120 protein-coding genes and 1 pseudogene (1 of these 121 only partly in view) are annotated in these 112169 nt (G+C 66.1%); 47 read left to right on the top strand and 74 right to left on the bottom strand.

The window, feature by feature from the left end:
* The first annotated feature begins 60 nt into the window (after positions 1–60).
* The gene (gene eccD, locus G6N27_RS21495; protein WP_163779931.1) at positions 61–1392 is read left to right on the top strand and encodes a type VII secretion integral membrane protein EccD; all 1332 of its coding nucleotides are present in this window, start codon (positions 61–63) and stop codon (positions 1390–1392) included.
* Positions 1393–1409: 17 nt separating this feature from the next.
* Complete coding sequence (mycP, locus tag G6N27_RS21490) at positions 1410–2765, top strand: type VII secretion-associated serine protease mycosin (protein ID WP_163779929.1); 1356 nt, start codon at positions 1410–1412, stop codon at positions 2763–2765.
* Here mycP and eccB read toward each other — a convergent pair.
* Positions 2721–4115: a type VII secretion protein EccB gene (gene eccB, locus G6N27_RS21485; protein WP_163779927.1), complete on the bottom strand. Its 1395-nt coding sequence runs from the start codon at positions 4113–4115 to the stop codon at positions 2721–2723. The two genes, mycP and eccB, sit on opposite strands and share 45 nt — an antisense overlap.
* A 174-nt stretch (positions 4116–4289) precedes the next feature.
* Between eccB and G6N27_RS21480 the strand changes: the two genes are divergently transcribed.
* The 3 genes from G6N27_RS21480 to G6N27_RS21470 all read left to right on the top strand — a co-directional run bounded on the left by G6N27_RS21480 (position 4290) and on the right by G6N27_RS21470 (position 6515).
* Entirely contained in the window at positions 4290–5063 is a 774-nt protein-coding gene (locus tag G6N27_RS21480; protein WP_372513063.1) for a cutinase family protein, read from the top strand.
* Between the two features lie 48 nt (positions 5064–5111).
* Positions 5112–5777: a cutinase family protein gene (locus G6N27_RS21475; protein ID WP_163779925.1), complete on the top strand. Its 666-nt coding sequence runs from the start codon at positions 5112–5114 to the stop codon at positions 5775–5777.
* Between the two features lie 69 nt (positions 5778–5846).
* Positions 5847–6515, top strand: coding sequence for a cutinase family protein (locus G6N27_RS21470; protein WP_163779923.1), 669 nt, complete (start codon positions 5847–5849; stop codon positions 6513–6515).
* Here the strand turns inward: G6N27_RS21470 and truA are convergent.
* From truA to infA, 8 genes are all read right to left on the bottom strand, one after another.
* A complete protein-coding gene (gene truA, locus G6N27_RS21465; protein ID WP_232064733.1) occupies positions 6512–7384 on the bottom strand; it encodes a tRNA pseudouridine(38-40) synthase TruA in 873 nt (290 codons plus the stop codon). The genes G6N27_RS21470 and truA overlap by 4 nt on opposite strands.
* 10 nt (positions 7385–7394) lie before the next feature.
* Positions 7395–7976 (bottom strand): 50S ribosomal protein L17, encoded by a 582-nt coding sequence (gene rplQ / locus G6N27_RS21460; RefSeq protein ID WP_163779918.1) that lies wholly within the window; start codon positions 7974–7976, stop codon positions 7395–7397.
* A 57-nt stretch (positions 7977–8033) separates the two neighbouring features.
* The gene (locus G6N27_RS21455) at positions 8034–9080 is read right to left on the bottom strand and encodes a DNA-directed RNA polymerase subunit alpha (protein WP_163779916.1); all 1047 of its coding nucleotides are present in this window, start codon (positions 9078–9080) and stop codon (positions 8034–8036) included.
* Positions 9081–9159: 79 nt separating this feature from the next.
* Entirely contained in the window at positions 9160–9765 is a 606-nt protein-coding gene (gene rpsD / locus G6N27_RS21450; RefSeq protein ID WP_163779914.1) for a 30S ribosomal protein S4, read from the bottom strand.
* Positions 9766–9775: 10 nt separating this feature from the next.
* Positions 9776–10195: a 30S ribosomal protein S11 gene (rpsK, locus tag G6N27_RS21445; protein WP_163779912.1), complete on the bottom strand. Its 420-nt coding sequence runs from the start codon at positions 10193–10195 to the stop codon at positions 9776–9778.
* Positions 10196–10198: 3 nt separating this feature from the next.
* Positions 10199–10573: a 30S ribosomal protein S13 gene (rpsM, locus tag G6N27_RS21440; RefSeq protein WP_163779909.1), complete on the bottom strand. Its 375-nt coding sequence runs from the start codon at positions 10571–10573 to the stop codon at positions 10199–10201.
* Positions 10574–10820: 247 nt separating this feature from the next.
* Entirely contained in the window at positions 10821–10934 is a 114-nt protein-coding gene (gene rpmJ / locus G6N27_RS21435) for a 50S ribosomal protein L36 (protein ID WP_003879483.1), read from the bottom strand.
* A gap of 54 nt (positions 10935–10988) precedes the next feature.
* Positions 10989–11210, bottom strand: a complete 222-nt coding sequence (gene infA, locus G6N27_RS21430; protein WP_005140011.1) for a translation initiation factor IF-1 — start codon at positions 11208–11210, stop codon at positions 10989–10991.
* A gap of 251 nt (positions 11211–11461) precedes the next feature.
* Here infA and G6N27_RS21425 point away from each other — a divergent pair, with 251 nt between their 5' ends.
* The 5 genes from G6N27_RS21425 to G6N27_RS21405 all read left to right on the top strand — a co-directional run bounded on the left by G6N27_RS21425 (position 11462) and on the right by G6N27_RS21405 (position 18200).
* On the top strand, positions 11462–13135 hold the full coding sequence (locus G6N27_RS21425; RefSeq protein ID WP_163779907.1) for an FAD-dependent oxidoreductase: 1674 nt from the start codon (positions 11462–11464) through the stop codon (positions 13133–13135).
* Positions 13132–14652: an ATP-binding protein gene (locus G6N27_RS21420; protein WP_163779905.1), complete on the top strand. Its 1521-nt coding sequence runs from the start codon at positions 13132–13134 to the stop codon at positions 14650–14652. Before G6N27_RS21425 ends, G6N27_RS21420 begins: the two co-directional genes overlap by 4 nt.
* Before the next feature lie 208 nt (positions 14653–14860).
* The gene (locus G6N27_RS21415; RefSeq protein ID WP_163779902.1) at positions 14861–16105 is read left to right on the top strand and encodes an aminotransferase class I/II-fold pyridoxal phosphate-dependent enzyme; all 1245 of its coding nucleotides are present in this window, start codon (positions 14861–14863) and stop codon (positions 16103–16105) included.
* On the top strand, positions 16102–17052 hold the full coding sequence (locus G6N27_RS21410; RefSeq protein WP_163779900.1) for an NAD-dependent epimerase/dehydratase family protein: 951 nt from the start codon (positions 16102–16104) through the stop codon (positions 17050–17052). The genes G6N27_RS21415 and G6N27_RS21410 overlap by 4 nt, the downstream gene beginning before the upstream one ends.
* Before the next feature lie 11 nt (positions 17053–17063).
* A complete protein-coding gene (locus tag G6N27_RS21405) occupies positions 17064–18200 on the top strand; it encodes an acyl-CoA dehydrogenase family protein (RefSeq protein ID WP_163779898.1) in 1137 nt (378 codons plus the stop codon).
* Here G6N27_RS21405 and G6N27_RS21400 read toward each other — a convergent pair.
* Positions 18197–20380, bottom strand: coding sequence for an MMPL family transporter (locus G6N27_RS21400; protein WP_163779896.1), 2184 nt, complete (start codon positions 20378–20380; stop codon positions 18197–18199). The two genes, G6N27_RS21405 and G6N27_RS21400, sit on opposite strands and share 4 nt — an antisense overlap.
* Before the next feature lie 78 nt (positions 20381–20458).
* Between G6N27_RS21400 and G6N27_RS21395 the strand changes: the two genes are divergently transcribed.
* The 6 genes from G6N27_RS21395 (at position 20459) to G6N27_RS21370 (ending at position 26349) form a co-directional block, all read left to right on the top strand.
* Positions 20459–21295 carry an LLM class F420-dependent oxidoreductase gene (locus G6N27_RS21395; protein ID WP_163779894.1) on the top strand — a complete coding sequence of 279 codons (837 nt, stop codon included), beginning with the start codon at positions 20459–20461 and terminating at the stop codon, positions 21293–21295.
* Between the two features lie 20 nt (positions 21296–21315).
* Positions 21316–22182, top strand: coding sequence for an LLM class F420-dependent oxidoreductase (locus tag G6N27_RS21390; protein WP_163779892.1), 867 nt, complete (start codon positions 21316–21318; stop codon positions 22180–22182).
* 26 nt (positions 22183–22208) lie between these two features.
* A complete protein-coding gene (gene rfbB / locus G6N27_RS21385; protein WP_163779890.1) occupies positions 22209–23204 on the top strand; it encodes a dTDP-glucose 4,6-dehydratase in 996 nt (331 codons plus the stop codon).
* 1 nt (position 23205) lies between these two features.
* The gene (gene rfbC, locus G6N27_RS21380; RefSeq protein ID WP_163779888.1) at positions 23206–23808 is read left to right on the top strand and encodes a dTDP-4-dehydrorhamnose 3,5-epimerase; all 603 of its coding nucleotides are present in this window, start codon (positions 23206–23208) and stop codon (positions 23806–23808) included.
* Positions 23809–23879: 71 nt separating this feature from the next.
* Positions 23880–24107 carry a deoxyribodipyrimidine photolyase gene (locus G6N27_RS21375; RefSeq protein ID WP_163779886.1) on the top strand — a complete coding sequence of 76 codons (228 nt, stop codon included), beginning with the start codon at positions 23880–23882 and terminating at the stop codon, positions 24105–24107.
* A 277-nt stretch (positions 24108–24384) separates the two neighbouring features.
* Positions 24385–26349 carry an alkaline phosphatase family protein gene (locus G6N27_RS21370; RefSeq protein WP_163779884.1) on the top strand — a complete coding sequence of 655 codons (1965 nt, stop codon included), beginning with the start codon at positions 24385–24387 and terminating at the stop codon, positions 26347–26349.
* Between the two features lie 1301 nt (positions 26350–27650).
* Here G6N27_RS21370 and G6N27_RS21365 read toward each other — a convergent pair.
* The 7 genes from G6N27_RS21365 to G6N27_RS21335 form a co-directional block, all read right to left on the bottom strand.
* Positions 27651–28025, bottom strand: coding sequence for a hypothetical protein (locus G6N27_RS21365; RefSeq protein WP_163779882.1), 375 nt, complete (start codon positions 28023–28025; stop codon positions 27651–27653).
* Positions 28022–28951, bottom strand: a complete 930-nt coding sequence (locus G6N27_RS21360) for a metallophosphoesterase family protein (RefSeq protein WP_163779880.1) — start codon at positions 28949–28951, stop codon at positions 28022–28024. The genes G6N27_RS21365 and G6N27_RS21360 overlap by 4 nt, the downstream gene beginning before the upstream one ends.
* A complete protein-coding gene (locus tag G6N27_RS21355) occupies positions 28948–29406 on the bottom strand; it encodes a cupredoxin domain-containing protein (RefSeq protein WP_179963317.1) in 459 nt (152 codons plus the stop codon). The genes G6N27_RS21360 and G6N27_RS21355 overlap by 4 nt, the downstream gene beginning before the upstream one ends.
* Positions 29407–29474: 68 nt before the next feature.
* The gene (locus G6N27_RS21350) at positions 29475–30176 is read right to left on the bottom strand and encodes a Rieske (2Fe-2S) protein (RefSeq protein ID WP_163779878.1); all 702 of its coding nucleotides are present in this window, start codon (positions 30174–30176) and stop codon (positions 29475–29477) included.
* Positions 30173–30712, bottom strand: a complete 540-nt coding sequence (locus tag G6N27_RS21345; protein WP_232064724.1) for an RNA polymerase sigma factor — start codon at positions 30710–30712, stop codon at positions 30173–30175. The genes G6N27_RS21350 and G6N27_RS21345 overlap by 4 nt, the downstream gene beginning before the upstream one ends.
* An 85-nt stretch (positions 30713–30797) precedes the next feature.
* Complete coding sequence (locus tag G6N27_RS21340; protein ID WP_163779874.1) at positions 30798–32030, bottom strand: tetratricopeptide repeat protein; 1233 nt, start codon at positions 32028–32030, stop codon at positions 30798–30800.
* A gap of 75 nt (positions 32031–32105) precedes the next feature.
* On the bottom strand, positions 32106–32405 hold the full coding sequence (locus tag G6N27_RS21335; RefSeq protein WP_163779872.1) for a PE family protein: 300 nt from the start codon (positions 32403–32405) through the stop codon (positions 32106–32108).
* A gap of 661 nt (positions 32406–33066) precedes the next feature.
* Between G6N27_RS21335 and G6N27_RS21330 the strand changes: the two genes are divergently transcribed.
* The 6 genes and pseudogenes from G6N27_RS21330 (at position 33067) to mmsB (ending at position 40080) form a co-directional block, all read left to right on the top strand.
* Complete coding sequence (locus G6N27_RS21330) at positions 33067–34404, top strand: PPE family protein (RefSeq protein ID WP_163779870.1); 1338 nt, start codon at positions 33067–33069, stop codon at positions 34402–34404.
* A gap of 12 nt (positions 34405–34416) precedes the next feature.
* Positions 34417–35838 (top strand): PPE family protein, encoded by a 1422-nt coding sequence (locus tag G6N27_RS21325; RefSeq protein ID WP_163779868.1) that lies wholly within the window; start codon positions 34417–34419, stop codon positions 35836–35838.
* Between the two features lie 15 nt (positions 35839–35853).
* A pseudogene (locus tag G6N27_RS21320) lies at positions 35854–36177 on the top strand (DUF732 domain-containing protein); the annotation flags it as partial.
* A 323-nt stretch (positions 36178–36500) separates the two neighbouring features.
* Positions 36501–38021 carry a CoA-acylating methylmalonate-semialdehyde dehydrogenase gene (locus G6N27_RS21315; protein WP_163779865.1) on the top strand — a complete coding sequence of 507 codons (1521 nt, stop codon included), beginning with the start codon at positions 36501–36503 and terminating at the stop codon, positions 38019–38021.
* Between the two features lie 8 nt (positions 38022–38029).
* The gene (locus tag G6N27_RS21310) at positions 38030–39196 is read left to right on the top strand and encodes an acyl-CoA dehydrogenase family protein (protein ID WP_163779863.1); all 1167 of its coding nucleotides are present in this window, start codon (positions 38030–38032) and stop codon (positions 39194–39196) included.
* A gap of 14 nt (positions 39197–39210) precedes the next feature.
* The gene (gene mmsB / locus G6N27_RS21305) at positions 39211–40080 is read left to right on the top strand and encodes a 3-hydroxyisobutyrate dehydrogenase (RefSeq protein WP_163779861.1); all 870 of its coding nucleotides are present in this window, start codon (positions 39211–39213) and stop codon (positions 40078–40080) included.
* A 295-nt stretch (positions 40081–40375) separates the two neighbouring features.
* On the opposite strand, the gene G6N27_RS21300 is transcribed toward mmsB, so the two are convergent.
* A complete protein-coding gene (locus G6N27_RS21300; protein WP_163779859.1) occupies positions 40376–40906 on the bottom strand; it encodes an HAD family hydrolase in 531 nt (176 codons plus the stop codon).
* 90 nt (positions 40907–40996) lie between these two features.
* On the opposite strand from G6N27_RS21300, the gene G6N27_RS21295 reads away from it, so the two are divergent.
* Positions 40997–41653: a response regulator gene (locus tag G6N27_RS21295; protein WP_163779857.1), complete on the top strand. Its 657-nt coding sequence runs from the start codon at positions 40997–40999 to the stop codon at positions 41651–41653.
* Positions 41650–42867 (top strand): GAF domain-containing sensor histidine kinase, encoded by a 1218-nt coding sequence (locus tag G6N27_RS21290; protein ID WP_163779855.1) that lies wholly within the window; start codon positions 41650–41652, stop codon positions 42865–42867. The genes G6N27_RS21295 and G6N27_RS21290 overlap by 4 nt, the downstream gene beginning before the upstream one ends.
* Here the strand turns inward: G6N27_RS21290 and G6N27_RS21285 are convergent.
* Complete coding sequence (locus tag G6N27_RS21285; protein ID WP_163779852.1) at positions 42864–43370, bottom strand: MarR family transcriptional regulator; 507 nt, start codon at positions 43368–43370, stop codon at positions 42864–42866. The two genes, G6N27_RS21290 and G6N27_RS21285, sit on opposite strands and share 4 nt — an antisense overlap.
* A 430-nt stretch (positions 43371–43800) precedes the next feature.
* On the opposite strand from G6N27_RS21285, the gene G6N27_RS21280 reads away from it, so the two are divergent.
* Positions 43801–44439, top strand: a complete 639-nt coding sequence (locus tag G6N27_RS21280) for a DUF5994 family protein (protein WP_163779850.1) — start codon at positions 43801–43803, stop codon at positions 44437–44439.
* 31 nt (positions 44440–44470) lie between these two features.
* Here G6N27_RS21280 and G6N27_RS21275 read toward each other — a convergent pair whose 3' ends face one another.
* From G6N27_RS21275 to G6N27_RS21260, 4 genes are read right to left on the bottom strand one after another with little or no spacing between them, the layout of a single operon-like run.
* Positions 44471–45514: an aminotransferase class I/II-fold pyridoxal phosphate-dependent enzyme gene (locus G6N27_RS21275; RefSeq protein WP_163779849.1), complete on the bottom strand. Its 1044-nt coding sequence runs from the start codon at positions 45512–45514 to the stop codon at positions 44471–44473.
* Positions 45514–46533, bottom strand: coding sequence for a 3-oxoacyl-ACP synthase III family protein (locus tag G6N27_RS21270; RefSeq protein WP_163779847.1), 1020 nt, complete (start codon positions 46531–46533; stop codon positions 45514–45516). Before G6N27_RS21270 ends, G6N27_RS21275 begins: the two co-directional genes overlap by 1 nt.
* Entirely contained in the window at positions 46530–47195 is a 666-nt protein-coding gene (locus tag G6N27_RS21265; protein WP_163779845.1) for an SRPBCC family protein, read from the bottom strand. The genes G6N27_RS21270 and G6N27_RS21265 overlap by 4 nt, the downstream gene beginning before the upstream one ends.
* Entirely contained in the window at positions 47176–48915 is a 1740-nt protein-coding gene (locus G6N27_RS21260) for a thiamine pyrophosphate-binding protein (protein WP_163779844.1), read from the bottom strand. Before G6N27_RS21260 ends, G6N27_RS21265 begins: the two co-directional genes overlap by 20 nt.
* 88 nt (positions 48916–49003) lie before the next feature.
* Between G6N27_RS21260 and G6N27_RS21255 the strand changes: the two genes are divergently transcribed.
* Positions 49004–50203, top strand: coding sequence for a flavin-containing monooxygenase (locus tag G6N27_RS21255; protein ID WP_232064722.1), 1200 nt, complete (start codon positions 49004–49006; stop codon positions 50201–50203).
* Complete coding sequence (locus G6N27_RS21250; RefSeq protein ID WP_163779840.1) at positions 50160–51500, top strand: FAD-binding oxidoreductase; 1341 nt, start codon at positions 50160–50162, stop codon at positions 51498–51500. The genes G6N27_RS21255 and G6N27_RS21250 overlap by 44 nt, the downstream gene beginning before the upstream one ends.
* Before the next feature lie 29 nt (positions 51501–51529).
* Here G6N27_RS21250 and G6N27_RS21245 read toward each other — a convergent pair whose 3' ends face one another.
* The 7 genes from G6N27_RS21245 to secY form a co-directional block, all read right to left on the bottom strand.
* Positions 51530–52276 (bottom strand): anti-sigma factor family protein, encoded by a 747-nt coding sequence (locus G6N27_RS21245; protein ID WP_163779838.1) that lies wholly within the window; start codon positions 52274–52276, stop codon positions 51530–51532.
* An 82-nt stretch (positions 52277–52358) separates the two neighbouring features.
* On the bottom strand, positions 52359–52850 hold the full coding sequence (locus G6N27_RS21240) for a sigma-70 family RNA polymerase sigma factor (RefSeq protein WP_408632617.1): 492 nt from the start codon (positions 52848–52850) through the stop codon (positions 52359–52361).
* A gap of 118 nt (positions 52851–52968) precedes the next feature.
* Positions 52969–54636: a carotenoid oxygenase family protein gene (locus tag G6N27_RS21235; RefSeq protein ID WP_163779834.1), complete on the bottom strand. Its 1668-nt coding sequence runs from the start codon at positions 54634–54636 to the stop codon at positions 52969–52971.
* The gene (locus G6N27_RS21230; RefSeq protein WP_163782121.1) at positions 54633–55157 is read right to left on the bottom strand and encodes a sigma-70 family RNA polymerase sigma factor; all 525 of its coding nucleotides are present in this window, start codon (positions 55155–55157) and stop codon (positions 54633–54635) included. Before G6N27_RS21230 ends, G6N27_RS21235 begins: the two co-directional genes overlap by 4 nt.
* Before the next feature lie 63 nt (positions 55158–55220).
* A complete protein-coding gene (gene map, locus G6N27_RS21225) occupies positions 55221–56021 on the bottom strand; it encodes a type I methionyl aminopeptidase (RefSeq protein ID WP_163779832.1) in 801 nt (266 codons plus the stop codon).
* A 2-nt stretch (positions 56022–56023) separates the two neighbouring features.
* Positions 56024–56569 carry an adenylate kinase gene (locus G6N27_RS21220; RefSeq protein ID WP_163779829.1) on the bottom strand — a complete coding sequence of 182 codons (546 nt, stop codon included), beginning with the start codon at positions 56567–56569 and terminating at the stop codon, positions 56024–56026.
* Positions 56566–57891 (bottom strand): preprotein translocase subunit SecY, encoded by a 1326-nt coding sequence (gene secY / locus G6N27_RS21215; RefSeq protein WP_163779827.1) that lies wholly within the window; start codon positions 57889–57891, stop codon positions 56566–56568. The genes G6N27_RS21220 and secY overlap by 4 nt, the downstream gene beginning before the upstream one ends.
* Before the next feature lie 270 nt (positions 57892–58161).
* Here secY and G6N27_RS21210 point away from each other — a divergent pair, with 270 nt between their 5' ends.
* Both G6N27_RS21210 and G6N27_RS21205 read left to right on the top strand, forming a co-directional pair.
* Complete coding sequence (locus G6N27_RS21210) at positions 58162–59073, top strand: class I SAM-dependent methyltransferase (RefSeq protein WP_163779826.1); 912 nt, start codon at positions 58162–58164, stop codon at positions 59071–59073.
* Between the two features lie 10 nt (positions 59074–59083).
* Complete coding sequence (locus G6N27_RS21205; RefSeq protein WP_163779824.1) at positions 59084–60004, top strand: class I SAM-dependent methyltransferase; 921 nt, start codon at positions 59084–59086, stop codon at positions 60002–60004.
* Here G6N27_RS21205 and G6N27_RS21200 read toward each other — a convergent pair.
* A complete protein-coding gene (locus tag G6N27_RS21200) occupies positions 59996–61318 on the bottom strand; it encodes a xylulokinase (protein WP_163779822.1) in 1323 nt (440 codons plus the stop codon). The genes G6N27_RS21205 and G6N27_RS21200 overlap by 9 nt on opposite strands.
* Positions 61319–61339: 21 nt before the next feature.
* Between G6N27_RS21200 and G6N27_RS21195 the strand changes: the two genes are divergently transcribed.
* The 3 genes from G6N27_RS21195 to G6N27_RS21185 are packed head-to-tail and all read left to right on the top strand — an operon-like array spanning position 61340 to position 63899.
* The gene (locus G6N27_RS21195) at positions 61340–62320 is read left to right on the top strand and encodes an NAD(P)-dependent oxidoreductase (RefSeq protein ID WP_163779820.1); all 981 of its coding nucleotides are present in this window, start codon (positions 61340–61342) and stop codon (positions 62318–62320) included.
* Positions 62321–62373: 53 nt separating this feature from the next.
* Complete coding sequence (locus G6N27_RS21190) at positions 62374–62979, top strand: L-fuculose-phosphate aldolase (RefSeq protein ID WP_163782119.1); 606 nt, start codon at positions 62374–62376, stop codon at positions 62977–62979.
* Positions 62980–62981: 2 nt separating this feature from the next.
* Positions 62982–63899 carry an MBL fold metallo-hydrolase gene (locus G6N27_RS21185; RefSeq protein ID WP_163779818.1) on the top strand — a complete coding sequence of 306 codons (918 nt, stop codon included), beginning with the start codon at positions 62982–62984 and terminating at the stop codon, positions 63897–63899.
* A 14-nt stretch (positions 63900–63913) separates the two neighbouring features.
* Here G6N27_RS21185 and G6N27_RS21180 read toward each other — a convergent pair whose 3' ends face one another.
* Entirely contained in the window at positions 63914–65146 is a 1233-nt protein-coding gene (locus G6N27_RS21180; protein ID WP_163779816.1) for a zinc-dependent alcohol dehydrogenase, read from the bottom strand.
* 163 nt (positions 65147–65309) lie between these two features.
* Here G6N27_RS21180 and G6N27_RS21175 point away from each other — a divergent pair, with 163 nt between their 5' ends.
* The 3 genes from G6N27_RS21175 to G6N27_RS21165 are packed head-to-tail and all read left to right on the top strand — an operon-like array spanning position 65310 to position 68072.
* Positions 65310–66248, top strand: coding sequence for a class I SAM-dependent methyltransferase (locus tag G6N27_RS21175; RefSeq protein WP_163779814.1), 939 nt, complete (start codon positions 65310–65312; stop codon positions 66246–66248).
* A 10-nt stretch (positions 66249–66258) separates the two neighbouring features.
* The gene (locus G6N27_RS21170) at positions 66259–67161 is read left to right on the top strand and encodes a class I SAM-dependent methyltransferase (protein WP_163779812.1); all 903 of its coding nucleotides are present in this window, start codon (positions 66259–66261) and stop codon (positions 67159–67161) included.
* Positions 67158–68072, top strand: coding sequence for a class I SAM-dependent methyltransferase (locus G6N27_RS21165; RefSeq protein ID WP_163779810.1), 915 nt, complete (start codon positions 67158–67160; stop codon positions 68070–68072). The genes G6N27_RS21170 and G6N27_RS21165 overlap by 4 nt, the downstream gene beginning before the upstream one ends.
* On the opposite strand, the gene sppA is transcribed toward G6N27_RS21165, so the two are convergent.
* Entirely contained in the window at positions 68069–69856 is a 1788-nt protein-coding gene (gene sppA / locus G6N27_RS21160; RefSeq protein WP_163779808.1) for a signal peptide peptidase SppA, read from the bottom strand. The genes G6N27_RS21165 and sppA overlap by 4 nt on opposite strands.
* Before the next feature lie 54 nt (positions 69857–69910).
* On the opposite strand from sppA, the gene G6N27_RS21155 reads away from it, so the two are divergent.
* Entirely contained in the window at positions 69911–70837 is a 927-nt protein-coding gene (locus G6N27_RS21155; protein WP_163779806.1) for an LLM class flavin-dependent oxidoreductase, read from the top strand.
* Positions 70838–70869: 32 nt separating this feature from the next.
* Complete coding sequence (locus tag G6N27_RS21150; protein ID WP_163779804.1) at positions 70870–72099, top strand: serine hydrolase domain-containing protein; 1230 nt, start codon at positions 70870–70872, stop codon at positions 72097–72099.
* Positions 72100–72106: 7 nt separating this feature from the next.
* On the opposite strand, the gene rplO is transcribed toward G6N27_RS21150, so the two are convergent.
* From rplO to G6N27_RS21095, 11 genes are all read right to left on the bottom strand, one after another.
* The gene (rplO, locus tag G6N27_RS21145; RefSeq protein ID WP_163779802.1) at positions 72107–72547 is read right to left on the bottom strand and encodes a 50S ribosomal protein L15; all 441 of its coding nucleotides are present in this window, start codon (positions 72545–72547) and stop codon (positions 72107–72109) included.
* Positions 72544–72765: a 50S ribosomal protein L30 gene (rpmD, locus tag G6N27_RS21140; protein WP_163779800.1), complete on the bottom strand. Its 222-nt coding sequence runs from the start codon at positions 72763–72765 to the stop codon at positions 72544–72546. Before rpmD ends, rplO begins: the two co-directional genes overlap by 4 nt.
* 2 nt (positions 72766–72767) lie before the next feature.
* Complete coding sequence (gene rpsE / locus G6N27_RS21135) at positions 72768–73475, bottom strand: 30S ribosomal protein S5 (protein ID WP_163779798.1); 708 nt, start codon at positions 73473–73475, stop codon at positions 72768–72770.
* Positions 73476–73524: 49 nt separating this feature from the next.
* Positions 73525–73893, bottom strand: coding sequence for a 50S ribosomal protein L18 (gene rplR, locus G6N27_RS21130; protein WP_163782117.1), 369 nt, complete (start codon positions 73891–73893; stop codon positions 73525–73527).
* Between the two features lie 38 nt (positions 73894–73931).
* Positions 73932–74471, bottom strand: a complete 540-nt coding sequence (rplF, locus tag G6N27_RS21125; RefSeq protein WP_163779797.1) for a 50S ribosomal protein L6 — start codon at positions 74469–74471, stop codon at positions 73932–73934.
* A 12-nt stretch (positions 74472–74483) separates the two neighbouring features.
* The gene (rpsH, locus tag G6N27_RS21120; RefSeq protein ID WP_163779795.1) at positions 74484–74882 is read right to left on the bottom strand and encodes a 30S ribosomal protein S8; all 399 of its coding nucleotides are present in this window, start codon (positions 74880–74882) and stop codon (positions 74484–74486) included.
* A 198-nt stretch (positions 74883–75080) separates the two neighbouring features.
* Complete coding sequence (locus G6N27_RS21115; protein ID WP_163779793.1) at positions 75081–75266, bottom strand: type Z 30S ribosomal protein S14; 186 nt, start codon at positions 75264–75266, stop codon at positions 75081–75083.
* Positions 75267–75270: 4 nt separating this feature from the next.
* Positions 75271–75834, bottom strand: a complete 564-nt coding sequence (gene rplE, locus G6N27_RS21110; RefSeq protein ID WP_163779791.1) for a 50S ribosomal protein L5 — start codon at positions 75832–75834, stop codon at positions 75271–75273.
* The gene (gene rplX / locus G6N27_RS21105; protein ID WP_163779789.1) at positions 75831–76157 is read right to left on the bottom strand and encodes a 50S ribosomal protein L24; all 327 of its coding nucleotides are present in this window, start codon (positions 76155–76157) and stop codon (positions 75831–75833) included. Before rplX ends, rplE begins: the two co-directional genes overlap by 4 nt.
* A complete protein-coding gene (rplN, locus tag G6N27_RS21100) occupies positions 76158–76526 on the bottom strand; it encodes a 50S ribosomal protein L14 (protein WP_045373371.1) in 369 nt (122 codons plus the stop codon).
* A 244-nt stretch (positions 76527–76770) separates the two neighbouring features.
* Complete coding sequence (locus G6N27_RS21095) at positions 76771–77685, bottom strand: DUF4436 domain-containing protein (protein ID WP_163779788.1); 915 nt, start codon at positions 77683–77685, stop codon at positions 76771–76773.
* 328 nt (positions 77686–78013) lie between these two features.
* Here G6N27_RS21095 and pstS point away from each other — a divergent pair, with 328 nt between their 5' ends.
* Positions 78014–79111: a phosphate ABC transporter substrate-binding protein PstS gene (gene pstS, locus G6N27_RS21090; RefSeq protein ID WP_163779786.1), complete on the top strand. Its 1098-nt coding sequence runs from the start codon at positions 78014–78016 to the stop codon at positions 79109–79111.
* Here pstS and G6N27_RS21085 read toward each other — a convergent pair.
* On the bottom strand, positions 79085–79999 hold the full coding sequence (locus tag G6N27_RS21085) for a formylglycine-generating enzyme family protein (protein WP_163779784.1): 915 nt from the start codon (positions 79997–79999) through the stop codon (positions 79085–79087). The genes pstS and G6N27_RS21085 overlap by 27 nt on opposite strands.
* Before the next feature lie 23 nt (positions 80000–80022).
* Positions 80023–82374, bottom strand: a complete 2352-nt coding sequence (locus G6N27_RS21080; protein ID WP_163779782.1) for an arylsulfatase — start codon at positions 82372–82374, stop codon at positions 80023–80025.
* A 288-nt stretch (positions 82375–82662) separates the two neighbouring features.
* Between G6N27_RS21080 and G6N27_RS21075 the strand changes: the two genes are divergently transcribed.
* Positions 82663–83544: a bile acid:sodium symporter family protein gene (locus G6N27_RS21075; RefSeq protein WP_163779780.1), complete on the top strand. Its 882-nt coding sequence runs from the start codon at positions 82663–82665 to the stop codon at positions 83542–83544.
* Here G6N27_RS21075 and rpsQ read toward each other — a convergent pair whose 3' ends face one another.
* The 11 genes from rpsQ to rpsJ are packed head-to-tail and all read right to left on the bottom strand — an operon-like array spanning position 83545 to position 89096.
* Positions 83545–83907, bottom strand: coding sequence for a 30S ribosomal protein S17 (gene rpsQ / locus G6N27_RS21070; RefSeq protein ID WP_163779778.1), 363 nt, complete (start codon positions 83905–83907; stop codon positions 83545–83547).
* On the bottom strand, positions 83907–84140 hold the full coding sequence (rpmC, locus tag G6N27_RS21065) for a 50S ribosomal protein L29 (RefSeq protein WP_163779776.1): 234 nt from the start codon (positions 84138–84140) through the stop codon (positions 83907–83909). The genes rpsQ and rpmC overlap by 1 nt, the downstream gene beginning before the upstream one ends.
* Positions 84140–84556 (bottom strand): 50S ribosomal protein L16, encoded by a 417-nt coding sequence (rplP, locus tag G6N27_RS21060; RefSeq protein WP_163779774.1) that lies wholly within the window; start codon positions 84554–84556, stop codon positions 84140–84142. The genes rpmC and rplP overlap by 1 nt, the downstream gene beginning before the upstream one ends.
* 3 nt (positions 84557–84559) lie before the next feature.
* On the bottom strand, positions 84560–85393 hold the full coding sequence (gene rpsC / locus G6N27_RS21055) for a 30S ribosomal protein S3 (protein WP_163779772.1): 834 nt from the start codon (positions 85391–85393) through the stop codon (positions 84560–84562).
* On the bottom strand, positions 85393–85995 hold the full coding sequence (gene rplV, locus G6N27_RS21050) for a 50S ribosomal protein L22 (protein WP_163779770.1): 603 nt from the start codon (positions 85993–85995) through the stop codon (positions 85393–85395). Before rplV ends, rpsC begins: the two co-directional genes overlap by 1 nt.
* Complete coding sequence (rpsS, locus tag G6N27_RS21045) at positions 85992–86273, bottom strand: 30S ribosomal protein S19 (RefSeq protein ID WP_006245110.1); 282 nt, start codon at positions 86271–86273, stop codon at positions 85992–85994. Before rpsS ends, rplV begins: the two co-directional genes overlap by 4 nt.
* Before the next feature lie 9 nt (positions 86274–86282).
* Positions 86283–87122, bottom strand: a complete 840-nt coding sequence (rplB, locus tag G6N27_RS21040) for a 50S ribosomal protein L2 (protein ID WP_163779767.1) — start codon at positions 87120–87122, stop codon at positions 86283–86285.
* A gap of 25 nt (positions 87123–87147) precedes the next feature.
* On the bottom strand, positions 87148–87450 hold the full coding sequence (gene rplW / locus G6N27_RS21035) for a 50S ribosomal protein L23 (protein WP_163779764.1): 303 nt from the start codon (positions 87448–87450) through the stop codon (positions 87148–87150).
* Positions 87450–88124 (bottom strand): 50S ribosomal protein L4, encoded by a 675-nt coding sequence (gene rplD, locus G6N27_RS21030; protein ID WP_163779762.1) that lies wholly within the window; start codon positions 88122–88124, stop codon positions 87450–87452. The genes rplW and rplD overlap by 1 nt, the downstream gene beginning before the upstream one ends.
* Positions 88124–88777 carry a 50S ribosomal protein L3 gene (gene rplC / locus G6N27_RS21025; protein ID WP_163779760.1) on the bottom strand — a complete coding sequence of 218 codons (654 nt, stop codon included), beginning with the start codon at positions 88775–88777 and terminating at the stop codon, positions 88124–88126. The genes rplD and rplC overlap by 1 nt, the downstream gene beginning before the upstream one ends.
* Positions 88778–88790: 13 nt before the next feature.
* Positions 88791–89096: a 30S ribosomal protein S10 gene (rpsJ, locus tag G6N27_RS21020; RefSeq protein WP_003873519.1), complete on the bottom strand. Its 306-nt coding sequence runs from the start codon at positions 89094–89096 to the stop codon at positions 88791–88793.
* A gap of 336 nt (positions 89097–89432) precedes the next feature.
* Between rpsJ and G6N27_RS21015 the strand changes: the two genes are divergently transcribed.
* Complete coding sequence (locus G6N27_RS21015) at positions 89433–89909, top strand: hotdog fold domain-containing protein (protein ID WP_163779757.1); 477 nt, start codon at positions 89433–89435, stop codon at positions 89907–89909.
* Here G6N27_RS21015 and G6N27_RS21010 read toward each other — a convergent pair.
* Positions 89906–90262: a nuclear transport factor 2 family protein gene (locus G6N27_RS21010; protein WP_372513064.1), complete on the bottom strand. Its 357-nt coding sequence runs from the start codon at positions 90260–90262 to the stop codon at positions 89906–89908. The genes G6N27_RS21015 and G6N27_RS21010 overlap by 4 nt on opposite strands.
* Positions 90256–91896, bottom strand: a complete 1641-nt coding sequence (locus G6N27_RS21005) for a carboxylesterase/lipase family protein (protein WP_232064720.1) — start codon at positions 91894–91896, stop codon at positions 90256–90258. Before G6N27_RS21005 ends, G6N27_RS21010 begins: the two co-directional genes overlap by 7 nt.
* A gap of 106 nt (positions 91897–92002) precedes the next feature.
* Between G6N27_RS21005 and G6N27_RS21000 the strand changes: the two genes are divergently transcribed.
* Entirely contained in the window at positions 92003–93253 is a 1251-nt protein-coding gene (locus tag G6N27_RS21000; protein WP_163779752.1) for a cytochrome P450, read from the top strand.
* Positions 93254–93258: 5 nt separating this feature from the next.
* Here the strand turns inward: G6N27_RS21000 and G6N27_RS20995 are convergent, their stop codons facing one another.
* The 8 genes from G6N27_RS20995 to mftA form a co-directional block, all read right to left on the bottom strand.
* The gene (locus G6N27_RS20995; protein ID WP_232065146.1) at positions 93259–93825 is read right to left on the bottom strand and encodes a TetR/AcrR family transcriptional regulator; all 567 of its coding nucleotides are present in this window, start codon (positions 93823–93825) and stop codon (positions 93259–93261) included.
* Positions 93826–93960: 135 nt separating this feature from the next.
* Positions 93961–95406, bottom strand: coding sequence for a mycofactocin dehydrogenase MftG (gene mftG / locus G6N27_RS20990; RefSeq protein WP_163782114.1), 1446 nt, complete (start codon positions 95404–95406; stop codon positions 93961–93963).
* A gap of 3 nt (positions 95407–95409) precedes the next feature.
* Positions 95410–96822: a mycofactocin biosynthesis glycosyltransferase MftF gene (mftF, locus tag G6N27_RS20985; protein WP_163779750.1), complete on the bottom strand. Its 1413-nt coding sequence runs from the start codon at positions 96820–96822 to the stop codon at positions 95410–95412.
* Complete coding sequence (gene mftE, locus G6N27_RS20980) at positions 96819–97568, bottom strand: mycofactocin biosynthesis peptidyl-dipeptidase MftE (protein WP_163779748.1); 750 nt, start codon at positions 97566–97568, stop codon at positions 96819–96821. The genes mftF and mftE overlap by 4 nt, the downstream gene beginning before the upstream one ends.
* A gap of 141 nt (positions 97569–97709) precedes the next feature.
* Entirely contained in the window at positions 97710–98909 is a 1200-nt protein-coding gene (gene mftD, locus G6N27_RS20975) for a pre-mycofactocin synthase MftD (protein WP_163782112.1), read from the bottom strand.
* A gap of 2 nt (positions 98910–98911) precedes the next feature.
* Positions 98912–100096 (bottom strand): mycofactocin radical SAM maturase, encoded by a 1185-nt coding sequence (gene mftC / locus G6N27_RS20970; RefSeq protein ID WP_163779747.1) that lies wholly within the window; start codon positions 100094–100096, stop codon positions 98912–98914.
* Positions 100093–100479, bottom strand: coding sequence for a mycofactocin biosynthesis chaperone MftB (mftB, locus tag G6N27_RS20965; RefSeq protein ID WP_372513062.1), 387 nt, complete (start codon positions 100477–100479; stop codon positions 100093–100095). The genes mftC and mftB overlap by 4 nt, the downstream gene beginning before the upstream one ends.
* Positions 100464–100559, bottom strand: coding sequence for a mycofactocin precursor MftA (mftA, locus tag G6N27_RS20960; protein WP_163779742.1), 96 nt, complete (start codon positions 100557–100559; stop codon positions 100464–100466). The genes mftB and mftA overlap by 16 nt, the downstream gene beginning before the upstream one ends.
* A 103-nt stretch (positions 100560–100662) precedes the next feature.
* Here mftA and mftR point away from each other — a divergent pair, with 103 nt between their 5' ends.
* Both mftR and G6N27_RS20950 read left to right on the top strand, forming a co-directional pair.
* Entirely contained in the window at positions 100663–101259 is a 597-nt protein-coding gene (gene mftR / locus G6N27_RS20955; protein ID WP_232064719.1) for a mycofactocin system transcriptional regulator, read from the top strand.
* Positions 101256–102305 (top strand): DUF2332 domain-containing protein, encoded by a 1050-nt coding sequence (locus G6N27_RS20950; RefSeq protein ID WP_163779738.1) that lies wholly within the window; start codon positions 101256–101258, stop codon positions 102303–102305. Before mftR ends, G6N27_RS20950 begins: the two co-directional genes overlap by 4 nt.
* An 18-nt stretch (positions 102306–102323) precedes the next feature.
* On the opposite strand, the gene G6N27_RS20945 is transcribed toward G6N27_RS20950, so the two are convergent.
* On the bottom strand, positions 102324–103130 hold the full coding sequence (locus G6N27_RS20945; RefSeq protein WP_163779736.1) for an alpha/beta fold hydrolase: 807 nt from the start codon (positions 103128–103130) through the stop codon (positions 102324–102326).
* A 72-nt stretch (positions 103131–103202) separates the two neighbouring features.
* Here G6N27_RS20945 and G6N27_RS20940 point away from each other — a divergent pair, with 72 nt between their 5' ends.
* Positions 103203–103556 (top strand): DUF962 domain-containing protein, encoded by a 354-nt coding sequence (locus tag G6N27_RS20940; RefSeq protein ID WP_197746512.1) that lies wholly within the window; start codon positions 103203–103205, stop codon positions 103554–103556.
* Positions 103553–104101 carry a TetR/AcrR family transcriptional regulator gene (locus tag G6N27_RS20935; RefSeq protein WP_163779734.1) on the top strand — a complete coding sequence of 183 codons (549 nt, stop codon included), beginning with the start codon at positions 103553–103555 and terminating at the stop codon, positions 104099–104101. The genes G6N27_RS20940 and G6N27_RS20935 overlap by 4 nt, the downstream gene beginning before the upstream one ends.
* Before the next feature lie 10 nt (positions 104102–104111).
* Here the strand turns inward: G6N27_RS20935 and G6N27_RS20930 are convergent, their stop codons facing one another.
* Positions 104112–105266 carry an NAD(P)/FAD-dependent oxidoreductase gene (locus G6N27_RS20930; protein WP_163782108.1) on the bottom strand — a complete coding sequence of 385 codons (1155 nt, stop codon included), beginning with the start codon at positions 105264–105266 and terminating at the stop codon, positions 104112–104114.
* Between the two features lie 67 nt (positions 105267–105333).
* Positions 105334–105792 carry an Lrp/AsnC family transcriptional regulator gene (locus G6N27_RS20925; protein ID WP_163779732.1) on the bottom strand — a complete coding sequence of 153 codons (459 nt, stop codon included), beginning with the start codon at positions 105790–105792 and terminating at the stop codon, positions 105334–105336.
* Positions 105793–105906: 114 nt separating this feature from the next.
* Here G6N27_RS20925 and ddaH point away from each other — a divergent pair, with 114 nt between their 5' ends.
* A complete protein-coding gene (gene ddaH / locus G6N27_RS20920; protein ID WP_179963315.1) occupies positions 105907–106767 on the top strand; it encodes a dimethylargininase in 861 nt (286 codons plus the stop codon).
* A gap of 25 nt (positions 106768–106792) precedes the next feature.
* Entirely contained in the window at positions 106793–108040 is a 1248-nt protein-coding gene (gene rocD / locus G6N27_RS20915; protein ID WP_163779731.1) for an ornithine--oxo-acid transaminase, read from the top strand.
* Here rocD and G6N27_RS20910 read toward each other — a convergent pair.
* From G6N27_RS20910 to fusA, 4 genes are all read right to left on the bottom strand, one after another.
* A complete protein-coding gene (locus G6N27_RS20910) occupies positions 108037–108855 on the bottom strand; it encodes a mycofactocin-coupled SDR family oxidoreductase (protein WP_163779729.1) in 819 nt (272 codons plus the stop codon). The genes rocD and G6N27_RS20910 overlap by 4 nt on opposite strands.
* A gap of 62 nt (positions 108856–108917) precedes the next feature.
* Complete coding sequence (locus G6N27_RS20905; protein ID WP_163779727.1) at positions 108918–109760, bottom strand: SHOCT domain-containing protein; 843 nt, start codon at positions 109758–109760, stop codon at positions 108918–108920.
* Between the two features lie 132 nt (positions 109761–109892).
* The gene (tuf, locus tag G6N27_RS20900; RefSeq protein ID WP_163779725.1) at positions 109893–111083 is read right to left on the bottom strand and encodes an elongation factor Tu; all 1191 of its coding nucleotides are present in this window, start codon (positions 111081–111083) and stop codon (positions 109893–109895) included.
* Positions 111084–111185: 102 nt separating this feature from the next.
* Positions 111186–112169, bottom strand: partial view of an elongation factor G gene (gene fusA / locus G6N27_RS20895; protein ID WP_163779723.1) — the 3' portion only. The gene runs 1122 nt beyond the window's last position; only the last 984 of its 2106 coding nucleotides appear in the window; the start codon falls outside the window, past its right edge; it ends in the stop codon at positions 111186–111188.

Here is a 112169-nt window from a genome sequence, read left to right as displayed (position 1 = left end):
CAGACAGCGGCAGTTGCGAACCCAAACGGATTCCCCCCGCGTGACGCAATGTTGCGCCGCGTGACGGTCCACGCCGACTCCGTCCGCGCAGATCTTGCCCTGCCCGAATCGGTGCCGCTCGGATCGCTGCTACCCGCGATTGTCGATATCATCTCCGGCAAACGAGGATTCCAGGCCGGGCGGGTGGCTGCGCGCTATCAGATGTCGCTGCCGGGACACATCGCACTGGACCTGTCGAAGACGTTGAGCCAGATCGGAATCCGCGATGGCGCTCTTTTGATCCTGAGCACGTCGTCGGCGGAACTGGCGGCGCCGCGTCTCGATGACGTGGCCGAAGCGGTATCCGAGTCGCTTACCGGCTCCGACCGACAGTGGGCTCCACGGGCGTCCCGACTCACCGCCGTACTGGTCGCCGGTTGGCTGGCAGTGGTCGGCGCGGCAATAGTCGTCCGAGGTGTGAGCGATGCGATCCGCGCCGAAACGGTCGCCGTCTCGGCGCTGACGAGCCTTGTCGGCCTGGCGGCAGGTATCACCGCGTATCGCGTGTTTCGTGAGAACTCAGCAGGACTGACGCTGGGGCTGATCGGCTGCGGGTTCGCCGCAATCGCCGGCACGTCACTCATCCCCGGCGATGTGGGCGCACCGAATGTCCTGTGTGCGGCCTCCGCCTGCGCCACGTCCGCGGCCGTGATGCGTGTAATGAGTTGCCACGCAGCCGTGTTCACCGCGCTGATGGGTTTCGGCGCGGTCACCGCAACCGTGGCGCTGGTGGGTGCGGTGTGCAGTGTTCCGCTGCGCGCCCTCGGCGCCGGGTCAGCCGCGATATCACTGATCTTGATCGAGGTATCCGCACCGATGTCGATCATGCTGGCCGGGCTGTCCTCGCAATTGCAATCGCAACCGATGCTGAATTCAGATCGACTGAAAACAAGGGCGATTCGCGCCCGTGTATATCTGAACAGCATGGTGGGCGCGTTCTCAGCTTCCGCCGCGCTGGGTGCGGTCGGTGCCGCATTGGGCCCGCATCCGGCGAGTGGTCCACTGTTGGCGTTCACTGCGTTGATCGGTGGCGTGCTGCTGTCCCGGGCACGTGCGCACCGCGACCTCGCGATGTCTTTGCCGCTCATCACGTGTGGAACTCTCACACTCAGCGGTGCTAGCATCGCGGCCGCGACGGCGCACCCGCTCCAATCGGTTTACATCGCGGCGGTATCGGTGGGGCTCGCCGCTGCGGCGCTGTGTCTTGGCTTCGTCAACCTGTCGACGAAAATCTCACCGGTCGGACAGCGCGTTGCCGAGCTGATGGAATATCTGGCCTTGGCGGCTGTCGTGCCGCTGGCCTGCTGGATCTGTGGGTTCTATGCCGTCGCGCGCGGGTTCAATCTGCCTTGAAGACAAGGCAGTTCCGCATGCTGCGCTGTGTGACGGCGGCGTACGTCGCGGCGCTGCCGCAATGTGGCGCCATACCCGCGAATGCAGTCTCGCCGCCGTCGATCGACCACCGTCGACTACCTCAGCCGGAACCGGCGCGACCACCGCGACCTACCGTGCAACGAGAAATCTGCGCGGTTCCGTCCCTCATTCATGACGCGAATGGAATTCGCAACAGCCAACTTTCGGTTCTCGATCTCCCACGAGTATGGACACTCTCCCGCGGCACAGGCCAACGCGTCGCCGTCATCGACACCGGAGTGTCACCACACCCGCGGCTGCCGCAGATCACCGCCGGAGGTGACTACGTGTTCAGCGGGGACGGCACCCAAGATTGTGATGGGCACGGGACCGCCGTGGCCGGGATCATCGCCGCTGCAACGGTTCCCGGCCATGCCGACGACTTCGGTGGGGTCGCGCCGGACGTCCAGGTGATCAGCATCCGGCAGTCCAGCGCGAAGTTCGGTCCGGCCGCGGACCCATCGACATCTGGTGTCGGCGACGTCGACACCATGGCGAAAGCCGTCCGGACGGCCGCCGACCTGGGCGCGTCGGTGATCAACATCTCCTCGGTCGCCTGCGTCGGCGTCGGATCGGCATTCGACGACCACGCCCTGGGCGCGGCGCTGGCCTACGCCGTCGACACCAAGAACGCCGTCGTGGTGGCTGCCGCGGGAAACAGCGGCCCCGGGCAGTGCCCGGCGCAACAGGCCCAGGCAACATGGGACACGGCGACGGTCCTGGTCAGCCCCGCCTGGTACGACGACTATGTGCTGACGGTCGGTTCGATCGACCCGCACGGCGAGCCGTCGTCGTTCACCCTTGCCGGCCCGTGGGTGGATGTGGCCGCCCCCGGCGAAGGGGTGTTATCGCTGAGTTCGTCGGGTGCCGGGTTGGCGAATGCGGTAGACGGAGAACACGGCCCGGTTCCGCTGGCTGGGACCAGTTACGCCGCGCCGGTAGTCAGCGGGCTGGCGGCGCTGATCCGATCCCGGTTCCCGCAATTGACGGCTCGTCAAGTGATGCAACGGATCACGGCGACGGCACATCATCCGCCAACCGGACGGGATCCTCGAGTCGGCGCCGGGTTGGTGGATTTCCTCGCGGCGGTCAGCACCGATCCGCCGACGAACCCAGCAGCACAAGCGACCCGGACCGCGGTACCCATACCGGAACCGGCGCATCCTGTGCGGGTGGACCGCCGTGCGCAACGCACCGCGTTGGCCGGCGCTGCCATCTGCGGCGGTGCATTGACGGCAGTGCTGAGTCTGAGCGCACTGCGGGGCCGGCTACGGCGAGCTACGCCCACCGACCGGAACATCCTGCGCGACTGAGGCATTGGCCCTGCTCAATTCCGGACCCGCCGGCAGTGTCGCGAGTAGCGGCCAGGGCGCCGGGATCATCGAGTCAGGTAGGCCCAGGTCGTGAGCGGCTTCGTCGTCGCGCACGGCGAATCGGACACCGGCGTCAGAGATCAGGTAGCGAGTGCCCGCGCCCGCATTCCCGGCGGACAGACCGGTGGCGCGTACGTACGCGATCCGACCGGGCGGAAGGTAGACGGCGTCGACGGCGGGCCCTCGGGCGTCGGCCTGAGTCAAGATCACCGGCGCCCGTCCGGTCGGGATAGGCAGGCTGCCAACCGAATACGAGATCTCGGCGTTGCCCGACGCCGTATGCGTCCAGTGGGCGCAGAGCATCTCGCCGTCGACAACCGCGGATATCCTCGCTTTGTCGGGGAATCCTGAGACCGGTAGAAGAGTCACCGCAGGCACGGTAGGGACGACGTCCGGCGCGACCGAGATCGCGGTGCGCGCGTTGTGCGAGTCGGTGAACCGCACGAGGTCGGCGGCGAGTTGCCCGACACGCTGGACCCCCTCGCGCAACACGACGTAGTACTCGTCGCCCGCCGTGCTGGCGACCCGTAGCACGCTGCCGATCGCAAATCCCGCGAGCGCAGCCGGCCCGCGACTGCCGGCAAAGGGAATTCGCGGCGCGGTGAGGGGCGGCATCTCGGGTATGAGGTTCAGTAGTACCGGTGAGACCGCCAGCGGGACAACGCCTTCGAGCCCGAGCGCGCGCACCGCCGCGGATTCGTGCACGTTCACCACTGCCCGTCGACCGTCGTAGAGCAGGTAGGTCGAGCCGCCGGAGGTGGGCCTCACCAGCAGTGCCTCTTCGCGGCCCAGAACGTGGGCCGACTCGACCCGGCCGACAACGACGGTGGTGCGCTCGCGGCCGTCGCAGACGGTCCAGCGCAGTTCGTCGTCGGCCAGTGGTGTGCCGAGGACCTGGGGGGCTCCAGGGATTCCCAGTACCGGACCCCGACTGCTGCGATTGAGTTCCGATTCGGGTGTCGGTTGCGGGTCAACGGCGGTCCGCATGATCAACCGCGCCGACGCCAGGTTCAGCACCGGATGCACGGTGTCGCCCAACCGTACGAACAGCGCCCCCGACGGCATCGCCATCAAGATCGGCGCGTTCGTCGAGACGGGCTGCGGGCGCACGACGGCCAGCATCGCGCAGCCGGCCAGCAGGATCACGGCGAGCACCGACCCTGCGATCAGCGATCGAGCGGGCGCGCGAATCGACTCGTCGACGATGTGGACGTCCCGGCCCAGCAGCGCGCGCTCCAGACGGCGCAGCAGGAATCGGTGCGCGCTGACGTGCAGCCGTGTGGTCGTCATCCGGCTTCACGGTAGGTCGAAGCAGTGTCGCGCTTCGTCGTTCATCCACAGGAAACCCGTAGATATGACCGACGGCCCCGAAATCGCTAGAATCGCCTGGTGAGCATTAGCCGCAACACTCGTTCCCACCCCCGTCGGGCCTGGTCACGCCGCTTCAGCTTGACCGCAGCCGCATTGCTGGCCGCAGGCATAACGCTCGTCGCACCGAGCGCGGTCCCGTCAGCCAGGGCCGACAACTGCCCGGACGTCGCGGTGACCTTCGCCCGCGGCACCGACGAGCCGAACGGGTTGGGCCGTGTGGGCGACGCCCTGGTGTCCAGCCTGCGCCAGAACACCGGCAAGAACATCGACGCCTACGGCGTGAACTACCGGGCCACCCTGCTGCAGCTGCACGGCAACGACGGCGCGAAGGACGCGATCAAGCACATCAAGGAGGTGGCCGACAAGTGCCCGGCCACCCCGCAGGTGCTCGGCGGCTATTCGCAGGGCGCGTCGGTGGTCGACATCGTCACCGGAACGCAGATCGGCGGCGTCGGCTGGGGCGACTCGCTGCCGCCGCAGTACGCGAACAACATCATCGCGGTCACCACCTTCGGCAACCCGGCGGACCGCAGCGGCGGCACCATCGCGGCGCAGAGCGCGATGTTCGGCGCCAAAGCCGTCGACTACTGCAACCCCGAAGACCCGATCTGCCACGCCGGCCAGGGCAACGAGTGGAAGGGCCACACCGAGGGATACGTGCCCGTCTACACCAGCCAGGCGGCCAGCTTCGTCCAGACCAGGCTGCTGACGGTGATGGCACCCACCGCGCCCGGCGGGCCGCTGGGCGTCCTGCCCGGTCCCCTGGGTGTCCCGCCCGGACCTGCGTCCGGACCGGGACCGCTGCCGGGACCTGGTCAGCAGGCCCCGACCGTGGTTGACCAAACCCAGCCGATCGCCTTTCGCTGATCACTCGCTTATTGCACTGAGTTCAGCTCCGAGCTCTACGATCGGGCCATGACGCTGCGCGCGGCCGCCGCCGTATTGCTCGCCGCGGGCTCGATGCTCGCGCCGACACTGACACCCACAATCTCGTCGCTGCTCCCGACGGCGTCGGCGGCCTGCCCCGACGTCGAGGTGGTGTTCGCCCGGGGACGACAGGAATCGCCCGGGGCCGGCGTCGTCGGCAACGCCTTCGTCAGCGCGCTGCGGTCCAAGGTCAACAAAAACGTCAGCCTCTACGCGGTGCGCTACCCCGCCGACACCGAGATCGACGTCGGCGCCAACGACATGAGCGCGCACGTCCAGTCCACCATCAACGGCTGCCCCAACACCCGCATCGTGCTGGGCGGCTACTCCCTCGGCGCGGCGGTCACCGACGTCGTGGTAGCGGCTCCCATCTCGGCATTCGGCTTCAACAATCCGCTGCCGCCGGGCGCCGATGCGCACATCGCCGCGGTCGCGCTGTTCGGCAACGGCACCCAGTGGGTCGGGCCGATCACGAATTTCAACCCGATCTACGCCGACCGGACCATCGACATGTGCCACGGCGACGACCCGATCTGCAAGCCCGGCGATCCGCACACCTGGCAGGACAACTGGCCGCAGCATTCCGGATCGCGCTACATCCAGGACGGCGAGGTCAACCAGGCCGCTGACTTCGTCGCCGGCAAGCTGGGCTAGCCGTTTTCCCTGGCCGAACCCTCATACGGCTCACAGCGGACCAATAGTTTTACCCCCTAACGTTTGCTCATGCGACTTCGCCTGGCCCGCTTAGCAGCGGCGACACTGTCGGTGGGCGGTTTGCTGAGCGCATCTGCCCTGGCGCCGATCCCGTCGGCGATGCTTCCGGTGGCTTCCGCCGCCTGTCCGGACGCCGAAGTCACCTTCGCGCGGGGCCGCGAAGAACCACCCGGCGTCGGCCTGATCGGCCAGTCCTTCATCGACGCGCTGCGGGCGAAGGTGCCGCGGATGACCGTCGGCTCGTACGGGGTCAACTACCCCGCCAACACCGAGATCGATATCGCCGCCAACGACATGAGCGCGCATGCGCAGTCGATGGCGGCAAGCTGCCCGAACACCAAGTTGGTGCTGGGCGGTTACTCACTGGGCGCCGCGGCGGCCGACGTCGTGGTCGGCGTGAACAGACCCGGGTTCGGCTTCATGAATCCGCTGCCGCCGTCGGTGGATGACCACGTCGCCGCCGTCGCGTTGTTCGGCAACGGCACCCAACGGGTGCTCGGCCCGGCCACCAATTTCAGTCCGGCCTTCGCCGGTAAGACCATCGACCTGTGCGCCGCCAACGACCCGATCTGCACCAGAAGCTTCCAGAATTTGCAATGGGCTGCCCATCTGCAGCCGTCATACGTCGACTCGGGCCTGATCAACAAGGCCGCCAATTTCGTGGCGGCCAAGCTCTAATCCCGGGTGCGCAGGTCGCGGGTGATCAACGTCCGGGCCTGCAACTCGCTGTCCGGCGGGTAATCCACGCCGACCAGTGTCAGACCACGCGCGGGCGCGGCGGCGAAGTCGCTGGACCGACCCGTCGCGGTGAGCAACTCGCAGCACCAATCCACGCTGCGCCGATGCTCTCCGACGGCCAGCACCGCGCCGACCAGCGAGCGCACCATCGACCAGCAGAACGCGTCGGCGGTGACGTAGGCGGTGATCAGATCGCCGTCCTGCTCCCAGTCGAAGCGCTGCAGGTCGCGGATGGTGGTCGCCCCTTCGCGCTGACGGCAGAACGCCGCAAAGTCGTTGAGCCCCAACAGGTTGTATGACGCCGCCGCCATGGCGTCCACGTCCAGCGGGCGCGGCCAGCCGGTGACGTAGCGGGCCTGATGCGGCTCCACTCCGTAGTCCGCCGTCGACATCCGGTACACGTAGTGACGGCGCAAGGCCGAGAACCGCGCATCGAAACCCGCTGGCGCACGCGCGATCCGGCGAACCTTCACGTCAGCGGGCAGCAACCGGCCCAACCGCCGCACCAGCGGCACGAACTCGGCCTGATTCGGCCGCGGCGACCGCGGATACGCATGGGGCAGCGCGTCGACGGGAATATCGACGTGGGCCACCTGCCCGGTCGCATGCACGCCGGTGTCCGTGCGACCGGCCGCCCACAGCCGCACCGGTGTCCGGAACACCGTCGAGAGCGTCTCGTCCAGCAGACCGGCGACGGTGCGCTGGCCTGACTGCGCTGCCCAGCCCGCGAAATCCGTTCCGTCATAAGCGATATCGAGCCGTAGACGAACACACCCGCCATCGGTGTCGATGGCGGGTGTGTCGTTCAACGATGAATCGCTAGTCAGCGTCCTTGTCCTCGGCTTCCGCCTCGGTCGCGGTGGCCTCATCCGCGGTCTCTTCGACGGCTTCGGGCTCCACGGCTTCCGGCTCGACGGCTTCCGGCTCGACGGCGTCGGGCTCAGCAGCTTCTGACTCGGCGGCCTTCGGCTTGGCGGCCGGGGCCTTGGCGGCGGCCTTCGAGGCTCCGACGCGGCGTGCGCGATCGGCTTCGGAGGTCACCGTCTTCTCCCGCACCAGCTCGATGACCGCCATCGGAGCGTTGTCGCCCTTGCGGTTCTCGACCTTGATGATGCGGGTGTAGCCGCCATTGCGGTCGGAGAAGTGCGGCCCGATCTCGGCGAACAGGCTGTGCACGATGTCCTTGTCGCGGATCTTCTTGAGCACCTCACGCCGGTTGTGCAGCGTGCCCTTCTTGGCGTGGGTGATCAGCTTCTCCGCGTAGGGACGCAATGCCCGGGCCTTGGTTTCGGTGGTCTTGATCCGGCCGTGCTCGAACAGCGCCGTCGCCAGGTTGGCGAGGATCGCCTTCTGGTGCGACGACGACCCGCCGAGACGGGGACCCTTGGTGGGCTTGGGCATTGCGACTTCTCCTCAATGGGGCCGATCCCCGTATCAGGTAGGACCGGGACGGATGTGTTAGAGCTGTTCGGTTTCGGCGTAGTCCTGGTCGTCGTAGGCGGCAGCCTCAGCCGACCACGTGCCGGTGGCCACGTCGTAACCGGCGACCTCCGACGGGTCGAAGCTGGCCGGGCTGTCCTTGAGTGACAGACCCAACTGGTGCAGCTTGACCTTCACCTCGTCGATGGACTTCTGACCGAAGTTGCGGATGTCGAGCAGGTCGGACTCGGTGCGCGAGACCAACTCGCCGACGGTGTGCACGCCCTCGCGCTTGAGGCAGTTGTACGACCGCACGGTCAGGTCCAGGTCGTCGATCGGCAGCGCGAACGAGGCGATGTGGTCGGCCTCGGCCGGCGACGGCCCGATCTCGATGCCCTCGGCCTCGACGTTGAGTTCGCGTGCCAGACCGAACAATTCGACCAGCGTCTTACCGGCCGATGCCAGTGCGTCGCGGGGGCCGATCGAGCTCTTGGTCTCGACGTCGAGGATCAGCTTGTCGAAGTCGGTACGCTGCTCGACACGGGTGGCGTCCACCTTGTAGGTGACCTTGAGCACCGGCGAATAGATGGAATCGACTGGGATACGGCCGATTTCGGCGCCCGACGCTTTGTTCTGCACGGCCGGGACATAACCACGGCCACGCTCGACGACGAGCTCGATCTCCAGCTTGCCCTTGTCGTTCAGGGTCGCGATGTGCATCTCGGGGTTGTGCACGGTCACGCCGGCCGGCGGCACGATGTCACCGGCGGTGACCTCGCCCGGGCCCTGCTTGCGCAGGTACATGGTTACCGGCTCGTCCTCCTCCGAGGACACCACCAGGCTCTTGAGGTTCAGGATGATGTCGGTGACGTCTTCCTTGACACCCGGCACGGTGGTGAACTCGTGCAGCACACCGTCGATGCGGATGCTGGTGACGGCCGCGCCCGGGATCGACGACAGCAGCGTGCGGCGCAGCGAGTTACCAAGCGTGTAGCCGAAACCCGGCTCCAGCGGCTCGATGACGAACTGCGAACGGCTGTCGCTGATGATCTCTTCGGACAGAGTCGGTCGCTGTGAAATCAACATGGTGTTCTTCTATCTCCTTCTCGGCACCCACTATTTGATGCCGGTTGGGTTTCTGGCCGTCGCGGATGCGGCGCCAGAATTACTTCGAGTAGTACTCGACGATCAGCTGCTCGCTGAGCGGCACGTCGATCTGCGCGCGCTCCGGCAGTTGGTGGACCAGGATGCGCTGCTGCTCGCCGACCACCTGAATCCAGCTGGGGATCGGACGGTCGCCGGCGGTCTCGCGAGCGATCTGGAACGGCACGGTGTTCAGCGACCTGCCCTTGATGTCGATGATGTCGTACTGCGACACCCGGTAACTGGGGATGGTCACCTTCACGCCGTTGACGGTGAAGTGACCGTGGCTGACCAGCTGGCGGGCCATGCGGCGGGTGCGGGCGATCCCGGCGCGGTACACGACGTTGTCCAGCCGGCTCTCCAGGATCTGCAGCAGCTCGTCACCGGTCTTGCCGGGACGGCTCGCGGCCTCCGCGTAGTAGCGGCGGAACTGCTTCTCCATGACGCCGTAGGTGAAGCGGGCCTTCTGCTTCTCCTGCAGCTGCTGGCGGTATTCGCTCTCCTTGATCCGCGCGCGGCCGTGCTGACCGGGCGGGTAGGGGCGCTTCTCGAAGGACTGATCTCCGCCGACCAGGTCAACGCCGAGGCGGCGCGACTTGCGGGTGACGGGTCCGGTGTAACGAGCCATTTCTTCTTACCTAGACCCTTCTGCGCTTCGGCGGGCGGCAGCCGTTGTGCGGCTGGGGGGTGACGTCAGAGATCGCGCCGACCTCCAGGCCGGCGGCCTGCAGCGACCGGATCGCGGTCTCGCGGCCCGAGCCCGGGCCCTTCACGAACACGTCGACCTTCTTGACGCCGTGTTCCTGCGCCTTGCGGGCGGCGTTTTCGGCGGCCAACTGCGCGGCGAACGGCGTCGACTTACGCGACCCCTTGAAGCCGACGTGACCCGAGGACGCCCAGGCGATGACATTGCCCTGCAGGTCGGTGATCGTCACGATAGTGTTGTTGAACGTGCTCTTGATGTGAGCGGCGCCGTGCGGGACGTTCTTCTTTTCCCGCCGCCGGGTCTTCTGACCCTTCTTGGGCGCCGAGGCGGCTGCCTTCTTTGCTGGGGGCATGACTTACCTGGCCTTCTTCTTGCCGGCGATGGTGCGCTTCGGGCCCTTGCGGGTGCGCGCGTTGGTCTTGGTGCGCTGACCGCGCACCGGCAGGCCGCGGCGGTGCCGGAGCCCCTGGTAGCAGCCGATCTCGATCTTGCGGCGGATGTCGGCCTGCACCTCACGGCGCAGGTCACCCTCGACCTTCAAGTTCGCTTCGATGTAGTCGCGCAGATGGGTCACCTGATCGTCGGTGAGGTCCTTGGTGCGCAGATCTTTGTCGATCCCGGTAGCGGCCAGGATTTCGTTGGAGCGGGTACGGCCGACGCCGTAGATGTACGTCAACGCGACCTCCATGCGCTTGTCGCGCGGGAGGTCGACGCCCACTAGTCGAGCCATGGGTGGCATTCCTTCTCTATGCGGAGGTCTAATTCCCAGCCCGTTCCCTGGCCCAGAAAACAACTCCGGGCTCCCGGGGTCCGGCCTCCGTTCCGGACGAGGCTGAACTGCCCCATCTCTAAAGATGCAAGTCGTTCAGTGGTGCTGGGAGGTCTGCATTCAGTTGTATGCGCTTACCTGATTGTCCGGCTTCTCCTCAGGCCGCTTCACGGCCTGCATCGTCGCCGGACGGCAGCTGGGGTATCGGCTAGCCCTGACGCTGCTTGTGGCGCGGATCAGAGCAGATCACCATGACCCGCCCATGCCGACGGATCACCCTGCATTTGTCGCAGATCGGCTTGACGCTCGGGTTGACCTTCACGGCTGTTCGATCCTGTTCTGTCTTCTCGTCGATGTCGTTTGTTCGGGCGGTTGGTTACTTGTAGCGGTACACGATGCGGCCCCGGGTCAGGTCGTAGGGAGACAACTCCACTACCACCCGGTCCTCGGGCAGGATGCGGATGTAGTGCTGCCGCATCTTCCCGCTGATGTGGGCAAGCACCTTGTGGCCGTTTTCCAGCTCAATGCGAAACATCGCATTGGGCAGTGGCTCGACTACGCGGCCCTCGACCTCAATGGCGCCGTCCTTCTTGGCCATAACTTGTCTTCAGATCCTCGTCTTTGGTTTCGTTTCGCTTCTTCGCCCAGATCGGTGCAGCATTCGCCGGCTTTGCAACGTGAACCGGCGACAGGAAATTCCGAAGACTGGGCACACTGAAAGTCAGCGCATGAAGCGCCGTTGCTCCACGATACCTGGTGTTTCCTGCTGACCAAAATCGCTGTCGGCGGAATGAGACCGGCCACCGTCAACCTCACATGCGGCCTCTGACAGGCGCATACTTGATGCCGATGACGCGCCCCACAAGCCCCGATCCCCAACGCAAGCCTGTGATGCTGACCGTCGACGACGACCCGGCGGTGTCGCGGGCCGTTGCCCGGGACCTGCGCCGCCATTACGGCGAGGCCAACCGCATTGTGCGGGCCGAATCGGGGCCCGACGCGCTGGACACCCTCAGGCAGCTCAAATTGCGTGGTGAGACGGTCGCGATGCTCGTCGCCGACTACCGGATGCCGCAGATGACCGGCATCGAGTTCCTCGAAGCGGCCATGGACTTGTATCCGGCGGCCAAGCGGGTGTTGCTGACCGCCTACGCCGACACCCACGCCGCGATCGACGCGATCAACGTCGTCGACCTCGACCACTACCTGCTCAAACCCTGGGACCCGCCGGAGGAGAAGCTCTACCCCGTCATCGACGAGTTGCTCGACGCCTGGCGGCGCGCACCCGAGCGGCCGATCCCGCACACCAAGGTGATCGGCCACCGCTGGTCGGCGCGGTCCTGGGAGGTCCGCGACTTCCTGGCCCGCAACGGGCTGTACTACACCTGGTTCGCCTCCGACGAACCCGTCGGCGAGCAACTGCTGCAAGCGGCCGGTGAGGACGGCAAGCGGCTCCCGGTCGTGGTCACCGAACACGGCGACCCGCTCGTCGAGCCCAGTGACGCCGAATTGGCCGACACGTTGGGCCTGACGACGACGCCGTCGCAAGACTTCTACGACCTGATCGTCGTCGGCGGCGGCCCCGCGGGTCTGGCCGCCGCCGTCTACGGCGCGTCCGAAGGTCTGCGTACCGTGTTGATCGAGACCACCGCGACCGGCGGCCAGGCCGGCCAAAGCTCCAAGATCGAGAACTATCTGGGCTTTCCCGACGGTGTGTCCGGCAGCCAGCTGGCCGAACGGGCGCGCCGACAAGCGGAGAAATTCGGCGCGGAACTCATCACCGCCCGTACCGCCACTGCCCTGGAGATCAACGGACCGAAACGCACGATTCGCTTCGACGACGGCGGCTCGATCGACGCGCACGCGATCATCGTCGCCACCGGCGTCGCCTACAACGAGCTGACCGCGGACGGCTGCGAAACGTTGAAAGGTCGCGGCGTGCACTACGGGGCCGCGGTGTCCATCGCCTCGGAATGCGAGGGCGAAGAGGTCTACGTGATCGGCGGGGCGAACTCGGCGGGCCAAGCCGCGATGTATCTGTCCCGCGAGGCGAAATCGGTGACGATCGTGGTGCGGGCGCCGTCGCTGGAGGCGTCGATGTCGCACTACCTCATCCAGCAGATCGAGCAACGTCCCAACATCACCGTCCGCACCTGCACCGAAGTGCACTGCGCCATCGGCAGCGATTACCTCGAACGCCTGACCCTGATCGACAACCGGACCGGGCAGACCGACGACGTGACCTGCGCACGGATGTTCATCTTCATCGGCGCCGCGCCGCGCACCGAGTGGCTCAAGGACGTCCTCGCCCGCGACGACCACGGCTTCATCCTCACCGGACCGGACCTGCGCAACGTGTGTGGCTGGACGCTGGACCGTCCGCCGCACCACCTGGAGACCAGCGTGCCGGGCGTCTTCGTCGCCGGCGACGTGCGATCGGAGTCGGCAAAGCGGGTCGCGGCCGCCGTCGGTGAGGGATCGATGGCCGTCATGCTGGTGCACCGATACTTGGCGGAATCATGACCGTTGAATCCAATTGCGACGCAGACGAATTACGCACGCTGTTCCTGTTCGAGCATCTCAGCGACGAACAGCTCGCGATGTTGTGCGCCGACGGCCATATCGAGAATTTCGAGCCGGGCCCGATCTGCGTCGAAGGTGAACCCGCGACCTGTTTCTACGTCCTCATCGAGGGCGAGCTGGCGATGTCGAAGCTTTCCGGCGGCCAGGACATCGAAACCAACCGAACATCGCATCGCGGTGTGTATTGCGGTGCGTGGCAAGCATTTACCGGCGAAAAGCAGCAGGCTTACACCACATCGGTGCACGTGACCAAGCCGTCGCGGTTCTTCGTGATGGACGCGCCGGCGTTCGCCGCGTTCATGAAGGACCAGTTCCCGATGGCGGTGCACCTGCTCGACGGAATCGCCGTCGGGACCGAGCGGACCCGGCGGCTCATCGACAATCGCGAGAAGCTGCTGGCGCTGGGCCAGCTGTCGGCCGGGCTCACCCACCAGTTGAACAATCCCGCCGCCGCCAGCGTCCGCGCCGCGGCCGAGTTGCGCGAGCGAATCGCCGGGATGCGGCAGAAAATGCTGATGCTCGCCGACGGCACCATCACCCCGGACGCACTGCGTAGCCTGGTGCGGCTGCAGGAACGTATCGCCGAGCAGGTCGCCAAGACGGCATCACAGCATATGAGCGCGATGGAAACCGCCGACACCGAGGACGCCGTCGGCGAGTGGCTGGAAGGCCATGGCATCGACGACGCCTGGGATCTGGCGCCGACGTTCGTCGAAGGCGGTATCGACGTCGAGTGGTTGGAGCGGATATCCGCGACCATCGAGGAGCTCGACGTGTCGGCATCGTTGCAGAAGGCGATCCGCTGGCTCAACGCCACGATTGACGGCGAGCTGTTACTGAATCAGATTTCCGAAGCGAGCCAACGCATTTCGTCACTGGTCGCCGACGCCAAACAGTATTCCCAGATGGACCGGGCGCCCTTCCAGGTGGCCGACGTGCACGATCTGCTGAAGAGCACGCTGACCATGTTCGCCGACCGGCTGGGCAAGGACAGCAGTTGCCACATCAGGGTCGTCAAGGAAACCGATCACTCGCTGCCGCAAATCCCTTGCTATCCAGGCGATCTCAATCAGGTGTGGACCAACATCATCGACAACGCGATCGCCGCGATGGGCGACAAGGGCGGCACGCTGACCATCCGCACCTGTCGCGAGGCCAACGAGATGCTGCGCGTCGAAATCTGTGACACCGGTCCGGGCATCCCCGAAGACGTGCTCGAGCACATCTTCGAGCCGTTCTTCACCACCAAACCCGTCGGCGAGGGCACCGGCCTCGGACTGGACTTGGCGTGGAAGATCGTCGTCAACAAGCACCACGGCGACCTGCGCGTCGAATCAGTGCCCGGCGACACCCGATTCATCGTGCTGTTGCCGCTGGAGATGCCACCGGCTGTCGACGTCGCGCTGCCGAGCGACGTCGACGGGGCCGACGAGCGGGAAATTTCGCCGAAAAACTAGCCGTCCGCCGACCAGTCGGCTTCGAATCCCTGTCTGGTGTGACCGGTGGTCAAACCGGGTACGCCGGGACAAGGCGACACGCGGGGACTCCCCATCGAGGGATGGCGTGACGGAGGTAGCTCGATGCGACCGGTTCGGTTCGGCTACTCCCCCCCCAGTCCACGCGGTTCTCAGCGCCTTCAGCCGCAACGACAGGGGGTACTGACGCATGGACGACACAGCAATTTCCGAGACCGGCGATATCGCCGCTGATGTAAACGAACGTGTCGCGCTCGCACGGCACTTCGGGTCGTTGGGCAAAAACCCGTTCTTTCAGCCCATCGATTCCGTCGACCCACCCAGAGTCGGCGTCCGCGGGACGCAGTGCGTGCTGCTCGGGTCGAACTCGTACATCGGTTTGTCGACGCACCCCGACGTGACAGCGGCAGCGATACGGGCAACGCAGGAGTTCGGGGTCGGCACCACCGGCAGCCGTCTGCTCAACGGCACGTACAGCTTGCACGTCGCGCTGGAAAAGCAACTCGCGAGTTGGCTGGGCCGCGACGATGCGCTGGTGTTCACCACCGGGTATCAGGCCAACGTCGGGACCATCCAGGGATTGCTCGGTCCCGACTGCCTCGCGGTGATGGATTCGTATGTGCACGCCTCGATCCGCGACGGCGTACACCTGAGCCGCGCGGTGGAGGCCAAGTTCGACCACAACGACGTGTCCTCGTTGGTCGCCGCGCTGCACAGTCACGCCGGCACTTCGTTCCGGCGAATCCTGGTCCTGGTGGATTCGCTGTACTCGATGGAGGGCTCGACCGCCCCGTTGCGACAGATCATCGACGTTTGCAAAGAAGCGGGCGCGTGGGTGATGGTCGACGAAGCACACGGCATCGGCGTGTTCGGTCCCACGGGAGCGGGCCTGAGCGAGCGCAGCGGCGTCGCGCAGCACATCGACGTGCTGATGGGTTCGCTGTCCAAAGCCATTGGCGGGCTTGGTGGATTCATCGCGGGTTCGCAGGACATCATCGACGAGATCAGGATGAGCGCTCGTTCGCTGTGGTTCAGCACCTCCGGGACGCCGGCAGCCATGGCATCCGCCAGCGCCGCGATCGACGTCATCAGGGGCGCAGAAGGACAGCAACGTCGGCGGAAACTCGAGCGCAATTCCCGCTTGATGCGCGAAGCGCTCAAACCGCTCGACGTCGAACTGCATCGGCCGGACGACGACAGCCCGGACTGGTCGCCGATCATTCCCATCCGGCTGTTCGACGAGCTGCGCACGGTGCTGAGCTGGAACAACCTCAAAGACAACGGCGTCTTCGTCACCCCGGCGATCTATCCCGCTGTGCCGCTGGGCAAACCGGTCCTGCGGGTGTGCATGACCTCGGAGCTGAACGACGACGACATCGGTCGGTGCGCTGACGTGCTCACCGACGAACTCTCGTGGGCGCTGGCGGCTGCATGAGGGACGGATTTCGTCTTGCCCTGACCGGCGCGACCGGGGATTTCGGCCGGTCCGTGCTGAATTGGGCGTGCGGATGCGACGACATCGCCGAGGTGACCGCGCTGGGACGACGTGCCACCGGTGAGCGGCACCCGAAGCTGCGCGAGACTTTCCTCGACCTGGCCGGCCGGATCGATCTCGAATCCGTCCGCGGTTGCGACGCTTTGGTCCATCTGGCCTACTGCGTCGAGGAACCGCACGACAAGCGACTCGCGTATCAGGTCAACGTCGCGGCGACGAAAAGTCTTCTGCAGCAGGCCCGCGAGGTCGGCATCGGGCAGCTCGTGTTGACGTCGAGCGCCAATGCCCTCGGCGTGCGCAACTGCGGCACCGGTAAAACGTGCAACGAGGCCGACTATCCGGCCGGCGACCGCGATGACGGCCATTACTACTTCCAGCACAAGGCGCTGCTGGAGCATCTGGCGAACTGGTACTGGGTCAACGTCACCGACGGTAAGACGAAGCTGGCCGTTGTGCGGCCGTGTTATGTCGTCGGCGAACACTTCGACAACTCCGGTCTGCAGACGCTGTTGTCGAAAGTCGTTGTTTATCCACGTCCTTCGCGGTCGTACTACCAGTTCCTGTGGGACACCGACCTGGTGGATGCCTACGCGACCATCCTCACGCACGGGCTCAGCGGCCTGTACAACGTCGCGCCGGCCGATCACACCAGCGTCACCGAGATCTGCTCGATCAGCGGTGCCAGGCTGATCCCGGGTCCGCTGGGAGCGTTGAAAGCCGGCTCGAATCTTGCTTTCCGGCTGCGGCTTACACCCTTTTCCGGGCACTGGGTGACGCTCGGCGACCCGCTGCTCGACTCCGCCCTGCTGCAGTCCACCACCGAATGGCGGCCGTCGATGAGCTCGGCGAACGCGCTGACGAAATATCTGGCCACCCGAGGCAGTTGAGGAGAACGCAGATGGATCGCACCCCACTCGCAGCTCGGCTGTCACACATCGCAGCCGTGCGCCGTCACCTTCCCGCCCTCGCCGGCAAGCTGGAGGACATGGGCTTGTTGACCGCCGAGAACCCGGCCAGCGGCGTCATCGACTTGTGGAAAGAGCACGACGGGCCTCGCCTGACCGCACCGAAAGACCTCGGCGGATTGGGCGCATCGTGCGTGGAAACCGTTGAACTGCAACGTGGTATCGGCTATCTCAGCCCGTCGCTGGCTGCCGCGAGCACCATGCACTACCTCTCCGTGGCCGGGCTGGCCGACTTCGCCGCGACCGCCGATGAGACGACGGTGGGCCTGGTCAAGAGTCTGATCGAGAACCGCACGATCTTCGCGTCGGGTTTCTCGGAGGGCACCCTTGACGGCAGCGTGTTCCACCCCTCCATGGAAGCCGAACCGGCCGAGGGTGGCTACACGGTCAACGGCCGTAAGAAGCCGTGCAGCCTGGCCAACAGCATGGACTGCGTCATGGCGAGCGTGCTGCTGAAAGACACCGGCCAACGGGCGATCACGCTGATCTTCAACGGCACCCCCGGCCTGTCGGTCGCACCGCTGTGGACCAGTCCGGCGCTGGGCGCCGCCCAAACCCACGAGGTCATCTTCGAAAATGTCTTCGTGCCAAGCGATCTGTCGATGGTCACCGACGTCGAAGATCCAGACGGCCGCAACGAGAAGTCCGGCTACGTGTTGTTCGGCCTCATCATCACCGCCGGCTACATCGGCGCCGCGACCCGTCTTGCGTTGAAACTCGCCGATCGGCCGAACTTCGCCGAATCGGACTTCGTCGAACTGTTTTCACCGATCGAAGGTGTGTGGCGGGCGCTGTTGATGATCGCCGCGCGCTACGACGCCGGCGACCGCAGCGACGCGTTGTTCGCCGACCTGCTGTGGATCCGGCTGGGTCTGCGCGACCAACTTCAGACCAGCGTCGCGCGGATGGTCTCCCGTATCGGCGGCGTCACCTTCGCCACCGACCCCGAGGTCGCCTATCTGGTCTCGGCCATCAGCGCGTATTCGTTCCATCCGCCGACACTGCGCGAGTCCGGCACGTTCTTGGTCGACCACGAGCTGGAGAACCAGATCTCGCTGACCAAGACCTAACTCTCCCGAAGTCCCACGGCCGCATGCACTTCGGCAAGCCGGCCCGGGATCCACCAGTTCCACTTGCCCACCAGCTTCATGAACGCCGGGACCAAAACCATGCGGACCAGCGTCGCGTCCACCACGACGGCAAGCGCCAGACCGACACCGATCATCCGCATGAAGGAGACTTCGCCGGTGCTGAGCCCGACGAAGACGATCACCATCAACAGTGCCGCCGCGGTGATCACCCGTCCGGCGCCGGCGATGCCAAGACCCACCGCCTTGTTGTTGTCGCCGGTTTCGAGCCAGTGCTCGCGGATCCGCGACAACAAGAACACCTCGTAGTCCATCGACAAACCGAACGCCGTCGCGAACAAGAACACCAGCACATCGGCGACCAGCGTGCCGGTCGCCGTGGTGCCGAGCCCGCCGAGGTGACCCTCTTGGAACACCCACACCAGCGCGCCGAGCGTCGCCGACAGCGACAAGGTGTTGAGCACCAGCGCCTCGAGTGGGAGCACGAGGCTGCCGGTGAGCAGGAAGACCAACACGAAAGTTGTTGCGGCAACCAGTGATAGCACCACAGGCAGCAGATCGACGATCTTGTCCACCGAGTCCCGGTTGAGTTGGTCGGACCCGGTGAACAGCGCCTCCACCCCATTCGGCACCGCAACGGCCCGCAGATGGTCGATCTCCGTTCGGTACTGCGGCGACAGCGACGAACCCGGGACCGCAACCGACAGCCACAGGCTGCCGTCCTTGGCGCCGGTCGGCAACATCGGCGGCCCGGCCACAACGCCGTGCACATAGGAACCGGTCGGAGTGGCTACCTCCTCGACGCCCGAAACCTGGGACAGGGCCGTGGCGTAGCCGACGATGTCGGCGCCACTCAGGCTGTGCGCGTTGGGAATCACGATCGACACGGCCGCGGCCGGGTCCGCGGGAAACTCGCTCCGCACGGCGTCCCCCACCTGTCGTGACTGTGCGGTGGTCGGCAACGCGCGGTCGTCCGGTAGGCCGAACCTTGCGCGCGCGAACGGCGCGCCGAGTAGGAGCAGCAGCACCACCACTGCCACGGCGCACGGCAAGGCGTGTCGCATGACGAAGTTGGTCGAGGTGTACAGCCAGCTGCGTCTGACGTCCGGGTCGGGGTTGCGGCGCCCGAAAAGGGTTCGGATGTTGAGGGATTCGATCCGGTCGTCGAGCAATTTGATAACCGCCGGGGCGACGACGACGGCGTACAGGCCGGCCAGGGCGACCACCCCGCAGCCCGCGTACGCCATCGAGCGCAGAAAGTACATTGGGAACACCGCGAGGGCGCTGACGGCGAGAAAGACCGTGCACGCGGAGAACAGGATGGTGCGTCCGGCCGTTGTCATCGCCCGGCGCAGCGCTTCGTCGCGGTCGCCGATCTGCGCGTGTTCTTCCCGGTACCGGCTGACCAGCAACAGCGTGTAGTCGATCGCCAACGCCAGGCCCATCGCAGTGGTCAGGTCGAGGGAGAAGATCGACACATCGGTGAAAAGCGTGATGACGCGCAGCATTCCGAGGGTGCCGACGATCGCCACGCCGCCAACCACCAGTGGCAGCAGCGCCGCGAACAACCCACCGAACACCCAGATCAGGACGATCAGCGACAACGGCAGCGCGATGGCTTCGGCGGTCACCAGGTCACTTTCGGACTGGTCGTTGATCTCCGAGGCGACCATGGCTGTGCCGCCGGCCAGCACGGTCAGGCCGCCGCGTGGGCCGGTGAGCCGACCGGTCACGGCCTTGGCGAATTTGGGGGCGTCGTTTTCCGAACCGGAGATCCCCGCGACGATCAATCCGGTCTTGCCGTCCTTGCTGATCAAACCCGCGCTCTGCGGTGAGCCGTCCCACGGGGACTCGACGTGACTCACGTACGCGGAATTGCGAAGTTGGCCCACGAGTTCGCGACCGGCCGCCGTCGCCGCCTGGTCGAGGACCCGGCCAGGCGCGCGGACGACCAGCGTCACATCCATGTCACCCTGGCCGTACTTGTCGGAGAGGACTTTGACGCCGCGGGCAGACGGCGAGCCCGGATCCTGGAAACCCGCTGCGCCGAGGTGCTCGTCGACCGTCGCGCCGAATGCCCCGGCCACCGCCGTCAGGAGCAGAACGAAGAACAGAATTCGCTTGGGCGCCGCGACAACCAGACGGGTCAGCAGCGACAGCACTCGGTGGATGTTACCCAGACCGGCGAACGCTAACCGTCGACCGGAATAGCGGCGTCGAAGTACTGGTTGCCAAAGGGCATGACCAAACCACAGCTCGGTAGATTCGGATCGTTCGGACGCGGCGTCACGCCTGCGCAAGCCAGAGACATCGAGGCCCTGGGCTACGGTGCGGTCTGGGTCGGCGGCTCACCGCCCGCCGAATTGGCCTGGGTGGAGCCGATTCTGGAAGCAACGACGACGCTGCAGGTGGCGACCGGGATCGTCAACATCTGGTCAGCTCCGGCCAAGCCGGTCGCCGAGTCGTTCCATCGCATCGACCGGGCCTACCCGGGACGCTTTCTGCTGGGCATCGGCGTCGGGCATCCCGAAGCGATCACCGAATACCGCAAGCCCTACGACGCGCTCGTCGACTACCTCGACCAGCTCGACGAGTACGGTGTGCCCGCCGATCGCAGGGTGGTGGCGGCCCTCGGTCCGCGAGTGCTGAAGCTGTCGGCGGAGCGCAGCGCCGGCGCACATCCCTACCTGACCACCCCCGAGCACACCGCGCAGGCCCGCGAGCTGATCGGGCCGTCGGCCTTCTTGGCGCCCGAACACAAGGCGGTGCTGACCACTGACGCGGACAAAGCCCGCGCGGTCGGCCGCAAGGCGCTCGACATCTATTTCAACTTGGCCAACTACCGCAACAGCTGGAAGCGGTTGGGGTTCTCCGAAGACGAAGTCAACCGACCGGGCAGCGACCGCCTGGTAGACGCGGTGGTGGCCTACGGAACCCCGGAGCAGATCGCGGCGCGGTTGAAAGAACACCTCGACGCCGGCGCCGACCACGTGCCTGTGCAGATTCTGACCAAAGATGAAAACCTGGTCTCGGCTCTGGCAGAACTCGCGGGGCCGCTCGGGCTGACACCGGCGTGACGAACTAGAGGGGGGCCTCGATGACCGAGGGCGTTTCACTGAAGCTCGACCTGGGCCGGTACGGGGTGTGGCTGGGGACTCGGTCGATCACCCCGCAGCTCGCCAAGCAGATCGAGTCGCTCGGCTACGGCGCAGCCTGGATCGGCGCCTCGCCCGACGCCGGCCTGGAATGGGTGGAACCGGCGCTGGCGGAGACCTCGTCACTGCAGCTGGCCACCGGAATCGTCAACATCTGGGCGTCCCCTGCGGCCGAGGTGGCGGCGTCCTACCACCGCATCGAGGACGCCTACCCGGGCCGGTTCCTGCTGGGGATCGGGGTGGGTCATCCCGAACACACCGACGTCTACCAGAAGCCCTACGACGCGCTCGTCGAATATCTCGACGAGCTCGACGGCGCGTCGGTGCCGACCAGTCGGCGAGTGCTCGCCGCACTGGGGCCCAAAGTGCTGGCGTTGTCCGCCGAGCGCAGCGCCGGTGCTCATCCATACCTGACCACGCCGGCGCACACCGCGCACGCTCGCGAGCTCATCGGCAACACCGTGTTCCTGGCCCCGGAGCACAAGGTGGTTCTCACCACCGACGCCAACCAGGCTCGCGACACCGGCCGCGGCGCCATCGACTTCTACCTCGGCCTGAGCAACTACGTGAACAACTGGCGCCGGTTGGGGTTCACCGACACCGACGTGCGCAAACCCGGCAGCGACAGGCTGGTCGATGCCCTCGTCGCCTACGGCACACCGAATGCCATCGCCACCCGACTCAACGATCATCTGGAGGCCGGTGCCGATCACGTCGCGATCCAGGTGCTCGGCGCCGAGTCGGAGGACAAGCTGGTGGCCGCGCTGAGTGAGCTGGCCGGACCGCTGGGGCTGGCCTCGCGGAGCTGACCATGCCGCTCCGCTAAAGTTCCCCCATGCGTCTGCTGGTCACCGGCGGCGCCGGCTTCATCGGCGCCAACTTCGTGCACGCCACCGTGCGTGATTACCCCGAGGACACCGTGACGGTGTTGGACGCGATGACCTATGCCGGCTGCCGCGAATCGCTGGCAGTCGTCGACGACGACATCAGGCTGGTAGAGGGCGACGTCAACGACGCCGAGCTGGTTGCCCGCTTGGTCGCCGAGTCGGACGCGGTGGTGCACTTCGCCGCGGAAACCCACGTCGACAACTCGTTGGCCGATCCGCAGTCTTCGCTGCGGGCCAATGTGCTCGGGACGTTCACGATCTTGGAGGCCGTACGCCGGCACGGCGTGCGGCTGCATCACGTGTCGACCGACGAGGTGTACGGCGATCTCGAACTCGACGATCCGCGGCGCTTCACCGAGTCCACGCCCTACAACCCGTCGAGCCCGTACTCGGCGACGAAGGCCGGCTCCGACTTGCTGGTGCGAGCCTGGGTGCGGTCTTACGGCGTGCAGGCGACGATTTCGAACTGTTCCAACAACTACGGGCCATACCAACACGTGGAGAAGTTCATTCCCCGCCAGATCACCAACGTGCTGACCGGGCGGCGGCCGAAGCTCTACGGCAAGGGGGCCAACGTCAGGGACTGGATCCATGTCGAGGACCACAACGACGCTGTCCGCAGCATCCTCGCCAAGGGTCAGCCCGGGCGGACTTATCTGATCGGCGCCGAGGGCGAGCGGAGCAACCTGTCGGTGCTGCGCACACTGCTGGAGTTGATGGGCCGCGATCCCGACGATTTCGACCACGTCGTCGACCGGGCCGGCCACGACCTTCGATATGCTATCGACCCGTCTGCGTTGAGCGCCGAATTGGGCTGGAAGCCAAAGCATATCGACTTCGCGGACGGCCTGCGTGCCACCATAGACTGGTACCGCGACAACGAATCGTGGTGGCGGCCATTGAAAGATACCGTCGAAGCTCGCTACGAAAAGCGGGGGCAGTGACATGAAGGTCCGTGAACTCGACATCGCCGGCGCCTGGGAGATCACCCCGCAGACGCACGGCGACTCACGGGGAATGTTCCTCGAATGGCTGACCGACCGGGCGTTCACCGAATTCGCCGGCCATCACCTCGACGTCCGGCAGGCCAACTGCTCGGTCTCGGCGGCCGGCGTGCTGCGCGGCCTGCACTTCGCCCAGTTGCCGCCGAGCCAGGCCAAGTACGTGACCTGCGTGTCCGGCTCGGTATTCGATGTCGCCGTCGACATCCGTTTGGGCTCACCGACATTCGGTCGCTGGGATGCGGTCACGCTCGACGACCGCAGCCGCAAGACGATCTACATCTCCGAAGGACTTGCGCACGGTTTCCTTGCACTGCAAGACAATTCGACGCTCATGTACCTCTGCTCGACCGAGTACAACCCGCAGCGCGAACACACCATCGCCGCGACCGATCCGACGCTGGCGATCGACTGGCCGAGCGGCCACGAAATTTGCCTGTCCGACCGCGACGCCGCCGCGCCCACGCTGGATGAGGTCCGCGCTGCCGGCCTGTTGCCCACTTGGGAGGAAACCCGGGCTTTCGTCGCGGGCCTGAAAGGCGATTGAAGCCTCACCGTTTGGGGTATTTCCGTCCGGGGTTTCAGACGGGTGACCCCCTCAGTGTTGAGGAGACCAACATGCTTCATCAACTAGTGCTGGCCAGCTACAGCCAGCCAGAGGCCGCCGGGTTCATTCTGCGGGGCATCAAGGGCATTTTCGTCGCCATCGGCAGCGTGATCGCAGCAGTGATTTGCGCGGTCATCGCAGCGACCAAGGGCCGCAACCCATTTGGCTGGGGCATCCTCGGACTCTTCTTCAGCATTCTGACGCTGATTGTGGTGATTGTGATCCCGTCCAAGAAGTAGCCGGCCGGGGGCTGTTGAGCCTGCGGGTTCCTTAGCAGATGCTGAGCGACTTCGCAGGTGGACATGCGGGCGTGTTTGCGTAACCGCCGACCACCGGCGATCCCCGGCTAAGCTGAGCAAATGGCCGTTGAGCAGCATCAATGCGGCATGACAGGGTGGCAGGAAAAAGACGGCGGAGCTGCCGAAGAATTTTGCTCAAAATCCTGCTGAAAGAAAATCCAAGGCTTACCTTAAGCAAACCTGAGATCTTCCGCCTCCCTGCTAGGAAGTACCAGCGATGGCTGATCGACGCAGCACGATGCACAATCCGCACTCACGCAAAGCGATGACCCATCGCCGTCGGCGTGCCATCGTGGTGACCGGCGCGGTCAGCGCGTTTTTGGCACTGGGGCTGGTGCCGCTCGCCAATGCGCCGAAAGCCTCGGCCGACGGACTTGACGTGGTCGTTGACCAGGTCGTCAATGCGATCACCGGTTCGTTGGGGGATGCGGCTGCCGGCGCGGCGGCGGTTCCCGAGCTGGGCAGTCTGGGCTTGGGTGCCGCCGAGTCGACGGCGGCGGCCGCTCCGGTCGATGGCTGGTTGCATGCGCTGGAGCAGGACTGGATCACCAGCAGCTTCGGCCAGCAGGTTGACACCCTGCTCAATGGTTGGTTCAACCAGGGCGCCGCGCTGGCCCAGGTCGATTCTGCGCAGCCGATGAGTGAGAACTTGCTGGTCAACCCGGGCTTCGAAACGGCCGACCCGTCCGGGTCGGGCTTCAGTGGGGTGACCATTCCAGGCTGGACGGAAAGCGGCACCCCGACCGTGATCGCCTACGGCACCCACGGCGGTTATCCGTTTGGGTTCACGACTCCGCTCCCGAAGTTCTTCGACTTTCCACAGACCGCGCCCGTAGGGGGCGGCGACAATTTTGCCGGCGGCGGACCCGTGGCCACGTCGAGCATCAGCCAGACCGTCGATCTCACCGGCGCAGCCGGAACGCCGTTTACGCTGAGTGCAGATCTCGGCGGCCAAGGCTTGGACCCGTCCTTCGCCTCAGAGCAGATCACCTTCCTCGACGCCCAGGGGCACGTTCTGGGCACCGACTCGCTGAGCCCGGTCACGGTGTGGGATCGCCTGGGTATGACCGGGTTTGAGGAACGCGATATCTCCGGGACGGTCCCGGAGGGCACCACCTCCGCGACCGTGACCACGACCTTCACCGACAAAGACTGGGTCCTCGGCAACTACAACGGCGCCTACGCCGACAACGAGTCATTGATCGTCGGCGATCCAAACCTCACCGCGGCGCCGCTCGCCCAACCGATCTCGAACGTCGGCCAACTGGATCACGTGTTCCTGATCTACATGGAGAACAAGGGCGTCGGCGACATCGTCGGCAGCCCCAATGCGCCGTACATCAACAACCTGATCCAGCACAACGGATACGACAGCAACTACTTCGCGCTGGGCCACCCCAGCGACCCGAACTACATCCGGGTTGTGGGCGGATCGGACTTCGGCCTCGACTACAACCCCGCCCCGCCGGTCATCGACGCGAACAGCCTCATGCAGGAAATGGATCAGGCGGGCATATCGTGGGCCGGCTACGCGCAGAGCATGCCCACCCCAGGTGATCTCGTGTCTTCGGGTAACTACTCCGTCGACGAGCTGCCCTTTGCGCAGTTCCACTACGTCTACGACAACACCCCCGCATACCTCCAGGAGCACCTGCTTCCGCTGACGGATTTGCAGAACAACCTCGCGGACCCGAGCAAGTTCCCGGAATTCACCTGGATCGCTGCCGACGAGGCCAACAACGGGGAAGGCCCCATCAATAGCCTCAGCGGCATTCTCCACTTCATTGGCGGTCAGCTCACAAACCAGCAGTACAACGTCCCGGCCGCCGACCAATTCGTCCAGCAAGAGGTGTCCACCATTGAAAACTCGCCAACGTGGACTGACCCGTCGCAGCACGATGCGATCATCATCACGTTCGACGAGGACAACAACAACTTGTCACTGGGCATAGGCAACGAAGGCAACAACGTTCCGATGATCGTCATCCCGAACACGGGCGCCGTGACGGATGGTGGGATGGTGTCCGGACCCTTCACCACCGACGCCTACTACAACGAGTACAGCCTGATGGCGACCATCGAAGACGCCTTGCGTGCCGGGCCAGGAACTCTGGCTCCGCTCACCGCCAACGACATGTACGCCACACCCATGAACGCGTTCTGGAGATTGAACCTGCCCTAGAAGGGCGGAGGTTCGTCGTCGTCCTGCGGGGACGACGGCGCGGCGCGAGCGGCTTGTCGACTCTGGCGGTTCAGCTTGCGTTCGGCGGCAATGTAATTGGCGCGGTTCTGGGCCCGGGTGCGTCGACGGGTTGGCATCATCGCAGCCCGGTCAGCGCAGCGGTTCCGCAATTGGTCCGGCTCGGGCCGCGGCAGGACGCGCATTTACGCGCGTGTGCGCGGTTAGCTCAGAGAGCGACAGCTCCCACGCATTAGAGCTGGGTCAAAATGTGGTCACGAAGCTGGCGGCGGCGGGGGGCCAATAGGGAAATCTGGCGGCGTCGGGAACCACGTGCAGGAGCCGGTTGCGGTGGTGAGGCTGGTGATGTGCCAGTCGCATTCATCGCGGGAACCATCGGCGTAGGTGCACGTGCTGTGCGACGCCCCGAACATTCCGATCCCGCCGCACTGCCCGTTCGCGTTCGCCATGCAAACTTGATGGGCCTGCGGGTTGGTCTTGTCGGTGCATAGCCCCGCTGCGCTCGCCGGAGACGACGGTGTCAACATCCAGGCGACCAACGCCGCGGCTGTGGGCACAGCTTTCAAACGCATGATTCGATTCCTTCGGTGGTGGCGTCGCCGGTGCAGACTTCGGCATCTGCAACCGGAGTCGGTGCGACAGCCGCCATAGCCGTCAAGACTGCAATTCGCCGTCACGGCTTCACCTCCATGCCCCTGCCCGATGCCCTAGTGGTTTTCCCATCATCCTCGTCGCGGGCTTGACCGCTGCAGTTTCGCCCGAACCTGGTGCCGTCGACATGTCACAACCTCGGCGACCTTCGTGCTGCAGACCGGTCGCGCCAGCCCTAGAACTTTTGACCAGGTGTTGTCAGCGGTTTGCTAAAGAACATTTCAGCGAGCGGATGCCCGCGCGGGTGACAGCCCCGCGCAAATGGAGGAGGTCCACCTAGAAGCACCTTCGCTCACCCGATTTGCGCCTTGGTGCTCTGCGATCATGCGAGTTCGGCATGTATGCCGACGACGACTTCGCATCGAAGGGTGGGTCAACCGACAAGTGCATGCCCAACTCAGTGATCCTGCCGTCGGGCCTGCACCCCTGATCGCCAGCGCCTGGATAATCCCGGCGCCGCAGCGATTTCGGCCGTCACGCCTCCTGGGTGTCGGTGCACCACGTCTCGCGCTCCCCTACTTTGTCGCAAGAGCATCGAACTCGCCGATGACCGCCAGCCGCTCACCCGCGGCCCGGTTCTCGGACCGCCAGCCGCGGCGCTCATCCGTTCCTGCAACTCCGCGGCAGCGCGCTCACCGAACAGAATCCGCCCGCCGCTGCCCAACCAGATACGCCGCAACAAGCCCGACCGTCACCAGTTCGGCGACGACACTGATCGCCGCGTGCGGTGACGGCTGGAATCCCCGTTCGGAGAATCCGAAGATCCCGACCGTCCGCGACATGGCGAACGCGGCCAGCGCACCGCCGGCCACCGCGGCCCCGGCCCACCAAAGCCAGCCGGGTCCGCCGATCAGGATCAACAGCGCGAGCGAAAAGGACACGCTGGCCTGCAGCAGGAACGCGGTACCGATCGTCGGGATGTGTTGGTAGCCGTGCACATACAGGTATGCATGGCTGATCCCGCTGACGATCAGTGCCACGGCTATGCCGATTCTGGTCACATTCATTGCAGCGCCTGCTCTTTCAACGCAAGGACATTCTGGCCCCGGGTGTAGCCGACTTCGCGGATGCCCAGCGCGTCGTGCAATTTGCCGGCCGGCAAGGTGACCGGCTTGGGCGCAGGGCCGTCACCGGGATGCGGCAGCGGATATGCGGTGGTCGTCCCGCTGTGAAACGTCACGTTGCCCTCCGTTTTGGAAAACACTTGGTGGACATGGCCGTTCAGGCAAGTCACCGATGAGAAGCGGCGCAGATAGCTCAGCGCCTGGACGGCATCGTCGGTTCCCCAGCCCCAGTCCGGGTACATGGCGAACAGCGGGATGTGGCTGAACACGATGATCGGCGTGTCGCTGGGCAACGCCGCGACATCCTTGGCGACGAAATCCAGCTGTTCGACACCCAGATGGCCCAATTTCTTCAAGTTCAGCGTGTTCACCAACGCGATCACATGCACACCGGCGATGTCGAAGCTGTACCAGCCGTCGCCGCGGGTCCCGGCGCCGAACGCGCTTCGGTACTTCTCGCCCGCGTCGTCGACCGAGTCGTGTTCGCCGGGAACGGTGAAGACGTGCGGGGTGCGCAGTCCGGTCATCATCTGCTTGACCTGATCGAACTGACTCGGGGTGGACAGGTGGGTGAGATCGCCGGTGTGGATGACGAAATCCGGTGTGTAGCCGAGATTGTTGATCCGATCGATCGACTGGGCGAACGACGCGGCGACATTCGGATTGGCTTTGCCCATGAACCCGATGTGGCTGTCGCTGACTTGAGCGAATCTCAGGGTCGGCCGGCCTTGCACGCGTGCGGCATCCGCGGTGCCGGCGACGTGGGAGATGACTTCGCCGCCTGCGACTGCCAGTCCGACGGCCGCGCCGAACCACGCGCTGTGCCGGATCAGTTGGCGCCGGCTCATCTGGTGCGGGGCGTCCGTCATGGCGTCACGACCACGGTGGCGTGCATGTACGGGTGGATCGAGCAGACGTAGTCGAACGTGCCGGCTTTCGTGAATGTGTAGGAAAACGTTGCCTGCGAACCCATTCCGGGCGAGTGGAACGACCCGTCGTTGGCGACGACGGTGTGTGGTTCCTCGTCTTTGTTGGTCCAGGTGACCGTGCTGCCCACCGGGACAGTCAGATTCGCCGGGGCAAATGCGAAGTTGTCGATGCTGACCGCGTTGCCGGCCACCGGAGCAGCCGGCGCCGTAACCGAAGGCGTGCTGCCCGCCGGCATGTTCGGCATGTTCGGCATGGCGCTCATGCCCGGCATTCCCGGCGTCGTCGCTCCGGACCCGAAAGTCACCGACGGCGACGGAGCGGACGGGGGTGACGAACATCCGGCCACCATCAGCGCCAGAACCACAGCACGCGCGCCCCGAAATAATCCGGGCATAGTGAGACACCTCCATCTTCGGCGAAAAGTACGCGTCGCCTAGAGATAGGACGGTGGGTTACACGTCGTCAGGCGGGCTCGGTCGGCGACGCTGGGACGAACGCTTCGATCGCGCCGTCGCGCTCGCGAACCATTAAGGTGGGCAACGGTTTCGGAGCTATCGGTAGTTGGTGGGTCAGCACCTGGCCGACCGGCGAAAACGACGTCGAGTGGCACGGGCACCGCAGCCGGTCGTCGGGCGCGTCGAACCAGAGTCGGCAACCCTGGTGGGTGCACACCCCGGAGATGGCTTCGGGCTTGCCGTCGACACGGCGAACGAACCCGATGACGGCGCCGACATCGAACGGTCGCATGACGCCGGTGGGCACGTCCGCGCTGGTAGCCACCTTGACCCAGCGCCCGGTGTTGGGGGTCAGCTCCTGCGGCCCGCTGTCGCCTCCGTCGGCGACCTGACCGCCGTCGATCAGCGCGCGGTCGATCGACACCGCCGCCACCGCGGCAGCCGCGGCGGCCGACGTGCCGACGATGACATGTCTGCGAGTCGCGCTCGACCTCGGCGGCCTTGTCCCGGTACCTTCCTGTTGCTCCGCGAGCCGCCGGTGCAGATCGGTGAGGAATTCCTGCCGGGGGGCATCGGCGCCGGGCCGCGCCGCCCGCAGATCGATGGCTGTGCGGAGTTGCGCAGCTTCGAAGTCGTTGGGCCGAAACGGCTTTGGCCGCCGGCCCCGCAGCAGGTCATCGATGTACCTGCGCAACCCACGCGCGTTCATGATTCGCTCTTTTCGTTGACCTGCGCGGCCAGCCGCAGTGCCCGATGCTGGAGCACCTTTGCATTGGCGACGCTGACCCCGAGTTCGGCGGCTGATTCCTTGATCGAACAGCCTTTCAGGAATCGAAGCTCCAGGATCCGCCGGTAATTGTCCGGCAACTGCCCGAGAACACTCGCGACCCGCTGCGGGGCGGTGCTGACCGCCTGCTCGCTCTCGGGTGGTTGCTCGATGTCGTCGATCGAGGTGATCTCTCGCCCGAGCGTTTCACGCCAGTGCGCGGCCAGCACCGTCCGCGCGGTGGCCCGCAGGTAACCGCGAACCTCTCCGACGCTGGCCGTCAGCCGCAGGGGTCGCAGCGCGGCCAGGAAGACCTCGGTGGTCAGGTCTTCGGCGTCGGCCTGATTACCCACCCGCGAGTAGATGGTGCGATAGACCCAGGAGGCGTTGTCCTGATAGACCGCCTCCCAATCCGGATAACCGGCCCCGGACACCAACCGCAAGGGCCGCGGCTCCGTGGAATCGCCATGTGCGGTCACATATCGCCTGCCTGTCGAAAGCGTGGCTGTACTGAAGAATCTTGCCTGCCAATGGTCCATAGCGTCGCGGGTTACACGACAGCGGTTACCCCTTGCGGCGTCGGAACAAGAAGGTCAGGCTGCGGCGCCGGTTGGTGAACCCGGGCGCAAAGGTGAAGTCATCGGTTCGATGAAAGAGGTGCCCCTTGAAGAGAACCGCCCGGTTCTCGCGGTACGGAATGACCGTCGACTCGGCATCGTGATCCTCGAGATACTGCTTGACCCGCTCTCCACCCGAGTTGTAGTCGTCGAAAGTCCAATCGCTCGGTGCCGTCTTGTCCCACACGACAAGTCCACCCGAATCCGGGTCGAGATTCGCCGAGTCAGGAGTGATCCAGAAGTTCAGCGAGAAATCGGCGTCGTCGCCGTGAATATCAGTGCCCGGCAGTCGAGCGTCATATTCGAACGCCCACCACTGTGCAAGCTGATACTCGCTGAACGCATCGCCGAGCGCATCGAGGAACTCCTCGGCGATGGCGAACAGTGAGACGCTGGCGAATCCGTCCTGGGGGAAGGCCCCGACGTAGCCGAATTTGTAAGGGTGGCGCCAGACCGTGGACTCCAGGCAGAACTTTCGCACTTGCTCCAAAGCGTCCGGCGTCAGAAAGTCGTCAACGACCTGTGAGTCCAGTCGGCCTATCGAGAGTGCTTGCTGAATCGGCTCGTAATCGACCTCAGGATTCAGATACTGCGGCAGCCTTTCCTCCGGAACCTTGAAGAACGGCGGGTCGGCGAAAAGCCGAGTGCTCTTCTGGTTGACCGGTATCCACGGCGCTTCGCCATCCGCTCCGTCGATCGCCTCCGCGAGGCCACGGCGGATGCCCTCGAGTTGTTCGCCCGCCGCGTTGGCCGACGCTTGCTCGTCGCGGTTCGCGGACACAATGTGGTCGAGTTGCTCGATATTGCGCAGGGCGAAATGTGCCGGAATCGCATATTGTTCGGGCGGTGCAGGAGTCTGTTCTCGAAGGAGGGCGGCGACGGCCTCGTAATCCGACAAGGCGGAATCGTAATCACCTTGTGCGAGATTGACTTTCGCAAGCAGGTCTCGGGCCGGCGCCGAGGACGGTTCGCTCTTGACCGCAGCCGTGGCGTGCCGAAGTGCGTCGTCGTACTGTCCGAGCTCCAGATACGACGACGCGAGCATGAAGACCGCTTCCGGATCTTCGCCGCGCTCAACGATCTTCGCCAGGATCTCTACGGCTGACTCGAAACTGCCTGCACGCATCGAGCTTTCGGCTTCGGCAAGCTCGGCGCTCTGCGAATCCGGCAGAGAGGTCATGACGCTGACTTCCTACTCACGAAAAGCTGTCAGCCGGACACCATCACGGTGCCCGGCTGACAGAGAGGTCGAAGACTAGCCGGCCGCGGCGGCGTTGGCGGCTTCGGTCGCCGCGTACGACCCGGCGCTGGTCCCCAGCGTGTTCACGAACTGCTCGTGAATCGCTGCGGCCTGAGCGGCGACGGCCTGGTACAGCTGGGCGTGCGCGGCGAATTGCGCAGCGGTCAGCGCCGACACTTCGTCGGCTGCGGCCGGAACGACCCCGGTCGTCGGGCCCGCAGCGGCGGCGTTCTGCGCGTTGAACGACGAGCCGATGCCGCCCAAAGCGGTGGCCGCGGAGCTCAACGCTTCGGGCTGGGTGGTGACGAATGACATGTGCGTGTCCCCTCGAGTGCCATACCCCGCGGTCGCGGGGAGTGTCGGTTCGTGGCTGGTGGCTCGACTTTAAGCCTGCATCGCCACATCAAGGGTACGACGGAGTCGTCGTCCGGTCTGGTGTCTGCGTGGCGACACCGGCTCGTGCCGGCCGTCGCGACGACCGAAAACCCACTGTGGCGTGCTGCAATGCCGATTGGACCGGTGCGTCTGACCTGCCCGAATGACCTTCTGCGCGAGTAAGAATCTCCCCGTGTAGAAACGGCGGGATACCGCGTACCCGATCAGGCGTCACCGACCCGGTCCATCGTCCGCAATTTTGGATATCCAGATTTTTAATCGCCGCAACCCTCTGTTCACCTGTGGCGGCCGGCCCGCCAGGCACCGTACGCCGGGCTGTTCGACCTGTTCAGCAGCCTGATCCGCGGTCGCACTCGGCGGGTCGGGGGAACCTCGTCGAGAACGCTCACGAGGGGGCGCCGAGTCGCTTGGCGGACCACGGTTTTCCCAAGGCTGGCTAATCTTCAACGGCGGGGAAATCCAGTCAGCTACCAGGCAATTCGCACCGAACTGCCAGAGCCGGCGGAAGTCTCCGGACGCTTTTCCCAACGCTGGATCAGCGCGGGGCATTTGAGGACCACCACACAGCCGGAGCGAGGAAATGGTTTTCGATTTCGGAGCGCTACCGCCGGAGGTCAATTCCGGCAAGATTTACTCGGGGCCGGGCTCGGCGCCGTTGTTGGCAGCCGCCACGGCGTGGGATGCGCTGGCCAGCGAGCTGCAAACCACCGCGGCGTCCTACGCATCTACGATCGGCGAGCTGGGCTCGAGCTGGCAGGGCCCCTCGTCGACGGCCGCGGCGGATGCCGCAGCGCCGTTCACGGCGTGGCTGGGCAGCACCGCCGCGCAGGCTGAGCAGACGGCAGCCCAGGCTCAGGCGGCCGCCGCTGCCTACGAGGCCGCTTTCGCAGCCAGCATTCCTCCGCCGGTGATTGCCGCCAATCGCGCGACGCTGGCGCTGCTCGTCGCGACGAACTTCCTGGGCCAGAACACCCCGGCAATCGCCGCGAACGAGGCGACCTACGCGGAGTTCTGGGCGCAGGACGCGGGCGCGATGTACGGCTATGCCGGGGCCGCGACCACCGCGAGCCAGCTGACCCCGTTCACCGAGGCGCCAGCGACCACCAACGACAGCGGGCAAGCTTCCCAATCGGCTGCGACGGCCCAATCGGCCGCCTCGTCCTCCGCCGATGCGACCAGCAATCTGGAAGCGTTCCTCACCGAGCTGAATACCGAACTGACCACCTTCGGCAAGGACCTCACCACCTTCTCCAACCAGCTCTACAGCTACTTCCCCCAAACGAGTGAGACCCTGGCGCAGCTGGTGGCGAGTTTGAACTTGCCACCGTCGGTCACGCAGGGGATCAACCTGTTCAACCAGTTCCTGACCACGGGTGCCAACACACTCAGCACCTGGGCCGCCGGGCCGTGGACCCCGCTCGGATTCGGCAGCCTGCTCAAGAACTGGTGGCAGGTCAGCATCTCGATCCCGAGCTTGGGAACCGGCATCCAGGGCATCGGCCCGCTGCTCCACCCAACCCCTATCACCGGGGCGCTGTCGCCGTTGCTGCACAGCGGACTACTGAGCGGCTCCTATAGCGGGGCAGGCAACGCGGGAACGCTGGCATCGTTCGGCCGGGCCGGCAGCATCGGTGCGCTTTCGGTACCGCAGAACTGGGCGTCCGCCGTGCCGGCGGTCCGGACCGTCGCGGCCGAGATGGAAGCGGTGACAGCCGCCGACGCCGCACCCGAGATGGCCGCGTTTGGCAACCCCGGGATGTTCGGCCAGACGGCGATGGCCAGCCTGGCCGGCCGCGCCATCGGGGGCACCGCCACCCGCGCCGCTGTCGGGCAGGGCTACCGCATACCCGGCGCGGTGGCGACCGACGACATCGCCACCACCGCGACCATCATCGTCATCCCGCCGAGCGCGGAATAAGGAAGGCTGACAATGGTTTTCGATTTCGCAGCCCAGCCGCCGGAAGTGATCTCCGCCAAGCTCTATTCCGGCCCGGGCACGGGTTCTCTGCAGTCCGCCGCATCAGCCTGGGACGGGCTCGCCAGTGAGTTGCAGTCCACCGCCGCCAACTACCAGTCGATCATCTCGGGACTGGTCGCCGGTGACTGGACAGGTCCGTCGTCGGAAGCCGCCGCTGCGGCCGCGGCACCGTACGTTTCGTGGCTGTCGACCACGGCGGCGCAGGCCGAGCAGACCGCCAGCCAGGCCCGCGCCGCGGCCAGCGCCTATGAGACCGCGTTGGCGTCTGCGGTGTCGCCGGCCGAGATCGCCGCGAACCGGACGCAACTGCTTTCGCTCCTGCAGACCAACATCTTGGGGCAGAACAATGCGTCGATCGCGGCGCTGGAGGCCGAGTACGTCCAGTTCTGGGCGCAGGATGTCGCGGCGATCACCGGTTACTCCGGGTCATCGCAAGCGGCGACGACGGGCCTGGGCTCATTCAGCGAGGCGCCGCAGACCACCAACGACAACGGCCAGGCGACGCAAGCAGCCGCGGCAGCGAGCACGGGCGCACAATCGGCGGCCACGGCCGCGACCACTCCCTTCGAATCGATTCTCGAGCAGATCGAGACCGACGCCAGTAACTTCCTCACCCAGGTCAGTGCGGTCAACGCCGACTACACCAAGTTCTTCACCAACTTCCTCGGCCAGATCCCCGGTGGTTCCACGCTCGCCACCACCTGGACGAACATGTACTCGTTCATCTCGGGCGCCGGTAGCCAGGCCACCTGGACCAACGTGGTCAACAGCACGACCGGCATGGGCATCTCGCAGTGGAAGAACTTCTTCATCTATCAGCCGTGGAGCCACGGGATCGGGCTGGGATCGCTCAACGGCGGACTCTCGTCGCCGGGGCATGCGCTGGGCTTGGGGGCACGGGCGGCGAGTGCGGCTGTCGGCAGCGCACACACCATCGGCAAGTTGTCCGTGCCGCCCAGCTGGGCCGGTGCCACACCCGCGATCAGGCTTGCCGCGACGGCCTTACCCGACGGCACCTTCGCTGCGACGGCGGCTCCGGCCACCGATATCCCACTGAATCTGCTCAACCAGAGCACGCTGGGCAGCCTCGCCGGCGGCGCACTGGGCAGTCCCGCCTCCAGAGTCGTCGCCTCGACGGGCGTCCGGGCGAAGGTGGTTCCCGCAGGCGAGAGAAGCAAGGGACCGGTCAAGCTCGACCAGGTCATAGCGAAACTGCAGCAGGCACCCGACGAGGTTCAGCACTGGTCGGTCGACGAGGCCGGCCTCGACGAGCTCGTCGCCCGGCTGTCCACCAAGCCGGGCATTCACGCGGTGCACCTGACCGACGACAAGGCAGCGGCTGCAGCCGGCAAGCTCGCGACCGAAACCGGTTAGCTCGAAGGAGGATCGATGAAACCGCTATTCGCCATTCTCGGGATCTCGATGGGGGTCTTGTTCGCCGTGCCGGCGCATGCCGAACCCGGCGTCGACGAGCCGGCCGGCGACGAGAACAACGGCTCTTTCCTCGCTGACCTGCAGAAGGTGGGGATCGGCTTTTCCGACCCGGGCCAGGCCGTCAGCGCCGGCCAGGCAGTGTGCGGGGCACTCCACAACGGCATGGGCGGCCTGCACCTCATCCAGCACCTACAGGAGAGCAACCCGGCCCTCACCGAAAGCGGCGCCGCTCAATTCGCGACGATCTCGGCGAAGGCGTACTGCCCGAAGCAACTCGAGGAAGAACACGAGCCCGGCCACAAGTACCTGAAAGGCAGCGCTCCAGGTAAAGGCACCGGCGAAGGCGAGACGACCGTGCCAAAAGGCGGCGGCGGAGGCGGCGGCGGCGGCGACTGAGGCTCTCAGGCCTTGACCGCCTGCGCGAAGTAGCTGCGGGACGCGTTGGGCACATCAGCCGGAATCGGCAGGTGTGCCCAACGTCGTTTATGCCTGCCAGGCTCAACACCAACGTGTCCAGCATCGGGAGCCGCTTGCAACGTACGTCCGGAATTACTAGGATGTCCTAGTAAACCCATTGGCGCTTTTTATGTCCGAGGACACCCATGACCACACAGATTCCGCATTTCATCGACGGACGCCGCAGCAACCTCTCCTCGACCCGGACTGCTGACGTGTTCAACCCCAGCACCGGCGAGGTGCAGGCGCAGGTGCTGCTGGCGTCGGCCGCCGACGTCGACACCGCGGTCAGCTCTGCCAAGAAGGCGCAGAAGGAGTGGGCCGCGTTCAACCCGCAGCGCCGGGCCCGGGTGATGATGAAGTTCATCGAGCTCGTCAATGCCAACGTCGACGAGCTCGCCGAGCTGCTCAGCCTGGAGCACGGAAAGACCGTCCCCGACTCCAAGGGCGACATCCAGCGCGGCATCGAGGTCATCGAGTTCGCGATCGGCATCCCGCATCTGCTCAAAGGCGAGTTCACCGAGGGCGCCGGCTCGGGCATCGACGTCTACTCCATCCGCCAGCCGCTCGGCGTGGTCGCCGGCATCACCCCGTTCAACTTCCCGGCGATGATCCCGCTGTGGAAGGCCGGCCCGGCGCTGGCATGCGGAAACGCGTTCATTCTCAAGCCTTCTGAGCGGGATCCTTCGGTGCCGCTGCGGCTGGCCGAGCTCTTCCTCGAGGCGGGTCTGCCGCCGGGCGTCTTCCAGGTGGTCCAGGGCGACAAGGAGGCCGTCGACGCGATCCTGACCCACCCCGACGTCCAAGCCGTCGGGTTCGTCGGCAGCTCCGACATCGCGCACTACATCTACTCGACCGCCGCTGCGCACGGCAAGCGGTCGCAGTGCTTCGGCGGTGCCAAGAACCACATGATCGTGATGCCAGATGCCGACCTGGACCAGGCGGTCGACGCGCTGATCGGCGCCGGCTACGGCAGCGCCGGCGAGCGGTGCATGGCGATCAGCGTCGCAGTGCCGGTCGGCGAAGAGACGGCAAACCGGTTGCGCAACAGGCTCGTTGAGCGGGTCAATCAGCTCCGTGTCGGCCACAGCCTGGACCCGAAAGCCGACTACGGCCCGCTGGTCACCGAGGCCGCGCTCAAGCGGGTCCGTGACTACATCGGCCAGGGTGTCGAGGCGGGCGCCGAACTGGTGGTCGACGGCCGCGAGCGCACCACCGACGAGTTGACCTTTGACGACGCCAGCCTGGAGAAGGGCTTCTTCATCGGCCCCACGCTGTTCGACCACGTCACCACCGACATGTCGATCTACACCGACGAGATCTTCGGACCGGTGCTCTGCATCGTGCGCGCGCACGACTACGAAGAGGCACTGCGATTGCCCACCGAGCACGAATACGGCAACGGGGTGGCGATTTTCACCCGCGACGGTGACGCCGCCCGCGACTTCGTATCCCGCGTGCAGGTGGGCATGGTCGGCGTCAACGTGCCGATCCCGGTGCCGGTGGCCTACCACACGTTCGGCGGCTGGAAGCGGTCCGGCTTCGGCGATCTCAACCAGCACGGCCCCGCGTCGATCCAGTTCTACACCAAAGTCAAGACCGTCACCGAGCGCTGGCCGTCGGGAATCAAAGACGGAGCCGAATTCGTCATCCCGACAATGAATTAGCTCGAACGATGCCATTCTTTGGTCTGGACGACGACGAGCGGGTGATCACCGAGACGGCGGCCGCGTTCGCCGCCAAGAAGCTTGCTCCCTACACGCTGGAGTGGGATGCCGCACACCACTTTCCGGTCGACGAGCTGCGGGAGGCCGCCGGTCTGGGAATGGCGGCGATTTACTGCCGCGACGACGTGGGCGGTAGCGCGCTGCGACGCCTTGATGGTGTGCGGATCTTTGAGCAGCTCGCGACGGCCTGCCCCACGATCTCCGCGTTTCTGTCGATCCACAACATGTGCGCCTGGATGATAGATGCGTTCGGCACCGACGAACAGCGCAAGGGCTGGGTACCTCGACTGGCATCGATGGAGCTGATCGCCAGCTACTGCCTGACCGAGCCGGGTGCGGGCTCGGATGCCGGTGCGTTGAGCACCCGGGCCGTCAAGCAGAACGGCGACTACGTGCTGGACGGTGTCAAGCAGTTCATCTCCGGCGCGGGCACCTCGGATGTATATGTCGTGATGGCCAGAACGGGATCGAGCGGACCTCGCGGAATCTCGGCGTTCATCGTCGAAAAAGACACGCCGGGGCTGAGTTTCGGCACCCTCGAGGAGAAGATGGGCTGGCACGCCCAGCCGACGGCCCAGGTGATTCTCGACGGGGTGCGGGTGCCGGCCGATGCCATGCTCGGCGGCGCCGAGGGCGAGGGCGGCGGCTTCGGTATCGCGATGAACGGCCTCAACGGCGGCCGGATCAACATCGCGGCCTGCTCACTGGGTGGCGCACAGGCCGCGTACGACAAAGCGGCGACCTACGTCTCGCAGCGCGAGGCATTCGGTGCTCCGCTGCTCGACGAGCCGACCATCCGGTTCACCCTGGCCGACATGGCCACCGCGCTGGAGACGTCGCGGCTGATGTTGTGGCGCGCTGCGGATGCGCTGGACCGCGGCGCCGACGACAAGGTCGAACTGTGTGCGATGGCCAAACGTTACGTCACCGACGCGTGTTACGACGTCGCGGACAAAGCTCTGCAACTGCACGGCGGCTACGGCTATCTACGCGAGTACGGTCTGGAGAAGATCGTGCGCGATCTGCGGGTGCACCGCATCCTCGAGGGAACGAACGAAATCATGCGGGTGGTCGTCGGCCGGGCCGAGGCCGCCCGCGTCCGCGCCGGCGCGTAGGAAGGCCGAAACAGATGACTACCGTGGCGTTTTTGGGGCTGGGTCACATGGGCGGCCCGATGTCGGCGAATCTGGTCGCCGCCGGTCACACCGTGCACGGCTTCGATCCGGTACCCGCGGCCGTCGAGGCGGCCGTCGGCAACGGTGTCGCGGTGTTCGACAGCGGTCCCGAGGCGGTGGCCGGGGCGGAGGTCGTCATCACGATGCTGCCGCACGGCGATGCGGTCAAGCGTTGCTACGCCGAGCTGTTGCCCGTCGTCGGCGACGGCACGTTATTCATCGACAGCTCAACCATTTCCGTCGACGACGCCCGCGAGGTAAACGCGGCGGCGGCTAAGCACGGTGTGGCTCAGCTCGATGCACCGGTGTCCGGCGGGGTCAAGGGAGCGGCGGCCGGCACCCTGGCTTTCATGGTCGGCGGCGAATCAGACGCGGTGCGTCGCGCGGAACCGATCTTGGAGCCCATGGCGGGCAAGATCATTCACTGCGGCGCGGCCGGCGCGGGCCAGGCCGCCAAAGTCTGCAACAACATGGTGCTGGCTGTCCAGCAGATCGCCATCGGCGAGGCGTTCGTGCTCGCCGAAAAGCTCGGCCTGTCAGCGCAGTCCCTGTTCGACGTCATCACCGGCGCGACCGGGAACTGCTGGGCGGTGCACACCAACTGCCCGGTGCCCGGTCCGGTGCCGACGTCGCCGGCGAACAACGACTTCAAACCGGGCTTCGCCACCGCGCTGATGAACAAGGATCTCGGTCTGGCGATGGACGCGGTCAACTCGACCGGTGCGACCGCACCGCTGGGCAGCCACGCCGCCGACATCTACGCGAAGTTCGCAACGACCAACGGTGACAAGGATTTCAGCGCGATCATCGAAACGCTCCGCTAAACTGTCCGGCTCTCCCCCGCGAGCGGGAGGTACCCCCACCTCATCGCGCTACGCGCTCTGCATCGTCGCCGAGCTACGTCAAACTGCCCGGCTCCTCCTCATCGCGCTACGCGCTCTGCATCGTCGCCGAGCTACGTCAAACTGCCCGGCTCTCCCCCGCGAGCGGGAGGTACCCCCACCTCATCGCGCTACGCGCTCTGCATCGTCGCCGAGCTACGTTAAACTGCCCGGCTCTCCCCCGCGAGCGGGAGGTACCCCCACCTCATCGCGCTACGCGCTCTGCATCGTCGCCGAGCTACGCGGCTAGCCGGTCAAGCCGCCAGCGGCGGTGCGCGCGCCGGAAACCGGAAGCCAGCAACGGGTTGGGATCGCCGTAGCCGGTCCGGACCTGCAAGACAGGTAGTTCGGCGGCCATCGCAGCCCGCATTCCACGTCGCGAGCCGGTGACGGCCAACGCATCGTGTGGCGTAATTCCCAACTCCCACAAGGCCAACCGATAGAGTTCGGCATCCCGGGCGTGCCCTGTCGGGATGTCGACGAGGTCGTCCACCGTCACGATCGTCTCGACCAGCCCGTCGCCGACCACGTGGCGCACCATCGTTTCGACCGGTCCGCGGTGCCGCGTGCTCACCACGCACACCCAGATTCCCGAGCAGAACAAGCTCATCACCGAATCGACCAGGCCGGCCCTGGCGATGTCCCGCCCGTCGTCGACCAGCGCGGAATCGGCGTCGAAGATGACCGCACGCAGGGCACCAGCGTTCGTCGCGGGTTCGCGGTCCCACCAGAACGTCCGGCCCGGACGAGTCTTCCCCTTGGCTCGCACGAGAGCAGAGTGCCCCCTACAGCCGCGATCCAGCCTCCCCCATTGGGGGGATTGGCGTGGCGAACCGCACCCGGCTGCATACTGTGTGCCATGGCGGCGCCGGTACGACTCGTCCTCGTCGACGACCACGAAATGGTCATCGAGGGACTCAAGGCAATGCTGGCCGCGTTCAACGACCGCGTGCAGGTGGTCGGCCAGGCCGTCGGGGCTGACCGCGCGGTCGACGTCGTCGACGACCTGCAACCCGACGTCGTGCTGTGCGATGTCCGCATGCAGGGCTCCAGCGGCCTGGACGTGTGCAAAATGCTGCGCGAGCGCCACCCCGACCGCAAGGTCGTGATGCTGTCGGTCTACGACGACGAGCAGTACTTGTTCCAGGCCCTCCGGGTGGGTGCCAGCGGTTACCTGCTGAAAAGCATCAACAGCGACGAGCTGGTGCGTCAGCTCGAGCTGGCGCATCAGGGCGACACCGTGATCGACCCGGGCATGGCGGCGCGCGCGGCCGACACCGCGGCACGCATGCAGCGTGACGAATTCTGGCCCGGTGCCCGCCAGGGACTGACCCAGCGTGAGAGCGAGATCCTGTCCTGCATGGTCACCGGGTTGTCCAACCGCGGGATCGCCAACAAGTTGGTGATCGGCGAGGAGACGGTCAAGAGCCACCTGCGGTCGATCTACCGCAAGCTCGGGGTGAACGACCGCACCGGCGCGGTCGCCACCGCCCTGCGTGAAGGCATCTATCAATGACCACGCCGCAACCTTCCAACGCGGTCCGCGACCTCGTCGACACTGACAAGGAGCTGGCGCTGCTGCGCGAACTCATCCAGGCCGCGTCCAGTGGGCCCGGGGTGGAACCGCTCGCCGCGGCTGCGGCGCGAATGATCACGGCGGCCACCGGAACCGACGTGTGCTTCGTGCACGTGCTCGACGACAGCGACCGCTCGCTGACCCTTGCCGGTGCGACGCCGCCGTTCGACGCCTCGGTGGGACAGATCCGACTTCCGTTGGGATCGGGCATCTCTGGCTGGGTGGCCCGGCATCGCGAGCCGGTCGTCATCACCGACGACAAGGAGGCCGACCCGCGGTATCTGCCGTTCGAGTCGCTGCGCGGACGTGATTTCACCTCGATGGTCTCGGTGCCCATGGAAACCGCGCCCGGCGGGCTGGTCGGCGTGCTCAACGTGCACACGGTGGCGCGTCGCGAATTCACCGACGGCGACGTCGAATTGCTGCGCGTGATCGGTCGCCTGATCGCCGGGGCGATGCATCAGGCCCGACTGCACCGTCAGCTGGTAGCCAGGGAGCGGGCGCACGAACTGTTCGTCGAGCAGGTGATCGAGGCGCAGGAGATCGAACGCCGCCGGGTCGCCGGCGACATCCACGACGGCATCTCGCAGCGGCTGATCACCTTGTCGTATCGGCTCGACGCCGCAGCGCGGGCCGTCGGCGGCGATCCCGCCGAAGCGTCCCGCCAACTCGGCGAGGCCCGTGAGCTGGTCGGCCTGACTCTGGGCGAAGCCCGCGCTGCGATCAGCGGGCTGCGGCCACCGGTCCTCGACGACTTGGGCCTGGCCGGCGGTCTGGCCAGCCTCGCCCGGTCGATTCCGCAGCTGGACACCGAACTCGAGCTGGAAGACGTCCGGCTGCCCGAGCACATCGAGATCGCGCTGTACCGGATCGCGCAGGAAGGGCTGCAGAACATCGTCAAGCATGCCAACGCCTCGGTGGCGCGGCTGCGGTTCGCCCTCGACGACGACATCGCCCGGCTCGAAATCCTGGACAACGGAATCGGTTTCGATACTTTCGAGAATCCGCTGGGCAGCGACGAGATGGGCGGCTACGGCGTGTTGTCGATGGCCGAGCGTGCTGAGCTGGTCGGCGGCAGGCTGAACATCCGATCGCGACCGGGCTCGGGAACGGCGGTCACCGCGACGATTCCGGTGCCGTCGGTCATCGACTAGAAGTCGCCGGCGCCCCGCCGCAACGTCTCGATCGACGACGCCAACGCCTGCGACTCGCGCTGCGACAACCCGATGTCGGCGAACACCTGCTCGTTGAGCGTGACGGTGGCGTCCTCGACGGTCGAGCGGCCCAGGTCGGTGATCTGCACCAGCGTGGTTCGGCCGTCGGTCGGATGAGGCACCCGCTGCACCAAACCGTTGGCCTCCAGTCGGCGAATGGCATGGGTGACGCTGGTGACGTGCACCTGCAGCCGGTCGGAGGCCTTGGTGATGGGCAACGCTCCGCTGCGGCTGAACGCCAGCAGTCGCAGCAGCTCGAACCGAGAGAAGCTCAGATCGTAAGGCCGCAAGGCATTTTCGACGCGGGCAAGCAGAATCTGGTGGGCACGCATCACCGATGTCACCGCGACCATTCCCTCGGCCACGTCACCCCAGCCGGCGCGCTCCCAGTTGGCACGCGCGATCGCGATCGGGTCGCGCTTGTCACGTTCGGATGCAGCCACGCCCTTTTCTACCGCACTGCGGCGGTCTAGCCATTGATAAGCGTGTTTGCACTGTTCATAGGTCGCGATCGCAGATCACCTCGACCGCGGCGGCATCGCCGGCCTCTGGCGGCCAGGCCGCACATGTTTCGCTGTTCAGCGATCCACTGCGACGACGTCGTCGCGCGCTGCCGGCGCGGCCACCGCAGTCCCGGCCCAGGTCGTGCCGGCGACTACACGACGGCACGAAAATAGCACTGGCACAAATATTTTGAATGCTGTTCGCCCGGCGTTAACCGCGCGCAGCTACCCAAGCGCCCTCGATATCACCCTTGGTCTCCGGTACTTGGGACCAATGGCCTTAGCGCCCCGGGGCTTGCCGCGGGCATCCTGGCCAAGTGCGCGATGAGGCGCCATCGCAATGATCCAACAGCGAAGGAGAAATCGCGTCATGCAGAACGACCTGTGCGTAGGCCAGCTCGAAGTCGACCCAACCGGCACCCGCGTGCGGGTCACGCCCAATCGACTCGCATCCGAGCACATTGACGGAGCCTGGTGGCCGCGCTCGACGCTGATGTCCGTCGAGCTGCCCGCCCTCTTGTCGTCGCTGTCGGCGCGGCTCGGGCAGATCGTCGGCGTGGGCTACCGCCAAGACGGCTGGACCGATACACCGGCACAGATCGACATCGCAGGCCACCCCGTCCAGTTGATGGGGTTCACCAGCGATGAGCCGGCCAGCGTCATCGTGATTGGCCACGACGGCCACCACCTCACGCTGCGCGTCATCGCGCCCGAGACCGATGACCAGGCTGCCCGAGACGCGCTGGCAGCGTTACCGGGACGCGCCGACGACAGTGCCACGGACCGCAAGGCGACCGCCGCCGCGCGATCCGTCGCCGACGTCGCGGACAGGCTGGCCCGTCGCGAGGGGCGCAATGACGACCAGCGCACCGCCGAGATCGTGCGCTGGTGCGAAGAGGTCGCAGAACAGTTCGAATCGGCCCCGGTCCAAAGCTTCGTCCCGATCCTCGTCGAACACATCGTCCGCAACCGGATGCACCAAAGCGCAACCAGGCCGTCGTCAGACTAATTCGCGCGGCGACGGGCCGACGGCTGAGGCCCTAGCGGAGTGACTTGTCCACAGCGGACAGCACCGCGAGCGTCGACGACAGGTCGCCGACGGTGATCCTCGCGCCGCCATCGGGATAGCAGCGCACCCGCGGCCCGCCGTCGGCGAACACCTCGCTCCACGGCCGGCGCGCGGCCGGAAGGTAGACGAAGTTGGCGTGCGAGTCCGTGCTGTACACACCCATCCCCATCAGGCGCAGCCGCAGGTGGTTGCGCTCGGCGGTGATGCGACGAATGCGATGCGCCAGTTGGACTTCGGCGTCGTAGGACGCGGCCACTGCTGTGGCACAAACGTTACTCATGCCGTACGGCAACTGCATGGTCCACAGCCGCTCCGCCAATTCGGGTGCGGCGAAGCCGTAGCCGATCCGCAGCCCTGCCAATCCATAAGCTTTCGAGAACGTCCGCAGCACAACGACATTCGGGAAGCGCCGGATCAGGTCCGGCCCGTCGATCCGATATCGCGGCGCGACGAACTCGATGTATGCCTCGTCAAGCAGCACGATCGTGTCGCGGGGGATCTGGTTGAGGAACGCCTCCACCGCGGCGCGCGACTCCAGCGTCCCGGTCGGATTGTGCGGCCGGCACAGCACCACCACGCTCGCGTTCGCGGCTGCTTCGGCCATCGCCGCCAGGTCGTGATGGCCGTAGGAGTTGAGCGGAACCGTGATCGGCGCCAGCTTCGCCATCCGCGCGAAGATCGGATAGCCGTCGAAAGTCGGTGTGATCATCACTATCCGGTGACCCGGCCTGGTCACCGCATGGAGTATCTGCATCACCACGCCCGACGCGCCGGTCCCAAGGATGACTTGCTCTTCGCTGACCCCGACCCGGTCGGCGACCAACCGTCGCAGCTGTTCAGGGAGGAACTCCGGATAGCGGTTGGCCGCGTCGAGGCAGTGGATCAGCGCCGAGCGGACCGCCGGCAGCGGTGGGAACGGACTTTCGTTGAGCGACAACGCCAGTGGGTCCACGCCAAGCGGCAGCGTGGCGAGGATCTCGGTGGTGACCGGGGTTCCGTGCGCCGGCTCGGCCATCAGTTGCGTCCGCCCCAGCGGACCGCGGCGGCTCCGGCGAAATCACCGGCATGCGCGAACGCGGCCATCATGATGGTGTCACCGGCCTGCAGCCGCCCGTCGGTGATCGCCCGGTCCAGGTTGACCGGAATGCCGGCACCGAACAGGTTTCCGCATTCGTCGTAGGTGTCGAGGTGTCGGGACTCGGGGACCTCGAGCGCCTCGCGCCAGTTGCGCAGGAAGACGCGGTTGGGCTGGTTGGTGACCAGCAGGTCAATGTCTTTGGAGCTCAGCCCGATTCGGTCACACACCGCCAGCGCCACCTCGGGAACCTGACGGTTGCCGCGAGCCAGCACCTTGGCGATCTTGGTCTCGGTGAACCCGATGCTGGCCTCACCCGGCCCGGCCTGCCACCACTTGCGCGGCGGGTCGATGGCGAGCGTCATGTCGCCGGCGTATTCACCGTAGGTGCGGCATTCGATGTCCAGGATGGGCGACTGGCTCGACAGCGCGACCAGACCGACCGCGGCACCGTCGCCGGGAACCGACGCCTGCGCCTTGCGGCGCACCCCCGGCTGGTCGAAGACCTGTCCGGCGGCGTTCTGCGCGATCGCGATCAGCGCCGTCCGGCCCTCGCCCGACGCCAGCAAGCGGCGGGCCACGTTGAGCGCCAACACAAATGCCGCACAGCCACCGTTGTGCAGATCCAGCACCCAGGACGGGCGCATACCCAACCGGTGAGCAATGCCACCGCCGGCGCCGTAGAACGGCATGTCGGGTACCTGGGTGTGGGTGATCAAGATGTCGACGTCTTCGATGGCCTCGTGGCCATGTCGCTCGATCAGTCCTTGGGCCGCGCGCTCGATCATGTCGATCGCGGTCTCGTCGGGCGCGACATGATGGCGCGACGTCGGCGCGCGAAACATGACGCTGTCCCGTAACTCGTCGGATTCGGCGAACTGGGCGTAATAGTCGGCGCTGATCGGCTCGCCGGGCAGGTAGCTGGCGACGTCGACGAGGCTGATGTCGGGCGCGCTCATCGCATCCACGCCGGGGTGACCGGCAGTCCGTTGCGGTGGCGGTACTCGGCGATGCTCTTGAGGTTGTTCAATTCCAGGCCGTGGCCGGCGCCGAACAGATCCCAGAAGTCGCCGACCCATCCGCTGCGCTGTTCCGGCGCAGCTTCGGGGTATGGGTTTTCGTCATAGAACGGGTGACGGCAATTCGTCCACAGCACAACCGAACCCGGCTTGTCGAGCACCGTCTGCGCGTCGAGGACACGCATGATGTAGATCATCCACAGGTGCTTGCCCTGGTCCCACGCGCAGTGGTAATCGACGGTGCGCGCCTGCGAATTGGAGAACGTCCGGGTGTAGATCGTGGTGTCGGGCAACAGCCGGTCGTAGGCCTGCCAGAGTCCGGGCTCGTCGGTCGGGGTGAAGTCGCGCAGGGTGTAGGTCCACTCTTCGAGGCTCCGGGTGTCCGAGAGGTATTCGAAGAGTTCGTCGGGCGGGCAGTCAACGTAGTCGTTGACCGTGCAGTACTGACCGAACACGTCCTCGTGCGAGTACACCGATCGCATCTTCGAGAAGAAGACGCCGGCGGTCTGCTCCAGCGGCGCGGTCTCGATACGGATCACGCCGTCGATCGGTTCGGTGGTGCCGGTATGGGTGACGATATCGTCAAGCGCTGGCAGCGACATGTGTGCGGTCCTCCTGTGCGAGTGGGATGTGATGGTTGGCGTAGCTCTGGGTCGACGATGCTTCGAGAAAGGGTGCAAACGGCGGGATTTCGTCGGCTGCGCATTCGACACTGATCACCGACGGGCCGTCGAGTTTCAGCGATGCCCGCACCGCCGCGGCCAATCCCGCGGTGTCGCTGACATCAGCCGACTCCAGCTTGGGGAACATCGCGGCCAGGCCCTCGCCGAGTTGGCTGGGCGAAAACCGGTTGTAGCTGTAGAAGTCGTTGTAGTAGAGCTGCTCGCGCGTCACACACATGGCGTGGGCGTTGTTGTTGAGCAACACGAAAGTGATCGGCAGCCGATAGTGCAGCGCGGTGTGTATCTCCATGCCGTGCATGTAGAAAGCGCCGTCCCCGGCGATCACCACCACCCGGCCGTCTGAGCCCCCAGTTTGTCTGCGGGCGAACGCCATTCCGATGCCGGCGCCGAAGCTGTAGCCCATGCCACCCATACCCAGCGCGACCGCGAACCGGCCGCGGCGCCGCACCGGCAGGTAATGCACGGCGGCCGCTCCGGTGTTTCCGGCATCGACGACGATGTCCACCCCGGCGGGCAGCGCGCGATCGAGCTGGGCCATCGCGTCGCGGTAGCGCACTCCCGGACCGTCGAACGGCGGCGGTGTCAGCTCGGTGTGCGCGACCACGTCGGGCACCCGCACTCCGGTGGGCCGTCCGGCGCCGCTGAGTGCATCGGTCAGCATCTGCAAGGACGCTTTCAGGTCGTCGGTGTGGACGTGTGTGCAGGGAAAGTACGGCGGTGCCGATCCGATGGACATCGTCGGTACCTTCGTCAGCGCATCGTCGAGGCCGGCCCGGGCTGTGACCGGCAGTCGGGTGCCCACCACCAGGCACAGACCGCTGCCGGATACCGCCTCGGCGACGCCGGGATGACCCATTACACCGGTCACCCCCAACGCCGACGACGAGCCCAGCCCCGGGGTGCCGGCGACGTCCTTGCCGTCCGGCACGCATGCCACCCGGGCCCGCAGCACCCCCCGCAGCGCTGCCAGCTCGGCACGCGCATCGTCGCGGGCCACTTGTTCGCCGGCGATGATCGTCACCGGTCCGGTCACCTTCTGCAATGCGCGCTCGATCGGATACGGATCGCCGACCGCTCGCTGCGGACCGGCATCGCGAGCGCATCGAGCTTCGATGACGGACTGTTGAACATCTTTGGGCAGCAACAACACTGCCGGACCGCCGGTGCGTGCCGCCGCGATGGCGGCCGGCAGCGCCGCGACGATGTCCTGCGGGTGCAGGATTCGTCGGCAGAACACCGTCGTCGCGGAGAACAACGCCTCGGCGTCGAGCGAACCGTTGCGCCCACTGGTGTCCTGAAAACTGCCCCGTCCGTCCATGGTGGTCGCAGGTTGGCCAACCAGCGCCAGCACCGGCACCCGGCTGGTGAACGATTCACCAAGGCCCGGAATCAGATTCAGCGCACCGCCACCTGAGGTGGCGGCCACCACACCGAGGCCCGCACCGCTGCGGCTGTATCCGTCGGCCATCGTTGCGGCGGAGAACTCGTGCTTGGCGAGCACCGCGGTGATGTCCGATCGGAAATATGCTGCGTCGTAGAGGTCTTCGATGTTGGCGCCGTCGACACCGAAGATGTATTCGACTCCGATCCCGGCCAGCTGCCTGGCAATGTGGTCGACCACTCGGTATTTCCTTGGCATACCAAAGACACGACGAGGAACCCGGGCCGGTTCAATACACCGCAAATGCCGCGGTGAACCGCATCGCACCGCCGACCGTGTCAAGAGTGTGTCCAGCGATCGCCGGAGCAGTCCTGACGTCGTCGTGGTGGGCGCCGGGCCGTCTGGTCTGGCGGTCGCGCGCCAGCTCGGGCACCGCCACGGGATTTCGACGTTGGTCGTGGACAAGGCCGCCGCACCCGCGGTGTCGTGGCGGACTCGCTATGACAACTTTCGCCTCAACACCAACGGCTTTCTGTCGCATCTTCCCGGACAACGGATTCCGCTGACCGCCGGCCGCTGGCCGACCAAAGAGGACATGGTCCGCTACTTCGACAGTTATGTGCGCCGGCAGAACATCGCGGTCGCATTGGGCTGTGAGGTCAGCGCCATCGAACGCACGCCCAGGGGCTGGCGGCTGACGACCTCGTGCGGCGAATTCTGGCCGGCTGCTGTCGTATTGGCGACGGGCCGGTACCGCACGCCGATCGTCCCGCCGTGGCCCGGCCTGAGCCGATTCACCGGTCAGGTCGTGCATTCCGGCGACTTCCGCAACGGGTGGCCCTTTCAGGGCCGCAACGTGCTGGTGGTCGGCGCCGGCAATTCGGCCGCGGACATCGCGGTGCAGCTGGCTGACAACGGAGCCGGTAAGGTCTGTCTGGCGGTGCGTACGCCACCGCATCTGGTACGCCGTGCCATCGGCCCGGTCCCGTCGGACCTATTTCTCGAGATGTTCGCGCGAGTGCCCGCACGGGTGGTGGACCCCATTGTCGGGCGACTCAATCGCATTCTGCTGGGCGATCTTTCGTCGTACGGCTTCAACAAGCCACCGCTGGGCCTGAAGGCGACGGTGGAACTGCGGGGCCGCATCCCCACCCTCGCCGACGAGCTGGTCGACGCCGTGCGGGCGGGCCGGATCGAAGTGGTCGGCGCGGTGACGGCGGTGCAGGCCGATCGGGTGATGCTTGCTGACGGCACCACGGTCACACCTGAGGTCATCATCGCCGCCACCGGCTTCAGCACCGATCTGGACGGCCTGGTCGGCCATCTCGGTGTCCTGGACGAAAACGGCGATCCGCGCGGCGGCTTCGCCTCGCACCTGCGCGACGGGATGTTCGCGATCGGATACGGCATTCCGCCCAACGGCCCGCTGCGCGCGATCAGGCTGGCGGCGACTCCGCTGGCGCGCACGGTCGCGGACTACCTGAGCACGAGAAGGGATTGTGATGACCGCACTCTGCGCACAGCGGACGTTCTTCCGGGGCGCTGACGGCTACGAGGCGGCGCGCCGCGGCACAGTCTGGAACGGCATTCTTCCGCAGCGCTTTCCGGATGCGATCGTGCAGGCTTGCGACGCCGACGACGTGGTCGCGACCATCAGGTATGCCCGCGCGCATGGTCATCGGGTCGGGATCCGGTCCGGTGGACACAGCTGGACGGCCAGCCATCTGCGCGACGGCGGCGTGCTGCTCGACGTGAGTCGTCTCGATCATTGCGATGTCGACGTCGACCGGATGACCGCACGTGTCGGACCGGGCAAGGTCGCCAGCGACTTTGCCAACGAGCTTGACGCACAGGGTCTTTTCTTTCCGTCAGGCCACTGCGAAGGTATCCGGCTCGGCGGCTACCTCCTGCAGGGTGGCTACGGCTGGAACAGCAAGGTTCTCGGGCCGGCGTGCGAGAGCGTGCTCGGACTGGAGGTCGTCACCGCCGATGGTGAGACGCTCTACTGCGATCCGCAGCAGCACGCCGACCTGTACTGGGCGGCGCGCGGCAGCGGACCCGGATTCTTCGGCGTGGTCACCTCGTTCACGTTGCGGCTGCATCGGCGCCCGCCCGTGTTGGGCACCTGCCTGTACATGTATCCGGTCGAAGTCGCCGACGAGGTGTTCGGCTGGGGCCGCTCGATCAGCGGCGAGATCGACGACCGGGTCGAACTGCAGATTCTCACCTCACGCAACGCACCGGAAGCCGGGCCGGACGTCCCGACCATCGCCATCGCGTCGCCGGTGTTCGCCGACTCCGAGGAGGACGCCGCGAAGGCGCTGTCGATCCTGGGCAGTTGCCCGGTGATCGACCGGGCAACTGTCAACGTGCCGTATCTGCCGACGACCCTGGCCAACTGGTATGCGGCGGTGATGATGAAATATCCTGCTGGCCATCGGTATAGCGTCGACAACATGTTCACGTCGGCCTCGGCCGACGAACTGCTGCCGGGAATCCGCACGATCATCGAGACGTTGCCCCCGCACCCGTCGCACTTCGTTTTCGCCGGCTGGAAGCCGTCCGCCGACCGGTCCGACATGGTCTACGGCGTCGAGGATGACGTCTATCTGGGCCTCTACACCGCGTGGCTCGATCCGGCCGACGATGCGCGCTACGGCGACTGGGCGCGGTCCAATATGGCTGCGATGTCGCACCTCGCGACCGGCATCTCGCTGGCCGACGAGAACCTGGCGCACCGTGCGGGCAGGTTCATCGCCGAGCCGAATCTGGCACGGTTGCAGCAGGTTCGGGCTGCCTACGATCCCGACGGCATGTTTCACAGCTGGCAGGCACACGACTGATTCGCTGAATCCTGTTGTGCGACGCGGTATTACAGCGAGCGCTCTAGCAGCACCTGTCCGTTGTCGGCGGAGACGATCTGCACCGCCGCGATCTGATCGACCGGCGTCGAGATACTGCCGGCCGGGTTGGCGGTGTGGCCGGGGCTGGCGACCCACGTCGCCAACTGGGTGTGTGCGCCGTCGCGACTCACGACGACCATCGCCAGCTTGTCGTGGTGAGCATTCACCGGGGCCAGGCAGACACAGTTCAGGTCGATGACGGTGCCCCAGTGCTGACTGCTGAGCTTGACCGTCGACGCCAGCGCGGTGGTCCCGACCTGAGACATCTGCAGCGCGGACACGCTGGCTTGCGGAGGTACGGACGTCGGCGACTGATGGACGGCGCCGACGAACACGCCGACCGCGATCACCGCGGCGGCAGCGGATCCAACCGACCATGCGACGACCCGCGAGCGGAGCCTGCGCTGCCGCACCGCCGACAGTAACGAAGGCAGCAGGTTCGGCGCTGTAGCCGACGGCTCAGCGGGCGGATTGCCCTCGTCGATCGCGGCGACCGTGCCGGCATCGAGTTGTGACAGCAGAGCCGGGATGCCGCTGAGTTCGGACACCGACTGGCTGCACGACGGGCAGCCGCTCAGGTGCGCTTCGAACTCGCGGCGCTCGGTCGGGGACAGCGAGCCGAGCACGTACGCGGCGTCCCATGTCGCGAAGTCGTGGCTCTCGCCGACGGGCGCGTAGCCGTCGCCGGGCGGGCCCGACCCTGGAACCACCCTCATCGTCTTCCCCCGTCTGCTGCTGTCATAGCTAGGTATTCGTAGCCGAAAGGCCCGCGGATGGCCCCACCGTTTGCCATCGCAATCATCGGGTCACCCCCATCTCCTGCAATGTGAGACGCAGTGACCGCACCGCATAGTGTAATCGGGACTTCACCGTCCCTTCGGCGATGTCGAGGTCGCCGGCGATCTGAGCGACGCTCCAGCCCCGGTAGTACGACCGCTCGACGACGGCTCGGTGTTCCGGCGACATCTGGGCCATCGCATCGGCGATCAGCAACCGATCAAGCGCCGAGTCGACCTCGTCGGGAACGGATTGCTCAGGTGCGCCCGATTCATCAAGCGAGCCAACGACATTGCGGAATCGCGGACTGCGCCGTTCGTCGATGATCATGTTGCGGGCGACGGTGAACAGCCAGGCGCGCGCCGAGCGTTCGGTATCGCCGATCACCTCGGGATGCTGCCACGCCCGCAACAACGTTTCCTGCACCACGTCTTCGGCCCGACTCGCGTCGCGGGTCAACCGAAGCGCGTAGCGCCACAACGGCCCTGCGTGCTCGTCATACAGCGCTTTCATCAACGCTGCCTCGGCGTCGCCTGCGCGGGTGAGTCGACTCACTCGATCACCTCCTGATATGTGATACGAGCGGCGCGCCTTTCTCGTTCATCTGTGCGGTGTGACAAGCCAATATCGCTCAGTCGGCGATCCAGTTGCCGTGGAATCCATGCGGCACGCGGCGCGGTAACCGAATGCGGGCGACGGGGTCGGCTTCGAAGTTCGAGGCGTCGATGACCACCAGATCGCTGCCATCGGTCACCGGGTCGTAGACGTACGTCAGGTACCAGCCGGCCAACTCGTCGACGTGCCCGACCGCGGGGGCGAAGACCGCCTCGCCAGGGACACCGCTGCCGCCGTTGAAGCGATGCTCGGTCGCGCTATCACGTCGCAGGTCGTAGCGCACCAGCGCGCCGCTGCCGACGGCCACCGAATAGCGGGCGGCAGCGCCGACCAGCCGGTCGTCGACGCGCGGGAATTCCACGCCGCGGTCGTCGATTTGGCTCTCCTCGACCGCGCCGCCGTCCAGGTTCACCTTCCATCGCCACAGTGCCGCGTCGACGCCGAATTCACTGCTGTCACGCCACATCTCGGGATACCGGAGGACTTCAAGCACGACTGATCCCCCGCTGTCGTAGGCGTTGGCGATGTGGAAGACGAAGCAGGGGTCGACGTCGAACCACCGCACCGGGCCGTAGGGATCGTCGCGACGCAGCACCCCCAGACGGGCCTGATACCGGTCGTCCCAGCGGTACGGCAGATCCCGCCGATAAGGCTGACGCAGCGCGACATCCAGGTTGAACAGCAGCGGCAGATCCAGGAACACCACATGGCTTTCGGTCAACGCGAAGTCGTGCATCAACGTCAGCGCGGGCACCTCGAGCGGGCGGCTGACGGTCAGCGTGCCGTCGGCGTCGGCGCGGTGATAAGTGACGTGCGGCTCGAACAGGTTGCCGCTGCCGAAGAAATGCATCTCGCCGGTGGTCGGGCAGATTTTCGGATGAGCCGTCATCGAGTCGGCGAGCATGCCGCCGAAGTCGAAGGCACCCAACGTTTTCAGGTCATTGCTGATCTCGTAGGGTAGCGAGAACTCCATCAGGGCCAGCGTTCTGCCGGCATGCCGGACGACATGGGTATTGGCGATGCTGGAGTGCAGGTTCCGGCTGCCGTCGTCGTTATAGGGCGGCGCCGGGTCGTCGAAACTCTCGGTGCGCACCCAACGGTTTCGGTACCACGCAGCACGGCCGTTCTCCAGCCGGATCCCGTGCACCATCCCATCGCCGACGCACCAATGGCCGTCACCTGCACGCGGATTGGGGCCGTTGCGCAGATACCAGCCGTTGAGCTCGGCAGGGATGCTGCCCTCCACCGGCAGATCGAACTCGGTCAACTCGTCATGGACCGGCGTGTAGTTCCCGGTACGAAAGACTCCGAAGACGGTCCGCGCATCCACGGTCGCGGCCGTCGCCATCGCCGGTGGCCGTTGCACCCGATCCGCCACCGCAGCCAGCCGCTGGTCGGCCTTCGCCAGCAGCGGCGTCAACAGGTCCGGGCACGGCGGGGCCGCGATCGGTTCGTCGGCGACAACCTCGTCGAAGTCCACCATGGTCAGCAACGTTGTCACAGAACCCAATTCGGCGACCGCGTCGCGGCACGAGCCGCAGCCGGACAAATGCGCCTCGAATTCGCGCCGGTCGGCATCCGACAGCGCACCCAACACGTACGCGGCGTCCCACATGGCGTAATCGTCGGCGCCCGGGGGCGTGTCGCCGTGACCGGGAATCCTGCCGTTGCGGGATTCCGTCATTGCGTCACCCCCATCTCCACTAATGCCTGCCGCAGTGCGCGAAGCGCGTAATGCAGCCGCGATTTGACCGTGCCCTCGGCGATCCCGAGGTCGGCGGCGATCTGCGCCGTGGTCCAGCCCTGGTAGTAGGAGCGGCCGACCACCGCCCGGTGCTCAGCGGACAACTGCGCCATCGCAGCGCCGATCAATGCCCGGTTCAGCACCCCACTCGATTCGTCGCCGCCTGCCGGTTCGGGCAGACCTGAGCCATCCGACGGGATGAACTCGTGGCGATACCGCGCGCTGCGCCGGTCGTCGATGACCATGTTTCGCGCAACGGTGAAAAGCCAGGCGCGCGGTGACTGCCCATTGCTGAAGACGTGTGGGTGCTGCCATGCCTTCAGCAAAGTCTCTTGCACCACGTCCTCGGCATGGGCGGCATCACCGGTCAATCGCCACGCATAGCGCCACAAAGCAGCGGCGTGTTGATCGCACAGCCGCTCCAGAGCATTGGCATCCGCGCCGGTGCCCGGTATGTCCATCACCAGCCTCTCGGTGATGACACGACTCAGCTCGTCGTTCGGTTCACTCGCTGCTCGAGAAAGTCAGCCGAGGGTCAGGATGCGGGGCCCGTCCTCGGTGACTGCAACGGTGTGCTCCCAGTGTGCGGCACGCGAACCGTCGGCGGTAGTGACCGTCCATTCGTCGTCGAGCACCTTGGTCTTGCGCGTGCCCAAGGTCAGCATCGGTTCGATGGCCAGCACCGATCCCGCTGCCAGCAGCGGGCCACGACCGGGCGCCCCCTCGTTGGGCAGGAATGGGTCCATGTGCATCTGCCGGCCGATACCGTGCCCGCCGTACCCTTCGACGATGCCGAACGAGCGCCCGTAACGGGCCTCGGCCGCCTTGGTGGCGGTTTCGATCGCGTGCGACACGTCGGTCAGACGGTTGCCGGGCACCATCGCCGCGATCCCGCCCTCCATCGACTCCTTGGTCGCCTGCGAGAGCATCTCGTCGGCGGCGATGAGCTGCCCAACCCCGAACGTGATCGCCGAATCGCCGTGCCAGCCCTCCAGGATGGCGCCGCAGTCGACGGACACCAGGTCGCCGGCGGCGAGGATCTCGTCGGCCGACGGGATGCCGTGCACGACACGGTCGTTGACCGACGAGCAGATCGACGCCGGATAGCCGTGGTAGCCGAGGAACGACGGCGTGGCGTTGGCGTCGCGAATCACTGATTCGGCGATCTGGTCCAGGTCGCGGGTCGAGACTCCGGGAGCCGCGGCCTCGCGGACTGCCCGCAATGCGGCGGCGACGACGGCCCCGGCAGCGGCCATCGCGTCGAGCTCGGCCGCACTGCGTTGCGGCACCACCTTGCGACTGCGCAGGCCCGCCAGGGCGAACACCGTTACTTCCCCAGCGCCCGCAGCGCGCGAGCGAACACCTCGTCGACGTCGCCGACGGCATCGACGGTCTTCAACTCGTGGCTGTAGTACTCGATCAACGGCGCGGTTTCGTCGCGGTAGACGTTCATCCGGTTGAGGATCACCTCGTCGGTGTCGTCGGCACGCCCGCGAGCCTTGAGCCGCTCCAGCAAGACGTCCTCGGCGACCCGGAACTCCAGCACCGCATCCAGTTGGGTGCCGCGGCGTTCGAGCATGTCGTGCAGGGCTTTGGCCTGCTGCACCGAGCGTGGGTAGCCGTCCAGGATGAATCCGACGTTCGTGTCCGGGTGGCTCAGCCGGTCGTCGACGAGCTCGTTGGTCAGCTCGGAGGGCACCAGGTCACCGGCATCCAGGTAGCGCTTGGCTTCCAGACCCAGCTTGGTGCCGTTGCCGATGTTCTCCCGAAACAGGTCGCCAGTCGACAGGTGCGGGATTTCGAGCTTTTCGGCCAGCTTGACGGCCTGCGTGCCCTTACCTGCTCCAGGAGGCCCAAGCAACACAACTCTCACTTGAGGAACCCTTCGTAATTGCGCTGCATGAGCTGACTTTCGATCTGTTTGACCGTATCCAACGCGACACCGATGGCGATCAGCACCGCAGTACCACCGAACGGCAAATTCTGCACCGGCCCCGAGTTGCCGATCTGCAGGAACAGGTTGGGCAACACCGCGATGACACCTAGGTAGATCGAACCAGGCAACGTGATCCTGCTCAACACGTAGCGCAGATAGTCGGCGGTCGGCTTACCCGGCCGGATACCGGGAATGAAGCCGCCGAACTTTTTCATCTCGTCGGCGCGCTCATCGGGGTTGAACGTGATCGACACGTAGAAGTACGTGAAGAAGATGATCAGGCTGAAATAGACGCCGATGTAGACCGGGCTTCCGGGGTTCGACAGGTAGTTGCTGACGAACTTGTCCCACCAACTGTTACCCACGCCGCCGGTGCCGCTGCGGATCAACTGCGTGATCAGGTGCGGGATGTAGATCAGCGACGACGCGAAGATCACCGGTATGACGCCGGCCTGGTTGACCTTCAGCGGCAGATACGTCGAGGTGCCGCCATACATCCGCCGGCCCACCATCCGCTTGGCGTACTGCACCGGGATGCGGCGCTGGCCCTGCTCGACGAACACCACCCCGACCACGATGATCAGCGCTGCCACGCAGACCGTCGCCAGCACCACCCCACCACGGCTGTCCAGAATGCTTTTGCCCTCGCCCGGGATCCGGGCGGCAATACCCGTGAAGATCAGCAGCGACATGCCGTTGCCGATGCCACGTTCGGTGACCAGCTCGCCCATCCACATCACCAGCGCTGCGCCCGCGGTCATCACCAGCACGATGACGACCAGGCTGAAGATGCTCTGGTTGGCGATGATGTCCAGGTTGCAGCCCTGCAGCAGCCCGCCGTTGGCGGCCAGCGCCACGATGCTGGTTGCCTGCAGAATGGCCAGCGCAATCGCCAGGTAGCGGGTGTACTGCGTCATCTTGGCCTGGCCGGATTGGCCTTCTTTTCGCAGCTCTTCAAACCGTGGGATGACCACGGTGAGCAACTGCACGATGATGCTCGCGGTGATGTAGGGCATGACCCCGACCGCGAACACGGTCAGCTGCAGCAGCGCACCACCGGAGAACAGGTTGATCAGCGAGTAGATCTGCGCCGATTCACCGCCACTGATCTGCTGGATGCACTTCTGCACATTGGGATAGTTCACGCCCGGCGACGGCACCGTCGCACCCAGGCGGTAGAGGAGCACGATGCCAAGGCTGACCAGGATCTTCCGTCTCAGGTCGACTGTTCGCAGCGATGAGATGAAAGCCGAAAGCACTCTTTCCTCCTGCGCAGCCAGGCTCTGGTCGCGGCGTGTCGATGGCTGGCGTATCCAGCACGGAAGTGTTCTGCAGGGTCCTGTGTCACGCGTTGAGCACTAGCAGGTGAAACGTGTCCAGGCGCGCGTCAGACAGTCTACGAGAGTAACAGCGCACGAAGCGCTCACCTGCAAATGGGGTGGGCCGCACACAGCGTCGGGGCGTAGAGTTTCGGTAGCTCTTTACCTTGGCTAAGTATGAAGCCAACGGCAACGACGGGGAGGGTGACGATGCCGCGCAGCGATACCGACAGTTGGGACTTGGCCTCCAGTGTGGGCGCCACGGCGACCATGGTCGCGGCGGCCCGGGCACTGGCCACCGAAGACGACGACCCCATCATCAACGACCCGTTCGCCGGTCCACTGGTCCGAGCGGTGGGCATCGACTTCTTCACCCGGGTGGTCGACGGCGAGATCGACCCCGCGGCGGCGAGCGTGGACGGTGACAAGGAACTGCAGACGGAGACCGACTCGCTGGCGGTGCGCACCAGATTCTTCGACGAGTTCTTCGTCGACGCCGCCGAGGCCGGGATCGGCCAGGCCGTCATCCTGGCCGCCGGTCTGGACGCCAGGGCATACCGCCTACCCTGGCCCGCCGGCACCGTCGTCTACGAAGTCGACCAACCCCAGGTCGTCGCTTTCAAGACCGGGACAATGGCCCGGCTGGGCGCCGAGCCGACCGCTGAGCGCCGCACGGTCAGCGTCGACCTGCGAGACGATTGGCCGGCCGCCTTGCGCGACAGCGGCTTCGACGCCACTAAGCCGTCGGCGTGGAGCGCCGAAGGGCTGTTGATGTACCTGCCGCCCGAAGCGCAGGACCGGCTGTTCGACCACATCACCGCGCTCAGCGCGCCGGGCAGCCGGCTGGCCACCGAATATCACCCGGACAACGGTTCGACGATGGCCGAACGCGGTCAGGCGATGAGCGACCGCTGGGCCAATCTCGGCTGCGATGTCGACCTGTCCGGGTTGTTCTACGAGGGCGACCGCAACAACGTCGCGGACTATCTCGGCGATCGAGGCTGGCGGGTGCACGCCCGCAATCGACGCGAGCTGTTCGGCGAATACGGCCGGGCATTCCCTGGCGACGACGCCCTGGCCGCATTCCGCAACATCGTCTCCCTGATCGCCACCCGCACATAGGAGGTCGGACATGGCAGCGAAGGACACCGCACGACACGACGGCGACAGCTGGGATCTGGCATCCAGCGTGGGGGCCACCGCCACCGCCGTGGCCGCCCGTCGCGCTATGGCGTCGAAGGGCCCGGATCCGCTGATCGACGACCCGTATGCCGAGCCATTGGTCAGGGCGGTCGGGGTGGAGGCGTTCATCAAGATGATGGACGGCGAGATCGAGCTCACCGACGACGATCCAGCGTTCACGGCGCGACGGCTGGCCGAGGGCATGGCCGTGCGAACCCGGTTCTTCGACACATTCTTCACCGACGCAGCCGCAGCGGGTGTGCGCCAGGCCGTGATTCTGGCCGCCGGCCTCGACACCCGCGCCTACCGGTTGCCGTGGCCGTCCGGAACCGTGGTGTTCGAGGTTGACCAGCCGCAGGTGATCGAGTTCAAGACCCGCACGCTGGCCGATCTGGGCGCAAACCCGTCCGCCGATCGCAGGGCGGTGGCCGCCGACCTGCGAGACGACTGGCCGATGGCATTGCGAGACAAGGGCTTTGATACCGAGCGGCCGACAGCATGGATCGCCGAGGGGCTACTGGGGTATCTGCCGCCGGACGCCCAGGATCGGTTGTTCGACAGCATCACCGCGCTCAGTGCGACCGGAAGCCGGATCGGCACCGGTTACGTTCCCGACATCCACGATCGAATCGCCAACCGGGGCAACGAGATCAGCGAGCGCTGGCAACGCCTCGGGCTGAACCTGAACTGGTCCGAGCTGGTGTACGACGGTGAGCGCAACGACGCGGTGGAGTATCTGGCCGGTCACGGCTGGCGGACCACCGTGCGCACCACGCCAGAGCTGTACAGCGCCAACGGTTTCGAGTTTCCGGACGCTCCGTCGATGGTGGCGTTCGGCGACATCAGATACGTCTCGGCCGAGCTACCGTAGCGACGCCAGTTCCAGGAAGCGGCGATACCGCTCACCCACCGGCTCCACCCACGCCGCCCGCGGCTCGACCACCCGCTCGACAGTCGCCCACCTCGCGGCATCGGTGATCGCCGACTCCTTGCCGACCGCCATCCGGGCCAGAAACGCCGCGCCCAGCGCCGCACCTTCGGCCACCCCGGACACCTGTACCGGCCGGCCGGTGGCGTCGGCGATGGCCTGCATCCACGGCAGCACCCGGGTGCCGCCACCGGCCGCCACGATCCGCGTCACGCCCGCTCCGCTCAGCTCGATCAGTTGTCGGACAACGAAACCCGACGCCTCGAAAGCCGCCCGACGCAGCGCCGCCGCGTCGTGACCGAGTTCCAACCCGTCGAGCATCCCGCGACGGTCCGGGTCGTGGAATGGTGTGCGCTCACCGCGCAGGTAGGGCGACCACACCGGCACCCGCCGCGGATCGACAGCATCGGCGTTCCCCGGCGCCAGGACGCGATCGACCCAGCCGAGGAACAGCCCGCCGGCGTTGCTAGCCCCGCCGATCTGACTCATGCCGGTCGCCGTGGGAATGGTCCACAGGCCCGGAACCTGTTGCGCCTCGGGCACGGTCACCCACACGATCAGGGTGGTGCCGCACAGCACCAGCACGTCTCCGGCATTGTCGGCGCCGGACACCAGCTGCTCGCACAGCGCGTCGATGGCCCCCACCGCCACAACGGCATCGCCCACCTGCCCGGCCGCGGTACCCGGAGCCTCCACGCGGGGCAACTGTCCGGCCGTCGCGCCGTACTGTCCGCACACCTCGGCGTTCCAGCCGGTGGCATCGAACAGTGGTGCCGCGGTGAAGGCGGTCGGGAAATCGACCACCGCCTGCCCGGCCAGCGCATAGTTGGCCACCGCCGGGGCCGGCCAGTACCCGGCCGCATCGGGTGCGTGCGCCGCCGTCCAGCGCAGAAACTCGGCGGCCTCGCCCACCGGAAACGGTCCGTCGGCGGGAGTTCCGGGAACGCGGCCACGACCGTCGCCGTACAGCAGGCCCGGGCTGATCGGACGGCCGTCGGCGTCGACGGCGGTCAGCGACGGCACCATCGCCGACACCGCGACCGCGAGCGCGTCCGGGCGGGCCAGCTGGTTCAGCGCCGCCAGCGGGCCCCGCCGCCACGCCTCGTCCGCGTCGTGCTCGAGGCGATCCGGCGCCGGCACTCGCAGCTGGTGCGGAATCCGGGTCCGAGCGACCACCCGGCCGTCGGCATCGGCGGCGACCGCTTTGACGGCGGTGGTGCCGATGTCGATGCCGATTGTGACCTCTTCGCCTGACACGGGCGTCACCGTACGCCAGCATTGGCAGTCGTGACGCGTGCTTTGGTGACGGCCCCGCTGCGTGGTGAGGGATTCGAAAAGTTGCGGCGACTGGCCGATGTCGTCTACGACCCATGGATCGATCAGCGGCCGCTGCGCATCTACAGCGCCGAGCAGCTGGCCGAGCGGATCTCTGCCGAACGCGCCGATATCGTTGTGGTGGAAAGTGATTCAGTCAAAGGCCCGGTGTTCGAGCTTGGCTTGCGGGCCATCGCCGCCACCCGCGGCGACCCCAACAACGTCGACGTCGCCGGCGCGACGGCGGCCGGGATTCCGGTGCTGAACACCCCGGGCCGCAACGCCGACGCAGTCGCCGAGATGACGCTGGCGCTGCTGTTCGCCGCCACCCGCCAGGTCCTCGGCGCCGACGCCGACGTGCGGGCCGGAGAAGTGTTCCGCGACGGCAGCATTCCGTATCAGCGCTTCCGCGCATGGGAGGTGGCCGGCCGGACCGCCGGGCTGATCGGCCTGGGCGCGGTCGGCCGGGCGGTGCAATGGCGGATGGCGGGGCTGGGCATGCGGGTGATCGCCTACGACCCGTTCAACGACGACGCCCGGCACAGCCTGGACGAGTTGTTGGCCGAGGCCGACATCGTCTCGCTGCACGCACCGGTGTCCGCGGACACCGAAGGCCTGATCGGTGCCGAGCAGTTCGCGGCGATGCGTGACGGCGTCGTCTACCTCAACAGCGCCCGGGCTCAACTGCACGACACCGATGCGCTGGTCGACGCGCTGCGCAGTGGCAAGGTGGCCGCCGCCGGGCTCGACCACTTCGCCGGGGAGTGGCTGCCCACCGATCACCCGTTGATCGCGATGCCCAATGTCGTGCTGACGCCGCATATCGGCGGCGCGACGTGGAACACTGAAGCGCGGCAGGCGCAGATGGTGGCCGACGACATCGAGGCGCTGCTGTCCGGCAAGCCACCTGCCCACATCGTCAACCCGGAGGTGCTAGGACCGTGACTGTCAGATCTGTCCCCGACACCGCAGCCGCGGTGCTGGCAGCGGCCAAGGACATGCTGCGCCGCGGGCTGGTCGAGGGCACCGCCGGAAACATCTCGGCGCGCCGTGTTGACGGCAACCTGGTCATCACCCCGTCGTCGGTCGACTACGCCGACATGACGCTGGACGATCTGGTGGTGGTCGACCCGGACGGCGTGGTGCTGCAGGCCGCTGATGGCCGTTCGCCGTCGACGGAGATGCAATTGCACCTGGCCTGCTTCCAGGCGTTCGACGACATCGGCAGCGTCATCCACAGTCACCCGGTGTGGGCCACCATGTTCGCGATCGCCCATCAGCCGATCCCGGCCTGTATCGACGAGTTCGCGATCTACTGCGGCGGCGACATCCGCTGCAGTGAGTACGCGGCGTCGGGCACCCCCGAAGTCGGCAGCAACGCGGTGAAAGCCCTGGAAGGCCGGGCCGCGGCGCTGATCGCCAACCACGGCCTGGTGGCAGTCGGGCCGCGGCCGGACAAGGTCCTGCATGTCACCGCGCTTGTCGAGCGGACTGCTCAAATCGTCTGGGGAGCAAGGGCTCTCGGTGGCCCGGTGCCGATACCCGAGGATGTCAACGCGAACTTCGGCGGCGTGTACAGCTATTTGCGCGCGAATCCGATGTAGCGATGAGCGGTGTTCAGCTTGGTCGCGCCTGTGTGACGCGGGTGCTGGAACTGAAATTCGACCTGAATACCAGCTTCTTCTCCCAGACGCCACAGTCGGGTTGGCTGGACAACAGCGACCTGCTGGTGCCGGATTTCTTCGACCCCGCCGCCGACCAGTGGCATATCGCGATCCAAAGCTGGGTCATCGAGGTCGACGGGCTGATCGTGGTCGTCGACACCGGCGTCGGCAACGACCGCCCGCGCCCGCACATGCCGCCGCTGGATCACCTGAACACCGGTTTCCTGGCTGCGTGCGAGGCGGCGGGCATCGACCGCAACGAGGTCGACGTCGTGGTCAACACTCACATCCACTCCGACCATGTCGGCTGGAACACTATGCGAGACAACGACTCCTGGGTGCCGACCTTTCCCAATGCCCGATACGTGGCGCCTGCCGCCGACTACGCCTACTTTGCACCCGACGGGCCCGCGGCAACGCAAACGCCACGAACCGACGAGGAGGCGGCCACCCAGCGCGGCAACCTGCTGGTGTTCGCCGACAGCGTCGCACCCATCGAGGAGGCGGGACAGCTCGTCCGGTGGTCGGATGACTTTCAGATAAGTCCGTCGCTGCGGCTGCGCCCCGCCCCCGGGCACACACCGGGCTCCTCGGTGCTGTGGCTGGATGCGGGTCAGCCGGCGGTGTTCGTCGGCGATCTCACCCACAGCCCGGTGCAGCTGCGCCGCCCCGCCGACCCGTGCGCCTTTGACGTGAATGCAGGTGCGGCGACGGCGACCCGGCGACGGATATTCACCGAGGCCGTCGAGGCACATGCCGCCGTCATACCCGCGCACTATCCGGGTCATGGCGGCGCGACGATCCGGGCCGTGGCAGGACAATTCGACGTCGACCACTGGCTGGATTTCGAGCCGCTCTGACAGGGTCCTGCCTCTCAGCGCTGATCGATGGCCACCTTGACGGCTCCGCTGTCGCCCTGGTTGGCGATGGCCAGAAAGGCATCGCGCCATTGGTTGAGCCGGAAAACGTGAGTCAGCATGGGACGCAGATCAATTCGGCTGTCGACAACCAGATCGAGGTAATGCGCGATCGCGTGCCGGCGGTGCCCGTCGACCTCCTCGATGCCGAACGCGTTGCTGCCGACCCAATTGATCTCCTTGAAGTACAACGGGCTCCACTCCCACCGGCCGGGCGCGTGCACGCCGGCCTTCACCAGCGTCCCGCGCGCGGTCAGGACTCGGACGCCCACTTCGAACGTCTCCGGTTTGCCGATCGTGTCGTAGACGACATCGACCGCACCCGGGTGGGCCATCGGCAAGCCGTGCAGCGGCTGCCACAGCCGGCCGCCGCCCCAGCGCACCAGTTCTTCGATGACAGCCAGCCGTGGCTCGTGCGCCAGCACGAGCTCCGCGCCGAACCGGCGGGCCAACTCGGCCTGCGCGTCGAATCGGGCCACCGCCGCCACCGCCACATCCGGATAGAGCGCCCGCAGAATCGCCACCGCGCACAGGCCCAGCGAGCCGGCGCCGTACACCAGGACGCGGCCCGACCGCGGCGGCGGGTGACGGGTAACGGCGTGCAGCGACACCGAGAACGGATCGGCGAACACGGCCAGTTCGTCGGGCACCGAATCGGGCACCGCGAACAGCATGCTGTCGTGCGCCGGCATCAACTCGGCGTAGCCACCGGTGACATCGGCGGACACCCCGGTGTGGATCCCGGGTTTGATGTCGCCGTCACAGAAGCTCCAGCACAGGCTGTAGTCGCCGCTCTGGCAGGCCGGACAGGGCGGCTCGACCCCGCGTGGCCGGCAGGACAGCCACGGATTGAGCACCACGCGCTGGCCCACCTCCAGCCCACGGGCCTTCGGCCCCAGCTCGACCACGTCGGCAACCACTTCGTGGCCCATGACTTGCGGAAACGAACAAAACGCCGCCATCGCGTTGTCGGCGTCGCCCGCACCGAAGTCCAGCAAGATCTGCTTGGAGTCCGAGCCGCAGATCCCGGTCAGCCGCGGCCGGGTTATCACCCAATCGTCATGCAGCAGTACAGGATCCGGCACCTGCTGCAACGCAACCGGGCTGGACCCAAAATTCTTGGTCAGCACGTTGGCGTCGTCGGGGATGTCGAACGGCTCCGGCGGCACGCCGAAAACCAGCGCCCACATCAGGGCGCCTCGACCTCGAGGTAAACCATGGCCTCAGCGTTACGCGGATACCCGGTCTTCGACGTGGATTTCGGCAAGATGACTACACAAGCCCCATTTCTGTAGCGTGGTAGCCTCGTTATATTGGCTAAGTAACCACTCCGCGTCCTGCAGGGAGGCAGCGATGGCACGTACCGACGACGACAACTGGGACCTGGCTTCGAGCGTCGGCGCCACCGCCACGATGGTCGCGTCCGCCCGCGCAATGGCAAGCAAGGCCGAGACCCCGTTGATCAACGACCCGTACGCCGAGCCACTGGTTCGGGCGGTGGGTCTGGAGCTGTTCACCAAACTGGCCACCGGCGAGCTGACTCCCGCGGACCTCGAAGACGACGGCGACGGCTCCCCCGCGGGCGTGCAGCGGATGACCCACAACATGGCGGTCCGCACCAAATTCTTCGACGAGTTCTTCGTCGATGCCACCAACGCGGGCATCCGCCAGGCGGTCATCCTGGCGTCCGGGCTGGACGCCCGCGCCTATCGGCTGCCCTGGGCCAACGGCACCACGGTGTACGAGATCGACCAGCCGCAAGTCATCGAATTCAAAACACGCACGCTGGCCGAGTTGGGCGCCCAGCCCACCGCCCACCGTCGCACGGTCGCCGTCGACCTGCGCGACGACTGGCCGGCCGCGCTGCAGGCGGCGGGATTCGATCCCAGTCAGCCCACCGCGTGGAGCGCCGAAGGCCTGCTGGGCTACCTGCCGCCCGACGCGCAGGATCGCTTGCTGGACACCATCACTGAGCTGAGCGCGCCGGGCAGTCGCATCGCTACCGAAAGCGGGCCCACTCGCGAGCCAGCCCACGAGGAGCGGGTCAAAGAACGCATGCGGACCGTCTCGCAGCGCTGGCGCAAACACGGGCTCGACCTCGACATGACCGAGCTGGTCTACTTCGGCGACCGCAACGAAGCCGCCGTCTACCTGTCCGAGCGCGGATGGCAGATGAGTGGCAGCACAATCCGAGAACTGTTCGCGGCCAACGGACTTCCGCCGATCGTCGAGGACGACCTGCCGTTCGCCGACCGCCTCTATGTCAGCGGCACGCTGACCTACAAGAACTAGGAGCCATTCGATGCCACGTACCCATGACGACAGCTGGGATCTGGCCTCCAGTGTGGGGGCCACCGCGACCATGGTGGCGGCCTCGCGCGCGCTGGCCTCGAAGGGGCCCGACCCGCTGCTCGACGACCCGTTCGCCGATCCACTGGTCCGCGCGGTGGGCCTTCCCCCGTTCATCCGCCTGATCGACGGCGAGATCAACCTGGACGACGACTCGGCGATGACCGCCCGCACACGGGCCGAGCAGATGACCGTGCGCACAAGGTTTTTCGACGACTTCTTCATCGCCGCCACCAACTCCGGAATCCGGCAGGCGGTGATCCTGGCGTCCGGCCTGGACACCAGGGCCTACCGGCTGCCCTGGCCGGCCGGAACGGTGGTCTACGAGATCGACCAACCGCAGGTGATCGACTTCAAGACCAACACTCTGGCCGGCCTCGGCGCCGACCCGACAGCCGAGCGCCGCACAGTCAGTATCGACCTGCGCGATGATTGGCCAACTGCTTTGCGAGACCGTGGTTTCGATGTCAACAAACCGGCGGCGTGGAGCGCCGAAGGGCTGCTGCCCTACCTGCCGTCCGAGGCGCAGGATCGGCTGTTCGACAACATCACCGCGCTCAGCGCACCGGGCAGTCGGCTGGCCACCGAGCACATCTCCCACCCGGATGCCTTCTCCCGGGAAAGCGTGCAGCGCATCGGCGAGCGTTGGCGCAAAGCGGGTTTCGACCTCAACCCGGCCGACCTGTTCTACCACGGCGAGCGCAGCAACGTGATCGACTATCTGAACGGTCACGGGTGGCAGGTGACCGCCCATCCCGCGCCGGAACTGTACGAGCGCAACGGATTCACCTTCCCGGAGGACGAGTCGATGTCAATGTTCCGGGAGATGAGTTACGTCGACGCGACGCTGAAATGACCCGCACCGACGACGACAGCTGGGATCTCGCCTCCAGTGTGGGCGCCACCGCGACGATGGTCGCCGCCGGTCGGGCGATGGCGACCAAGGCCGAGAACCCGCTGATCAACGACCCGTATGCCGACCCCCTGGTGCGGGCCGTCGGGCTGGACTTCTTCGTCAAGATGATCGACGACGAACTGGACCTCTCACTGTTCCCGGACACGTCGCCGGACCGAACCCAGGCGATCATCAACGGAATGGCCGTTCGCACCAAGTATTTCGACGATTACCTGCTCGATGCCGTCGGCGCAGGCGTGCGGCAGGTGGTGATCCTGGCGTCGGGGCTGGATTCCCGCGCGTACCGACTGCCCTGGACCGACGGCACCACGGTCTATGAGATAGACCAGCCTCAGGTGATCGAGTTCAAGACAAGGACTCTCGCCGATCTCGGCGCGCAGCCCACCGCGACGCGTCGCACGGTCTCCATCGATCTGCGCGCCGACTGGCCGGCCGCACTGCAGGCAGCCGGGCTGGATACCGGCAAGCCGACGGCGTGGCTGGCCGAGGGCCTGCTGATCTACCTGCCGTCTGACGCCCAGGACCGGTTGTTCGACAACATCACGGCGCTGAGCGTGCCCGGCAGCGCCATCGCCACCGAATACGTTCCGGGGATGAAGGATCTGGACCTCGAACAGGCTCGCGAACGGACGGCCCTATTTCGCCAGCACGGTCTGGACCTCGACATGACGTCGCTGGTGTACGCCGGCGAGCGCAGCCACGTCATCGACTATCTGCGTGGCAAGGGATGGGGTGCCACCGGGACCCCGCGTGCGGATCTGTTCGCCGCCAACGGACTTCCGTTGCCCGGTCCGGAGAACGACGACCCGCTGGGCGAAATCATCTATGTCAGTGGGACGCTCGGACGCTAGAAGCGGGACTCCCCCACCCACAGCACGCTGGCGCCGGTCAGCGTCCGCTCGGCCTGTTCGATGATGCCGATCACCGACTGAATCATCAACGCGCCCAATGCATCAGGTAGTGACGCGGCCGCCGGCTGCGAGGATGCCCGCGGGCGGAGAAACTCCCACAGCGACGAACCCGGGTAGCCGGCGATGCGCACCTTGTCGTCTTCGTCCAAACCGGCCAGCACTTTGGCCCTGCGCACCGCGGTGCGCAACCCGCCGAGCTCGTCGACGAGGCCGTGCTCGAGGGCATCCGCACCGGTCCATACCCGGCCCCGGGCCACCTCTTCGACCGCCTCCAAGCTGAGGTGACGCCCGTCGGCGACGCGCTGCACGAAGTCGGTGTAGCACAGGTCCGCCTCGGCCTCCACCTGAGCGTGCTGCTCGGGCGTGAACGGCGCATTGATCGACCACGCATCGGCATTGGCGTTGGTACGCACCGCATCCGACCCGACACCCAGCCGGTCTTTCAAGTCGCGGGCGACCAGCTTGCCCGTGATCACGCCGATCGAGCCGGTGATCGTGCCGGGGTTGGCCACGATCGCGTCGGCGCCCATCGAGATGTAGTAGCCACCGGAAGCGGCGACCGCACCCATCGACGCCACCACCGGCTTGCCGTGCCGGCGAGCCTTCTTGACCTCGCGCCAAATGGTTTCCGACGCGGAAACCGAGCCGCCCGGCGAGTCGACCCGCAGCACGATGGCCGACACCGAGTCGTCGGCAGCGGCCTCGCGCAGTGCCGCCGCGATGGTGTCGGCACCGGCGTTGGACGAGCCGAATGGCACCCGCGATCCTCCGCGGCCGCTGACGATCGGGCCGGCGACGGTGACTACGGCGATGGTGCCCTTCGGTCCGCGCCCGGGCAGCGACGGCCGCGGACTGCCCGGCCCGGTCGCCCGCGCGTAGCGAGTCAGGAACAACCGCGGCGGCGCATCGTCATCGTCGGCATCGCCGGTCTCTGGCGAAATGCCTTTGGCGCCAACAAGTTCTGCTATCCGCGCATAGGCTTCGTCGCGGTATCCGATGCGGTCGAGCAGACCGGACTTGACGGCGGTGTCGCGCAGCAGCGGCGCCTGGTCGGCCAGCCCGTCGAGCGCGTCCAGGCCGACCTTGCGCGACTCGGCGATCGCCTGCCACACCTGGGCGCGCAGGCTTTCCAGCAGCCGGGTGTCGGCTTCCCGATGCGAATCGGTGTAGCGGTCCTGCGTGAAAAGGTTTGCCGCCGACTTGTATTCACCACGCGCGATGAACTGCGCCTCGATACCGGCCTTGTCCAGCGCGTCCCGAAGGAACAGGGCGCTGGTGGCAAAGCCGATCAGTCCGACGCTGCCCGACGGCTGCATCCACACCTCGCCGAACGCCGACGCCAAGTAGTACGACAACGTTCCCGGATACGTCTCGGCCCACGCCAGCGAGGGCTTGACGGCCGTGAACGCCGCAATGGCTTCGCGCAGCTCCTGGACCGGGCCGGCCGGGGCGGCGGACAGCTCCACCCGGGCGATCAGGCCGGCGACCCGGGGATCCTCGGCCGCCCGGTGCAGCGCCGCCACGGCGTCGCGCAGCACCAGCGGCCGGCCGCCGCCGCTGATGATCGCCAGCGGATCGAACCCGCTCGCTTCCGGCGGCGCGGCCCGCAGGTCGAACTCGAGCACGCAGCCGGCGGGAACGCCGTGGTGGCGGGCGGTGTCCACCCGGCGAGCCAGCGCTCGCACGTCGTCGATACCGGGCGGATCAGGCAGGAAAGCAAACATGTGTCGAGCCTACCGACGGGCGCGTCAGCACCGCCCGGACCGTAGGTTGATCGGGTGAAGTTCTCCATCTCGATCCACCAGTTCGACTCGGCCGGTTTCGACGGGGACGGCCTGCGTGACTACCTGAAACGGGCCGAGGAACTCGGCTTCGAGGGCGGCTGGGTGCTCGAACAGACCATCGGTGCGGCACCGCTGATAGCACCACTGGAACTGCTGGCCTGGGCGGCGTCCTGCACCGAGCGGTTACGGCTCGGCGTGGCCGTACTGGTCTCGTCGTTGCATGATCCCCTGCAGTTGGCCTCGGCGATCACCGCGGTTGACCGGCTCAGCCACGGTCGACTCGATGTCGGTGTGGCGCCCGGTGGCGGCCGCCGACAGTTCGCCGCCTTCGGCGTCGACGGCGACACCTTCATCAGCAGTTTCACCGAGGGCCTCCAGTTGATGAAGGCGGCCTGGTCCGACCAGCCACGGGTGACCTTCGACGGCCGGTTCCGCAAAGTCGAGGACCTACCGATCCAGCCCAAGCCCGTGCAGCGGCCGCATCCGCCGATCTGGTTCGGCGGTCAGGCCCCCAAGGCGCTGGCCCGCGCGGTGCGGCACGGCGACGCGTTCCTCGGAGCGGGCTCGTCGACCACCGCGAAGTTCGCCGAAGCGGTTTCCGTCGTGCGCCGCGAAATTGCCGAGCAGGGCCAGGATCCCGGGACCTTCCCGATCGGCAAGCGGGTCTACCTGATGGTCGACGACGACGCGAGCAAGGCTCGCGAACGAGTGCTCGACGGGCTGCACCGGATTTACGGCGCGATGCCGGGCGTCGACCAGGTACCGGTGTCGGGCACGATCGACGACGTGGTCGCCGGTCTGCACGAGGTCATCGACGCCGGCGCCGAGACGATCCTGCTGAACCCGGTCGGCCGCGACGTCGCCGAGGATCGCGAGCAAATGGAACGCCTTGCCGCGGAGGTGATTCCGCAACTCCGCTGACCGCGACCGTTGCACGGGAGTATAACGACTCAATGGTCAGCAAAGTCATCGCGCCGCCGGACCGGATCCAGGGTGACGCCGACGAGGGCTACGGGAAGATCGCCGACGCGTTCCGGGCCAACTTCGCCGCACGCCGCGAAGTCGGCGCCGCGGTCGCCGTTTACCGCAACGGCGTCAAAGTCGTCGACCTGTGGGGCGGCTACCGCAACGGTCACACCAAGCAACCGTGGCAGCAGGACACCATCGTCAACATGTTCTCGACGACGAAAGGCATTGCCTCCCTGGCTGTCACGGTCGCAGCATCCCGCGGGCTGATCTCCTACGACGCGAAAGTCGCCGACTACTGGCCGGAGTTCGCGCAAGCGGGCAAAGCGGATGTGACCGTGCGGCAGTTGCTGTCCCATCAAGCCGGCCTGTCGGCACTCGACGCGCCGCTGCTGCTGGCCGACCTGAACGACGCCGAGAAGCGGTCGGCGGTGCTGGCGGCACAGGCCCCGGCCTGGCCACCGGGCAGCCGGCACGGCTATCACGCCCTGACCCTGGGCTGGTATGAGTCCGAACTGATCCGGCACGCCGACCCGGCGCATCGGACGCTTGGGCAGTTCTTCGCCGACGAAGTCGCCGCACCGCTCGGACTGGACCTGCACATCGGCCTGCCCGCATCGGTGGACCGTGACCGCGTCGCGCATCTGCACGGCTGGCACCGCGCCGCGGCGCTACTGCACCTCAACGCGATGCCGCCACGGCTCGCGCTGGCGCTGCTGAATCCGCGTAGCCTGACCGGCCGTAGTGTGAACCTGCCCAACGACATCGATGCGATGCGGGATTTCAACCGTGAAGAGGTCCGCACCGTCGAGATTCCGGCGGCCAACGGGATCGGCGCGGCGCGCGCGGTCGCCAAGGCGTACAGCTGCGCGGCGACCGGTGGACGCGAACTCGGCTTGACGTCCGAGACCCTCGATGCGCTCACCCGACCGTCGCGCACACCGAGCGGCGGCATTCGCGACAAGGTGTTGCACGTCGATTCGGTGTTCTCGCTGGGCTATTGCAAACCGTTGGCGCACTTCAACTTCGGCTCGTCGGATAAAGCGTTCGGCACACCGGGACTGGGCGGATCATTCGGGTTCGCCGACCCCGACACCGGGGTCGGCTTCGCATACGTGATGAACCGGTTGGGTTTTCACCTATGGAGCGACCCGCGGGAACTGGCCTTGCGGCAGGCGTTGTTCCGCGACGTGCTCGGCGTGCGGCCGCAGCGGTAGCGGGCTGCTACAGCTCGGTCGCTGAGCCGCCCGCCGCGGTGATCTTCTCCCGCGCGCTGCCGCTGAACTTGTGCGCGGTGACGTCGACCTTGACGCCCAGCTTCCCGTCACCGAGAACCTTGACGAGGGTGTTCTTGCGCACCGCGCCCTTGGCGACCAGCTCGTCAACCCCGATCGAACCACCTTGCGGGAACAGACGATTGATGTCGCCGACGTTGACGACTTCGTACTCGGTGCGGAACCGGTTGCGGAAACCCTTCAGCTTGGGCAGCCGCATGTGGATCGGCATCTGCCCACCCTCGAAGGTCACCGGCACGTTCTTACGCGCCTTGGTGCCCTTGGTTCCGCGGCCCGCGGTTTTACCCTTGGAGCCCTCACCACGACCGACCCGGGTGCGCTTGGTCTTCGACCCCGGCGCTGGGCGTAGGTCGTGCAGTTTGATCGTCATTTGGTGCTACCTCCGTCAGCCGGCTCGACCTCGATGAGGTGCCGGACCGTCGCGATCAGCCCGCGGGTCTGCGGGGTGTCGTCGCGGACGACCGAGTGGCGAATGCGCCGAAGCCCCAGTGTGCGAAGGCTTTCCCGCTGCTTCCAGCGAGCGCCGATGACACCGCGAACCTGGGTGATCTTCAGCTGCGTCGGTTGTGTCGCTTTTTCTGCGGCCATGGTTATGCCGTTCCTTCACGGGTGGCGCTGGCACTGGCGGCCAACGCCTCACTTTCGCGGCGTGCGCGCAGCATGCCTGCCGGCGCCACATCCTCGATCGACAGTCCGCGCCGGGCGGCGACCTCTTCGGGACGCTGCAACAGCTTGAGCGCGGCGACCGTGGCGTGCACCACGTTGATTGCGTTGTCGCTGCCCAGCGACTTGGCCAGCACGTCGCGCACGCCGGCACATTCCAGCACCGCGCGAACGGCGCCGCCGGCGATCACACCGGTACCGGCGCTGGCCGGCCGCAGCAGCACCACACCGGCGGCCGCCTCACCCTGCACGGGATGGACGATCGTCCCGCCGATCAGCGGCACCCGGAAGAAGCTTTTACGGGCCTCCTCGACGCCCTTGGCGATCGCAGCCGGGACTTCCTTCGCCTTGCCGTAGCCGACACCGACCATGCCATTGCCGTCGCCGACGATGACCAACGCGGTGAAGCTGAATCGCCGACCACCCTTGACCACCTTGGAGACGCGGTTGATGGTGACGACCCGCTCTAGGTAATTGCTCTTGTCGCCGTCGCGGTCGCGGCCGCCACGGCCACCGTCGCGTCGGCCCCGACCCTCGCGCGAGTCACGGCCGTCGCGCGAATCACGGCCATCGCCGCGAGAGTCGCGACCTTGCGCGGTTGTCGGGCCGGCCGTTCCAGCCGGTTGCTCCGCCATTATGCGGTCCTTCCGCTCAAGTTTGATTCCCCAAGATTGTTGCTCGTCATCAGAATTTCAATCCGCCCTCGCGAGCAGCGTCGGCCAATGCCGCGATCCGCCCGCCGTAGGTGTAGCCACCGCGGTCGAAGACCACGGTGTCGACTCCGGCTGCCTTGGCCCGCTCAGCGATCAGCTGGCCGACCCGCACACTGTGGGCTTTCTTGTCGCCGTCCACGCCGCGCACATCCGCCTCGATCGACGAGGCGGCGGCCAAGGTGGTGCCGGTCAGGTCGTTGACCAGCTGCACGTGGATGTGCCGCGACGAGCGGTGCACGACCAAGCGCGGACGCTCCGTGGTGCCCGAGATCTTCTTACGCAGCCGTGCGTGCCGCCGCAGCCGACCCTTTCGCCGGACGGCGGAAACGCTGTGCGCCAGCGGCTTTTGCGCGGTACCAGCTTGTGATTGCGCCATGACTACTTACCTGTCTTTCCGACCTTGCGGCGGATCTGCTCACCTTCGTAGCGCACACCCTTGCCCTTGTACGGGTCCGATTTGCGCAGCCGACGGATGTTCGCCGCGACCTGGCCGACCTTTTGCTTGTCGATACCGGTGATCGAGAACTTCGTCGGCGTCTCGACCGCGAAGGTGACGCCGTCCGGCGCCGTGATCACCACGGGGTGGCTGTAACCCAGCGCGAACTCGAGGTTGGAACCCTTGAGCTGCACGCGGTAGCCGACGCCGAAGATCTCCATCTTGATGGTGTATCCCTGCGTCACCCCGGTCACCAGGTTGGACACCAGGGTGCGCGACAGCCCGTGCAGCGAGCGATTGCGCCGCTCGTCGTCCGGACGGCTGACCACGATGGCGCCATCGTCGTTGCGCACCACGGTGATCGGCTCGGCGACCTTCAGATCCAGGACGCCCTTGGGCCCCTTGACCGAAACGTTCTGTCCATCGATGGACACCTCGACCCCGGACGGGATCGGGATCGGCTGCTTACCAATACGCGACATGTCAGTTCCCTCTCACCACACGTACGCGAGGACTTCGCCGCCCACGCCCTGCCTGGCCGCCTGACGGTCGGTGAGCAGACCCGAGGAGGTCGAGATGATCGCGACGCCCAGGCCACCGAGTACCCGCGGCAGGTTGGTGGACTTGGCGTACACCCGCAGCCCCGGCTTGGACACCCGGCGCAGGCCGGCGATGCTGCGCTCGCGGCTCGGCCCGTACTTGAGCTGAACCTTGAGCGCCTTGCCGACGCGCGCATCCTCGGTGTGGTAGTCGATGATGTACCCCTCCCGCTTGAGGATCTCGGCGATGTTGGCCTTGAGCTTCGAATGCGGCAGCGTCACCTCATCGTGGTACGCCGAATTGGCGTTGCGCAGACGTGTCAAGAAGTCTGCGATCGGGTCCGTCATCGTCATCGAGCGCTGCTCCTCTGCATCGCTTCGCTCTGCGTCGTCGTCATCGCGGTCATCGAGCGCTGCTCCTCTGCATCGCTTCGCTCTGCGTCGTCGTCATCGCGGTCATGGACGGTGTCGCCTTCCTCGCAGTGGTTCCCGGTTAGGGCCTACTGCGCACCTGTTCTCTGAGTTGGTCAAATTTGTCGTCGTCGGCCGGGGTTACCAGCTGCTCTTCTGCACGCCGGGCAGCTCGCCCGCATGCGCCATTTCACGCAGGCAGATCCTGCACAGCCCGAACTTGCGGTAAACCGCGTGCGGGCGGCCGCACTTGTTGCAGCGGGTGTAGGCGCGCACCGCGAACTTGGGCTTACGCGCACACTTGTTTTTCAGTGCCTTCTTTGCCATCTGGTCAGTTCTCCTTGAACGGAAAGCCGAGGCCGCGCAACAACGCCCGTCCTTCGTCGTCGTTTGTCGCCGAGGTGACGACGGTGATGTCCATGCCACGAGGCCGGTCGATCTTGTCCACGTCGATCTCGTGGAACACCGATTGCTCGTTCAGCCCGAAGGTATAGTTGCCGGAGCCGTCGAACTGCTTGGGCGACAGCCCACGGAAGTCGCGGATACGCGGCAGCGCGATCGAGGTGAGCCGGTCGAGGAACTCCCACATCCGGTCATTGCGCAGGGTCACCCGCGCGCCGATCGGCATGCCCTCGCGAAGCTTGAACTGTGCAATTGACTTGCGCGCCTTGCGAATCTCCGGCCGTTGCCCGGTGATCAGGGCCAGGTCGTTGACCGCACCGTTGATCAGCTTGGCGTCGCGAGCGGCGTCGCCGACGCCCATGTTCACCACGACCTTCACCACGGTCGGGATCTGCATGACGTTGGCGTACTTGAATTCCTGATTGAGCGCGTCACGAATCTCGTTGCGGTAGCGCGCCTTCAGCCGAGGCTGAACCTTCTCGGTTGTCGTCATGATGCCTTGATGTCCTTGCCATTGCGCTTGGAGATGCGGACCCGCTTGCCGGACTCCTCGTCGAGGCGGTAACCGACGCGAGTGGGGTTGCCGTCTGCGTCGACCACCATCACGTTGGAGACGTGAATGGGGGCTTCCTGCGTGACGATTCCACCCGACTGCGCGCCGCGCTCGTTGCGGGAGATCGCGGTGTGCTTCTTGATCCGGTTGACACCCTCGACGAGCACCTTGTTGCGCGTCGGGTAGGCCTGGATCACTTTGCCTTTGGCGCCTTTGTCCTTGCCCGAGATGACCAGGACGGTGTCACCCTTGTGCACCTTCATCTACAACACCTCCGGAGCAAGCGAGACGATCTTCATGAAGCGCTTCTCCCGCAGTTCGCGGCCGACCGGCCCGAAGATGCGGGTTCCACGCGGGTCGTTGTCAGGCTTGATGATCACGGCAGCGTTCTCGTCGAACTTGATGTAGCTGCCGTCCGGGCGACGGCGCTCCTTGACGGTGCGCACCACCACGGCCTTGACCACGTCGCCGCGCTTGACGTTGCCGCCGGGGATGGCGTCCTTGACCGTCGCCACGATGACGTCGCCGATGCCGGCGTAGCGCCGCGACGAGCCGCCGAGCACGCGGATGCACAAGATCTCCTTGGCGCCCGTGTTGTCGGCCACCTTCAGCCGCGATTCCTGCTGAATCACTCGATCTCCTGACCTGGTTCACGTATGCACGCCCACGCGTGGACACACCGGGAGACGCTGGAATGCATAGTCCACCCGACCCGTCTTGCATGGTCTTTGTCGCTGAAAGGCACGCGGGGCTGACAGGTCTTGCTCGTAAATGCCAGCCGAGGTCTGCCCACGGCAACCCCTAGAGTCTAGGCGAAGACCTGCTCAGAGCCAAATGCCTGGTCAACCGGCTGAGCGCAGAGGCCAACCGCGCTGTTTAGTCCCCTTGCCGCACCCAGGAAAAGATGTACAGCGCCATCGCGGTCGCCAGTGCGAGCAGGACCCACTGCACCAGGGCCTGGTCGATCAGCGAGCCGGGCGGCGGGGCGCCCGGCAGGATATTTCGCAGCGGAACGATCGCGAACAGGTTCGCCGCGTACCAGGTGGCGAAGGGTGGCACGAATTTTCTTCTGCCCAGCGCCATTGGAATGGCCACCAGCAGAGCCAAGGTCGGCAGGCTGATCAGGACCAGAATGATGCCGAGGTCGAAGATCAGCGGCCCCTTGGCCCGGTGCAGGGTAACGACGACGTTGCTGGTGTTGTGGTTGCCGGTCTCGCTGTTGTCGGTGTTGCGTTTGACGGTGGCATCCCAGCCGTCCATCGATCCGGTCACCTGGACGCGCGCCGGTATCCGCTTACGCTCGGCGCCCGACCCGATGAACACGTCGGCCGACAGCGGCTCGGACTTATAGGAGTCGAAGGGCCAGCTGCCGGGATTGCCGTGCGCCTTGATCGTCGTGCTGACCTGTGCGGGCGCCTTACCCTTCGGATATGTCAGGTCGCCGAGGTCATTCGGCGGGTACAACCGCACCGCCAGTTCGGTGTTCAGCTCGTCGAAACGCTTGTCGTACAACGACTCACCCGGATAGACCAACACGTTCACAGTGAGGCGGTTCGTCGTGGCTTTCAGCTCTTCCAGGCTGATCTGGACGACGGTTTCGTCAGGCGCGGCCTCGCTCAGGTCCAGCGGTGGAAGTGGACCCTCCGATTTCTGGAGCAGGTGAACTCCGAGCAGTGACAAGGCGTAGGCCACGACGAACGCCACCAAGACGATGACGACGATCGGGATCCGCCGCGATCGCGTTTCTTTCGGCGGTGCCGGCGGAGTTGCCGGCGGGGCCTCGGTTGTCATTGCTCGGCACCGAATCGGGAAGCCTGCCGGGAGTGGACGGGGACCGGATGCACAATGTCGTCCTGTCGGCGGAACACGGGGTCAGGTTAGCGAATCCACCTACCGATCGCGCGGCGAAAGAATCAGGCTGATCGCACCGACGGAGATTCGTCACCAGCTGGCCATCCGGCGGTAACGCGCAGTTCAGGATGGCTATTCATATCTTTCAAATCTGCGCTGGGACGGGACAGTTCGGCTATCGAGCCGCTAGTCTATTCTCGGTCGCGAGGCCGAAATCGTTAGCAGTGAAGCGCAACATCGTGTCGAAGTCCGGGGTGAGGCAATCAACATGAAGCACAGTCGTCTGGCCGCTGCGATGAGTTTGCTGGCAGCGGGTGCCGTAGTGCTATCGGGATGCGAGGTCCCACACACCAGCACGGCCTACGCCAGCGTGGTGGTGGACTGCGCCGGCAAGCCGGCAATATCGGCCAGCGGCTCGACCGCACAAGCCAACGCGATGAAGCGTTTCGTCAGCGCCTATGGCAAGTCCTGCCCCGGGCACACGCTCAACTACACCGCGAACGGCTCGGGTGCCGGAATCACTGACTTCCTGGCCGGCAAGAGCGATTTCGCCGGTTCGGACACCCCACTCGGCGACGACCAGCGGGACGCCGCAACGAAGCGATGCGGCGGCGCGCCCGCGTGGAACCTGCCGGTGGTGTTCGGCCCACTGGCCGTCACCTACAACCTGCCCGTCGACTTCCTGGTGCTCGACGCGCAGACGATCGCGGGCATCTTCAACGGCAGCATCACCCGCTGGGACGACCCGGCGATCAGCGCGCTGAACGCCTCCATGCCGTCAGAGGACATCCACGTCGTCTACCGCAGCGATAAATCCGGCAGCACCGCCAACTTCCAGGCCTACCTGGCGGCGGCCGCCGCTGGAACCTGGACCCAGGGCACCGGCAAGGAATTCAAGGGCGGCGTCGGCACCCCCGCCAAAGGTAACGACGGCACCTCGGCGATGGTGAAGAACACCGAGGGCGCGATCACTTACAACGAGTTGTCCTTCGCGATGGACGAGGGGCTCTACGCCGCCGAGATCAAAACCCCGGCAAGCCGCAAGTCGCGACGTCCGGTGCGCATCGGCACCGACTCCGTCGGCAAGACGATCGCCGGCGCCAAGTTCGTCGGCAAAGGCAACGACCTGGTGCTCGACCTCTCGTCGTTCTACAACCCCACCAACGACGACGTGTATCCGATCGTCCTGGCGACCTACGAGATCGTCTGCTCCAAGTACCCTGACCCAGCGGTTGGGGCGGCAGTCAAGGCGGCCCTACAGGCGACGCTCGGACCCGGCCAGATCGATCTGGACAAGCACGGTTACATCCCGTTGCCGCCGGACTTGCAGGCAAGGGTCTCAAGCGCGGTCGACGCCATCAGCTGATCCGGCCGGCAGGTCGCTCACGCACCGGAACCCGATGTGTGTTGTGGCGGTGTCCTGCGACTGCGGCGACCGCGCCGCAGGCCGATAGCGGTGGCAGTATTCGGGAGCGCACAGGTGCGAACCACCTTTGAGCGTCTGCATGATCGTAGGGTCGGCCGGTCCCGTTGGCGCACAGCAGATTTTGGGCGGCTGGTCCAACAGGTGATGGGACGAGAATTCGGTGGTGGTCCATTCCCAGACGTTGCCGATCATGTCGAAGAGCCCGAATCCGTTGGGCGGGAAGGCGCCCACCGGTGAGGTGCCGACCCAACTGAGCGCGCCGTCATTGCGGTACGGGAAGCTGCCCTGCCAGGTGTTGGCCATCAGCCTCCCGCCGGGCTTCTCGTCGTCGCCCCAGGCATATGTGGTCGCGGCACCGGCGCGGGCTGCATACTCCCATTCGGCTTCGGTCGGCAGCCGCCGACCGACCCAGCGCGCGTACGCCGCGGCATCCGGATAAGCCACCTGGACGACCGGATGATGCGCCCGATCGGCCACGTCGCTGCCCGGCCCGAAAGGATGCCGCCAGCTGGCACCCGGCACCCACACCCACCACTGCCGCCAGTCGCGCAGATCGACCGGACCCGCTGTCGGACGGAAAACCATTGCGCCCGGCTGTAACTCGCCCGCGTCGGCGCCCGGATACAACGCGGGGTCGATGGGCTGTTCGGCGACGGTCACGTACCCCGTCGCGTCGACGAACTCGGCGAACTGCGCGTTGGTCACCGGATGCCGTTCGACCGCGAAAGCGCCGACGCCCACCGTGTGGATCGGTGCTTCTTCGGGGTAGAAGCTCGTGCATCCCATCCGGAAGGATCCGGACGGCAGTTCGACCAGCTCGGTGGGCATCACTTCAGGGTATGAGCCTGAAGTCAGTCACGCGAAAAGGCCAGCGCCAATTCTTTTTCCACGTCTTCATACGGACGGCCGGAAAGGTCGATGGTCACCTGTGCGATGGTGCCGCCGGTGAACCGGAACGGCGCCTTGTATCGGCTGGACACCGCCGAACCGCCATTGCGTCCGACGGTGATCCCGGCTGCGGCCAACCCGAAGGTCCCCGGGTGCGACTGCACATCCGTCAGCGTACCGACCGTATCGTCGTCGATGAACAACGTGACGTCGCCCAGTGGCGTGTGACTGTTCTCCACGGTGCCGGTGCGAGCGTAGCGCACCCCGAACACGTGTCTTCCCAACGGTATTGCCGCCGACGACGAAACCACCTGCTGACGCTCGCCGAGGAAGTTGTACACGTAGTGCAACCGCCCGTCCTGGACAAACAGCACATGCCCGCCGTGCGCACCGCCCTGCTTGAACAGCACACCCTCGGCACCGGTGGTGTCGACGGTGACGTCGGCCAGGACCGCGAAAGAGCGTCCCTGGATCTCGGCGCCCGCACCGCTGCCGACGTCAGCGCAGTCGGGATAGTACGTGAAGCTGGTCCTGTTGCCGGTCAGCATCGGCCGGGAGCGCATCAGCGTCTCCATGATGTTGAGGTCGGACAACGGCAGGCCGTTGTACTTGCCGGCCTCGGCGAACCACAGTGCCTTGAGTTCCTCCAGCTTGTCGGGGTGCTCGGCGGCCAGATCGTGGCACTGGCTGCGGTCGGCTTCGATGTGAAAGAGCTCCCAGCGATCGGCATCGAAATGTCCCCAGCCCGAAGGCGTCGCGGCGTGGACGGCGTTGGCGAACCAGCCGTTGTGCCAGATCCCGCGGGTACCCAGCATGGTGTAGAACTGGATCTGCTTGCCGGTGTCGGCTGACGGATCATCAAGGGCCGCTTTAAAACTCACACCATCCAGCGGCTTCTGCGGAATACCCCTGACCGTTGCCGGCGGCTCGATGTTCAGCAGCTCATAGACAGTCGGGGTGATGTCGGAAACGTTGACGTAGTTGTCCCGGACTTCTCCGTGCGCCGCGATTCCGTTGGGCCACGAGATGATTGCGGTGTCAGCGATCCCACCTTCGTGAGAGGCGTACCGCTTGAAGAGCTTGTAGGGCGTGTTGAAGGCCATCGCCCACCCGATCGGGTAATGGTTGTAGGTCTCGGGCCCGCCGAGGTGGTCGAAGAGTTTCATGCTCTCTTCGACGGTGTCGATGTAGCCGTTGAAGAACTTGCCTTCATTCACCGATCCGTTCGGCCCGCCCTCACCGCTGGCGCCGTTGTCGGAGATCACCACGATGATGGTGTCGTCCAGTTGGCCGGATTCCTCGAGATAGTCGAGAATCCGGCCGATCTGGGCGTCGGTGTAGGTCTGGAAGCCGGCGAACACTTCTGTCATCCGGCTGAACAGTCGCTTCTCGTCGTCGTTCAGCGAATCCCACGGCCGCACGGTGTCCTGCAGCGGCCACGGCTGACCGTCGGGTCCGGTGACATCGAGGTAGGGGTTGACCGGTGACAGTTCGGTGTCAGGCGGCACGATGCCCATCGCCTTCTGCCGCTCCAGCACGACCTCCCGATAGCGCTCGTAGCCCATGTCGAATTTGCCGGCGTAGCGGTCTGCCCACTCCTTGAAGACGTGGTGAGGGGCGTGGCCGGCGCCGGGGCAGACGTAGCTGAACCACGGTTTGTCCGGTGCGATCACTTTGGCATCGCGAATGAATTCAATTGTCTTGTCCGCGAGATCTTTCGACAGGTGGTAGCCATCCTCGGGCGTACCCGGCGGGCTCACCGGGTGGTTGTCGTACACCAGATCCGGATACCACTGGTCGGTCTCGCCGCCCAGGAACCCGTAAAACCGCTCGAACCCACGCGACGTCGGCCAGTGCCGCTTCGTCGCGGCCAGGTTCGACTCTTCCAGCGGGGTCAGGTGCCATTTGCCGATGCAGTAGGTGTTGTAGCCCTGTTCAGCCAACACCTCTGGCAGCAAAGCGGTTTCGAACGGGATACGACCGCACGCGTTGGGGAAACCTTCGGTGAACTCTTCGATCATGGCCATACCGACCGTGGTGGCATTGCGACCGGACAGCAGCGAGGCCCTGGTCGGTGAACACAGGGCGGTGGTGTGGAACTGCGACAGCCGGACTCCCCGCTCGGCGATGCGCGACATCGCCGGCATCTCGACCAGTCCTCCGAAGCAGTCCCAGGTGGCGATGCCGGTGTCGTCCCACACCAGATACAGCACATTGGGCGCGCCCTCCGGTGCGGTCGGCGCCGCGTATGGCCCCCAATCCGGTTCCGAATCACGGATGTCCAGTTCGATCTTGCCGCTGAACTCGGTAGCCATCGCCGGCCTCACTCTCGTAGTGGACCCCCGGAGAATGCAGATTACACCGCCCAGCCGAACTGCCGGCCAACACCGCGCGGACGACATTGGTGGCCGACGACGCGCAATCTCGCTCACGATGATTCCAGTCGCTGTGAGACTGACCCCGCAGCAACGAAATACCTCGACCCGCTCAGCACGACCGGCTCGGCTCGCGGAGCCGGCAAACCATGAAGTAACGTGCAGCCAGGTAAGGCGAGCTAACTACTTTCCGCCTCGCCGGGTCGTCGCCAACCAGGTTGGAGTCTCATGGACAACCGGTTCTTGCCGCTGGTCGTCGGGGCGGTCATGCTCGCGCTCGGGCTGACGCTCACCGTCGCCGACTTCCGCCGGGCCGCCACGGTACGACGCCCACTGATAGTCGCCCTGATCTGTCAGTCGCTGATCTTGCCCACGCTGTGCCTGCTGATCGCCGAGGCACTACACCTCACGCCCAACCTGGCGGTCGGACTGATGCTGATGGCCGCAACTCCGGGCGGGATGCTGGCGAACATCGTCAGTCACCTCGCCAACGGCGACCTGGCGCTCAATCTCACGCTCACCGCGATCAACGCGGTGCTGTCGATCTTCGCCATACCCGCCATACTGGCGTTCTCGCTGACCTGGTTTCTCGGCGAAGGACGTTTCATCCCACTGCAATTCGACAAGTTCTTCGCGGTGTTCGCGATGGTGCTCATCCCCGTCGCGATCGGCGTCGCGATCCGTCACCGCTTCCCGAATTTCGCCGGGCGACTGCAGAAGTTCGTTCGAATCGCCGCGGCGGTGCTACTGGTGGTCGCCGTCGTCGCGGGGATCGCCAGCGGCCAGTCGACGCTGTGGAAGAACTTCGGCGTGCTCAGCGCGGCCGTCGCATGCTTCTGCGCGATCAGCCTGACCGTCGGCTATCTGGTGTCGCGCAGGATGCGGCTGGGCCCGCGCCAAGCGATAGCGGTCAGCCTGGAGATCGGGTTGCACAACGCCGTGGTGGCGGTCGGCATCGCACTGAGTCCGCAACTGCTGAACAATGCCGAAATGGCAATGCCCGCAGCCGTTTACGGGATTATCGGGCCGCTCATCGCGTTGGCGTTCATCGTCGCGGTGCGCCGACTGGATCCGGCCTACCGCGAACTCGCTACCGCGCCGGCCGGCTGACTACTTGGCCCTTTCCAGGATCTCGACGAGCCGCCAGCGCTTGGTTGCCGACAGCGGTCGAGTCTCCATCAACGACACCCGGTCGCCGATGCCGGCGTCGCCGTGCTCGTCATGCGCCTTGACCTTCTTGGTGGTCCGGATGATCTTGCCGTACAGCGGGTGGCGCATGCGGTCTTCCAGCTCGACCACGATGGTCTTCTGCATCTTGTCACTGACCACGTAGCCGATGCGGGTCTTACGCCGACCGCGCGGCTTCGGCGTGGCCGGAGTGTGCTTGGGCCCCTTGGCGTTACCGTCTTTGGCCGCAGCTTTGGGAGCGGCCTTGGCCGCTTTTGCTGGGGCTGCCTTCTTCGCCTCTGCCATTAGGAATCCTCACCGTTGGGCCCGGATGCCAGGCCTAGTTCGCGTTCACGGAGCACGGTGTAGATCCGTGCGATTTCCTGCCGCACCGTGCGGAGCCGACGGTTGTTGTTGAGCTGGCCGGTAGCCATCTGGAAGCGCAAGTTGAACAGCTCTTCCTTGGATTCGCGCAGCTTCTCGATCAACTCTTCGTCGTTGAGCTCGCGCAGTTCGCCAGGCGACGTTCCCACTGCCATCAGAACTGGTCCTCTCGGGTAACAATGCGTGCCTTGATCGGCAGCTTGTGGATCGCACGGGTCAGTGCTTCCCGGGCGGTCTGCTCGTTGGGGTAGCTGAGCTCGAACAGAATGCGGCCCGGCTTCACGTTGGCGATCCACCACTCCGGCGAACCCTTACCGGAACCCATCCGGGTTTCGGCGGGCTTCTTGGTCAGCGGACGGTCGGGGAAGATGTTGATCCACACCTTGCCGCCACGCTTGATGTGCCGGTTGATGGCGATACGCGCGGACTCGATCTGCCGGTTGGTGACGTAGGCGTGCTCCAGCGCCTGGATGCCGTAGTCGCCGAAGCTCACCGACGTTCCACCGCTGGCGATCCCGCGTTGGCGCGGGTGATGCTGCTTGCGGTGCTTGACCCTGCGGGGAATCAACATGGTTTAGCTCTCCGTACTCTGCGCCTCGACAGCGGGCGCGTCAGATGGCGCAGCGGTGGCAGTCTCCTCGGCGCTCGACGCTGCGCGCCCGGCCTCGGTGCTGGTCGCCGTGGTACCCGCCGAACCGCTACGACGCGGACGGGTGCCCGAGGGGCGTTCGCGGCGCGGACGCTCCGCGCCGGCCGACGGCGCGACCAGTTCGCGTTTGCCACCGACGATGTCGCCCTTGTAGATCCACACCTTCACGCCGATCCGGCCGAAGGTGGTCTTGGCCTCGTACAGGCCGTAGTCGATGTCGGCGCGCAGCGTGTGCAGCGGCACCCGGCCTTCGCGGTAGAACTCCGAGCGGCTCATCTCGGCACCGCCCAGGCGGCCGGAGCACTGCACCCGGATGCCTTTGACGTTCGGCTGACGCATCGCCGACTGGATGGCCTTGCGCATCGCGCGACGGAACGCCACCCGGTTGCTCAGCTGCTCGGCGACGCCCTGCGCCACCAACTGCGCCTGCGACTCAGGGTTTTTCACCTCGAGGATGTTGAGCTGGACCTGCTTGCCGGTCAGCTTCTCCAGGTCGGCGCGGATGCGGTCGGCCTCGGTGCCGCGGCGACCGATGACGATGCCCGGCCGGGCGGTGTGGATGTCGACCCGAACCCGGTCACGGGTGCGCTCGATCTCCACGTCGGCGATGCCGGCGCGCTCCAAGCCGGTCGACAGCAGCCGACGGATCGCGACGTCTTCCTTGATGTATTCCGAGTACTGCTTGTCCGCGTACCAACGCGACTTCCACTCGGTGGTGATACCGAGCCGGAATCCGTGCGGATTGATTTTCTGGCCCACTACTGCGAGCCTCCCTTCGCTTCCGAAGTCGCTTCAGTCTCAGTGGACTTCGCGGCGGGTGCCTTTTTTGCAGACGCCTTCTTGGCGGGCGCCTTTTCAGCCGATGCTTTCTTCGCGGGTGCCTTCTTGGCGGGCGCCTTCTCGGCGGGCGCCTTCGCGGCGGGCGCTGTGCCCGCAGCTACCTTGCTGGCCTGCGCGCGGCGGGCGCGGGTCGCGCTCGCCGACCGCGAACCGCGGGCGTCCTTGGCCGGCCGGCTCTCCACCACGACCGTGATGTGGCTGGTGCGCCGACGGATTCGGAACGCGCGGCCCTGGGCGCGCGGACGGATCCGCTTGGCGGTCGGGCCGTCGTCGGCGTAGACGGTGGCCACCACCAGGGTGGCCGGGTCGAGGCCGTTGTTGTTCTGAGCGTTGGCCGCAGCGCTCGCGATGACCTTGGCCACCGGCTCGCTGGCCGACTGGGGTGCCCAGCGCAGGATGTCCAGCGCCTCGGCCACCGACTTGCCGCGCACCAGGTCGATCACCCGGCGTGCCTTGGTCGGCGACACCCGCACGAATCGCGCTTTGGCGACCGCAGAAGGGAATTCAGTAGCCGTGGTCATCGCCGCTTGGCCTTCCGGTCGTCCTTGATGTGTCCTTTGAAGGTGCGCGTCGGTGCGAATTCACCTAATTTGTGCCCCACCATCGACTCGGTGACGAACACCGGCACATGCTTGCGACCGTCGTGGACCGCGAACGTGTGACCGATGAAGTCGGGAATGATGGTCGAGCGTCGTGACCAGGTCTTGATGACCTGCTTGGTGTTCTTCTCGTTCTGCACGTCGACCTTCTTGAGCAGATGGTCGTCGACGAACGGACCCTTTTTCAGGCTGCGTGGCATCCGCTTCTCCTAGCGCGATTTCTTGCCGGTGCGCCGGCGTCGGACGATGAGCTTGTCACTTGGCTTGTGCCCCTTGCGGGTACGGCCTTCGGGCTTGCCCCACGGGCTGACCGGGTGACGACCACCGGAGGTCTTACCCTCACCACCACCGTGCGGGTGGTCCACCGGATTCATCACCACACCACGCACCGACGGGCGCTTGCCCTTCCAACGCATCCGGCCGGCCTTGCCCCAGTTGATGTTGGCCTGCTCGGCGTTGCCCACCTCGCCGACGGTGGCGCGGCAGCGCACGTCGACACGGCGGATCTCACCGCTGGGCATACGCAGCGAGGCGTACGTGCCTTCCTTACCGAGCAACTGGATGCTGGATCCGGCCGAGCGCGCCAATTTGGCGCCACCGCCGGGCCGAAGCTCGACAGCGTGGATCAACGTACCGGCCGGGATGTTGCGCAACGGCAGGTTGTTGCCCGGCTTGATGTCGGCGTTGGCGCCGGACTCAATCACGTCACCCTGGGAAAGTCCCTGCGGCGCAATGATGTATCGCTTCTCGCCATCCAAGAAGTGCAGCAGCGCGATGTTCGCGGTGCGGTTCGGGTCGTACTCGATGTGCGCGACCTTCGCGTTGACGCCGTCTTTGTCGTTGCGGCGGAAGTCGATCACGCGGTAGGCCCGCTTGTGTCCGCCACCCTTGTGGCGGGTGGTGATCCGGCCGTGCGCGTTACGTCCGCCGCGACCGTGCAGCGGACGAACCAGCGACTTCTCCGGAGTTGAGCGAGTGATCTCGGCGAAATCGGAGACGCTGGCACCGCGGCGACCCGGAGTCGTCGGCTTGTACTTGCGAATTCCCATGTCTGTTAAGTCTCTCTATCCTCGGCTAGGCCGGTGCGCCGAACAGGTCGATCGGCTTACTGCCGGGCGCCAACGTCACGATGGCGCGCTTGGTGCTCTTGCGCTGTCCGTAACCGGACCTGGTGCGCTTGCGCTTGCCCTGGCGGTTAGCGGTGTTCACCGCGGCCACCTTGACCGAGAAGATCTTCTCGATCGCGATCTTGATCTGCGTCTTGTTCGAGTCCGGGTGCACCACGAACGTGTACACGTTGTCGTCGATCAAGCCGTAGGACTTCTCGGAGATGACCGGGGCCAGGATGATGTCGCGGGGGTCGGTGACGGTCGCCATCAGGCCGAGACCTCCTCTGTGTTCTTGCTGTTCGCCTCGATGTAGGCGTTCAGCGCCTCCACCGAGAAGATCACGTCGTCGGCGCGCAGCACGTCGTAGGTGTTGAGCTGGTCCGGCGACAGGATGTGCACACCGGGCAGGTTGCGCACGCTCTTGGCGCCGGTCTCGTCGCTACGCCCGATTACCACCAGTACCTGCTTGCGGTCGGTCAACGAACCCAGGAAAACCTTGGCGCTCTTCGTCGACGGCGTCTGTCCCGCGACCAACTCGGTGACCGCGTGAATGCGACCGTTGCGGGCCCGGTCCGACAACGCACCGCGCAGCGCGGCGGCGATCATCTTCTTGGGCGTGCGCTGGCTGTAGTCACGCGGCTGCGGGCCGTGCACGACGCCACCGCCGGTGAACTGCGGAGCACGCGTCGAACCCTGGCGGGCACGACCGGTTCCCTTCTGCCGGTACGGTTTGCGACCGCCACCGCGGACCTCGCCACGAGTTTTGGTCGAGTGCGTGCCCTGACGGGCGGCGGCCAGCTGGGCGTTCACCACCTGGTGCAGCAACGCAATGTTCGCCGGCGCATCGAACAGCTCGGCCGGAAGCTCAACGGAGCCTTCGGTTTTGCCGGTCGGCGACTTGACGTCGATCTTTTGGGCTTTCGCCGCTTTCTCGGCAGCCATTACTTCTCACCTCGCTTGATCGCACTGCGGACCACGACGAGTCCACCCGTGCGGCCGGGGACAGCGCCTTTGATCAACAGCACGCCATTCTCGGCATCGACCTTGTGCACCAACAGGTTCTGCGTGGTCACCCGGTCGTTACCCATCCGGCCGGCCATCCGGGTGCCCTTGAACACCCGTGCCGGGGTGGCGCAACCACCGATGGATCCGGGTCGACGGTGCACTGCCTGCGCACCGTGGCTGGCGCCCTGTCCACGGAAGCCGTGTCGCTTCATGGTTCCCGCGAAGCCCTTGCCCTTGGAGGTACCGGTGACGTCGACATACGTTCCGGCGTCGAAGATCTCGGCGGTCAGCTCTTGGCCGACCTCGTAACCGGCTGCCGCCTCGGCATCGTCGAGACGCAGCTCGGCCAGGTGCCGACGCGGGTTAACGCCAGCCGCGGCGTACTGGCCGCTGAGCGGCTTGTTGACCTTGCGCGGACTGATTTCGCCGTAGGCCAGCTGCACCGCGCTGTACCCGTCACTCTCGGGAGTGCGGATGCGGGTCACGACGTTCGGCCCGGCCTTGACCACCGTCACCGGCACGACGCGGTTGTTCTCGTCGAACACCTGCGTCATACCCAGCTTGGTGCCCAGAATGCCCTTTCTCGCCATTGCTGCTGATCTCCTACTGGATGTTGACGTCGACGCTGGCAGGCAGGTCTATGCGCATCAGCGCGTCAACGGTCTTCGGGGTCGGGTCAAGGATGTCGATCAGCCGCTTGTGCGTACGCATCTCGAAGTGCTCCCGCGAGTCCTTGTACTTGTGCGGAGAGCGAATGACGCAATACACGTTCTTCTCGGTGGGCAGCGGCACCGGGCCGACCACACTGGCACCCGTCCGGACTACCGTCTCGACGATCTTGCGTGCCGAGGCATCAATTGCCTCGTGGTCGTAGGCCTTGAGCCTGATGCGGATCTTTTGTCCCGCCACGCTTCTCCTACCTCACTCTGTCCCGCCGGGCACCGAATCGCTTCGGATCGTTCTGGCCGTCAAGGCCAGGCCCGGATATTGCGCCGCTGTTTACCTGTCTTGGTCCACCGGCCCCCGCGGTCGGGTGTGTCGCCCTCACGCAGCCTGGTCCGCGACCGAAATTCGTCGCGCTCCAGATTGGGACCGGAGGCGCCCGTGTGGGCGCCGGTCGTATGCCCTGCCAGGCGCAAACCTGGCTCAAGGCAACCCGAACAGTATGCCCTAGAACCCGGTCACGGCCAAATTCCGCCGGAAGGTCCCGCAGCAGCTTCTTACTCCAGAGTAAGGTATGTCGCCATGACGAGCTCCACCAGCACATATGCGGCATGGCAACGCCTCGCCGGCCGACCGGGCGGGAGCCGGCTTTTCTCGGTGGCGGCGATGGCCCGCGTCCCGTACTTCGCCTCGGTGCTGCCGCATGTGGTCCGCATGGAACCCGGCCTGGCCGAGGTCCGGGTCCCGAAGTGGTTCATGGTCTACAACCACCTGCACACCGTGCACGCGATCGCGTCGTGCAACGCCGCGGAGATGGCGATGGGGATGCTGATGGAAGCCACTGTCCCGCGCAGCCATCGCTGGATTCCTAAATCGATGACAGTGCACTACCTCGACAAGGCCACCACGTCGCTGCAGGCGCGGGCGCAGTTGGACCCACCGGATTTTGCCGACATCACCGAGGGTGTCGACCTGGTCGTGCCGGTCACCGTGACCGACCGCAGTGGCACCGAGGTGGTGCACGCCGACATCACGACATGGGTCACGCCGGTCGGCTAGTCCAGATAGGCGCCGTGCCCGCGGCGCACCAGGCCACCGTCGAACTCCAGCACCTCGTTGACCAGTCCGCCGCGCTCGTTGCGATAGTTGATCACCAGAACACCTTGGCCCCGGTAGACACCCAGCACGTCGAAGTGCAACTCGGGATGTGCAGCCAATGCCGTCGACCAGTACTCACGTAGCGCGGCTTTACCGCGCACGACTCCTGCTGTGCCAGGAAGTAATTCGGCAGCGACCGGGGAGCTGAAGACGACGTCGTCGTGGAAATGCGCGAGCACAGCCTCGACGTCGCGATGGTTCCACGCCGCGGACCATGCTCGAGCGAACTCGCCCGGTTCGGGTGTACTCACGATCGGCCTTTCAACGACGCCCAGAACGGGCACTGGTGCTCCTCGTCGAAGTCGGCGATGAGCTGCGATTCACTGGGCCGCAACGACATCCAGGACTTGTGGTCGGGGCTGCCATCTTGGGCCGGCCAATCGGGCAGGCCAGGCGCTTTCGGCGTGCCAGTGCTGACGAAACGGGTCCAGTAGCTGATCATCTGGTCGGACAGCACCTGCTGTGCCGCATCGAACGGCGCCAGGCCGCCGACGTTGAACAGGTACGCCAGTTCCAACGAGTGGCTGGCGCCGACCGGAAAGGGCGCGTCGCGCAACGGCTCTGGCGCCGGCGCGTGCGGATCGTCGAACTCGTAGGCGTAGACCGGTGCGTTCCGGCTCAGTGAATCCGCCAATCGGTCTGTGGTGCAGGCAAAGACGCCGTCGGTGATCGCCGCGGAATAGGCCAGCGACACATCCCCGCCGAAATGGTCAGGCGGATAGTGCGCCATGATCGGGGCTCCGTCGCCGCCGAAGATTTCGTCGAGCACGTGCGAGTATTCAGCGAGCCCGACTCCTCGACCGAGCTTCCGATGCCGAAACGCCGCGAACATGGTGAACTCGTCGTGGTTGACGCCCACCAACACCGGAACGCGCGCAGCCCGGCCCGTGGCGATCGCCGGGAAGGGGCCGTCCGGCAGCACCGTCGCCCCGGTGACCGGACCAGACAGCCCGTCGGAATCGCCGATGAGGTAGTACCAGGGCGGACGGTCCAGTCTCGCCGCAGGCAACGCGCGCAGACAGACCGCCGTGATGGCGGGATTGCGGCAGCCCGCCTGCGCCGCGTAATCCACGCTGCGTCGCTGCCCGGTCGCCAAGTCGGCCTGCGCCTGACACGGCGCGCTCTGGATGATGGCCGCCCGGAACAGCCCCACCGACCCGGGTGCGACCAGGTGATCGCAGACCGACATGCCACCCGCGGATTCGCCGGCGATGGTGACTTTGAACGGATCGCCGCCGAACGCGGAGATGTTGTCGCGCACCCAGCGCAGCGCGGCCTGCTGGTCGGCAAGGCCGTAGTTCCCGACGTCGCCCGGCGGTCCGAGCGACGGGTGGGCCAGAAATCCCAACGCGCCCAACCGATAATTGATCGTGACAACGACGATGTGGCCCTTCACCACCAGCGAGCGCGAGTGATAGATGTCGCCGCTGCCGTTGACGAACCCGCCACCGTGGATCCACACCATCACCGGTCGCTTCTCGCCGTGTTGGCCACGCGGCGGAGTCCACACGTTGAGCGTGAGACAGTTTTCGCTGGTCGGCTTGCCCACCCGTGGGTCAGGCCCGGTGTCCTGCATGCACTGCGGCCCGGGCTTGGTCGCGTCCAATATCCCCGGCCACTTCGGGGCCGGCCGCGGCAACTGCCACCGCAGCGGCCCCACCGGCGCAGCCGCATACGGAATACCTTGGAACACACGGTAATCCGCGGCGGCCATACCGCGCAGCGAACCCATCGATGTTTTCACGACCCCGGCGTCCAGCGGGCCGGCATACGGCGGCTCGGCCTTTCGCTTGGTGATGGCGGCGCCATGTCCGCACGCAGCCGCCGTCAGGGCCACCACCAGCGCGGCGGCCCATCTCCGTCGGCGACGGGCTGATCGGATCGGCACGAAACGACAGCCTACGGATTCCCGGAAACCGGTCATCCGATAATCCGCGATCGCACAGACTGGGCGCAGTGACACGTGTCAAACAACCCGGCGGGTGAGAGGGCAGATGAGCACACCGATCATTGACGAGGCCGCCAAAGTATTCACCGATCCGACGTCCTACGCCGACGAACCGCGGCTGCACGCGGCGCTGACCCATCTGCGCGCGCACGCTCCGGTGTCGCTGGTCGACTGTCCGCCCTACCGGCCATTCTGGTCGATCACCAAGCACGCCGACATCATGGACATCGAGCGGGCCAACGACTTGTTCATCAGCGAGCCGCGCCCGTTGCTGGCCACCGCCGAAGCCGACGACATGGCGCGCGCGCAGTTGGACGCCGGGATGGGTCTGCGCACGCTGATCCACATGGACGATCCGCAGCACCGGGTGGTGCGGGCGATCGGCGCGGACTGGTTCCGGCCCAAGGCGATGCGGGCACTCAAGATCCGCGTCGACGAGCTGGCCAAGATCTTCGTCGACAAGATGGCGAATGCGGGTAACGAGTGCGACTTCGTGCAGGAGGTCGCGGTGAATTACCCGCTCTACGTGATCATGTCGCTGCTCGGGCTACCCGAATCGGACTTCTCCCGCATGCTCAAGCTGACGCAGGAGCTGTTCGGTGGCGACGACGCCGAGTTCCGTCGCGGCACCAGCCTCGACGAGCAACTGCAGGTGCTGCTCGAATTCTTCGGCTACTTCAGCGCGCTCACCGCGTCGCGTCGTGAGCATCCCACCGACGACCTGGCGTCGGCGATCGCCAACGCCCGCGTCGACGGCGAACCGCTGTCCGACGTCGACACCGCGTCGTACTACGTGATCGTGGCCAGCGCGGGTCATGACACCACCAGCGCGACCATCGCCGGCGGGCTGCAGGCCCTCATCGACAACCCGGATCAACGAAAGCGCTTGTCCGACAACCTTGATCTGATGCCGCTGGCCACCGAGGAGATGATCCGTTGGGTGACTCCGGTCAAAGAGTTCATGCGCACCGCCACCGCGGACACCACGGTGCGCGGAGTGCCGATCGCCGAGGGCGAGTCGGTGTATCTGTCCTACGTGTCCGCCAACCGTGACGAAGAGGTGTTCACCGACCCGTTCCGCTTCGACGTCGGCCGCGACCCCAACAAGCACCTGGCGTTCGGTTACGGGGTGCAATTCTGTCTGGGCGCCGCGCTGGCCCGGATGGAGGTCAGCAGCTTCTTCTCCGAACTGCTGCCACGGTTGAAGTCGATCGAGCTTAACGGTCAGCCCGAGCTGATCGCGACGACGTTCGTCGGCGGTCTCAAGCACCTGCCGATCAGCTATGAGCTTCGTTGAGCGAATTACCTTGCACCATGCACGTGCAGAAACCCATCGACGGCGGCCCGCGCGCATTCGCGATAGTCGAAATCGGGCAGGGTGGACAGCCGCCCCAGCACCACCGGGCCGATCAACAATGCGATTGCCCGTGACCGGTCGATGTCACCGAGCTCGGCGGCGTCGGGGCTGTTGAAGACCGCGTCGAACGGGGCGGCGTACTGCTGGGCGATACGTTCGCGCAGGGTGGTGATCGCCGGGCTGTCGGCGGTCCGGGTCTGATCCGATACCGGCAACTGTTCCAGGTCTCGACCGAGTGACAGCCAACTCATCGCGGACACCATTCCAGGTGCTTCGGCGATCGACTGACCGAATGCCTCGACCACTGAGATCAGCCGATCGCGCAGCGTGCCCTGCTCGGACGGCATCGGCGCCGGCGGTATCAGGCTGTTGAAAGCCGCTGCCAGCAAATCGTTTCCGCTCGGGAAGTGGCGGTACAGGGTGGCCCGGGCAACGTTGGCTCCACGCGTGACCGCATCGACGGTGACTGCACTGGGACCACCGGAGCGGAGCAGCGCGGTGGCGGCTTCCAGCAGACGAGCCCGAGAACGTGCCGGTCGTGGATCCGTCCTGTCGGCAATGATGACCACCTCCTTGCTCAGGAGCAAGACGCTTTCGAGACTGATAGTCCGAAACTACTCCCGCTGTGGACCGGCGACGCCCATGGGTCAGCGAACGAACTCCGCGGCCCGGTGACCGAGCATCGTGATGCTGGCGTGCGGGCCGCGACTGGTCGTGGTCGGCAGCACCGACCCATCGATCACCCAGAGGTTCTCGATGCCGTGCACCCGACACTGCGGGTCGACGACAGCCGTCGGGTCCTGCGCGCAGCCCATCGGGGCGGTGCCACAGAGGTGCTGGGAGGTCGACCATGCGGGCTCACCGAGTTCGGTTGTCCGGCTGACCAATGAGCGAGCCAGCTCACACCCGTGTTGCAGTGCGGCGAGATCGCCGGGCTCACTGTCGTAGCGGTGCTCGATCGTCGGGGGCACCAGCGGGTCCGCGGAGACCAACCTGACCCGTCCCCGGGCCAGCGGCCGCATCAGCGCGACGCCGATGTGTGGCCAGTCCGGGTGGCCGGTTGTGCCGTCGCCAGTCATCGCCACGAATCCTCCGGTGTAGGGCCGGATTTCAATGTCATCCGGTGTGGTCAGCACGACTTCGAGCGGCGACCGGCCGGCTGCGATTTCCCAACCGGTTGGAAGCACCCATTCCGGATGGTCACTGCAGGCCACGCCGACCGGCAACCGGACCACCACCTGCACCCCTGCCGCCCGCAGCACGACCTCGTCCCCGACGCCGGACAACATGAGCAGGTGGGCTGATTCGATCGCGCCGGCGCAGAGCACGATGCGGTCTGCGGTCAGCGAGACCGGCCCGGCCGGACCGACGGCATCGACGCCGACGGCGCGACTGCCCGAGAATCGCACCCGCGCCGCACGGGTCTGGGTGACCAGCGCGAGATTGCGACGTTGCAGCACGGGCAGGAGGAAGCCGGCGCCCGGGCCGACGCGCGCGCCGTCGACGATGTTGAGCGGGACCGCCCCGACTCCCGACGGGAGTCCGTCACCGTCGCTCACGTTGTTGAGATCGGGTATCCACTCGAATCCGTTGTCCCGCGCCGCGTCAACGAAAGAAGCTGTGCTACCTATGATTTCGCGCGTCCTGCGAACTGGGATCGGTCCAGAGTCGCCATGGGCGGGGCCGCTGAAATCCAGGTCGGTCTCGATAGCGCAAAAGTGTCCGGCGACCTCCGACCACGCCCAGCCAGGCACCCGGTAACCGTCGAAGTCGCGGCGCAGACCCCGGCAGAAATATCCACCGTTGACGGCGCCCGAGCCGCCGACCGTGGCGCCCCGCACAATCGCGGTGTGGCGGGCCGGCCGATCGGTCAGTCGGGTCTCATAGCGCTGGACCAGCGGGCTCGCAGCCCCGATCGGCAGTCGCAGCCCATTGGCCGTCTCGGCCCGCAACGCCGGGTCGGATAGCCCGACGCCGGCCTCCAACACGGTGACCTTACAGCTCGAGTCGGCCGAAAGGCGGTTTGCGACAACGGATCCAGCACTTCCAGCACCGATGATCAACACATCGCTGTGCCGCGCCGCAACGGACAGGATTCAGACCCGAATCTGTGGCTTGAGCGGCCCGAGATTGCGTTCCCGCACCACGCCGTACCAGAGCCCCAGCCCGTAGGCGAGGTCGTCGATGCGCTTGAGCAGCAGGTAGGTCAGCAGTCCGATCGGCCTGGCCTCTTCGTCGGCGGACTGCCGGCGACTGGCCCAGTCGACCACCCCGTCCACGACAGCAGCCACCAGCACGACCCGGCGGCACGGCCGCCAGGCAAGGGCAGCGAGCAGGGCCACCGGCCAGTAGTGCCGGCAGATCGCCGACGCAAGCTGCATCGCCGCCGACCACAGGCTGCGGGCGGCCACCGCCAGGACGTCCGACACCTGGGTGTCGGGCACTTGGATGGCTTTGGCGATCCGGCGCCCCGTGAGCGCGGCGACGAAGAGCGACGCGAGGTAGCCGAACGTCGAGCCGACGGCCATCAGGATCCATGCCGTCAGCGCCCACCCGGAGATCATCAGCGGTGCGATCTTGTCCGGGTGACGCACCGACAGCGGGGCCGCCGAGCCGCCGTAAAAGGCCTTGCGGGTGACCCAGTCCCGCAACTCGGTCCGGTGGTCGTGTGCCACCTGGGCGACCGGCTCGTACCGCAACCGGGCGCCGGCTTCGACAAGCCGCCAGCACAGGTCGACGTCCTCCCCGGAGCGCATGGTCTCGTCGAACCCGCCGATGTCTCGCAATGTCGAAGTGCGGCAGATGATTGCGGCGCTCGGCACGTACGAGACGCTGGTGTAGGGCATCACCGGAGCTTCCCGCTGACCGAGGTCCAGCGACGAACGCACCGCCTCGTAGCGCGCCACCAAATGGTCGGTTTGCGACAGCCCGACGATCCGCGGGGCGACCAGTGCCACGGTGGGGTCGCAGAAATGACCCAGCAGCGCTTCCAGCCAGCCGCGGCGTGGTACGACGTCGGAGTCCATGAAGGCGACGTAGCCAGTGCCGCACGCGGCCAGGCCGGTGTTGCGGGCCGCGGCAGGACCTCTGCTCTGCGGGTGCCGCACGACCTCGATGTTGCAGTGCGCACCCGAGAAGTCCTCTTGCCGGATGGGTGTCTGGGAGCCGTCGTCCACCACGACGACCCGCAGACCCCGCAACCCGAGAAGCAATCGGCGTAGGCCAATGACGTTGTCCCGCACCGGGATTACGACGGTCACATCGCGATGCGACGGCCCACCCGCAGGTCGCGGGTGGGCCACCGTCGCATCAAGCAGGGTGCGGGCCAGCTCGGCGGTCACCGCGTCGCGGACCTTGAGCCGACCGTCGGCGATCATGTCCTGAGCGGCCGGCGCCAACCGCAGCAGCCGGGTGGGTGACCCGCCCAGCAAAGCCGAGCCTTGATTGAGCACCCTGACCCGCCGGTCGACTTGCACGGCAAATCCGTCCGGCAATCGCGCCTGGCTCATATGAGCATCCCGTTCGTCGCCGGAGCCCACTGTCGGACACGGCGCAAGCAATCGCCGATGAGTTCGGCCAGAATCCGCTCACCGTCGGCGGCGGTGGCCGTGGTCGGGTCGCCCAGCACGCCGACCTCGCTGACCGCCGCGACTCCCCCGCGCCGCATCGACGGCATCAGGTCGGACAGCGGTGCATCGTTGCCGGCGCGCCAGCGGTCGGTCAGCACGTCGGCCGGCGAAATATGCAGTAATACTGAAGTTTCTGTATGGCCGGCGTGCGCGTCGCCGTCCGCCACCGCGCACGGCGACCATGCGGCGTCGCGTCCTTCGGACCGCAGCAGGCGCACTGCGCGACTCAGCGCCGCGACGTTGCCGCCGTGGCCGTTGACGAAGACCAGACGCTGCGCCCAGCAGGTGGCTGACCTGCCGAACTCCACCAGCAGTGCGGTCAGGGCGTCAGTTCCTATGGAGATTGTTCCGGGGAAGCTCTGATGCTCACCGCTGTCGCCATAGGCGATCGCGGGCGCCGTCGTCCAGTGCAGCGGGTCCTGGGGCGCCTGGTTCAACCGGGCCGTGACGCCGCGTGCGACGGCCGTGGCGATCCGGGTATCGGTGTCCAAGGGCAGGTGGGGGCCATGCTGCTCGGTCGATCCGACCGGTATCGTCAGCCCGCACGGCATACTCTGCAGCTGGCTCGACGTCGAGCTCCCCAGGTCGGCGCGCACTGCCACTCGGGAATGGTAAGCCGAATTCACCTGTCGTGCACTGATTGTTGGCGCACCGGAAAAAATATTTATCGCGGCACGTTCACTCGGCGCGGCCGGCGCCGCCACGCCCGTCCCGTGAGTATCACGCTGCTCGCTGGTCCCGCGCCCGGCGTCGGCCGTTGCGTGCTGCTACGAGAGCTGTGACTCCGCGGCCGAGCTACCGAGCACGCGGCCGAACCCGGGCGGCACCAAAACGTCATCCGGATTCAGGTCGTGCACCGACGCCCGCGCCAGACCCATCAAGGCCGAGTCGATACCGCCGTGCAAAATGTCGAGCACATTCTCGACGCCGGCCTGCCCGGCGGCAGCCAGACCCCAGAGGTAGGCGCGGCCGATCATCACCGCACGAGCGCCCAGGGCGAGCGCCTTGACCACATCGCTGCCGCGCCGGATACCACCGTCCAGCAAAACCTCGACCTGGTCGCCGACCGCGTCGGCGACGGCGGGCAACGCCCGAATCGACGCCGGAGTGCCGTCCAGGTTGTTACCGCCGTGGTTCGACACCGAAATCGCCGAAACACCGGCATCGACAGCCTTTTTCGCGTCATCGACCCGCATAACACCCTTGAGCATGAACGGACCGCCCCACAGCTCGCGCAACCAGGCGATGTCCGCCCAGGTCGGCGGCGGCGTCCCCATCCACTCGCCGTAGGCCGCGAAGAACGGCGGCCCGGGCTCACCTCGGCCGGCCAGGTTGGGTACCCGCAGGTCCGGCGGACGCAGTGTCTTGCCGAACCGCCACAGCCAGCCCGGACGAGTGATCACCTCCGGCGACATCCGCAGCATGGTCCGCAGGTCCATCTGTTCGGGAATCTTCGGACTACCCCAGTCACGCCCGTGCGAGAACGACCAATCGGTGGTCACGATCAGACCGACCGCGCCGGCCTGCCGAGCCCGCTCGACACGCTGCTCGATCACGTCACGTCCGCCCGACCAATAGACCTGGAAGAACAGCTTGGGATTGGCGGCGATCACTTCCTCGATCGGCTTGCTGGCGAACGAGGACAGTCCCATCGCCGTGCCACGCGCCGCTGCTGCCCGGGCGACCGCCACCTCGCCGTCCGGATCGACTGCCTGCACACCGGTGGGCGAGATGATCACCGGTAATGAAATATCTTGTCCCATAACGGTTGTCGACAAATCGCGCTTCTCCACCGCGCCGACGACATGCGGGGCGAAACCAAGTTCGCCGAACGCCTCGACGTTGTCGGAGACCGTCAGCCCCTTCTCACTGGCGGCCACCAGCGCGGCGTAGGACGACTTTGGCAGCCGGCGCTTCGCGCGCTGCTGCGCAATGGCGACCGTCTCGAACCAGACGTTGCGGGCCACGATCAGACCGGGCTTTCGTTGCACAGCCGCTGCGGCGGCGCCGGCGGCATGCTCAGCGTCAGTGGCACCGGGCCGCTGCGCCGCTGTCCGCGGGAGTGGTCGCCGGAGGGACGGGGCTTGTCGCGTTCGACAGCCAGGGCCGGCGCGCCATAGCCCTGGACGCATTCGGGATCGGGACCATCCATCGGCAGGCCGGTGAAGAATTTGGCCGCCATGCAGCCGCCGCGGCAGCTGTCGTAGTGCCCGCAGCTGCCACAGGCGCCGGCCGACTGCGGCTCACGCAGTTCGCGGAACAGCGGCGCGTCTTTCCAGACCTTGTCAAAGCCGCCGTCGGACACCACGTTTCCGGCCAGGAATCGATCGTGGATGGCGAACGGGCAGGCGTACACGTCACCGACCGGATCGATCAGGCACACCACCCGGCCGGCGCCGCACATGTTCAGGCCGGCCAACGCCCCCGGCTCGCCGAGCCCGGACAGATGGAAGAACGAGTCGCCGGTCAGCACCCGGTCGCCCTTGGCGACCAACCAGTCGTACAGCTGGACCTGTTGCGCTGCGGTCGGGTGGAGTTCGTCCCAGACGTCGGCGCCACGGCCAGAGGGCCGCAGCCGGGTGATGCGCAGGGTGGCGCCGTATCGGCTCGCCAGGGCGGCGAATTCGTCGAGTTGGTCGACGTTGTGCCGGGTGACGACCACGGAGATCTTGGCATCGGAGAACCCCGCGGCCGCAAGGTTTTCCAGGGCACGAATGGCCATCGCGAATGATCCAGGACCGCGTACGGCGTCGTTGACCTCTGCGGTGGCACCGTCCAGCGAGATCTGGACGTCGACGTAATCGCTCGCGGCCAACCGGGCGGCGACCTCGGGCGTGATGCGCACGCCGTTCGTCGAGAACTTCACCCCCACGTGATGGGCGGTGGCGTAGTCGACCAACTCCCAAAAGTCCGGCCGCACAGTCGGTTCACCGCCACCGATGTTGACGTAGAACACCTGCATGCGTTCCAGCTCGTCGATGATGTCTTTGCAGTCCTGCGTCGACAGCTCACGCGGATCGCGTTTGCCCGACGACGACAGGCAGTGCACGCACGCCAGGTTGCACGCGTAGGTCAGCTCCCACGTCAAGCAGATCGGGGCGTCCAGCCCGTGTTCGAACTGCTCGATCAGCCGTGGCACGGGGGTAGTCGTCATGCGGCCTCCTCAGCGTCGGCCGGCACCAGCATGTTGGACCCGGTGAGCACGCTGAGTGCGTGGAGGTACGGCCCGAGGGCAGCGTCCTCGACACCGGCGGCGCGCAGGGCTGTCCGAGCGTCCGGATGGTCGGCCAACGACTGCACCACCGCGAGGATGGTGCGGTTCTTCAGGAATGAGAGTTTGCGGGTACCGAAGTGATAGAGCAGCGCCCCAAAGGGTTCCGGTCGCACAGCGACCTGTGGGTGCAGCCGCCATGCGAGATCGGGATCGAACTCGCCGGCGGTTGACCCGTGCGGCGACGATGCGGGCCGTTCCACGGCCCGCTCAGAAGCCGGACCGTTCAATCCCCCAGGGGCCCCCACGGTCAGTAGACCCCGCACATCCCGTCGATGGAAACTTCCTCGACCAGGGTCTCGGTGACCAGCTCGGTGTCGGTGTTGGTCTGCTGGTTCGGCTCCATGACGTTGCCTTTCGTTATCGGGGGCTCGACAAGTTAGCGTCGAAGGGGTCAGAATCTTCGACAGAATATGGCATCCAGTGCCGGAATGGAAGAGCAGGGTCTTATGGTGCAGCAGCCGCGTGTCGGCCGCCGCCGTTCGACGACTCCTGGGCACATCGCCGACGCTGCGCTTGGCCTGTTCGCCGAACACGGATTCTCCGGGGTGAGCGTCGACGACGTCGCACAGGCCGCCGGCATCGCCCGCCGGACGGTGTTCCGCTACTACGCCTCCAAGAACGCCATCCCCTGGGGCGACTTCGACGCTCATCTGCAGCATCTGCGTGAACTCCTCGACCACGTCGACCCTGATATGCCGCTCGGCGAGGCCTTGCGTGCAGCGTTGTTGTCGTTCAACACTTTTGACGCATCCGAGACTGCTCGACATCGGCAACGGATGCGGGTGATCCTGCAGACCGCGGAACTGCAGGCGTATTCGATGACGATGTACGCCGGCTGGCGCGACGTGATCGCCGACTTCGTGGCGCGCCGGACCGGGGCGAAGACCAGCGACCTGCAGCCGCAGACCGTGGCGTGGATGATGCTCGGGGTCGCATTGAGCGCCTACGAGCATTGGCTCGACGATGAGTCGGTCTCGTTGCCCGAGGCGCTCGGGGGCGCCTTCGACGTGGTTCGCGCCGGACTGGAAGAGTTGGATCGTTGAGCGTCGAAAGCCGCCTGCTGCGGTCCATCCGAGTCCAGGGCCAGGTCTGCTCGGGCATGGGATCGCCGATGTACGGCGAACTGTTGGCGCGGGTGGCCGACGACGTCGAGGCCGGTGGGGTCTTCGGGGCAATCTTGGCCGGGCATGAAAATTCCTCGGGGCGAATGGCTTTCGCGCTCAGGCTGCTCGGTGGATTACATCGGTTGGCGCTCGAGGGCCGGGTGGCCCCGCTGCGCCGGTGGTATCCGAGCGTCGGCGGACGCTGGAACGCCGACGCCGCCTGGCCCGATGTCGTCCTGGCCGCCACCGAGCACGCCGACTATCTGCGCGACGCGCTCGACCAGCCACCGCAGACCAACGAAGTGGGCCGCTCCGCCGCGCTGATCGGCGGCCTGCTTCTGCTCGGGCGAAGATTCGACGCGCCGGTGCGGCTTTTCGAAATTGGCTGCAGCGCGGGGTTGAACCTGCGCGCCGACCAATACCGCTATCGCCATTCCGGCGGCCACTGGGGTCCGGCCGGCTCACCGGTGATCGTCGACGATGCGTGGCGGGGCCCGCTGCCTCCCCCGGCCGAACTACTGATCGTCGAACGTCAGGGCTTCGACATCGCGCCGCTGGATGCCACCAGCTCCGATGGCGAGCTGACACTGTTGAGCTACGTCTGGCCGGATCAGCAGGCCCGGCTGGACCGGCTACGCGGCGCGATCGACATCGCCCGCCGGGTCCCCGCACAGTTGCACCGCCGCAATGCCATTGACGCCGTCGCCGACCTCGACGTCGCGACCGGCACGATCACCGTGCTCTGGCATTCGATCATGTGGCAATACCTGTCGGCCGGCGAACAGGAGACGCTCGGCGCCGAGATCGATGCACTGGGAGCGCGTGCCACACCGGAGGCGCCGTTCGCCCACCTGACACTGGAGCCGCATCGGCGAACACCTGAGGCGGCGGTCGAGTTCGCCGTCCGGGCCCGCTGCTGGCCGGGCGCCGACGACCGGCTGCTGGCCGTGTGCTCGCCGCACGGGCCGCCGGTCACCTGGAAATAGTCTGCGCGGCAGGGCTTTTCACTGTGGAGTGCGTCGCGCCGCGGCCAGGAACGGCGTTGCGAGAGCCAGAAACCCGGCCGGATCGGAGGAGAACGGGACGTGGCCGGTCGGTAGCACTTCAAGCCGCGCTCCCGGTATCGCCGCCGCGGTGCTCCGACCGAGACGCATCGGTATCGCCGTATCTCTGGATCCCCAAATCACCAGGCAGGGTGCTGTGATGCGGTCGGCATGCGGGCGAAGGTCGTAGTCCGGCTCGGCGAAACTACGCCACAGTGCCGCCGTCAGCATGACACCTTCGCGTGTGCTCGCCCGGGCCAGCGCTCGCTCCTGGACAGCGTGGTCGTTGTCACCGGTCGCTTTCATGTAGCTGCGGATGGAACGCGGCAGCACGCGCTTCATGACGGCCGGTGTTCCCAGTGTGCGGCAGTAGAGGTTGGTGACGGGCCCGGCGGTGAACCCTCCGGTGTTGACCAGCACCAGTTGCGAAACGCGGTGCGGGTCGGTGATCGCCAATCGCGCCGCAGCAAAGCCGCCGACCGAATTACCGATGAAGGCGGCATTCGACAGGTCAAGTCCCGCAACGACATCGGTGAGCACGTCGGCATAGGAGGCCGCCGTGGGCCGATAATCCGGCGTCGGCGCCGGAGAATCGCCGTGGCCCGGCCAGTCCAGTGCGATCACCCGATACGCACGCCGAAGCTCCGGCACGATCGGGTCGAAATCTCGGCGGTCGTGCAATGTGGCGTGCAGCAGCACCACGACGGGGCCGTCCCCGCCATCGCTGTAGGCAACTCTTCCCACCCGGGTTTCGACCGTGTTGGCCATCGCATTCCCTTCATTGACCGACCAGTCAGTCAACGATAGCATCGGAGGAAATCCGATTTCAAGGAGTAACCGATGACCGCTCCCTCAGCCGAAGCGCCGTTCACGGCGAAGATGGCCTACTACCGAACCCAGCACACCAGCCGCGGCGTGCGACTGACGCACATGATCGGCACGCCGGTCATCGCGTCCGCCATCCCGCTGCTGTTCGCAAAGCCCCGGGTGGGTATCCCAATGTTTTTTGGGGGCTGGATCTTTCAGATTGCAGGGCATCGGGTTTTCGAGCACAACCTGCCCTCGACCCACAAGGGTTGGATCACCTATCAGCTCACCGGGGTGATCGACGTCTGCGAACAGTACGGCGAACTGCTCGCGCGACGCAGTCAGCGCAAAGCCGCACGCGGACAGCGGGTTAAAGTCACTGCATGACCGGCGTACGCAAGGAGGCGATGGCCAGAACCCGGGAGGCGCTCATCGATGCGGGTCTGCAGCTGGCCGAGCGAACCGGTCTCACCGGATTGAGCGTCAATCTCATCGTCGCCGAAGCCGGGGTCGCCAAAGGGACCTTTTTCCATCATTTCGGCGACCGGGCCTCGTATCTGCTTGCGCTGCACCGTGAATTCCACGAACGCCTGGAGAATCAGGTACAAGCCGCCATCGTCGGGATGCCGCCGGGGCGTGATCGCCTGATCGCGGTGGCGAACACCTACCTGGACGGTTGCCTACGCGACCGCGGTGTCCGCGCGTTGCTCCTGGAAGCGCGCGCGGAACCCGCGGTCACCGAGGAGATCACGCGTCGCAACAATGCCAGCGCCGAGCTGTGCCGCACCGACTTCGCCGCGCTGAAACGCCCGCACCCCTACGAAAGCGCGCAGCTGTGGGTCGGGATGGTCGCCGAAGCGGCGCTCATCGAACACCAAGCCGGCGCGGCGCTTCCCGCATTGCGCGAGGCGATCGCGCAGTTCACCGGCTGACGCGGCTGCGCTACCCCAGCACCTCGGAAATCGGCACCGCCGCAGCAATTTTCGCGCGCGACTTCATCACCTTGCCGGGCATGCCGCCACCGACGACGCCGGACACCGCTCCGTCACGCTCGTAGAACGCGAGGAATTTGCGGCCGTCGTCCTCGACGACGTGAACGATGTCGGAGGCGATCGGCTCGCCCAGACACTGGATCTTGACGTCGTACTGGTCGCTCCAGAAATACGGGACGACGACGACTGCCGGGATGTCCTGGCCGAGCATCGCAGGCACGACGACCCGAGCCTGGTCGGCGACGTTGCTCCAATGTTCCACGCGCACTTGGTGTCCCTTGGGATTCCGCCACGACGCGACGTCGCCGAGCGCCCACACGTTCGGAGCGCTGGTGCGGCCGGCCTCGTCACAGATCACGCCGTTGTCGACCTCGATGCCGCTGCCCGCCAACCATTCGGTCGCCGGCTTCGATCCGATACCGACCACGACCAGATCGGCGCTCACCTCGCTACCGTCGGTCAGTGTCACGCTTTCGACGTGATCGCCGCCGCGGACCTCAGCCACCCCGACGTCGGTGCGGACATCCACACCTTCGGCGCGGTGCAGGCGGGCCACCAGCCCACCGATCTGCTCGCCGAGCACCGCGGCCAGCGGCGCAGGCTGCGGCTCGACCAAGACCACGTCGACGCCCAGGCCTCGCAGACTTGCCGCGACCTCACAACCGATGAATCCCGCACCGACGACCACGGCGCGATGCGCTTCCGCCGCGTGCCGCCGAAGGGCGAGACTTTCGTCGAAGGACCGCAACACCCGTATCCCGTCCAGGTCGGGGAATGCCGGAATTCGCCGCGGCACCAGGCCCGTCGCGATGACCAGTTCGTCGTAGCTGAGCACCGATCCGTCGTCGAGCGTCACCGTCTGCGCCGCGGTGTCCAAGCTGGTGGCCGCCGACCCGAGCCGCAACGTGATGTTCTGCTCGTCGTAGAACTCGCGCGGCTTGAGCGTCACGTCGTCGACTTCGCTGCGCAGCACTTCCTTTGACAACGGCGGACGGTCATAGGGCAGGTGGACCTCGTCGCTGACGATGGTGACGGATCCCGTGAAACCCGCCTTGCGCAATTGCTCGGCGGTCCGGGTCGCGGCGAGGCCTCCGCCGACGATCATAATTCCGTTGCTGTCCACGCTACTGGTCACTTGGCGTTCATACACGATCGCGATGGCGACCGGTTGCTCACCCCACTTCTCGGGCCCGCGACCGGTCGATGAGATTCGACAGCACCACAATGCTCTCGGTGCGTTCCACGTCGGCCCTGGTGCGGATGCGCTCCAGGGCGTCTTCCAGATGTCCCATGTCCCGGGCAAGCACGTGCAGGATGGCGTCGGCGGTGCCGGTAGCCGTTGCGGCGCTGACGACTTCGGGAATGTCGATCCAGGCCCGCTTCAGCTCGGCGGGTGAAATCCGACCGTGGCAGAACACCTGCACGTAGGCCTCGGTGTTCCAGCCCAGCGCGTTGCGGTCGATCACGGTGGTGAAACCCCGGATGACGCCGCTGTCGAGCATCCGGTCGACGCGGCGCTTGACCGCGGGCGCCGAGAGGTTCACCCGCTCGCCGATCTCGGCAAAAGTCGCGCGGGCATGCTGCGCGAGCTCCGCGAGAATCTGCTCGTCGGTGCCATCCAGTCGGTCCATCCACCCTCCTGACACAATAGAATGCCGCAAACGGCGATTTGGCACAATAAATACGCGCAATACACGCAATGTATGTCGATTGATTGCTTCCCATGCGTTACCTACCGTTGATTTATGACGCGCTTCGCCGAACCGGCCGCGGGAGCAGCGCCCACCACCGCGGTGCCGACCGAGCGGCGCGCGAAGACTCGGCATTACGTGATGACGCCGCCCCGGCACTTCGCGGTCGACTACGCGATCAACCCGTGGATGGACACCGCCAACCCCGTCGACACGACCGTTGCGATGGCGCAGTGGCATCAGCTTCGCGATATCTATCTGCAGATGGGTCACACGGTCGACCTCGTCGAGCCGGCGCCCGGTCTGCCGGATATGGTCTATGCCGCCAACGGCGGTCTGATCATCGACGGCACCGCGGTGGTCGCCCGCTTCAAATACGCTCAGCGCAAACAGGAGTCGGCGCTCTACGCCGACTGGCTGAGGTCACGCGGCTATCAGCCCGTACATACTCGTCACGTCAACGAAGGCCAGGGCGATCTGCTGCCGGTGGGTGGAACGATTCTGGCCGGATCGGGATTTCGGACCGACCCGCGGGCGCACGGTCAGATCGCCGAGATCTTCGGCCGCCCGGTCGTCAGCCTCGAACTGGTCGATCCGCGGTTCTACCACCTCGACACCGCGCTCGCCGTCCTCGACGACGAGACCATCGCCTACTATCCACCGGCGTTCACCTACGCGTCACGAGCGCACCTGGAAACGCTGTTCCCCCAAGCGATTTTGGTGGACAGCGCCGATGCCTACGTATTCGGGCTAAACTCCGTGTCGGACGGCCTGCACGTGGTGCATCCGGCCGCCGCCGTCGGTTTCGCCGAACAATTATCCGACGCCGGTTTCGAACCGATCGGAGTCGACCTGTCCGAGCTGCTCAAGGGCGGCGGGTCGGTGAAATGCTGCACGCTCGAGGTGTATTCGTGATTCACGATGAGAAGGAGCGGCGCCGATGATCACTACTGCCGACATTGTGGCCGCGGGACACGGGGAATTGACCGCCTCGGCGATCGCCCGCGACGAGCTGTACACGGCGCACAACTACTCGCCGCTGCCGGTGGTGGCGGCCAGCGCCGAAGGGGCCTGGATCGTCGACGTCGAAGGGCGCCGCTACCTGGACTGCCTGGCCGCGTACTCAGCGGTGAACTTCGGGCACCGCAATCCCGAGATCACCGCGACCGCGCACGCCCAGCTGGACGCGCTCACGCTCGTGAGCCGGGCTTTCCACGCCGAGCCGCTCGGCCGGTTCTGCGCGGCGCTGGCGACGCTCTGCGACAAGGACATGGTGCTGCCGATGAACAGCGGCGCCGAGGCGGTCGAGAGCGCGATCAAGGTCGCGCGCAAATGGGGCACCGATGTCAAGGGCGTTCCCCCGGGCCAGGCCAATATCGTGGTCGCCGACAACAACTTTCACGGTCGGACCATCAGCATTGTCAGCTTTTCTTCCGACGAGACCGCGCGTGGCGGTTTCGGCCCGTTCACGCCCGGCTTCCGTTCGGTGCCGTTCGGCGACGCCCAGGCGCTGGCCGACGCCATCGACGAGCACACCGTCGCGGTGTTGCTCGAGCCGATCCAGGGCGAGGCCGGTGTGATCGTGCCACCGGACGACTATCTGCCGGCCGTGCGCGAATTCTGCACCGCCCGCAATGTGCTGATGATCGCCGACGAGATCCAGTCGGGCCTGGCCCGCACCGGCCGAACCTTCGCCTGCGATCACTGGAACGTGGTGCCCGACATGTATCTGCTGGGCAAGGCACTGGGCGGCGGCGTCGTGCCGCTGTCCGCCGTGGTGGCCGATCGCGACATCCTCGGAGTGCTACACCCCGGCGAGCACGGCTCGACATTCGGCGGCAACCCGTTTGCCGCGGCGATCGGCAGCACCGTGGTGTCGATGCTGGCTCGTGGCGAATTCCAGAGCCGGGCAACGCGATTGGGAGCACGCCTGCAGTGGCGGCTGCGGGCGTTGATCGGCCAGGGTGTACTCGCGGTACGCGGACGCGGATTATGGGCCGGCGTCGACATCGACCCGGAGCTCGGCAGCGGCAAACAGCTCAGCCTGCGACTCGCCGAGCGCGGCGTGCTGGTCAAGGACACGCACGGATCGACGGTGCGGATCGCTCCCCCGCTGGTGATCAAGGCCACCGAGATCGATTGGGCCGTAGACCGATTCGTTGAGACACTGGCCGAGATGGCCCGCTAGTACTTCAGCACACCCTTGTCGACCGGGATCTGCGCGCCGGTCAGCGTGCCCGAACCGTCGCCTGCGAGCCACGCCACCACGTCGGACACTTCGCTGGCAGCCATGAATCCGTTGGGCTGCAGCAGCATTGGGCCAAAGCTGTGGACGAAGTGCGGATGCTGGCCGAATATCTGCATCATCAGTTCCGGCTCGATCATGGGCGTGTCGACCGAATAGGGGTGGATGGAGTTGACCCGGATGCCGAACTCGCTCAGCTCGATCGCCAACGAGTTGGTCAGCGCGACCAGCCCGTGCTTGGTGGCCGAGTAGTGCCCGTTGCCCGGTGTGGCCTTCAGCCCGGCCGACGAACTGACCACGACTATGGAGCCGCCGTTGCCGGCGTCGATCATCGCGGGTATCGCCGCGCGCAAGGTGTGGAAGGTGCCGGTCAAGTTGACCCCGACGACGGCGTCCCATTGCTCGTCGGTGAGCTCCCAGATCCGCCCCCAGCTGAGCACGCCCGCGTTGGCGATCAGGATGTCGAGGCGGCCGAATTGTTCGACACCGTCGGCCACCAACTGGCGCACCGCAGCGTCGTCGCGAATGTCGACCGCGCGGGCCAACGCCTTTCGGCCCTCGGCTTCCACCGCCCGAACGGTCTCGGCGAGATCTTCCGGGGTGGCCGCGGCATAGCTGATGCTGTCGGACACCGGCCCGCAGATGTCCAGTGCGATGATGTCCGCGCCCTCGCGTGCCAACCGTGCGGCGTGCGCCCGCCCCTGGCCGCGCGCGGCCCCGGTGATGAACGCCACCCGGCCCTGCAAAGATCCCGACACACCAGTCCCTTCCGCCGACTGCCGATCAGGCTAGCAGCGGAACTGAAACGTGTTCTAATCGGTCAGATGTCGGCGATGATCTGCGCCCTTTTGCTCGCGTATTCCGCGTCGCTCAGCGCGCCGGATGTATGCAACGCCTCCAGGTCCTGCAACCGCTGAGCAACGGACTGCTGCGGTGGCGCCGCCACCCCGCCCGACGCGGCCGCGGGCTGCTCGGCCGCGCGCCGGACCACGTCCAAGATCTGCTGGCGCACCGCCGGGAGGTTGCGGATGTCGACCGCGCCGCTGGTCGGCAGATTGTTGGCCCGGTAGATCTGCAGGATCTCCATCAGCGGGCCGGCCTGTCCGCTGAGGTCGTAGGTCTTGTTGTCCTCGGCGATCGAGAACTGCGCGGGCACCACCCCTGCGATCAATGCGCTTGCCTGCCAGTCGATCTCGTATTCGTGAGTGTTGGGGTCCACCAGCACAACGAGTTTGCGCGCGGTCACGATGGCTTGCTTGGAGATGTCGACCGTCACCCGCTTTCGGTCATCGAAGGCGAATCCGGGGCCCGTGATGTGCAGATCGAGGTTGACCACCGGGCGTTCGTTGATCCGCATGCCGGTTTCCCCGAGGCCTTGGATCTGCGCCGTCGTGAGCACACCGACCTGGTGCAGCCGTACGCTCTTGGCCGAGGACTGGGCGCCGCGGTTGGCCAGCCACAGTGCGACGAGTACATCGGCGACCGTGATCAGCGCACCGACGTACAGCATCCACGAGATGTTGCTCTGCGCCATCGAGCCGAAGCCGGATCCGAAGTTGCCGAACATATTCGGCAAGACAAAGTAGGTGATGAGAAAGATCGGGCCGACAAGACCGCCGCAAATCAGGACGTATATCTGGGCTTTGAGATAGCGCGCTAACATGGCTGCTCCCGCCGTCGGAGTAGATCGATAACGCGGGACAACGTATCGCTTCGCGGATGAAAATATCCCGAACTGCAGGAAGATGCAAAAGCGGCGCCCACCCTTTCGGATGAGCGCCGCTTTGCTATCGAACTACTTGAGGATCTTGGTGACTCGGCCGGCGCCGACGGTACGGCCACCTTCACGGATCGCGAACCGCAGACCGTCGTCCATGGCGACGGGCTGGATCAGCTTGACGGAGATCTCGGTGTTGTCACCGGGCATCACCATCTCGGTGCCCTCCGGCAGCGTCACCACACCGGTCACGTCGGTGGTGCGGAAGTAAAACTGCGGACGGTAGTTGTTGAAGAACGGCGTGTGCCGGCCACCCTCGTCCTTGGACAGGATGTAGACGCTGCCCTCGAAGTCGGTGTGCGGCGTGGTGGTGCCGGGCTTCACGACGACCTGACCGCGCTCGACGTCCTCACGCTTGATACCACGCAGCAGCAGACCGACGTTGTCACCGGCCTGGCCCTGGTCGAGCAGCTTGCGGAACATCTCCACACCGGTGACCGTGGTCTTGGCGCTGGTCGGCTTGATGCCGACGATCTCGACCTCTTCGTTGACGTTGATCACGCCACGCTCGACACGGCCGGTCACCACGGTGCCACGACCGGTGATGGTGAACACGTCCTCGACGGGCATCAGGAACGGCAAGTCGGTCTCGCGGACCGGGTCCGGGATCGACTCGTCGACCGCGTCCATGAGCTCCTCGACGGACTTGACCCACTTCTCGTCACCCTCGAGTGCCTTCAACGCCGACACCTTGATGACCGGGGCGTCCTCGTCGAACTCCTGGGCGGCCAGCAGTTCGCGGACCTCGAGCTCGACGAGCTCCAGCAGCTCCTCGTCGTCGACCATGTCGGCCTTGTTCAGCGCGACCAGGATGTAGGGCACGCCGACCTGGCGGGCCAGCAGCACGTGCTCGCGAGTCTGCGGCATCGGGCCGTCGGTCGCGGCGACCACCAGGATCGCGCCGTCCATCTGGGCGGCACCGGTGATCATGTTCTTGATGTAGTCCGCGTGGCCAGGTGCGTCGACGTGCGCGTAGTGGCGCTTCTCGGTCTGGTACTCCACGTGGGAGATGTTGATGGTGATACCGCGCTGACGCTCTTCGGGTGCGTTGTCGATCTGGTCGAACGCACGCGACTCGTTCAGTGCGGGGTACTTGTCGTGCAGGACCTTGGTGATAGCCGCGGTCAACGTGGTCTTACCGTGGTCAACGTGACCGATGGTCCCGATGTTGACGTGCGGCTTCGTCCGCTCGAACTTCGCCTTCGCCACTTTTGTGTCCTCCTGGACTGTTGGTGCTCGTTAAAGCAGTGTTGTTATTTCAGTTGTGCCGCGGTCGTGACCGGGCAAGATTACTCCGCCGACTTTGCTAGCTCACTCGCCGGTTGCCTTAGCGATGATTTCCTTCGACACGTTCGCCGGAACTTCGGCGTAGGAGTCGAAGACCATGGAGTAGTTCGCCCGGCCTTGAGTCTTCGACCGCAGGTCGCCGACGTAGCCGAACATCTCCGACAGCGGCACATGGGCCCTGACCACTCGCGCACCGCTGCGCTCTTCCATGGCCTGGATCTGGCCACGGCGGGAGTTCAAGTCGCCGATCACGTCACCCATGTAGTCCTCGGGTGTGGTGACCTCGACAGCCATGATGGGCTCCAGGATGACCGGCTGTGCTTGCTGCGCAGCCTTTTTCAGCACCTGGGAACCGGCAATCTTGAACGCCATCTCCGACGAGTCGACCTCGTGGAAGGCGCCGTCGAGCAGGATGACCTTCAGGTTCACCAGCGGGTAGCCGGCCAGCACGCCGTACTGCATCGCGTCCTGGGCGCCGGCGTCCACCGACGGGATGTACTCCCGGGGGATACGCCCACCGGTGACCTTGCTCTCGAACTCGTAGGTAGCGCCGTCCTCGCTGTGGAACGGCTCCAGGCTGATCAGCACCTTCGCGAACTGGCCTGAACCGCCGGTCTGTTTCTTGTGGGTGTACTCGACCTTGTCCACCGTCCGCTTAATGGTCTCCTTGTAGGCGACCTGCGGCTTGCCGACGTTGGCCTCGACCTTGAACTCGCGGCGCATGCGGTCCACCAGGATGTCCAGGTGCAACTCGCCCATGCCGCCGATCACGGTCTGGCCGGTCTCGTTGTCCTGGTGCACCTTGAAGGTGGGGTCCTCTTCGGCGAGCTTCTGGATCGACAGGCTCAGCTTCTCCTGGTCGCTCTTGGTCTTCGGCTCGATGGCCACCTCGATGACCGGGTCCGGGAACGTCATCGACTCCAGCACGACCTGGTGGTTCGGGTCGCTCAAGGTGTCGCCGGTGGTGGTGTCCTTCAGCCCGATCACGGCGTAGATGTGGCCCGCCGA

This window comes from Mycobacterium cookii (genome assembly GCF_010727945.1).
Lineage (GTDB): Bacteria > Actinomycetota > Actinomycetes > Mycobacteriales > Mycobacteriaceae > Mycobacterium > Mycobacterium cookii.
Note: the sequence above shows the minus strand (reverse complement) of the source record. Positions and strands in the feature narration are given on the sequence as shown.

Coding starts and splice junctions, on each gene's coding strand:
- rpsS (WP_006245110.1), bottom strand. CDS start 86,273: ATGCCACGCAGCCTGAAAAAGGGTCCGTTCGTCGACGACCATCTGCTC.
- G6N27_RS21275 (WP_163779849.1), bottom strand. CDS start 45,514: ATGGCCGAGCCGGCGCACGGAACCCCGGTCACCACCGAGATCCTCGCC.
- rplW (WP_163779764.1), bottom strand. CDS start 87,450: ATGGCGACCGTCACCGACCCCCGCGACATCATCCTGGCCCCGGTCATC.
- rfbC (WP_163779888.1), top strand. CDS start 23,206: ATGAAGGTCCGTGAACTCGACATCGCCGGCGCCTGGGAGATCACCCCG.
- G6N27_RS21235 (WP_163779834.1), bottom strand. CDS start 54,636: ATGACGGAATCCCGCAACGGCAGGATTCCCGGTCACGGCGACACGCCC.
- G6N27_RS21425 (WP_163779907.1), top strand. CDS start 11,462: ATGACGCGCCCCACAAGCCCCGATCCCCAACGCAAGCCTGTGATGCTG.
- mftA (WP_163779742.1), bottom strand. CDS start 100,559: ATGGAGCCGAACCAGCAGACCAACACCGACACCGAGCTGGTCACCGAG.
- rplC (WP_163779760.1), bottom strand. CDS start 88,777: ATGGCGAGAAAGGGCATTCTGGGCACCAAGCTGGGTATGACGCAGGTG.
- G6N27_RS20925 (WP_163779732.1), bottom strand. CDS start 105,792: ATGGACCGACTGGATGGCACCGACGAGCAGATTCTCGCGGAGCTCGCG.
- eccB (WP_163779927.1), bottom strand. CDS start 4,115: ATGACGACCACACGGCTGCACGTCAGCGCGCACCGATTCCTGCTGCGC.
- rplD (WP_163779762.1), bottom strand. CDS start 88,124: ATGGCTGCCGAGAAAGCGGCGAAAGCCCAAAAGATCGACGTCAAGTCG.
- G6N27_RS21085 (WP_163779784.1), bottom strand. CDS start 79,999: ATGCCCACCGAGCTGGTCGAACTGCCGTCCGGATCCTTCCGGATGGGA.
- rplV (WP_163779770.1), bottom strand. CDS start 85,995: ATGACCACGGCTACTGAATTCCCTTCTGCGGTCGCCAAAGCGCGATTC.
- rocD (WP_163779731.1), top strand. CDS start 106,793: ATGATCACTACTGCCGACATTGTGGCCGCGGGACACGGGGAATTGACC.
- rpsK (WP_163779912.1), bottom strand. CDS start 10,195: ATGCCCCCAGCAAAGAAGGCAGCCGCCTCGGCGCCCAAGAAGGGTCAG.
- G6N27_RS21355 (WP_179963317.1), bottom strand. CDS start 29,406: ATGCCCGGATTATTTCGGGGCGCGCGTGCTGTGGTTCTGGCGCTGATG.
- mycP (WP_163779929.1), top strand. CDS start 1,410: ATGCTGCGCTGTGTGACGGCGGCGTACGTCGCGGCGCTGCCGCAATGT.
- G6N27_RS21240 (WP_408632617.1), bottom strand. CDS start 52,850: ATGAAAGCGCTGTATGACGAGCACGCAGGGCCGTTGTGGCGCTACGCG.
- G6N27_RS20945 (WP_163779736.1), bottom strand. CDS start 103,130: ATGGCCAACACGGTCGAAACCCGGGTGGGAAGAGTTGCCTACAGCGAT.
- G6N27_RS21360 (WP_163779880.1), bottom strand. CDS start 28,951: ATGACGGACGCCCCGCACCAGATGAGCCGGCGCCAACTGATCCGGCAC.
- rplQ (WP_163779918.1), bottom strand. CDS start 7,976: ATGCCCAAGCCCACCAAGGGTCCCCGTCTCGGCGGGTCGTCGTCGCAC.
- rplO (WP_163779802.1), bottom strand. CDS start 72,547: ATGACGATCAAACTGCACGACCTACGCCCAGCGCCGGGGTCGAAGACC.
- G6N27_RS21015 (WP_163779757.1), top strand. CDS start 89,433: ATGACGAGCTCCACCAGCACATATGCGGCATGGCAACGCCTCGCCGGC.
- G6N27_RS21150 (WP_163779804.1), top strand. CDS start 70,870: ATGGTCAGCAAAGTCATCGCGCCGCCGGACCGGATCCAGGGTGACGCC.
- G6N27_RS21405 (WP_163779898.1), top strand. CDS start 17,064: ATGGATCGCACCCCACTCGCAGCTCGGCTGTCACACATCGCAGCCGTG.
- G6N27_RS21075 (WP_163779780.1), top strand. CDS start 82,663: ATGGACAACCGGTTCTTGCCGCTGGTCGTCGGGGCGGTCATGCTCGCG.
- rplE (WP_163779791.1), bottom strand. CDS start 75,834: ATGACGACAACCGAGAAGGTTCAGCCTCGGCTGAAGGCGCGCTACCGC.
- G6N27_RS21190 (WP_163782119.1), top strand. CDS start 62,374: ATGCTGCGCCGCGGGCTGGTCGAGGGCACCGCCGGAAACATCTCGGCG.
- G6N27_RS21245 (WP_163779838.1), bottom strand. CDS start 52,276: ATGAGGGTGGTTCCAGGGTCGGGCCCGCCCGGCGACGGCTACGCGCCC.
- G6N27_RS21365 (WP_163779882.1), bottom strand. CDS start 28,025: ATGAATGTGACCAGAATCGGCATAGCCGTGGCACTGATCGTCAGCGGG.
- G6N27_RS21395 (WP_163779894.1), top strand. CDS start 20,459: ATGACCAAACCACAGCTCGGTAGATTCGGATCGTTCGGACGCGGCGTC.
- G6N27_RS20905 (WP_163779727.1), bottom strand. CDS start 109,760: ATGTTAGCGCGCTATCTCAAAGCCCAGATATACGTCCTGATTTGCGGC.
- rplP (WP_163779774.1), bottom strand. CDS start 84,556: ATGTTGATTCCCCGCAGGGTCAAGCACCGCAAGCAGCATCACCCGCGC.
- rpmC (WP_163779776.1), bottom strand. CDS start 84,140: ATGGCAGTGGGAACGTCGCCTGGCGAACTGCGCGAGCTCAACGACGAA.
- G6N27_RS21415 (WP_163779902.1), top strand. CDS start 14,861: ATGGACGACACAGCAATTTCCGAGACCGGCGATATCGCCGCTGATGTA.
- G6N27_RS21470 (WP_163779923.1), top strand. CDS start 5,847: ATGCGACTTCGCCTGGCCCGCTTAGCAGCGGCGACACTGTCGGTGGGC.
- pstS (WP_163779786.1), top strand. CDS start 78,014: ATGAAGCACAGTCGTCTGGCCGCTGCGATGAGTTTGCTGGCAGCGGGT.
- G6N27_RS21370 (WP_163779884.1), top strand. CDS start 24,385: ATGGCTGATCGACGCAGCACGATGCACAATCCGCACTCACGCAAAGCG.
- rplF (WP_163779797.1), bottom strand. CDS start 74,471: ATGTCGCGTATTGGTAAGCAGCCGATCCCGATCCCGTCCGGGGTCGAG.
- G6N27_RS21080 (WP_163779782.1), bottom strand. CDS start 82,374: ATGGCTACCGAGTTCAGCGGCAAGATCGAACTGGACATCCGTGATTCG.
- G6N27_RS20935 (WP_163779734.1), top strand. CDS start 103,553: ATGACCGGCGTACGCAAGGAGGCGATGGCCAGAACCCGGGAGGCGCTC.
- ddaH (WP_179963315.1), top strand. CDS start 105,907: ATGACGCGCTTCGCCGAACCGGCCGCGGGAGCAGCGCCCACCACCGCG.
- G6N27_RS21350 (WP_163779878.1), bottom strand. CDS start 30,176: ATGAACGCGCGTGGGTTGCGCAGGTACATCGATGACCTGCTGCGGGGC.
- infA (WP_005140011.1), bottom strand. CDS start 11,210: ATGGCCAAGAAGGACGGCGCCATTGAGGTCGAGGGCCGCGTAGTCGAG.
- G6N27_RS21290 (WP_163779855.1), top strand. CDS start 41,650: ATGACCACGCCGCAACCTTCCAACGCGGTCCGCGACCTCGTCGACACT.
- G6N27_RS21250 (WP_163779840.1), top strand. CDS start 50,160: ATGACCGCACTCTGCGCACAGCGGACGTTCTTCCGGGGCGCTGACGGC.
- sppA (WP_163779808.1), bottom strand. CDS start 69,856: ATGTTTGCTTTCCTGCCTGATCCGCCCGGTATCGACGACGTGCGAGCG.
- rpsH (WP_163779795.1), bottom strand. CDS start 74,882: ATGACGATGACGGACCCGATCGCAGACTTCTTGACACGTCTGCGCAAC.
- G6N27_RS21000 (WP_163779752.1), top strand. CDS start 92,003: ATGAGCACACCGATCATTGACGAGGCCGCCAAAGTATTCACCGATCCG.
- G6N27_RS21205 (WP_163779824.1), top strand. CDS start 59,084: ATGGCAGCGAAGGACACCGCACGACACGACGGCGACAGCTGGGATCTG.
- G6N27_RS21310 (WP_163779863.1), top strand. CDS start 38,030: ATGCCATTCTTTGGTCTGGACGACGACGAGCGGGTGATCACCGAGACG.
- G6N27_RS21325 (WP_163779868.1), top strand. CDS start 34,417: ATGGTTTTCGATTTCGCAGCCCAGCCGCCGGAAGTGATCTCCGCCAAG.
- G6N27_RS21475 (WP_163779925.1), top strand. CDS start 5,112: ATGACGCTGCGCGCGGCCGCCGCCGTATTGCTCGCCGCGGGCTCGATG.
- mftR (WP_232064719.1), top strand. CDS start 100,663: ATGGTGCAGCAGCCGCGTGTCGGCCGCCGCCGTTCGACGACTCCTGGG.
- G6N27_RS21315 (WP_163779865.1), top strand. CDS start 36,501: ATGACCACACAGATTCCGCATTTCATCGACGGACGCCGCAGCAACCTC.
- rpsE (WP_163779798.1), bottom strand. CDS start 73,475: ATGGCGGAGCAACCGGCTGGAACGGCCGGCCCGACAACCGCGCAAGGT.
- rplB (WP_163779767.1), bottom strand. CDS start 87,122: ATGGGAATTCGCAAGTACAAGCCGACGACTCCGGGTCGCCGCGGTGCC.
- G6N27_RS21165 (WP_163779810.1), top strand. CDS start 67,158: ATGACCCGCACCGACGACGACAGCTGGGATCTCGCCTCCAGTGTGGGC.
- G6N27_RS21170 (WP_163779812.1), top strand. CDS start 66,259: ATGCCACGTACCCATGACGACAGCTGGGATCTGGCCTCCAGTGTGGGG.
- G6N27_RS21175 (WP_163779814.1), top strand. CDS start 65,310: ATGGCACGTACCGACGACGACAACTGGGACCTGGCTTCGAGCGTCGGC.
- G6N27_RS21230 (WP_163782121.1), bottom strand. CDS start 55,157: ATGGACATACCGGGCACCGGCGCGGATGCCAATGCTCTGGAGCGGCTG.
- G6N27_RS21115 (WP_163779793.1), bottom strand. CDS start 75,266: ATGGCAAAGAAGGCACTGAAAAACAAGTGTGCGCGTAAGCCCAAGTTC.
- rpsM (WP_163779909.1), bottom strand. CDS start 10,573: ATGGCTCGACTAGTGGGCGTCGACCTCCCGCGCGACAAGCGCATGGAG.
- G6N27_RS20940 (WP_197746512.1), top strand. CDS start 103,203: ATGACCGCTCCCTCAGCCGAAGCGCCGTTCACGGCGAAGATGGCCTAC.
- G6N27_RS21095 (WP_163779788.1), bottom strand. CDS start 77,685: ATGACAACCGAGGCCCCGCCGGCAACTCCGCCGGCACCGCCGAAAGAA.
- G6N27_RS21375 (WP_163779886.1), top strand. CDS start 23,880: ATGCTTCATCAACTAGTGCTGGCCAGCTACAGCCAGCCAGAGGCCGCC.
- G6N27_RS21390 (WP_163779892.1), top strand. CDS start 21,316: ATGACCGAGGGCGTTTCACTGAAGCTCGACCTGGGCCGGTACGGGGTG.
- G6N27_RS21455 (WP_163779916.1), bottom strand. CDS start 9,080: ATGTTGATTTCACAGCGACCGACTCTGTCCGAAGAGATCATCAGCGAC.
- G6N27_RS21295 (WP_163779857.1), top strand. CDS start 40,997: ATGGCGGCGCCGGTACGACTCGTCCTCGTCGACGACCACGAAATGGTC.
- rfbB (WP_163779890.1), top strand. CDS start 22,209: ATGCGTCTGCTGGTCACCGGCGGCGCCGGCTTCATCGGCGCCAACTTC.
- mftF (WP_163779750.1), bottom strand. CDS start 96,822: ATGAGCCAGGCGCGATTGCCGGACGGATTTGCCGTGCAAGTCGACCGG.
- G6N27_RS21270 (WP_163779847.1), bottom strand. CDS start 46,533: ATGAGCGCGCCCGACATCAGCCTCGTCGACGTCGCCAGCTACCTGCCC.
- G6N27_RS21280 (WP_163779850.1), top strand. CDS start 43,801: ATGCAGAACGACCTGTGCGTAGGCCAGCTCGAAGTCGACCCAACCGGC.
- G6N27_RS21410 (WP_163779900.1), top strand. CDS start 16,102: ATGAGGGACGGATTTCGTCTTGCCCTGACCGGCGCGACCGGGGATTTC.
- G6N27_RS21265 (WP_163779845.1), bottom strand. CDS start 47,195: ATGTCGCTGCCAGCGCTTGACGATATCGTCACCCATACCGGCACCACC.
- rplX (WP_163779789.1), bottom strand. CDS start 76,157: ATGAAGGTGCACAAGGGTGACACCGTCCTGGTCATCTCGGGCAAGGAC.
- rpsQ (WP_163779778.1), bottom strand. CDS start 83,907: ATGGCAGAGGCGAAGAAGGCAGCCCCAGCAAAAGCGGCCAAGGCCGCT.
- G6N27_RS21185 (WP_163779818.1), top strand. CDS start 62,982: ATGAGCGGTGTTCAGCTTGGTCGCGCCTGTGTGACGCGGGTGCTGGAA.
- rpsD (WP_163779914.1), bottom strand. CDS start 9,765: ATGGCTCGTTACACCGGACCCGTCACCCGCAAGTCGCGCCGCCTCGGC.
- G6N27_RS21335 (WP_163779872.1), bottom strand. CDS start 32,405: ATGTCATTCGTCACCACCCAGCCCGAAGCGTTGAGCTCCGCGGCCACC.
- G6N27_RS21180 (WP_163779816.1), bottom strand. CDS start 65,146: ATGTGGGCGCTGGTTTTCGGCGTGCCGCCGGAGCCGTTCGACATCCCC.
- rpmD (WP_163779800.1), bottom strand. CDS start 72,765: ATGGCCGCAGAAAAAGCGACACAACCGACGCAGCTGAAGATCACCCAG.
- G6N27_RS21210 (WP_163779826.1), top strand. CDS start 58,162: ATGCCGCGCAGCGATACCGACAGTTGGGACTTGGCCTCCAGTGTGGGC.
- G6N27_RS20930 (WP_163782108.1), bottom strand. CDS start 105,266: ATGATCGTCGGCGGAGGCCTCGCCGCGACCCGGACCGCCGAGCAATTG.
- mmsB (WP_163779861.1), top strand. CDS start 39,211: ATGACTACCGTGGCGTTTTTGGGGCTGGGTCACATGGGCGGCCCGATG.
- G6N27_RS21420 (WP_163779905.1), top strand. CDS start 13,132: ATGACCGTTGAATCCAATTGCGACGCAGACGAATTACGCACGCTGTTC.
- mftC (WP_163779747.1), bottom strand. CDS start 100,096: ATGACGACTACCCCCGTGCCACGGCTGATCGAGCAGTTCGAACACGGG.
- G6N27_RS21340 (WP_163779874.1), bottom strand. CDS start 32,030: ATGACCTCTCTGCCGGATTCGCAGAGCGCCGAGCTTGCCGAAGCCGAA.
- G6N27_RS21260 (WP_163779844.1), bottom strand. CDS start 48,915: ATGCCAAGGAAATACCGAGTGGTCGACCACATTGCCAGGCAGCTGGCC.
- G6N27_RS21330 (WP_163779870.1), top strand. CDS start 33,067: ATGGTTTTCGATTTCGGAGCGCTACCGCCGGAGGTCAATTCCGGCAAG.